General features: G+C 38.6%; 106 protein-coding genes and 1 pseudogene (2 of these 107 running past the window's edge). 10 read left to right on the forward strand and 97 right to left on the reverse strand.

Features of this window, described 5'->3' with window-relative positions; translation table 11 throughout:
- From pepT to LKI_RS01405, 10 genes are all read right to left on the reverse strand, one after another.
- A protein-coding gene (pepT, locus tag LKI_RS01360; RefSeq protein ID WP_013102336.1) for a peptidase T crosses the window boundary here: on the reverse strand, positions 1-1,222 show its 5' portion. The gene continues 17 nt to the left of window position 1, outside the view; the window shows 1,222 of its 1,239 coding nt (coding positions 1-1,222); its start codon is at positions 1,220-1,222; the stop codon falls past the left edge of the window.
- 107 nt (positions 1,223-1,329) lie between these two features.
- Complete coding sequence (locus LKI_RS01365; protein ID WP_013102337.1) at positions 1,330-2,118, reverse strand: Nif3-like dinuclear metal center hexameric protein; 789 nt, start codon at positions 2,116-2,118, stop codon at positions 1,330-1,332.
- On the reverse strand, positions 2,115-2,804 hold the full coding sequence (locus tag LKI_RS01370; protein WP_013102338.1) for a tRNA (adenine(22)-N(1))-methyltransferase: 690 nt from the start codon (positions 2,802-2,804) through the stop codon (positions 2,115-2,117). Before LKI_RS01370 ends, LKI_RS01365 begins: the two co-directional genes overlap by 4 nt.
- A gap of 111 nt (positions 2,805-2,915) precedes the next feature.
- A complete protein-coding gene (gene menC, locus LKI_RS01375) occupies positions 2,916-3,986 on the reverse strand; it encodes an o-succinylbenzoate synthase (RefSeq protein ID WP_013102339.1) in 1,071 nt (356 codons plus the stop codon).
- The gene (menH, locus tag LKI_RS01380) at positions 3,973-4,788 is read right to left on the reverse strand and encodes a 2-succinyl-6-hydroxy-2,4-cyclohexadiene-1-carboxylate synthase (protein WP_013102340.1); all 816 of its coding nucleotides are present in this window, start codon (positions 4,786-4,788) and stop codon (positions 3,973-3,975) included. Before menH ends, menC begins: the two co-directional genes overlap by 14 nt.
- Entirely contained in the window at positions 4,785-6,407 is a 1,623-nt protein-coding gene (menD, locus tag LKI_RS01385; protein ID WP_013102341.1) for a 2-succinyl-5-enolpyruvyl-6-hydroxy-3-cyclohexene-1-carboxylic-acid synthase, read from the reverse strand. Before menD ends, menH begins: the two co-directional genes overlap by 4 nt.
- The gene (locus tag LKI_RS01390; protein ID WP_013102342.1) at positions 6,397-7,593 is read right to left on the reverse strand and encodes an isochorismate synthase; all 1,197 of its coding nucleotides are present in this window, start codon (positions 7,591-7,593) and stop codon (positions 6,397-6,399) included. The genes menD and LKI_RS01390 overlap by 11 nt, the downstream gene beginning before the upstream one ends.
- 51 nt (positions 7,594-7,644) lie before the next feature.
- Positions 7,645-8,148: an ECF transporter S component gene (locus LKI_RS01395; protein ID WP_013102343.1), complete on the reverse strand. Its 504-nt coding sequence runs from the start codon at positions 8,146-8,148 to the stop codon at positions 7,645-7,647.
- Complete coding sequence (locus tag LKI_RS01400; RefSeq protein WP_013102344.1) at positions 8,132-8,947, reverse strand: bifunctional hydroxymethylpyrimidine kinase/phosphomethylpyrimidine kinase; 816 nt, start codon at positions 8,945-8,947, stop codon at positions 8,132-8,134. The genes LKI_RS01395 and LKI_RS01400 overlap by 17 nt, the downstream gene beginning before the upstream one ends.
- Positions 8,948-8,964: 17 nt before the next feature.
- Positions 8,965-9,498: a hypothetical protein gene (locus LKI_RS01405; RefSeq protein ID WP_013102345.1), complete on the reverse strand. Its 534-nt coding sequence runs from the start codon at positions 9,496-9,498 to the stop codon at positions 8,965-8,967.
- 102 nt (positions 9,499-9,600) lie between these two features.
- Here LKI_RS01405 and LKI_RS01410 point away from each other — a divergent pair, with 102 nt between their 5' ends.
- A complete protein-coding gene (locus tag LKI_RS01410) occupies positions 9,601-10,485 on the forward strand; it encodes a YitT family protein (protein ID WP_013102346.1) in 885 nt (294 codons plus the stop codon).
- Positions 10,486-10,521: 36 nt separating this feature from the next.
- Here LKI_RS01410 and LKI_RS01415 read toward each other — a convergent pair whose 3' ends face one another.
- From LKI_RS01415 to xerC, 18 genes are all read right to left on the reverse strand, one after another.
- Complete coding sequence (locus LKI_RS01415; protein ID WP_013102347.1) at positions 10,522-11,091, reverse strand: GNAT family N-acetyltransferase; 570 nt, start codon at positions 11,089-11,091, stop codon at positions 10,522-10,524.
- A complete protein-coding gene (locus tag LKI_RS01420; protein WP_013102348.1) occupies positions 11,088-13,283 on the reverse strand; it encodes a Tex family protein in 2,196 nt (731 codons plus the stop codon). The genes LKI_RS01415 and LKI_RS01420 overlap by 4 nt, the downstream gene beginning before the upstream one ends.
- A gap of 271 nt (positions 13,284-13,554) precedes the next feature.
- A complete protein-coding gene (gene folP / locus LKI_RS01425; protein ID WP_013102349.1) occupies positions 13,555-14,610 on the reverse strand; it encodes a dihydropteroate synthase in 1,056 nt (351 codons plus the stop codon).
- A complete protein-coding gene (locus tag LKI_RS01430) occupies positions 14,600-15,199 on the reverse strand; it encodes a non-canonical purine NTP pyrophosphatase (protein ID WP_013102350.1) in 600 nt (199 codons plus the stop codon). The genes folP and LKI_RS01430 overlap by 11 nt, the downstream gene beginning before the upstream one ends.
- The gene (locus LKI_RS01435; protein WP_013102351.1) at positions 15,168-16,463 is read right to left on the reverse strand and encodes a bifunctional folylpolyglutamate synthase/dihydrofolate synthase; all 1,296 of its coding nucleotides are present in this window, start codon (positions 16,461-16,463) and stop codon (positions 15,168-15,170) included. The genes LKI_RS01430 and LKI_RS01435 overlap by 32 nt, the downstream gene beginning before the upstream one ends.
- Before the next feature lie 4 nt (positions 16,464-16,467).
- The gene (folE, locus tag LKI_RS01440) at positions 16,468-17,043 is read right to left on the reverse strand and encodes a GTP cyclohydrolase I FolE (protein ID WP_013102352.1); all 576 of its coding nucleotides are present in this window, start codon (positions 17,041-17,043) and stop codon (positions 16,468-16,470) included.
- Positions 17,030-17,530, reverse strand: coding sequence for a 2-amino-4-hydroxy-6-hydroxymethyldihydropteridine diphosphokinase (gene folK, locus LKI_RS01445; RefSeq protein WP_013102353.1), 501 nt, complete (start codon positions 17,528-17,530; stop codon positions 17,030-17,032). The genes folE and folK overlap by 14 nt, the downstream gene beginning before the upstream one ends.
- 2 nt (positions 17,531-17,532) lie before the next feature.
- Positions 17,533-17,916 (reverse strand): dihydroneopterin aldolase, encoded by a 384-nt coding sequence (folB, locus tag LKI_RS01450; protein WP_013102354.1) that lies wholly within the window; start codon positions 17,914-17,916, stop codon positions 17,533-17,535.
- A gap of 127 nt (positions 17,917-18,043) precedes the next feature.
- On the reverse strand, positions 18,044-18,769 hold the full coding sequence (locus LKI_RS01455; protein ID WP_013102355.1) for a nicotinamide mononucleotide transporter family protein: 726 nt from the start codon (positions 18,767-18,769) through the stop codon (positions 18,044-18,046).
- Between the two features lie 181 nt (positions 18,770-18,950).
- Positions 18,951-19,523, reverse strand: coding sequence for an anthranilate synthase component II (locus tag LKI_RS01460; protein ID WP_013102356.1), 573 nt, complete (start codon positions 19,521-19,523; stop codon positions 18,951-18,953).
- Positions 19,520-20,893 carry an anthranilate synthase component I gene (gene trpE / locus LKI_RS01465; RefSeq protein ID WP_013102357.1) on the reverse strand — a complete coding sequence of 458 codons (1,374 nt, stop codon included), beginning with the start codon at positions 20,891-20,893 and terminating at the stop codon, positions 19,520-19,522. The genes LKI_RS01460 and trpE overlap by 4 nt, the downstream gene beginning before the upstream one ends.
- Positions 20,894-20,977: 84 nt before the next feature.
- Entirely contained in the window at positions 20,978-21,745 is a 768-nt protein-coding gene (gene trpA / locus LKI_RS01470) for a tryptophan synthase subunit alpha (protein ID WP_013102358.1), read from the reverse strand.
- A gap of 29 nt (positions 21,746-21,774) precedes the next feature.
- Entirely contained in the window at positions 21,775-22,371 is a 597-nt protein-coding gene (locus LKI_RS01475) for a phosphoribosylanthranilate isomerase (protein WP_013102359.1), read from the reverse strand.
- Positions 22,371-23,159, reverse strand: coding sequence for an indole-3-glycerol phosphate synthase TrpC (gene trpC / locus LKI_RS01480; RefSeq protein WP_013102360.1), 789 nt, complete (start codon positions 23,157-23,159; stop codon positions 22,371-22,373). Before trpC ends, LKI_RS01475 begins: the two co-directional genes overlap by 1 nt.
- Complete coding sequence (trpD, locus tag LKI_RS01485) at positions 23,156-24,181, reverse strand: anthranilate phosphoribosyltransferase (protein ID WP_013102361.1); 1,026 nt, start codon at positions 24,179-24,181, stop codon at positions 23,156-23,158. Before trpD ends, trpC begins: the two co-directional genes overlap by 4 nt.
- On the reverse strand, positions 24,174-25,361 hold the full coding sequence (gene trpB / locus LKI_RS01490) for a tryptophan synthase subunit beta (protein WP_013102362.1): 1,188 nt from the start codon (positions 25,359-25,361) through the stop codon (positions 24,174-24,176). Before trpB ends, trpD begins: the two co-directional genes overlap by 8 nt.
- 407 nt (positions 25,362-25,768) lie before the next feature.
- Complete coding sequence (locus tag LKI_RS01495; RefSeq protein ID WP_013102363.1) at positions 25,769-26,647, reverse strand: aldose 1-epimerase family protein; 879 nt, start codon at positions 26,645-26,647, stop codon at positions 25,769-25,771.
- 53 nt (positions 26,648-26,700) lie between these two features.
- Positions 26,701-27,615: a tyrosine recombinase XerC gene (xerC, locus tag LKI_RS01500; RefSeq protein WP_013102364.1), complete on the reverse strand. Its 915-nt coding sequence runs from the start codon at positions 27,613-27,615 to the stop codon at positions 26,701-26,703.
- A gap of 160 nt (positions 27,616-27,775) precedes the next feature.
- Between xerC and LKI_RS01505 the strand changes: the two genes are divergently transcribed.
- Positions 27,776-28,216 (forward strand): hypothetical protein, encoded by a 441-nt coding sequence (locus LKI_RS01505; RefSeq protein WP_013102365.1) that lies wholly within the window; start codon positions 27,776-27,778, stop codon positions 28,214-28,216.
- A gap of 78 nt (positions 28,217-28,294) precedes the next feature.
- On the opposite strand, the gene LKI_RS01510 is transcribed toward LKI_RS01505, so the two are convergent.
- The 19 genes from LKI_RS01510 to LKI_RS01605 all read right to left on the reverse strand — a co-directional run bounded on the left by LKI_RS01510 (position 28,295) and on the right by LKI_RS01605 (position 48,060).
- The gene (locus LKI_RS01510) at positions 28,295-29,638 is read right to left on the reverse strand and encodes a PFL family protein (RefSeq protein WP_013102366.1); all 1,344 of its coding nucleotides are present in this window, start codon (positions 29,636-29,638) and stop codon (positions 28,295-28,297) included.
- Between the two features lie 96 nt (positions 29,639-29,734).
- Positions 29,735-30,007: an ACT domain-containing protein gene (locus LKI_RS01515; RefSeq protein ID WP_013102367.1), complete on the reverse strand. Its 273-nt coding sequence runs from the start codon at positions 30,005-30,007 to the stop codon at positions 29,735-29,737.
- A gap of 71 nt (positions 30,008-30,078) precedes the next feature.
- On the reverse strand, positions 30,079-31,239 hold the full coding sequence (locus LKI_RS01520) for a hydroxymethylglutaryl-CoA synthase (protein WP_013102368.1): 1,161 nt from the start codon (positions 31,237-31,239) through the stop codon (positions 30,079-30,081).
- A gap of 82 nt (positions 31,240-31,321) precedes the next feature.
- Positions 31,322-32,944, reverse strand: coding sequence for an ABC-F family ATP-binding cassette domain-containing protein (locus LKI_RS01525; protein ID WP_013102369.1), 1,623 nt, complete (start codon positions 32,942-32,944; stop codon positions 31,322-31,324).
- 154 nt (positions 32,945-33,098) lie between these two features.
- Positions 33,099-33,536 carry a hypothetical protein gene (locus LKI_RS01530; protein WP_013102370.1) on the reverse strand — a complete coding sequence of 146 codons (438 nt, stop codon included), beginning with the start codon at positions 33,534-33,536 and terminating at the stop codon, positions 33,099-33,101.
- 75 nt (positions 33,537-33,611) lie between these two features.
- A complete protein-coding gene (locus LKI_RS01535) occupies positions 33,612-34,355 on the reverse strand; it encodes an RsmE family RNA methyltransferase (RefSeq protein ID WP_013102371.1) in 744 nt (247 codons plus the stop codon).
- Between the two features lie 3 nt (positions 34,356-34,358).
- Positions 34,359-35,234 carry a 50S ribosomal protein L11 methyltransferase gene (gene prmA, locus LKI_RS01540; RefSeq protein ID WP_013102372.1) on the reverse strand — a complete coding sequence of 292 codons (876 nt, stop codon included), beginning with the start codon at positions 35,232-35,234 and terminating at the stop codon, positions 34,359-34,361.
- Positions 35,231-36,301 (reverse strand): zinc-binding alcohol dehydrogenase family protein, encoded by a 1,071-nt coding sequence (locus LKI_RS01545; RefSeq protein WP_013102373.1) that lies wholly within the window; start codon positions 36,299-36,301, stop codon positions 35,231-35,233. Before LKI_RS01545 ends, prmA begins: the two co-directional genes overlap by 4 nt.
- Positions 36,302-36,311: 10 nt before the next feature.
- The gene (locus LKI_RS01550; protein WP_013102374.1) at positions 36,312-37,106 is read right to left on the reverse strand and encodes a hypothetical protein; all 795 of its coding nucleotides are present in this window, start codon (positions 37,104-37,106) and stop codon (positions 36,312-36,314) included.
- The gene (lepA, locus tag LKI_RS01555; protein WP_041762733.1) at positions 37,090-38,943 is read right to left on the reverse strand and encodes a translation elongation factor 4; all 1,854 of its coding nucleotides are present in this window, start codon (positions 38,941-38,943) and stop codon (positions 37,090-37,092) included. Before lepA ends, LKI_RS01550 begins: the two co-directional genes overlap by 17 nt.
- A gap of 220 nt (positions 38,944-39,163) precedes the next feature.
- Positions 39,164-41,224: a glycine--tRNA ligase subunit beta gene (glyS, locus tag LKI_RS01560; protein WP_013102376.1), complete on the reverse strand. Its 2,061-nt coding sequence runs from the start codon at positions 41,222-41,224 to the stop codon at positions 39,164-39,166.
- Positions 41,225-41,227: 3 nt separating this feature from the next.
- Positions 41,228-42,172 (reverse strand): glycine--tRNA ligase subunit alpha, encoded by a 945-nt coding sequence (gene glyQ, locus LKI_RS01565; protein WP_013102377.1) that lies wholly within the window; start codon positions 42,170-42,172, stop codon positions 41,228-41,230.
- Positions 42,173-42,499: 327 nt separating this feature from the next.
- On the reverse strand, positions 42,500-43,639 hold the full coding sequence (locus LKI_RS01575) for a DUF805 domain-containing protein (protein WP_013102379.1): 1,140 nt from the start codon (positions 43,637-43,639) through the stop codon (positions 42,500-42,502).
- A 97-nt stretch (positions 43,640-43,736) separates the two neighbouring features.
- Complete coding sequence (frr, locus tag LKI_RS01580; RefSeq protein WP_013102380.1) at positions 43,737-44,282, reverse strand: ribosome recycling factor; 546 nt, start codon at positions 44,280-44,282, stop codon at positions 43,737-43,739.
- Entirely contained in the window at positions 44,282-45,007 is a 726-nt protein-coding gene (gene pyrH, locus LKI_RS01585) for a UMP kinase (protein ID WP_013102381.1), read from the reverse strand. The genes frr and pyrH overlap by 1 nt, the downstream gene beginning before the upstream one ends.
- Before the next feature lie 88 nt (positions 45,008-45,095).
- Positions 45,096-45,971 (reverse strand): translation elongation factor Ts, encoded by an 876-nt coding sequence (gene tsf, locus LKI_RS01590; protein WP_013102382.1) that lies wholly within the window; start codon positions 45,969-45,971, stop codon positions 45,096-45,098.
- Between the two features lie 124 nt (positions 45,972-46,095).
- Positions 46,096-46,872, reverse strand: a complete 777-nt coding sequence (gene rpsB / locus LKI_RS01595) for a 30S ribosomal protein S2 (protein ID WP_013102383.1) — start codon at positions 46,870-46,872, stop codon at positions 46,096-46,098.
- Positions 46,873-47,020: 148 nt separating this feature from the next.
- A complete protein-coding gene (locus LKI_RS01600; RefSeq protein WP_013102384.1) occupies positions 47,021-47,299 on the reverse strand; it encodes a GIY-YIG nuclease family protein in 279 nt (92 codons plus the stop codon).
- Positions 47,299-48,060: a tRNA1(Val) (adenine(37)-N6)-methyltransferase gene (locus LKI_RS01605; protein ID WP_013102385.1), complete on the reverse strand. Its 762-nt coding sequence runs from the start codon at positions 48,058-48,060 to the stop codon at positions 47,299-47,301. Before LKI_RS01605 ends, LKI_RS01600 begins: the two co-directional genes overlap by 1 nt.
- A 59-nt stretch (positions 48,061-48,119) precedes the next feature.
- Here LKI_RS01605 and LKI_RS01610 point away from each other — a divergent pair, with 59 nt between their 5' ends.
- The gene (locus LKI_RS01610) at positions 48,120-48,755 is read left to right on the forward strand and encodes a lysophospholipid acyltransferase family protein (RefSeq protein WP_013102386.1); all 636 of its coding nucleotides are present in this window, start codon (positions 48,120-48,122) and stop codon (positions 48,753-48,755) included.
- A 10-nt stretch (positions 48,756-48,765) separates the two neighbouring features.
- Here LKI_RS01610 and LKI_RS01615 read toward each other — a convergent pair whose 3' ends face one another.
- Complete coding sequence (locus LKI_RS01615) at positions 48,766-49,005, reverse strand: YneF family protein (RefSeq protein WP_013102387.1); 240 nt, start codon at positions 49,003-49,005, stop codon at positions 48,766-48,768.
- A 281-nt stretch (positions 49,006-49,286) separates the two neighbouring features.
- Between LKI_RS01615 and lexA the strand changes: the two genes are divergently transcribed.
- Entirely contained in the window at positions 49,287-49,928 is a 642-nt protein-coding gene (lexA, locus tag LKI_RS01620; RefSeq protein WP_013102388.1) for a transcriptional repressor LexA, read from the forward strand.
- 47 nt (positions 49,929-49,975) lie between these two features.
- Here lexA and pyrE read toward each other — a convergent pair whose 3' ends face one another.
- The 19 genes from pyrE to LKI_RS01715 all read right to left on the reverse strand — a co-directional run bounded on the left by pyrE (position 49,976) and on the right by LKI_RS01715 (position 71,083).
- Positions 49,976-50,602: an orotate phosphoribosyltransferase gene (gene pyrE / locus LKI_RS01625; RefSeq protein WP_013102389.1), complete on the reverse strand. Its 627-nt coding sequence runs from the start codon at positions 50,600-50,602 to the stop codon at positions 49,976-49,978.
- Entirely contained in the window at positions 50,603-51,295 is a 693-nt protein-coding gene (gene pyrF, locus LKI_RS01630) for an orotidine-5'-phosphate decarboxylase (RefSeq protein ID WP_013102390.1), read from the reverse strand.
- A gap of 40 nt (positions 51,296-51,335) precedes the next feature.
- On the reverse strand, positions 51,336-52,256 hold the full coding sequence (locus tag LKI_RS01635; RefSeq protein WP_013102391.1) for a dihydroorotate dehydrogenase: 921 nt from the start codon (positions 52,254-52,256) through the stop codon (positions 51,336-51,338).
- Positions 52,257-52,303: 47 nt separating this feature from the next.
- A complete protein-coding gene (gene carB / locus LKI_RS01640; protein ID WP_013102392.1) occupies positions 52,304-55,483 on the reverse strand; it encodes a carbamoyl-phosphate synthase large subunit in 3,180 nt (1,059 codons plus the stop codon).
- Positions 55,476-56,564: a carbamoyl phosphate synthase small subunit gene (locus LKI_RS01645; protein ID WP_013102393.1), complete on the reverse strand. Its 1,089-nt coding sequence runs from the start codon at positions 56,562-56,564 to the stop codon at positions 55,476-55,478. Before LKI_RS01645 ends, carB begins: the two co-directional genes overlap by 8 nt.
- A gap of 36 nt (positions 56,565-56,600) precedes the next feature.
- Positions 56,601-57,866, reverse strand: coding sequence for a dihydroorotase (locus LKI_RS01650; protein ID WP_013102394.1), 1,266 nt, complete (start codon positions 57,864-57,866; stop codon positions 56,601-56,603).
- Positions 57,853-58,764 (reverse strand): aspartate carbamoyltransferase catalytic subunit, encoded by a 912-nt coding sequence (locus tag LKI_RS01655; RefSeq protein WP_013102395.1) that lies wholly within the window; start codon positions 58,762-58,764, stop codon positions 57,853-57,855. The genes LKI_RS01650 and LKI_RS01655 overlap by 14 nt, the downstream gene beginning before the upstream one ends.
- 175 nt (positions 58,765-58,939) lie before the next feature.
- The gene (lepB, locus tag LKI_RS01660) at positions 58,940-59,572 is read right to left on the reverse strand and encodes a signal peptidase I (RefSeq protein ID WP_013102396.1); all 633 of its coding nucleotides are present in this window, start codon (positions 59,570-59,572) and stop codon (positions 58,940-58,942) included.
- Positions 59,573-59,625: 53 nt separating this feature from the next.
- Complete coding sequence (locus LKI_RS01665) at positions 59,626-59,979, reverse strand: YlbF family regulator (protein WP_041762535.1); 354 nt, start codon at positions 59,977-59,979, stop codon at positions 59,626-59,628.
- A gap of 64 nt (positions 59,980-60,043) precedes the next feature.
- Positions 60,044-62,116 (reverse strand): PBP1A family penicillin-binding protein, encoded by a 2,073-nt coding sequence (locus tag LKI_RS01670; protein ID WP_013102398.1) that lies wholly within the window; start codon positions 62,114-62,116, stop codon positions 60,044-60,046.
- 3 nt (positions 62,117-62,119) lie between these two features.
- Positions 62,120-62,590, reverse strand: coding sequence for an arginine repressor (locus LKI_RS01675; protein WP_013102399.1), 471 nt, complete (start codon positions 62,588-62,590; stop codon positions 62,120-62,122).
- Between the two features lie 65 nt (positions 62,591-62,655).
- Positions 62,656-64,347 carry an arginine--tRNA ligase gene (gene argS / locus LKI_RS01680; protein WP_013102400.1) on the reverse strand — a complete coding sequence of 564 codons (1,692 nt, stop codon included), beginning with the start codon at positions 64,345-64,347 and terminating at the stop codon, positions 62,656-62,658.
- Between the two features lie 210 nt (positions 64,348-64,557).
- Positions 64,558-64,824: a hypothetical protein gene (locus LKI_RS01685; RefSeq protein ID WP_013102401.1), complete on the reverse strand. Its 267-nt coding sequence runs from the start codon at positions 64,822-64,824 to the stop codon at positions 64,558-64,560.
- 155 nt (positions 64,825-64,979) lie between these two features.
- Complete coding sequence (gene coaBC / locus LKI_RS01690) at positions 64,980-66,176, reverse strand: bifunctional phosphopantothenoylcysteine decarboxylase/phosphopantothenate--cysteine ligase CoaBC (RefSeq protein WP_013102402.1); 1,197 nt, start codon at positions 66,174-66,176, stop codon at positions 64,980-64,982.
- Positions 66,177-66,200: 24 nt separating this feature from the next.
- Positions 66,201-66,686: an LURP-one-related/scramblase family protein gene (locus LKI_RS01695; protein ID WP_242651978.1), complete on the reverse strand. Its 486-nt coding sequence runs from the start codon at positions 66,684-66,686 to the stop codon at positions 66,201-66,203.
- 14 nt (positions 66,687-66,700) lie between these two features.
- Positions 66,701-67,516: an SPFH domain-containing protein gene (locus LKI_RS01700; protein ID WP_013102404.1), complete on the reverse strand. Its 816-nt coding sequence runs from the start codon at positions 67,514-67,516 to the stop codon at positions 66,701-66,703.
- Between the two features lie 43 nt (positions 67,517-67,559).
- On the reverse strand, positions 67,560-67,898 hold the full coding sequence (locus LKI_RS01705; RefSeq protein ID WP_013102405.1) for a toxin-antitoxin system HicB family antitoxin: 339 nt from the start codon (positions 67,896-67,898) through the stop codon (positions 67,560-67,562).
- Positions 67,899-68,055: 157 nt separating this feature from the next.
- A complete protein-coding gene (murE, locus tag LKI_RS01710; protein WP_013102406.1) occupies positions 68,056-69,531 on the reverse strand; it encodes a UDP-N-acetylmuramyl-tripeptide synthetase in 1,476 nt (491 codons plus the stop codon).
- 55 nt (positions 69,532-69,586) lie between these two features.
- Positions 69,587-71,083 (reverse strand): carboxypeptidase M32, encoded by a 1,497-nt coding sequence (locus LKI_RS01715; protein ID WP_013102407.1) that lies wholly within the window; start codon positions 71,081-71,083, stop codon positions 69,587-69,589.
- Positions 71,084-71,242: 159 nt separating this feature from the next.
- Here LKI_RS01715 and LKI_RS01720 point away from each other — a divergent pair, with 159 nt between their 5' ends.
- Positions 71,243-72,790, forward strand: coding sequence for a PucR family transcriptional regulator (locus LKI_RS01720; RefSeq protein WP_013102408.1), 1,548 nt, complete (start codon positions 71,243-71,245; stop codon positions 72,788-72,790).
- Between the two features lie 126 nt (positions 72,791-72,916).
- The gene (locus LKI_RS01725; RefSeq protein WP_013102409.1) at positions 72,917-74,341 is read left to right on the forward strand and encodes an amino acid permease; all 1,425 of its coding nucleotides are present in this window, start codon (positions 72,917-72,919) and stop codon (positions 74,339-74,341) included.
- Between the two features lie 116 nt (positions 74,342-74,457).
- On the opposite strand, the gene LKI_RS01730 is transcribed toward LKI_RS01725, so the two are convergent.
- From LKI_RS01730 to LKI_RS01755, 6 genes are all read right to left on the reverse strand, one after another.
- On the reverse strand, positions 74,458-75,324 hold the full coding sequence (locus LKI_RS01730) for a YitT family protein (protein ID WP_013102410.1): 867 nt from the start codon (positions 75,322-75,324) through the stop codon (positions 74,458-74,460).
- 108 nt (positions 75,325-75,432) lie between these two features.
- The gene (gene aspS, locus LKI_RS01735; RefSeq protein ID WP_013102411.1) at positions 75,433-77,208 is read right to left on the reverse strand and encodes an aspartate--tRNA ligase; all 1,776 of its coding nucleotides are present in this window, start codon (positions 77,206-77,208) and stop codon (positions 75,433-75,435) included.
- Positions 77,205-78,506, reverse strand: a complete 1,302-nt coding sequence (hisS, locus tag LKI_RS01740) for a histidine--tRNA ligase (RefSeq protein ID WP_013102412.1) — start codon at positions 78,504-78,506, stop codon at positions 77,205-77,207. The genes aspS and hisS overlap by 4 nt, the downstream gene beginning before the upstream one ends.
- Before the next feature lie 357 nt (positions 78,507-78,863).
- Entirely contained in the window at positions 78,864-80,540 is a 1,677-nt protein-coding gene (locus tag LKI_RS01745) for a glycoside hydrolase family 13 protein (RefSeq protein ID WP_013102413.1), read from the reverse strand.
- 3 nt (positions 80,541-80,543) lie between these two features.
- On the reverse strand, positions 80,544-81,911 hold the full coding sequence (locus tag LKI_RS01750) for an SLC45 family MFS transporter (protein ID WP_013102414.1): 1,368 nt from the start codon (positions 81,909-81,911) through the stop codon (positions 80,544-80,546).
- A 41-nt stretch (positions 81,912-81,952) separates the two neighbouring features.
- Complete coding sequence (locus LKI_RS01755; protein WP_013102415.1) at positions 81,953-83,641, reverse strand: alpha-glucosidase; 1,689 nt, start codon at positions 83,639-83,641, stop codon at positions 81,953-81,955.
- Between the two features lie 110 nt (positions 83,642-83,751).
- Here LKI_RS01755 and LKI_RS01760 point away from each other — a divergent pair, with 110 nt between their 5' ends.
- Positions 83,752-84,744, forward strand: a complete 993-nt coding sequence (locus LKI_RS01760; protein ID WP_013102416.1) for a LacI family DNA-binding transcriptional regulator — start codon at positions 83,752-83,754, stop codon at positions 84,742-84,744.
- Positions 84,745-84,849: 105 nt separating this feature from the next.
- Here the strand turns inward: LKI_RS01760 and LKI_RS11200 are convergent.
- Positions 84,850-84,930 (reverse strand): annotated as a pseudogene (locus LKI_RS11200) (beta-phosphoglucomutase); the annotation flags it as partial.
- A 193-nt stretch (positions 84,931-85,123) separates the two neighbouring features.
- On the opposite strand from LKI_RS11200, the gene LKI_RS11165 reads away from it, so the two are divergent.
- Positions 85,124-85,258, forward strand: coding sequence for a hypothetical protein (locus LKI_RS11165; RefSeq protein WP_013102417.1), 135 nt, complete (start codon positions 85,124-85,126; stop codon positions 85,256-85,258).
- A gap of 52 nt (positions 85,259-85,310) precedes the next feature.
- Here the strand turns inward: LKI_RS11165 and LKI_RS01765 are convergent, their stop codons facing one another.
- From LKI_RS01765 to LKI_RS01775, 3 genes are all read right to left on the reverse strand, one after another.
- Positions 85,311-85,913 carry a nitroreductase family protein gene (locus LKI_RS01765; RefSeq protein WP_013102418.1) on the reverse strand — a complete coding sequence of 201 codons (603 nt, stop codon included), beginning with the start codon at positions 85,911-85,913 and terminating at the stop codon, positions 85,311-85,313.
- Positions 85,914-86,124: 211 nt separating this feature from the next.
- A complete protein-coding gene (locus tag LKI_RS01770) occupies positions 86,125-86,637 on the reverse strand; it encodes a GNAT family N-acetyltransferase (RefSeq protein ID WP_013102419.1) in 513 nt (170 codons plus the stop codon).
- A gap of 138 nt (positions 86,638-86,775) precedes the next feature.
- The gene (locus LKI_RS01775; RefSeq protein ID WP_013102420.1) at positions 86,776-87,909 is read right to left on the reverse strand and encodes a THUMP domain-containing class I SAM-dependent RNA methyltransferase; all 1,134 of its coding nucleotides are present in this window, start codon (positions 87,907-87,909) and stop codon (positions 86,776-86,778) included.
- 73 nt (positions 87,910-87,982) lie between these two features.
- Between LKI_RS01775 and LKI_RS01780 the strand changes: the two genes are divergently transcribed.
- Positions 87,983-88,267 carry a hypothetical protein gene (locus LKI_RS01780; RefSeq protein WP_013102421.1) on the forward strand — a complete coding sequence of 95 codons (285 nt, stop codon included), beginning with the start codon at positions 87,983-87,985 and terminating at the stop codon, positions 88,265-88,267.
- Here LKI_RS01780 and LKI_RS01785 read toward each other — a convergent pair.
- From LKI_RS01785 to LKI_RS01805, 5 genes are all read right to left on the reverse strand, one after another.
- The gene (locus LKI_RS01785) at positions 88,259-88,897 is read right to left on the reverse strand and encodes a DnaD domain-containing protein (protein ID WP_013102422.1); all 639 of its coding nucleotides are present in this window, start codon (positions 88,895-88,897) and stop codon (positions 88,259-88,261) included. The genes LKI_RS01780 and LKI_RS01785 overlap by 9 nt on opposite strands.
- Before the next feature lie 130 nt (positions 88,898-89,027).
- The gene (asnS, locus tag LKI_RS01790) at positions 89,028-90,335 is read right to left on the reverse strand and encodes an asparagine--tRNA ligase (RefSeq protein ID WP_013974973.1); all 1,308 of its coding nucleotides are present in this window, start codon (positions 90,333-90,335) and stop codon (positions 89,028-89,030) included.
- Positions 90,336-90,413: 78 nt separating this feature from the next.
- Entirely contained in the window at positions 90,414-91,595 is a 1,182-nt protein-coding gene (locus LKI_RS01795) for a pyridoxal phosphate-dependent aminotransferase (RefSeq protein ID WP_013102424.1), read from the reverse strand.
- A 22-nt stretch (positions 91,596-91,617) separates the two neighbouring features.
- Positions 91,618-92,151 carry a cell wall elongation regulator TseB-like domain-containing protein gene (locus tag LKI_RS01800; RefSeq protein ID WP_013102425.1) on the reverse strand — a complete coding sequence of 178 codons (534 nt, stop codon included), beginning with the start codon at positions 92,149-92,151 and terminating at the stop codon, positions 91,618-91,620.
- 35 nt (positions 92,152-92,186) lie between these two features.
- Positions 92,187-94,592, reverse strand: a complete 2,406-nt coding sequence (locus tag LKI_RS01805) for an exonuclease domain-containing protein (protein WP_013102426.1) — start codon at positions 94,590-94,592, stop codon at positions 92,187-92,189.
- 153 nt (positions 94,593-94,745) lie between these two features.
- Here LKI_RS01805 and mvk point away from each other — a divergent pair, with 153 nt between their 5' ends.
- Positions 94,746-95,678: a mevalonate kinase gene (gene mvk, locus LKI_RS01810; RefSeq protein ID WP_013102427.1), complete on the forward strand. Its 933-nt coding sequence runs from the start codon at positions 94,746-94,748 to the stop codon at positions 95,676-95,678.
- Positions 95,679-95,737: 59 nt separating this feature from the next.
- Here the strand turns inward: mvk and LKI_RS01815 are convergent, their stop codons facing one another.
- The 15 genes from LKI_RS01815 to LKI_RS01885 all read right to left on the reverse strand — a co-directional run.
- Positions 95,738-96,718 carry a class A sortase gene (locus LKI_RS01815; RefSeq protein ID WP_013102428.1) on the reverse strand — a complete coding sequence of 327 codons (981 nt, stop codon included), beginning with the start codon at positions 96,716-96,718 and terminating at the stop codon, positions 95,738-95,740.
- Positions 96,719-96,790: 72 nt separating this feature from the next.
- On the reverse strand, positions 96,791-97,786 hold the full coding sequence (locus LKI_RS01820; protein WP_013102429.1) for an aldo/keto reductase: 996 nt from the start codon (positions 97,784-97,786) through the stop codon (positions 96,791-96,793).
- 2 nt (positions 97,787-97,788) lie between these two features.
- Positions 97,789-98,682, reverse strand: coding sequence for a GDSL-type esterase/lipase family protein (locus LKI_RS01825; protein WP_013102430.1), 894 nt, complete (start codon positions 98,680-98,682; stop codon positions 97,789-97,791).
- Positions 98,679-99,653, reverse strand: coding sequence for a ribose-phosphate diphosphokinase (locus LKI_RS01830; RefSeq protein ID WP_013102431.1), 975 nt, complete (start codon positions 99,651-99,653; stop codon positions 98,679-98,681). The genes LKI_RS01825 and LKI_RS01830 overlap by 4 nt, the downstream gene beginning before the upstream one ends.
- Positions 99,654-99,700: 47 nt before the next feature.
- Entirely contained in the window at positions 99,701-102,088 is a 2,388-nt protein-coding gene (gene recD2 / locus LKI_RS01835) for an SF1B family DNA helicase RecD2 (RefSeq protein ID WP_013102432.1), read from the reverse strand.
- Positions 102,089-102,135: 47 nt separating this feature from the next.
- Positions 102,136-102,789: a histidine phosphatase family protein gene (locus LKI_RS01840; RefSeq protein ID WP_013102433.1), complete on the reverse strand. Its 654-nt coding sequence runs from the start codon at positions 102,787-102,789 to the stop codon at positions 102,136-102,138.
- Complete coding sequence (locus LKI_RS01845; protein ID WP_013102434.1) at positions 102,782-103,129, reverse strand: cysteine desulfurase; 348 nt, start codon at positions 103,127-103,129, stop codon at positions 102,782-102,784. Before LKI_RS01845 ends, LKI_RS01840 begins: the two co-directional genes overlap by 8 nt.
- Before the next feature lie 206 nt (positions 103,130-103,335).
- Complete coding sequence (locus tag LKI_RS01850) at positions 103,336-104,451, reverse strand: BMP family lipoprotein (protein WP_013102435.1); 1,116 nt, start codon at positions 104,449-104,451, stop codon at positions 103,336-103,338.
- 183 nt (positions 104,452-104,634) lie between these two features.
- Entirely contained in the window at positions 104,635-106,050 is a 1,416-nt protein-coding gene (locus LKI_RS01855) for an RsmF rRNA methyltransferase first C-terminal domain-containing protein (RefSeq protein WP_013102436.1), read from the reverse strand.
- On the reverse strand, positions 106,050-106,961 hold the full coding sequence (rbsK, locus tag LKI_RS01860) for a ribokinase (RefSeq protein ID WP_041762727.1): 912 nt from the start codon (positions 106,959-106,961) through the stop codon (positions 106,050-106,052). The genes LKI_RS01855 and rbsK overlap by 1 nt, the downstream gene beginning before the upstream one ends.
- 233 nt (positions 106,962-107,194) lie before the next feature.
- Positions 107,195-107,623, reverse strand: coding sequence for a phosphate-starvation-inducible protein PsiE (locus LKI_RS01865; RefSeq protein WP_013102438.1), 429 nt, complete (start codon positions 107,621-107,623; stop codon positions 107,195-107,197).
- 71 nt (positions 107,624-107,694) lie between these two features.
- Positions 107,695-112,008 carry a PolC-type DNA polymerase III gene (locus tag LKI_RS01870; protein WP_013102439.1) on the reverse strand — a complete coding sequence of 1,438 codons (4,314 nt, stop codon included), beginning with the start codon at positions 112,006-112,008 and terminating at the stop codon, positions 107,695-107,697.
- A 46-nt stretch (positions 112,009-112,054) separates the two neighbouring features.
- Positions 112,055-113,770 (reverse strand): proline--tRNA ligase, encoded by a 1,716-nt coding sequence (locus LKI_RS01875; protein WP_013102440.1) that lies wholly within the window; start codon positions 113,768-113,770, stop codon positions 112,055-112,057.
- Positions 113,771-113,843: 73 nt separating this feature from the next.
- Positions 113,844-115,097 carry an RIP metalloprotease RseP gene (gene rseP / locus LKI_RS01880; protein ID WP_013102441.1) on the reverse strand — a complete coding sequence of 418 codons (1,254 nt, stop codon included), beginning with the start codon at positions 115,095-115,097 and terminating at the stop codon, positions 113,844-113,846.
- 5 nt (positions 115,098-115,102) lie between these two features.
- Positions 115,103-115,343: the end of a phosphatidate cytidylyltransferase gene (locus LKI_RS01885; RefSeq protein WP_013102442.1), read on the reverse strand. Its footprint extends 554 nt past the window's final position; only the last 241 of its 795 coding nucleotides appear in the window; its start codon lies beyond the right edge, outside the window — the gene reads right to left on this strand; the stop codon is at positions 115,103-115,105.

Raw genomic sequence — 115,343 nt, forward strand, 5'->3', positions numbered from 1 at the left:
AAGCAATAATTTTTAAAATCGTGTCTGTAGCCTGTGACATGACTGTCGTTGAAACGTATTCAAAACGCCCATGCATGTTCTCCCCACCAGCAAAAAGATTAGGTGTTGGTAATCCCAAAAATGTAATTTTTGAACCATCTGTCCCACCGCGAACAGGTTCAATAATTGGCGTAATATCAAGTGATGTCATGGCTTTTTCTGCTAAGTTTACTGGTCTCATATCATCTTTTAACACTTCACCCATATTATAATATTGGTCTTTTAGTGTCACATTAACACGCTGTTGCCCAAAATGTGTGTTCAATTTTTCAGCAATATCTAATAATGTTTGTTTTCGACTTTCAAATTTTACGCGATCATGATCACGCACAATATAACGTAATTGCGCCTTTTCAGGATTACCTGTGATCGCCATAACATGCCAAAAACCCTCACGTCCTGAAGTATGTTCAGGACGTTGTTCATCAGGCAATTGCGCATGAAAGTCCATTGCGACTTGAATTGCATTAACCATGGTATCTTTAGCAGTTCCAGGATGCACATTACGACCTTGGATATCAACTGTAGCACTGGCAGCTGAAAATGTCTCCCACTCCAACTCACCCGCAGGTCCACCGTCTACAGTGTAAGCAAAATCAGCACCAAATGCTGCGGTGTCAAAATTGTCTGCTCCGATACCAATTTCTTCATCAGGGCCAAAAGCAAATCGTAATGCCCCATGTTTAATTTCAGGATGAGCAACTAAATATGCTGCAGCTGTGATGATTTCAGCCACGCCTGCTTTATCATCAGCCCCTAATAAGGTAGTCCCGTCTGTTGTAATTAACGTGTGCCCAGCATATTTTAACAAACTTGGAAAATCTGTTGGATTGAGATCATAACCACTATCACCTAGTGCTATGCTAGATTTACCATCATAGTTGTTAATAATCTGTGGTTTAACGTTCTTACCATTAAAATCAGCTGTATCAACATGCGAAATAAACCCGATTACTGGGATCGTTTCATCTTCAACATTACTTGATAATTCGGAAAAAACATACCCATCCGACATTGTACGGACATTTTCTAACCCAATTTTCTTTAGTTCTTTTGCTAAATTAGCTAGAAATGCAACCTCTTTAGTTGAAGAAGGTATGGTCAACGATGCTTCATCGGATTGTGTGTCAACAGCGACATAATTTAAAAAACGTTGCGTGAGTTCAGGATAATTTTCGTTCATAAGTTATTGTTTTTATGATTTAATTCACTCACCATTTAACATAGTCAGTTCAAAATCACATGTCCTTTCAAAATTTGGTCGACCAAGGTCCGGACGTCCCCTAAATTTCATACATAAGTATAAGGATCAGTATTTGTGCGCGTGGCAAAAACCATCAGCGACTCACCAAACCATGTCTTCACTTTTGCAGCCATACGATCATTGGCAATGGCTTCCATATGGTGATCAGGATCAATGACAACAAAATCAGAAGCTAAAATATCATGCCCAACATGATAATAAAGATCAGCGGTGATATAAGCATCTGCACCTGATGCTTGGGCAATTCGCCACCAGCGACCACCATCCCCGCCAAGTACCGCAACTTTTTGAATGGTTTTTTGCAAATCATTAGCAATCACCCGAACTGCTTTAACTTGAAAAATATCACGTATTTTCTCAGCGTATGCTGCTACAGTTATTGGTTGATTAAGCCTACCAATACGACCAAGGCCAGTCACAGCATCTTTGTTAGTTACTAATGGTTCAACATCAACCATACCAAGGGTGTCAGCAAGCCAATCATTCATGCCACCTTGTGCACTATCCAAATTTGTATGTGATGCATAAACAACAATGTTATGTTTAATTAAATCAGCATACATTTTATTTTGTGGTATACTAAGATCCAAATTTTTAGCTGGAAAAAACATTACCTCATGATGTGACCAAATAAAATCTACTTGCTGGTCAATCGCTTCTTGCACCACTTCCGGTCTCACATCAAGTGTTGTCATCACCCGACTAATCGTTTGACTAGGATTCCCAATTTGTAAACCAACTGGATCCCCCTCCTCAGCGAGTGTCTTTGGCGCAAAGCGTTCAATTTCATCTATCAAGTCTTGTGCTGTCGTCATGACATAACCTCCAGAATTTGATGATAACGTGCTTGCCACTGATAGTAAGCCTCTGTTTGTGCTTTATCGGCAACTTTTAAATGATCCAGTATGACAGTAATACGATCAATTTCTTTTTGCCATTTGGCAACAAAAGTTGCTGTTTTTTCAATGCGCAAAAATGGTCCAAATTCGACATCTAATTCTGACAAGACCTGCTCCCCAGGTACTGCAACAATGATTTCATAAAAATGTGTGTCTTCTTGCACAATATTTTCACCAATAATTTGATAATGATGTGCCATCAACCATCGTCGCACAATCGCCTCATCTGTATTTGGTTGGAGTATCAAAGTGTTAAATGATTGATGGCGCTGTGATGAGGCTTCCAGAATATCACTTATCAAAATACCACCCATTCCCGCGATGGTCACCGTGTCAATCTCGTCTTCATCATTGACGGCCAAAAGCCCGTCAGCTAAACGGCCCTCAGCACGATTGGACACGCGCCTTTTTTGCAATTCATGACGTGCATTGTCAAGCGGCCCTTGCGAAACTTCACCAATAATAGCGTATTTTATGTGGTTATTCATCAATAAGTTTACTGGTAAATAAGCATGGTCTGATCCTATGTCAGCCAAACGTGCACCAACAGGTACAAAATTTGCCACTGCCTGCAAACGTGGTGAAAGTTGCGTACTATCCATATTTAAATTCCTTTAATATTTAGTATATCATGGTAACAGTATTTATGGGCATTTACTCATAAACACCTAACAAAAATCGAATTATAATTGTTTGACGGCGGTAAGCCCCCGCTATGATAACGTTAGACCGATCCCATCATCTTGAGGCACACTCATGACGCCTGCATGTAATCGAAATGATTCTACCGTTAAATCATGTTCAAAGTAACGGCCACTTTCAGAAATATCTCCTGCAAATGCAATATCAGGTAAGCTAGCTAATGCTAAATCTACACCACGACCAATATTGCTGCTTAACATACCACCAATCCAAGGTTTAACGCCTGCTGCACAAGCGATATCTATAGCCCGGATCGCAGCAGTAATACCGCCAAGTTTGGCTTGCTTAATGGTCACTGCATTAGCAGCACGTAATGCGACCATCGTCCTGACATCATCAAGACTATTAACACTTTCATCCAAGCTCAATGTCTGCGTTGTTTGCGTTTGAAAAGCAGCATGATCAACAAAGTCGCTAACCGAAAAAGGTTGCTCGATAAAAACAACGTTTTTGGGTAACCTTTTTAGCACCGAAGCAGTTTGTAGCGTAAAACTACTGTTTGCGTCTAAGGAAAACTGGTGTTGAGGAAAATGATTTAATAGCGCAATTAGTTTTTGACTATCTAATTTTTGCGCGTCAATTTTGATTTTAATACGCTCATATCCCTGATCAATGGCTTTGCTAATTTTAGATAGCGTAGCATCTAGCCCAAAAGCAATACCGACAGGCACTTGATCATGTATGCCGCCAATCATTTGCGTCAAAGATTGATGGGTCAGTTTGCCAACTGCATCCCAAACTGCCATCTCAACCGATGCTTTTGCAAATGACCCAAATGGAACTGCAAACATGAGTTGTTCCGCAAAATCTTGTGGTGATTCAAAAAAAAGTGTTCTAATCAATGGTTGAATAACCGTTTGAACAATTGCACGACTCGTTGTCTGATTTTCAAGTGTATAGCTAAAATCATCAAAGGACTGTATTTCACCATATCCGGTGGCTTGGTTCCCTGTTAAGTCATCGATGACTAAAAGTTCTATCACAGTCAATGGTCGTTCTTTTGTCGTCTGATGTGCTGTTTCAAAAGCTTGTTTTAAGACCAAAGACGTCGGTATCATCCGTAACTTTTTAATGCGATACATTTTTTATCACCTCGATAAATTGCTTTGGCTGTTCCAAATGCGTATTGTGTCCCGCATGTTTTATAATACTTATTTGCACATGAGGTACCAAAGTGGCCATATCATTTGCAATTCGTTTAAATTTTTCATCTAATTCGCCAACGATTAGCACCGTCGGTATCTGTAGTTGCGGTAATCTCAGCCAAAAATTTTCCTGTATCCCTGTTCCCATATATATCAACGAATTGGCCATATTCTGCGGTCTTTGCGATAATCTTTGTCGACGTACTTGTTCTTGTTGCTGAGTTGTTAAAGTATTTTGCGTAGCAAACAAGGGTAATTTTTCCCATACTGATACAAATTGTTGAAAATCTGTGTTAATTAATTCTGATTGTTTAACGTCAGCTAGGCGTCGTTTGGCACGTTCAGACTCTGAGCGTAATCCTGCTGAACTACTTTCTAAATATAAATGTGCCACACGATTAGGCACCGTCATTGCAAAACCAAGCGCTAATCGTCCGCCCATCGAATAGCCAAGTAGCTGAACCTTAGACCATCCAACTTGATTTAAAATAGCTAATATGTCATCAATTTGCGATGCCATTGTAAAACGTTTGGCATCCTCAATGTATGCTGCATGCTGACCAAATCCCAATAAATCAAACGTCATCACTTCACCTGGTAATTGCTGAATAATCGTATCAAAATCGCGATGTGACCCCATAAATCCGTGAAGTAACAGCCATTTCATGGGTTGATCATCATTACGTTGGCAGAAAATGTGGTAAGCATAACCATTTACTGTAATCACTTGTTTTCTCATTTGTCAGATCCCATGAGTTGATGGTGTGCCGTCACGTTACTCAGGCGGTTACTTTTGAATTCAATCAGTCTCGGACCATCAATTGGTGTTGCTATGATGGCTTTGAGATCTTGTGCCTGGTTAATTTTAATATACGGCATATCATATAAACTCGCAACTTTTTTCATATCTAAATTCAATGGTGTACCAAACAACGTCTCAAAATAGGATTCAGCAGTGGCTTGCGGTAAAAATGAAAAAATGCCGCCGCCATTATTATTGATCACAATAACATCAAGTGGCAGTTGATACTGTTTAGCCATCATTAAGCCGTTCATGTCATGAAATAGCGTTAAATCACCAATAAGCAACACGCTACGTTGAGAAGACGTACTACTCATTCCTAGTGCCGTTGAAACAATACCATCAATCCCGTTGGCACCACGATTAGCATAAATATTCCGTGTCAGCTTACCAGTGAAAATATCATCTATGTCACGAATAGCCATACTATTTGCGACAAAAATCGTTGTGTGTTCAGGTAAGATTGCATCTAGGGTACTAGCAATACTTGCTTCTCCCATGACTTGACGCGGTTTGACGTTCAAGTCTTGCCACAATTGGTAGAACTCAAGATTATTTGTGACCGTTATTTGTGACAAAAACACAGTTGGAGAAATTTGAAACACACGCGTTGCATGCCTTGAATGATCAGATCCAGCCGTCAAACCAACATACCAAACAGGAATATTTTCAGATTTCAACCACTGCAACACATTAGCTGACACTGGTGTCGCACCAAACCTAATCACAAGTTCTGGCTTGTAATTAGGCCGTATCATATTTGATTTCAATAAGGCATCAATGCCATAAATCGTTTCCTGTGTGCGTACGCGACTTAATACGTCAGCAATAATCGGTACATGGTATTGTTTCGAAAACTCAGCCAATTCAGAGGCGTAATCCTCGTCTTCGTTAGGTCCAGCCAATATAAGCACCCGTGTTTGAGACAACTCTAATGCATCAATGGTTTTCACAGGCATCGCAAATGTTAAACTTGATACAACAATATTTTGCTTATCGCCTAATTGTGGCATCAGCGGTTTACGTAATGGTAAATTAATTTGAAGTGGTCCGCACGGTGCAATTTTAGATTCGTGTACTAACTTTTGTGTCATAAAATCAATATACGCTGTGACATCAGGATGATCATCCTGTAGTGTAAAGCTCACATAATTTTTGGTAAATTCGCCAAATATTTGATGTTGTGGCAATGTTTGTGGGGCACCGTTCCCTTGTAGTTCAGCCGGCCGATCTGTCGATAAAACAATCAATGGAATGTGGGAAATATGAGCTTCAGCCACAGCCGATGTATATTCAGTGATTGCCGTACCAGATGTCCCTAAAAGCACGACTGGTTCCTGTTGCTTTTTTGCAATACCAAGGGCAAAAAAGCTGGCTGACCGCTCATCAACATCAATATATAAGTTCATATCATCGTTTTGGCGATCATATTCTGCTAATAGTAACGCTATTGGTGTTGTTCGTGATCCCGGAGAGATGACGAAATTTTTAACACCACTCTCATAGAGTGCACTGATTAAATGTTTTGTATTTTTAGTTAACGCATTAATTGCCATTTGCATAATCCCTCAATAGTTGGCGCATTGGTTCAAATTTTAAATTTGTTTCTTGTAATTCTTGCGCCGCATTAGAATCTGCAACGATTCCTGCTCCTGCAAAAAGCGTTGCTAAATGTGTCTTTTGATTGACATACATTGACCGAATGCCGATAATAAATTCACCAGTATTATTTGCTGTGTAATAGCCAATAGGTGCAGCAAATAAACCACGAGGATTTTTCTCATGTTGTCTAATGTACTGTTGGGCTTCTTCCTGTGGCACACCACCAAGTGCTGGCGTTGGGTGCAGTCGTCTCATAATATCGACCACCCCATATGGTGAATTGATACGCGCGTTAATCGGCGTGTACAGATGCTGTACCTGTCTGTTGCTTAACACTTTCGGCTTCTCTGGCACAACTAATTCAGTGGTCACATTTTGTAATTTTTGCAAAATATTATCGACCACATACTGATGCTCTTGTCTATTTTTGGCACTGTTGCGCAGCGATTGGCCCAATGCTATGTCTTCTGACACTGTCGTGCCTCGCCGTATCGTACCTGCCACAGCGGCCGTTTCTAGTTGACCACCGTTCATCACCTTCACCAGACGTTCAGGTGTGGCAGAAACAAACAGTTCATGGTGTTGTTTTAAAATAAAACGGTACGTATTTTTTTGTATTTTCAAGGCAGTAATCAAGCGCGAAACATCCAACACATCGGATAACTGATATTGCTTTTGTCTTCCAAAAACCACTTTTTTTAGAGTATCGCTAGTTATCAGTGTATCAATCAATTGTTGCGTTCTACGTAACCAATCTTTTTCTTCAGTTACATCACGACTACTTAGTGGTGCGGTTTCTCGTTGCTTAAACATTGTCAACCATGCCTCAAAATTTTCATGAGTATTTGATTCAAACTTGATGAAATGATCATCAACCGTCACGAAAATTTTTGGCACAAACCATGTACCATTCATTAATTGTGTATTTATTATCAATTGATCATCAAAAGCACAGCCACCAAAAACAACATCACCCGTCAAATTGTCGGGTGACATTGCCTGCTGTAAAACATCAAACCCAAATAATTCTTTTTTGCCATCAGCAGACGCAAAGTAAGCTGTTGTGTCAAAATAATCTAAGGCTGAGTAAAGTTGTGTTCGATCCTCATCACGTAAAGCACGTGAAAAATGATACTTCATGAAATTACACCTCATCACATTAAAAAGCAACAGACAAGCCATCCGTCGCTTTTAATTTTTCAAATTAACTTGTGGTATACGTTTAAATATGGGTATCAAGAGTAAAGCCACAACTAATCCCATGACAGACTGGGCTACGTTGCCAATAATAGATGCAAATCCCGCTGCCCAATTATACAAAAACGCCCCGGCTAATAAGTAACCAATAATCATAATCAGTGACCCTAAAATTAACCCAATAATTTGGCTAATTGTCTTTTTTTGATAACCAAAATAACCAACAATCAAGCCTTCTACACCATGAATGATAAGAGAAAAGACCATCCATTGGGGATAGCCAGCGAGCAGGTCAAGCAATAAACCACTTAACCCACCAACAACCATACCCTGACGCGCACCGCCTAGTAGAGCAGCGATAAAAATGCCTGCTTCAACTAAATTAACAAAACCATTAGTTGCTGGTACGGGTATTTTAACAATATAAGACAAAACAACATTTAACGCGATAATTACTGCTAAAATTGCTAATTGCTTTGTATTAAATTTCTGTGCCATAATGACTTCTCCTAGCGCCTTGCCAAACATTACCAACCGCAAATTTTTTATTTATAGTAACGCCATTTTTAATACCCTGCCAAACAAATTCTTTAGCATCTTCTACTGCTGCTATGATATTTGAAGAGCGACCTAAGTTTGCAGCTATACTAGCCGATAACGTACAGCCTGCGCCGTTGTGGTACAGTGGCGCTGTGGTAATTTTTTCTTGTGTCAACACCTTAAATGATACCCCATCATACAGAATATCAACAGCTTGATTACCAATCAATGCTGTGCCACCCTTAATCACAACATTTTTTGCGCCACACTCAAAAATCGTTTTGGCGGCCTGTTTCATTTCCTGTAAACTATTAATCATCTGATCAGATAATATTTGTGCCTCATTCAAATTAGGCGTAACAATCGTTGCTAACGGCAATAATTCATTTTTGATAGCCGTTGCGACATTTTTTGTATCAATTTTTGAAGTTTCTTTAAAAACCATAACAGGATCAATAATAATAGGTAAATCAACGCGTGATAAATAATTTGCCACTAGCGTGATAATTTCTGGTGTCGGTAATAAGCCAACCTTAATAGCCAAAATGTCTTCTACTTCTAGCACTGCTTGCAATTGTGATGCAATAATTTCTGTATCCACTGGAAATAATTTGAATTCTGATGTTGATACCGTAACAATCGATGTCAACACACTTAATCCAAAATATCCGTAGTTACTGAATGTTGCTAAATCTGCCTGTATTCCACCACCTGCAATGACATCGGAACCAGCAATCGTTAAAATTTTATGTGGCATATCATTCTCGTATTCGTTTACTTTTCAGATGCAACAAAACTAATATTATGTCCATCATCTGTTACAGATGTTACAACAGCATCATCGCCACCAGAGGTAATCGACCATGAATAATAACGGCCATGTGCTTGTGCCCACGCAATGGCTTCACTAATCTTCTTACCTTTTAAGTGTGCTGATTCCTCAATATCTGATTTATCTTTATCCTCAGAATGACTTGAGGATGAAGACGAATCACTACTTGATTCTGAGTGACTAGCACGACTACTTGTAGCCGACGAACTTGATGACGTGCTGCGATCATTCTGCTGATCATTAGCATCTGATGTTGTATTTGATTTCGAAGAATCAGAGTGAATAGTCTCATTGACAGTCTTATGATTAACAACTTTTTCTGCGATTGGCGCTGTTGTTTTCTGAGACGACGAGTAACCAATGTAAATAAAAATACCCAGACTAATAATAATTAGGACAGTAATCGTAATAAAAATATTACGTACCACATGTGTGGTCTTTTGAAATTTAGGACGTTTGTAATCTTTATCTGCCATATTTACCTCTCAATTTATACTATTATACCAAATATCTATATGCTCCTGCCAATAGATTTTATGATAAGATTAAAGCAATGTCATTAAGGAGCTTAGATACCTATGAATAAGACGAATTTAGCACGCATTTCACTAAGAGATCTGGCGATGATTACCCTAGGTACAGGATTTTATGGCTGGAGCTTAATTAATATTAATATCCCAAATCAACTTGCTGAAGGTGGCCTGTCTGGTGTTACTTTAATCTTGCTAGCACTATTTAACTGGAATCCAGCTTATACAAATTTAATTTTAAACATGCCCTTACTGCTACTAGGTTATCGCATTCTTGGGCGTAGGTCGTTTATTTATACAATTTGGGGCATTGCTACCCTATCTTTTTGGCTCTACATCTGGCAAGCTCTGCCAATGCACCCAATATTACACCATGATATGCTAATTGCTGGATTATTGGCGGGCATTATATCAGGTATTGGTTTGGGTATCGTCTTTCGATTCGGCGGCACATCTGGTGGTACAGATGTCGTTGCACGCATTATGGAGCAAAAATTTGCTATTCAAATTGGACGTACAATGTTTGCCTTAGATGCCATTGTGTTGCTCATGTCACTAGTCTACATTAATATTGTACAAATGATGTACACATTAATTGCTTCGTTTGTGTTTGCCCAAGTTGTTGGATTAACACAACAAGGCGCCTACACTGCACGTTCATTTATGATTTTCACAGACTACCCAGAAGAAATATCACATGCCATTATGGATGAGTTAGAACGTGGCACAAGTCTATTAAAATCAGAGGGTGGTTATTCTCATCGCGAACAACGTGTTGTTTATGCTGTTGTTGATCCGTCGGAAGTTAGCGCTGTACAACATATCATTCAAGAAATCGACCCGAAAGCCTTTGTGTCCATTTTTACAGCTCAAGAACAGCTTGGCGAAGGTTTCTCTTACCTGAGACCCAAGAAAAAATTTATTTTCTTCTAAAAAATGGTCACGCTTGAAATTCAGCGTGACCATTTTTTATAACTGCTTTTGCATATGCGTATAATCATGCGAGCCAATAGTCAATCGACCAACGGGTTTAAAACCTAACGAATCGTATAATTTATATGCTCTGGGATTACCGTCGTCAACATTTAAACCAATAACGTCGCGATGCTGTTCTTTAGCACGTGTTTCAACAGCTTGAAATAACTTTTTACCAATCCCTTGTCCACGTGCCTCATCTGTGACCACAATGGAGTCCAGATACCATTCATTATCAAACACTTCTGAATCTTCAAAAAGCCACCGATGATAACTGAATTGGTCTGCCAATACAGTTTGCAAGGCATCATCAAGTGATTTTTCTTCTGTGTCAACGTACCCAAAAGCCACTCCTAGAATTTGATTTGCTTCATTTTTAGCAACGAGTGCCCGACTATAATGGTAACGACTTTTGTCAGAAGCTGCTACAGCTAAAGACAAAGCTTCCTGAACATCAGCAACAGGCAATTCGTCGTAGATTGCCAATGCCATATCATCCAAAATCGTCTGCTCAAGTTCTAAAATAACAGCTTGGTCAGCTTTCGTTGCTGCTTGAATAATCATGAATTAGCCTCCTCTGGATTAATCATTGTCAACCCAATGCGCTGCCTTTTTTCGTCAATATCAACTACCCAGACATTAATAATGTCACCAACAGATACGACATCTGATGGTTTTTTAACACGACGCTTTGCCAACCTAGAAATATGCACTAAGCCGTCATGTTTGACACCAAGATCGACAAACGCACCAAAGTCAACAACATTACGTACCGTTCCTTGCAATTTCATTCCAGATTTTAAATCTTCAATATGTAAAATATCAGATTTCAAAAGCGCCCCGACCATTTCTGAACGCCCATCTCGACCAGGCTTTTGTAAATTTGTTATGACATCTTGTAATGTTTGCAACCCAATGTTGAGTATCTTTGCTGTTTGCTCTTGATTTAAAGCAAGCAATTTTTGATTAGCTGTGGGTGTTGTTAAATCTTGCAAGTCAATTTCTGCAAGTTTAAGTAATTGTTTAACCGCAGAATAACTTTCAGGATGAATGTTTGTGTTATCTAAAATATTTTCACCATCTAAAATACGTAAAAATCCCGCTGCTTGTTCAAAGGCTTTTGGACCGAGTCGTGTCACTTTTTTAAGTTGCATACGTGAGGTAAATTTACCAATTGCATCACGATAAGTTACGATATTCTGGGCAAGTGTTTTATTAAGGCCAGCAATATGCGTTAGCAGTGCGGCACTTGCAGTATTCAGATTAACACCAACTTGGTTCACAGCTGTTTCAACTACCTGATCCACTTGTTCATCTAGTAATTTAGCATTTAAGTCATGTTGATATTGGCCAACACCAACTGATTTCGGATCAATTTTAATTAATTCAGCTAACGGATCTTGGATACGTCGACCAATAGAAATAGCTGAACGTTCCTCAACATGTAAATCTGGAAATTCAGCACGCGCCTCATCAGATGCAGAATAGACTGAGGCACCAGCTTCGTTGACAATCGTATAGTGTACCCCATTAGGTAAATTATTGGCAACAAACTCTTCAGATTCTCGCGAAGCAGTCCCATTGCCAATAGCTACTAGTTGCACGTGATAGTCTTGCACTAATGTTTTAAATGTTTCAGCGGCTGCTTCGCGTTGCTGCAAGTTAGCCGGCTTATGCGGATATATCACCTGCTTCTTTAAAAATTTACCATTTTCATCAATGATTGCCAACTTAGACCCTGTTCTAAATCCTGGATCAAACCCCATCACAATCTGTCCTTTAAGTGGTGCTTGCATGAGCAAGTGATAAAGATTTTCCCCAAATACCTTGATGGCTTGTTCTTGCGCTTGTGATGTCAGTTCCTGACGTATATCTCTTTCAACTGCTGGCTGGATAAATCGTTTGTACGCATCCTCAATTGCAGCACGCAAAGCCTCATATCCAGAGCCTGTTGCCTGTTGCCCTTTCAATTCTTTCGTTTGAATAAAATGAATCATACGCGCTTCTGAAAAATCAATTTTAACTGACAGCACCCCGTCTTTTTCGCCACGATTAACAGCTAAAATACGAAATTTATTCTCAATAATTGTTTTAAGTGGTTCACTGTAATCATAATATTGTTCATAAATTGCTTGTTCATCTTTTGCCTTGCCACCACGCTTTAAACTAGATATGAATGTCCCATCTTTTATCATTCGCGTTCTTAACCATTCTCGATATAACGCGTTTTCGCCAATTTGTTCAGCTAATATTTCGTGTAATCCTGCCAACACCTTTGTCTGATCAGGAACAGCATCGTTAATATAGGCGTCAACGGGGATGGCCCTAGTAATGTGTGTCATAACGAAGTCAGCCAGTGGCTGCAAGCCGTTTTCACGAGCAATCATCGCCTTAGTTCGTCTTTTTTGTTTATAGGGCAAATATAGGTCTTCTACATTCTGTATTGTTTTTGCAGTTTGAATGGTTTGTAACAAATCCGGTGTGAGTTGACCTTGTTCATCAATGGCTTTTAAAACGGTTTGCTTACGATCAAACAAATCTTGTAATTTTTTAGCTGTGGCCTGAATATCACGAATTTGTACCTCATCAAGTTCACCAGTCATTTCTTTGCGGTAGCGAGAAATGAAAGGCACCGTTGAACCATCATTAAGTAACGTCAGCGTTGCATTAACTTGTTTAGTATCAATGCTAAGCGTTTGTGACACTTGTTTAGCAGTATCAATTTGTGTCAATTCAGTTAAAATATGTGTACTCATGTGATTGTTTCCCATTGTCTTCTTTCAAAAATGTGACTTGTGACACATAATACTTATTGTTTTGTGTCATCTATTCATTATATCGTGAATTCCAAATAACAATTGCAGTAATTTACAATTTTCTTAACTCAATTAAAAACGCCACCCACTCCAAGGAGTAGGTGGCGGGTAGGTAGATAGATTCTACCCAGTTGGTCCTCTTTATTATAACGTAGTTTCTAGATAAGTGCAATATGTTTTCTACATATTTAGTTTACCAGGCGCTAGAATTTTAAAAACTGCCTGAAATTGCTTGAACCACTTGGACCATTTGTTTAGCTGATTGTACATCGTGAACACGCAATATACGTGCGCCACGACGAAACATTTCGTTTGCAGCAATCAACGACACATCAGCTCGCTTATTTTTGGGCAAATCAAGTAAAAATTTAGCCCAGCCTTTATTAGCTACCGCTGTCATAATTGGTCTTCTAAAATCTTGTAAATGCGCAATGGTATTCATCATAGCTAAATCCTGATGAACGTTTGAATTTTTTGCATAACCAACCCCAGGATCAAGCGCAATACGCCGCCTATCAATACCATATGCTGTTAATATTGTTAAATTTTCTGCAAACCAATCATGCATTTCTTGTTGTAAATGCGTCACTGCTTGTTTACGCGGATTCCACATTGTCAACAGTCCAACTTTCTTTTTTGCTAAAAATGGGCCCTTGCGTTCATCATCCACAAAACCATTAACATCATTGATAATATCCACACCTAAAGCAACAGCCATAACCATAACTTCATATTTATAGGTATCAACCGCGATAATTGCTTCAGGAAAACGTTGTTTGATACCTTTAATAACTGGCGAAATACGGCTTATTTCTTCAGTCGTGGTTAATTCAACATATCCTGGTTTTGTGGTTTGACCACCAACTTCGATAACATCCGCGCCCAATGTCAACATTTCTCCGGCCCGTGATACCATTGTATCTACCTTTGTCGAAACGAACTCACCATTATAAAACGATTCTGGGCTAACATTTAGCACCCCATAAATCACACCCGACGCATCGTACAACGTATGTGAACCTACCTGCCAAACATAATCATTTTGCGATAGCCACCTTTGTAAAGCATGGCTATTGCTAAGTGTTTGTAAAGTAATTGCTGCCCCACGTGTGACCCAATAGTTCGACTCTACTCTAATCGCACTCAATTCAGATAAAGTCACACCAAGTTGGTATGTCACCTGATCAAATTGGAGTAATACCCCTTCACCACGTGATTGCATCGCAAACAAAACAGCATTAGTCGGTGTTTTAATGTCAATCATCATGTTTTAACTCCTGCAGTATTTTTTTTGCTGCACGACCTCGATGCGAGTATATAATACGTTCTGGCATTAACATTTCCGCAAATGTTTTACCATTTTCGGCTTCAAATAATCTATCAAATCCTATAGAATAGTCTCCCCGCTCACTTCGAGCCAGTGCTACACCACCACGACCAGTACTTGAAATGACATCGCCTGTGGGTGTCACCAATACCAGTAATGCTTCTAAGTAGGCATGACGATCCATAGTTGGCGTATACAAGTTCAACAAATACTCATTTTCTTCACGTATCGATGCTAACCCAAGCGTCTTTAATTCACGCGCCGTCGTTAAACCAAAACGATCAGGAAACGCTTCAAAATAAGCACCAGTATCATCGGCTAATATGTTTTCATTTGGCAAAAACTGTTGGATAAATTGCGCCTTGCCTAACGCATTAGCATACTGGTCCAACGTTGTTTCAGCTGGAAATTGTTTCGTATCAATTAATTCACGATAATTCACAACTGGCATACCAAATACTTTGAAAACACGCTGAATTTCACGTGTTTTAGCTGAATTATTGGATGCCATGACTAGTCTTTTGATCATTGAAACCTCCTACTGCTCGTAACGTATAAAATGACCCTGCCACAATAATATATTGATTTTTTTCTCGTAATTGATTAGCTGTATGTAATGCACTTTCAGGACTAGCAACTGTCACCGGCATGGATATTACCTGCTCATGGATTGCTTCCGCTAAATCATTTGCAGACAAGGCACGTGGATTTTCTGGTGTTACGGTTATGACTTGCGACACCATTGGTAGCAACATGTCTATCATGTTACGATAATTTTTATCATTTAAAACACCCAACACTAGCAATGGCTTTGTCGTCAAATGCCAATCATTTAGGGTCTCAATCAAGGCATGTACGGCATCGATATTATGCGCACCATCCCATAATATACGTTGCGTATGATCGATTTGCATACGCCCAATTAAATGAGCCCGTGCTAAACCCAATTGTCTTATTTTATAGGTAAACGTGACCGAAAAATGCTGCTCTAGAACAGCAAGAATTTGCCACACCACGCTAAGATTACGTGCTTGAAATCTACCTCGTAGTCCTAATGAGTAGCTATCGCCATCAATCTTAACTTGTAGGCCATGAGGTGTATTATCTTCTATTTGAACTTCAACAGGTTGCTCAAACCAGATTGCACCAATTTTTTCAGCTTGTGTTTTTAAAATCAACCGTACCTTTTCTTGCTGATGTAAATCACTCACAATGGTGGCACCAGCTGTCATGAGGCCAGCTTTATTCTGTGCAATATCTTGAATAGTTGCGCCTAAAATATTTTGGTGGTCTAAACCAATTTCTGTATAAGCTATAATCGTCGATGATGTTAACATATGTGTGGCATCATGTAAACCACCCAAACCAGCCTCAATAATTGCGTACTGAACACCATGCGCTTGGAATACTAACAAAGCAACCAATGTCCAAATTTCAAAATATGACAAAGCGGCATCACTTAATCCATGCTGTCTTAAAACCTGCTGCATCAATTCATAAGCTTGCACCCAATCATCTTCAGTTACATATGTGCCGTTAAGCCAAATTTGTTCACGGTCGTCAAAAATTGATGGACTGGCAAAATGTCCCACTGAAGCATGACTTGCAAGCAAAATTTCACGCAACATCGTGCCAGTTGACCCCTTCCCATTTGTACCAGCAATTTGAATAACATGCAAAGTTGCCTCAGGGTTGCCTACCCACGACAAGACTTCCCTTAAAAATGTCACACGACCTGGTTCAAAAACGCGCCAACTTTTATCTAGTTGTTGTTGTATTTCTTGATATGTCATTGATTTAGTGTTTGTTTACACGATGTGTAAAACTTTCCTTTAAAAATGTATCTGTCTGTAGTAGACCACGATAAATTGCTGTGTTAGTCTGTGTCCCTGGTTGGTTGATCCCACGCATTTCCATACACATATGCCTAGCCGTAACATTTACTGCTACACCCTTGGGCGCAACAATACGATTCATTTCACTGGCAATTAAGTGCGTTAAATTTTCTTGGACATTCGGTCGGCGACTAGCCCATTCAATCAATCGCGGTATTTTACTCAGACCAATAATTTGACCATCAGGGACATAAGCAACATCTACTGTCCCAAAAAAAGGCAATAAATGATGTTCACACATGGAATAAAATGGTATGCTTTCAACAATGACCATGTCAGCATCATTTGTAGTGCTGAATAATTTAAAATCATCAAATTGCGCCTCGCCAGTGTGCGCAAAAATTTCAGCTTGCGCTTTAACAACACGCATGGGCGTCTCAATTAATCCCTCGCGCTTGTCATCATCACCAATCACTCTTAATAGATTGGTGACACCTTGCATTAAAGTTGTGGTTTTTTCATCGTTAAACATTGTCATTTTCTACTCTCACATTAGCCACAACACGAACCCAATTTGTATCCGTTGTATGCGCTAATAAATTTTCAATTTCGTAGCGCCGATCATCCGACACGACATCTAACAAAGGCGTCAGTACAAACCGACGATTCGCCATCTCACGATGTGGAACGGTCAAAGTATCGTCTGACCACACATCATCCCCAAATACTAAAATATCAATATCAATTGTACGCGGTCCCCAATGGACTTTACGAACGCGTTTTAAACGAGATTCAATTTCATGTAAACGCGCTAATAATTCAAGGACTGATAAATTAGTATCCACCCGCAAAGCTAAATTATAAAAATCATCCTGAACCACACCACCTACTGGTTGCGTCTCATAAACATTTGAAATATCAGTAACGTCTATCCCTATAGTTTCCTGTAATAGCGTCACTGCTTGTTGCAAATTAGCCAGTCGATCCCCAATATTAGCACCTAAACTTAAATAAGCAACAGTCATTATTAGTACCCCCACCCTTCTAAATCGCTTGGTGTCCCACTCACACTAATAATAAATGGGTCGTAAATACCTGGTAACGGAATATAAAATTTATGCACTGATACATCAATGCTTGTTACTTGCTGAAACTGACTTAGTAATTTAACTAACAAACTTTGTGCTAAACTCTCAATCAATTTAAATTGTCGCGTTGTAACTAACTTTTCAACCGTTTCATAAACATCAACATAAGAAACAGTTGTCTCCAAATCATCATCTTTTACAGCCGTTTCAATTGGATAATGAATGGTAACATCTACTGAAATCTGCTGTCCTAATTCATTTTCTGCCTTTAGCACACCATTATAAGTGTAAAACCGCATATTTGGTAATTTAATGGTTCCCATTGTTCGTCTCCCTAAAAAGTGTCTTCCTTATTTTACCATGCTAAATCTCAACAGCCAAACAAACATAACAGGTTGCCTGTTAAAAGATTAGTTGTAAAAAAACCGAACTTTTGTCACCGTCAAGCAGTTAACGTATTTTTTTAATGCCATTACTTTGTCTCGCATTTTGCCACACTGGGTATGCAACACTACTATTAACAATATAGTATAAATATTTACCTACATTAGCAAAGTTACCTTGCATCATCGCTTTTGCCAATTGAACAAAATTATAAAAAATCCAAAATAACCATTGATCCTCTATCTTAAATATATTGAGCATGTTAGGAATTAAGGATAAACTAAAGACCGCACTGGCTAACCAAAACAATGAACTCGTATTTTTAAAAGCTAAATAATTTAATGCCAGACTTAAAGCAATAGCAAAACCAATCATTAACGGTAGCCATTTTTTAAAATCAGAAGCACGGTTAACACGTTTGCTGCCGTAATGTGCCCAACCTTTCACAGCAAACATATTGATTAAAAAAGAAACCGGATAAGTTAAGACAGCACCACTATTACCCAGTAGAAAATCAATTATACCAGAGACTATCGTATTCCCTGTCCCAACAATATTCCCAAACTTATTTAGTCGTGCAGTTAAGCGTGTTGATAATACAGATAACATTGAAGAGATAACAGAAATAACACCAAATGGTACATACTTAGCCCACCAATCATTGGCAAAAAAACTGATCGTTTTTAAATCATTAAAAAAGTAACCCGACGTGTAGGCTGTTACTAGAACAATAACTATTCCCAATAAATCAAACAACCAAGAATGATTCAACATTCGTAATATTTTTAACATTAATATCCCCTTTTTCATGAACCCTTTACTAGATTTAGCAGATTATCACAGCTAATACAATCTTTATAGTTTACCAAATACGGTTGTTATTGTGATTAATTAAACAATTTCTTAATATTTACTGTATTGATTAAGGGAATATAAAAAATGACTCAACATAAGCTGAATCATCATCATTAACTCAATTACTATCTTGTGTCAGAGTCACAAATTTTCTAATCATTTCAGCACCCTCTGGTGTTCCAATCGATTCTGGATGAAACTGCAATCCAAAAATTGGTAACAACTTATGCTGCATGGCCATTACTTCACGATCATCAGAAGACTGACCGGTAATAATAAAATCCTTGGATACTTGATCTGCTTTAACAATAAGTGAATGGTAACGCATAATATTAGTTTTCGGTGCTGTGAACAAAGCTGACGGTGCTGTTGTAATCATTGTTGAAACTTTACCATGTCGAATAGCTGCAGCACGAGTAACCGTCCCACCAAATACTTCGCCGATTGCTTGGTGTCCTAAACAGATTCCTAATAGTGGCTTTTTGTCATAATATCGTCTAATCATATTTTCTAATTCACCTGCTTCATCTGGTCGGCCAGGGCCAGGCGAAAATATAATGCCATCCGATTGGTCAGCTATGCTATATAGTGATTTGTCATCATTACGCAAGACCTTTAACTCTGTTACTTCCCCCACTATCTGAGCTAAATTATATGTGAAAGAATCATAGTTATCAACTAATAAAATCATGCACGGCCTCCTAAATTAAGTAGCGCTTTGGCTTTATTTATTGTTTCTTGATACTCATCTGCTGGCTTTGAATCATAAACAATGCCTGCTCCCGCTTGAACATAACCTTTGTGATTTTTAACAATCATTGTACGAATTGCAATGGCAAAGTCCATTTGATCATCTTGTGATAGATAACCAATCGCGCCAGCATATACGCCACGCTTAACCGGCTCCATTTCATAAATACGTTGTAACGCCCGTACTTTAGGTGCACCACTCACTGTACCGGCTGGTAAAGTCGCTTTTAAAGCAGCAATAGCTGATAGCTCTGGCCGCAATTGGCCGGTTACTTCGGATACTAAATGCATGACATAACGATATTTTTGAATATCTAATAAAGTCGTGACATGAACACTCCCGTAGTTAGAAATTTTACCTAAGTCGTTACGGCCAAGGTCAACAAGCATCGTATGCTCGGCTAATTCTTTTTCATTATGCAACAACTCTGCTGCTATTTTGCCATCTTCTTGAGCTGTTTCACCTCTTCTTCGTGTACCAGCAATTGGATTCGTTGTAACAACCCCCTGACGAACAGTAACTAAACTTTCGGGGGATGAACCGACAATCTGCACATCCCCTAGGTCCATGTAGTACATATAAGGTGAGGGATTTGTGCGACGTAATTGTCGATAAAAATCAAAAGGGTCATCGTTAAAATCAAAGCTAAAGCGTTGTGATGGTACCATTTGAAACATGTCACCTGCGCTAATTAATTGTTTAATACGATCAACCATAGTCGTAAATGATGTTGCCGTCATATTAGACTTTGGTTCAAATGTTGGCAGCGCGCGCTCAACCAATTCAGAATCAACTGGTTGTCGCAAACGACTTTCAATTGCAGCAATGACTGCATGTAATTGTGTTGGATCACGATGTGAGTAAACATTATCCGCAACAATAGTTAATGTTTCTTTTTGGTGATCAAAAATAAGAAATGTTTCGTATAAAAACATGTGTATATCAGGCATGTCTAGGTCATCAAGTGGTGTTTTACCAATATTTTCGTACGTTGCTATGGCATCGAAACCAACATAACCAATCGCGCCACCTTGAAAAGGCAAGTATTGATTAGTTGGTGAATCAACCACGACCAAATCACTTAAAGTTTGTAACGGATCATTTGATTGCGATAGCATGCCATCAATACTAATATTTTTACCCGTCGCTTTAAATTCATGAACAGGTTCTAATCCCAAAATTGAATAACGTGATTTTTCTTGTGACATTGGCACGGATTCTAGCAGTACTGTATGTTCGCCACGCAAACGTAAGTAGGCACTAATCACACTAATGGTGTCGGCATTTAATTTCTTTGTTTCATATGTCATATTTTTTGAGTGTACTGCGCCATATACGATGCAGTACATCCTCCCCAATTTATTTGCGGTTCATAACGGTTACTCTTAATATAATTACCACACTGCCTTCATACCTTTAACAAATGTTTGTAGATATTGTTCAGCATCAAAGGGATGTGCAGCGATGATCTTAACAATAGCTGATCCAACAATTACCGCCTGCGCATTGCTAAACTGTGAGACTTGATCTGGATGACTAACGCCAAACCCAACGGCTGTCGGCACATCAGTCAACTGATTAATTTGTGTAATCAGGTCATAAGCATCAGCTGATAAATTTTGCCGTGTTCCAGTAATGCCAAGAGAGCTAACAACATAAACAAATCCAGATGCATGCTTGACAATATCAGGTATTCGCTTTCCTGATTTTAAAGTGACTAATTGAATAAATGAACGTTGATATTTTTCAGCAAGTGCGACAAATTCTGCCTGCTCTTCTAATGGCAAATCTGGCATAATAATCCCTTGAACTTCATATTGTTTCATCTTGGCTAAGAATGCTTCATATCCGTAGGTAAACACAGGATTTGTATACGTTAAGAAAACCAATGGTACCTGTGTTCGTTGACGTACCTTTTCAACTAATTCAAATACTTTTGTGGTTGTTGAACCAGCTGCAGCTGCACGCAAATCAGCTTTCATAATTGTTTCGCCATCCGCAGATGGATCTGAAAAAGCAATTCCAATTTCCACAACATCTGCGCCTGCTTCTGCAAGTGCGACAATGTAGTCAGCACTTTTATCAAAATTAGGATCCCCAGCAACGACAAAACTAATAAATCCTTTGCCATGTTTCAAAACTGTCTCTATTTTTTCTACCATTATTTACCTTCCAATCGATAACGCATACCTTAATTTGGATTATGATGTGCTATATCTACTAGTTTTTGCATTTTTGCTAAATCTTTAATTCCTGATACCTCATCACCACTTGATATATCTACCCATTCCGGCTGTGCTTGCGTGATCGCTTCTTGCAAGTTAATCGGTGTTAACCCTCCGGCCAGCATGATGGGTGCATGGCGCAGTGGTTTAGGTGGTACGATTTCCCAATCAAACGTCTTGCCCGATCCAGCTCCGTTATCTAATAAAATGTAATTGGCCGTTGTCGGCAACAATGCTTGTTCTGGTTTGACGACTTGTATAACTGGTACATGCTTCTCACGTAAAATGGTCACTTCTAATTCCGATTCATCACCATGAAGCTGCACGCCTTGTATCAAACCACTTGTAAACAAAGTTAATATGTCCGCAATGTTTTGATTCATAAAAACACCATATAAAGGAATATGATCGTCTAATCGCTGACGTATTTTAAGTGCTGTCATGAGATTGACTGTTCGCCGATGTCCTGGTGCCAAAATGATACCTGCCATATCTGGTTGCACCTGATTTAAAAGATCAGCATCATCTACTCGAAAATTACCACATAATTTTATTTTGGTCATCATTCACGTCCTGTTAAAATGTTAAACATATTAATTTTATCTTTTGCTTTCATGAAAGTTTCACCAATCAAGATGCCATTGACGTTGATATTTTCAAGTAATGTCACATCTTCACGTGATCGAATGCCCGACTCAGAGACAACACTGACGCCTTCAGGGACCAATGCACGTAAACGTGCTGTATTATCAAAATCCACCGTAAAATCTTTGAGGTTACGATTATTAATGCCAATAATACGCGCTTTTGCAGCAATGGCACGCTTAATTTCTGAAGCAGTATGTGCTTCAACAATGGCTGATAACCCTAATTGATCAGCTAAATGAAGATACTGATTTAATTGCACGTCGTCCAAAATAGCTACAATTAATAGAATAGCAGATGCTCCGGCAACTTTTGCTTCGTAAATCATATAGGGATCAATTGTGAAATCTTTGCGTAGTACAGGGGTATCAATTGCTTTTGCGACCGATTTCAAAATATTCAATGATCCTTTGAAATAAGTTTCTTCCGTTAAAACGCTGACTAAATCAACACTCGCTAACTCATACTGACGAGCAATTGCCATATAATCAAATTGATTAGTTGGTATAATTTGACCTTTTGAGGGTGACGCTTGTTTAATTTCTGCTATAACAGAAATTTGTGGTTGCTGTAAGGCCTGCTCAACAGGAAAATCGGTATAGACCAACATTTGTTCTGCTTTTGCTTTTAAATCTGATAAAGATACCTCACGTTGTCTGGTCAACATATTCTCGCGTGTAACATGTACTAATTCATCTAAAATCATACACTGACCGCCTGAGTTGCTCGTTGTAATGCAACCAACTGCTGATAAGCTTTGCCGCTAGATAAAATATCACGGGCTAATGCAATACTTTGAGCTAAATCTGGTCGAATTTCTGCAGCGAATAAAGCCATAGCTGCATTTAATATCACTGTATCTGTCTTAAATCCAACAAGATCGCCACTTAAAATTTGCCGTGTTACGTCAGCATTTTCTTGAGCAGTGCCACCTCTTAAGGAATCTGATGGTGCGTAATGAAAGCCATAAGTTATGGGATCAAACTCCGATGACGTCATCTGTTGATTGCGTAACATTACAATATCAGTTTTCCCTGTCAAAGTCACTTCATCTAAACCATCTTGACCATGAATAAGAATTGCACGTTTCACACCTAATTCTGATAAAACATGAGCTAATGGTACGAGTAACTCTTTAGAATAGACACCTAATAACATCGTTTGTGGGCGGGTTGGATTTGTCAGAGGGCCCAAAATATTAAAGACGGTTCTCACACCCAAAGCTGTACGAATTGGTCCAACAATTTTCATTGCTGGATGAAATGCGCGGGCAAACAGAAATGTTTGTCCAGTTTGGTGTAATACCTGCGTGGCTTGTTCTGCCGTCAAAGTGATTTTAACGCCTAGCGCTTTTAATACATCAGCTGTCCCTGATGTTGAACTAGCTGCACGATTACCATGTTTAGCAACAGGTACACCAGCTGCAGCCACAATGAAACTAGCTGTTGTCGAAATATTAAACGTGTTTGCCATGTCACCCCCAGTCCCAACAATATCCATTGCATTGGGCTCCGGCGCCAAACTGATTGCATGATTAATCATAGCTTTTGCAGATCCGACAATTTCTGGCACGGATTCCTTTTTGACTGCTAATCCCATCAAATAGGCGGCAATCTCAAGATCTGATACCTGATTGGCCATAATATCGTTCATGACATCTTCAGCCACTTCAGCCGACAAATCTTGACGTAACGATAATAAATTTAAAGCTTTACTCATATTACTCATTAATTTCAACTCCTTTGTATCGTGCAATGGCGGCAACATCTTTATCACCACGACCACTTAAATTGACCATGATTTGTTGATCTGGCTTCATGTTTGGCGCTATTTTCATTGCATAGGCCACCGCATGTGAACTCTCAATTGCTGCTATAATTCCCTCCGTGCGTGCAATATACTCAAATGCCTGCACTGCCTCATCATCTGTAATAGGCACATATTGCGCACGCTTTATGTCAGATAAATAGGCGTGTTCCGGCCCAATTCCTGGATAATCAAGTCCAGCTGAGATACTGTAAACTGGATCAATTTGTCCGTCTGGGGACTGTAAAAATTTGGACTTCATACCGTGAAAAATTCCTTGTGAACCATTAGTAATTGTTGCTGCAGTTTGTGTTGTATGAATTCCCTTACCAGCCGCCTCAACGCCGATTAATGCAACATCTCGATCTGAGATGAATTTGCTAAAAGCACCAATCGCATTTGAGCCGCCACCAACAGCAGCAATAACAGCATCTGGTAATTTACCAGTTTGGCTTAGAAATTGTTCGCGAGCCTCTTCACTAATAATCGATTGAAAGTACTTCACCATTTCAGGGAACGGATAAGGGCCAACTGCCGATCCTAAAACATAAAATGTATCATCAATTCGTTTAGTCCATTCTTGAAAAGTCGCATTCACAGCATCTTTTAAAACCATTGTGCCTGTGTCCACCACGTGAACCTTCGCACCTAACAGTTCCATTCGATAGACATTCAGCGCTTGACGATCTGTGTCTTCCTTACCCATGAAAATTTCAGCTTCCATACCAAACAATGCAGCCGCTGTCGCCGTTGCAACACCATGTTGCCCAGCTCCAGTTTCAGCTATTAATCTTGTCTTCCCCATTCGCTGTGCGATTAACGCCTGACCCAAAACATTGTTAATTTTATGTGCACCTGTATGATTGAGATCCTCACGCTTAAAATATATTTGTGCGCCGCCAAGATCTTTGGACATGTTTTTAGCATGATACAACAAAGATGGTCGATTAGCATAATTATCAAATAGATCTTTTAACTCATCTTTAAACGCTGCATCATCTTTGTAATGATTAAATGCATCAGCAACAGCACTCACAGCAGGCATTAATAATTCAGGAATAAACTGTCCACCATACTCGCCATAGTAACCTTTTTTTATCATTATATTCTCCTTTTAACCATATCAAAGCAAATAAAAATCCGTCCTGAAAATATTTGCTTTTGCAATATTTTCAGGACGGATTTTCCGCGGTGCCACCTGATTTCAAGAGAACAAATAACACTAAAAAGTGAAACGGGTTGACTCGCTCCTCCACAGCTTGCTAACACAAACCTGACAACTGACGTATGTCACACGTTCAAGCCTACTTGCAATTAATGCTTTCAACTGACCCTCGATGGTCCATTTGCCAACCTGCGTTCGACCTGGCTCTCAGTATCCCAGATTCTCTGTGCGTGCACGATTAGTTTGATCTCCATCTCATTAGTTTAATTGGACGATTAAATTGTTAAACCTATATTAAAACTAAATAAGTGTTTTGTCAATACTTTTATTTCAAAATACACATTTTAGAAAAATTGTAAGCTATATGTGCCGTTGAACGTATCTCCAGCCGCCAACACATTAACTCCAAATTTTTCTTTAAAATTACCAGTTGAATCGACGGTATCAGCGATGCCCCACCACGGTTCTAACGCAATAAATGGGGCTTCTTTTCCTGCCGGTGTCCAAATTCCCAAGAACTGAGCGTTATCTAAAGTCATCCGCAAACCATGCTGATTAGCCAAACGCGCTAACAAAAAGGACGTTTTTTGACGATCTAACTTGAGAATGATCGCATCATCATGATAATCTTCCTGACGTAAACGTAGTGGAATATTAGCGTTAAACGGCGTGGGCACGTTTGGGTTTGAGTAAGGCCCCGTCAAGCGCACCCGATCATACATTTTTTCTGGTTCAATCGACACATAATAGTCTGAAAACTTACCACCATCAAGTGGTAAATTAAAGGCAGGATGCCCACCAACACTGAAGAACAAGGATTCCTCCGTGTCAGTATTTTTAACAATGTAAGCAATCTTAAGTTCATTGTCGTCTGTTAAGTCGTAACGTATATCTAACTGAAATTTAAAAGGATACACACGCATCGTTGAATCTGTATCGTGAATACGAAAAACAACGTGTTTATCGCTTTTCTCGATAACTTCAAAAACCGTATTTCGAGCAAAACCATGTTGGTTCATAAAATAGGTTTCGCCTGCCACTTTATATTGATCCCCACGGAGACGACCAACAATTGGAAATAAATTAGATGCATGGCGGCCCCAATATTTAGGGTCACCAATCCAAATATACTCTAATTCGGCCTGTTTATGCCAGACGCTTGTGAGCTCGGCACCTTCTTCGTTAATTGTAATTTTTAAATTTTCGTTTTCAAGTTTAATCATAATACCTATATTCTACCAAATTCTAAAGGATAAATGTTATTATTGTTAAGCGTTTACAGCTTTTTTTTAGCACGTGGAAAAAAAGCTTGATAGTTTTTTTGTAAACTTTCACGTGTCACATGCGTATACATCTGAGTTGTCGACAAGTTCACATGACCGAGCAACTCTTGAACCGTACGCATATCCGCACCATTATTGAGTAAATGCGTCGCAAATGTGTGCCTTAACATATGCGGATGTATTTTCCCAGTCAATGCAGAACGTTGCATGAGCTGATTTAAAATATATGTTATGCCTGCTGCTGTTATTGGCTCTCCGCGATGGTTAACAAAGACAACTTGATGCGGTGCAGGTTGTTTAGCGGTTAAATCAGCTCTTGTCTCACTTAAATATTGCATCAAAGCTTGAGCAGCAAAATGTCCAAACGGTACATATCTATCTTTATTCCCCTTACCATGAATTAACACCAAACGTTGTGAAAAATCTAATTGCGCTATCGTGAGCGTTGCAATTTCAGTAACTCGTGCGCCTGTTGCGTACAAAAATTCCAGTAATGCAGCATTTCGTTGCCAAAGTTTATCTTCTTGATTATACGCCGTATCAAATAACGTTGCCATCTCTGTTTCGTAGAAAAATTCTGGCAGGTGATTTTGATGTTTACGCAAGGCAATATTTTCAAAAGGATTATCAATCACAAATTGATTGGCAACCATAAATTGATAAAACATCCGCAAGCTACTAATTTTGCGAGAAATTGATGTCCGAGCCAAATGACGTTCGTACAAGTCATTTAAATATACCCGCACATCAAGGGGTTGTACTGCCCTGAAATTTGTAAATCCACCATTTTGAGCTAAAAAATTTATAAATTCATCAATATCTGACAAATAAGCCTTTAATGTCAATGGCGAATACTGACGTTCAGAGACGAGGTAAATACGATACAATTGTTGCTCTCTTGTCACCATACTTCCATTATACGCGCTCATGTCCGACTTACAAAAATTAAGAAGACTTTAATTTAGTTACAATCAGTCAAACATGCACACAAACCTAATATTTTCAGATATGATATAAAGTAGAAGACTAACTAGAAGTACTAAATTCTAAACATAAAGGAGTCATATTATGAAAATTCCTGTACAAACCCCATTAGAACAAATACAAAGTAACTTATCATTATTGCGGCGCAAAGTATTACATGCAATTGCTACTTTTCGAACAAACATTTTAACAAATCGCGACATACATCACACAAAACCTGCACAATTTAAAATGTCTGATACCCGTGAAATTGCAATTGTACCCTATGAGTCATCTGCTAAAGCAGTTGATTATGATAGTTTTGCTTACGCTCTAGAATCAGCGATGACGGAGAGCCTTCCCGATGACGAACGGCTTAGCTTATCAAGTCATGTAAGAAACTTTTTTTATCACCCAGCACGTGTGATTGCTGCACTTATTATTATTATTTTAGTTGGATATATTGCCATAATGGCTGAGCAAGCTACCTCTACTAATCGCCAACCTATTGAACAATCAAAATATCAAAAGCAAATTAAGAATTAAAAAAACCTCAGTGAGATGATGTGCACGCCGAAAGTTTGAGTAACTTTCGGCGTGCACATCAGAAAAAACTGAGGTTTTTTAGTTTTTAAAGGAATGAATAGGTGCCGGTATATGACCCCCACGATTAATAAAATCAGCACTAGATTTTTGAACAACCGGCATCACCGGTGCAGTACCTAACAAACCGCCATAGTCTACGATATCGCCAACTTTGGTCCCATTAGTTGGTAAGATTCTCACAGCAGTTGTTTTATTATTTTGCACACCAATTGCTGCTTCATCAGCAATCATGGCAGCAATTGTTGTCGCATCTGTTTCTCCAGGAATTGCAATCATATCAAGGCCAACAGAACAAACCGCTGTCATTGCTTCTAACTTAGCCAATGATAACACACCAGCTTTAACAGCATCAATCATGCCAGCATCCTCAGAAACTGGTATGAAAGCACCTGACAAACCGCCAACACGCTGTGACGCCATCACACCGCCTTTTTTGACCGCATCATTAAGCAACATCAGTGCTGCAGTTGTCCCATGTGTCCCAACCATTTCAAGACCAATTTCTTCTAAGACTTCAGCAACTGAATCACCACGAGCAGGCGTTGGTGCTAGACTTAAGTCGACAATACCAAATTCAACACCTAACCGTTCAGCAGCTAACGATCCGACCATTTGACCGACTCGTGTGATTTTAAAGGCAGTTTTCTTAACTGTTTCAGCAACAATTTGAATCGGTTCACCTTTCACCTTTTCAAGTGCACGTTTAACGACACCTGGGCCAGAAACACCAACATTAATGACAACATCTGCTTCACTAACACCATGAAAAGCGCCAGCCATGAAGGGATTATCTTCTACTGCATTTGCAAACACAACTAATTTAGCGTTCGCGGTGTCTGATTTGTCAGTAATCGCTTTTATCGTTTCGCCCATCAATTTAATAGCATCTAAATTAATACCTGCTTTTGTAGAACCAATATTGATGCTTGACATCACAAGATCAGTTTCTGTTAAGACACGGGGTAGTGATTTAATAAGCGACAAATCACCGTTTGCAAATCCTTTTTGAACAAGTGCTGAATAGCCACCTATAAAGTCAACGCCAACTGCTTTTGCTGCATCATCTAACGCATGTGCATAATATAGCATATCATCAGGACTGGCTTTCCCAGCAATTAGCGCAATAGGTGTCACACTGATGCGTTTATTAGTGATCGGAATACCAAATTCACGCTCTATTTGTTGTGCCACTTCAACTAAATCCTTAGCATAAGTAGTCACTTTTTGATAAATGTTCTTAGCCGTTTCCTGTGGTGTGCCAGCTATTGTATCGAGTAGTGAAATTCCCATCGTAACAGTGCGAATGTCCAAATGCTCTTCCGCAACCATATTGATCGTTTCAGTTATTTGATTGGTTTCCATAATTTCTCCAGTTTTTATTTGCCTAACACAGACACGATATCATCAGCCATCATAAAAAACTATAGCATGGCTTTTTCAACAAAGTACGTCTGTTAGTCAAATACGACTCATGGCATCAAAAATTTCTTCACGTTGCGTATGAATTTCAACGTTTAACTTTTTTCCAAGATGATTTAAATCGTTTTGTAACTTATTAAATTCTTCGTCCAATTTTTCCAAATTAACTAGCATACTCATTGTGAAAATATCAGACATGATTGTTTGTGACACATCCAGAATATTAATATCATGTTCAGCTAGTGTACGAGATACACCAGCAATAATCCCAGGTTTGTCTTTTCCGATAACTGTTACAACTGCTTTGGCCATTTTTTTCCTCTTTAAAAGTTATTTAAATATTATACAATAATTAGCACCGAAGCGCCATTATTTTTCAGTATCTATTGGTAGACCCGCTCACCACCTTGCCAGCCCATAAACTGAAATCTTCTACTGTTAGAAGCGGCATCAGTTTTCATATTAATATGTGAATTGAAGCGCTGTGTTTTGAAAAAAGCTTCATACTCACTAACGCTAACCGGCCGACGCTTTAACAACATTTCTTGTGTCAATTTAGCCGGCACATAATTCTCAAAACCGGGTTCGAGTGTCACTGAGTAAAGCTCTGCCTCAGCACCTGATCCATAACTAAAAACAGCCAAATGTTCACCAGATTTTAAGTTTTCGGCGTGACTTAGAAGTGACAATAGGCTTAAATAAACTGAGCCTGTGTATAGATTCCCGACCTCTCGACTAAACCGTTGACTAGCTGTTAAATTTAGTGCTAAGCGCTCTTGCTGTTGCGCTGTTGCCTCTGACATAATCTGATCTAATGCTTTTTTTCCCATTTTTGTATAAGGTAAGTGGAAAGCAAATCCTGCAAAGTGATTAATTTGGTGATCAGTTTGCTGTTTGTACCGTTGCCATAACAATAAAAACATTTCTTTATAAATAGCTGTCGACAAATGACCATCAACCAAAGCCTCCTCTCGATCGATCGGACGCCAAAAATCAGATACCTGACGACTCATATAAACTGAATCATTATTAATTGACATGATCTTTGGGTTTTCTGATACAATCATAGCTACTGCACCAGCGCCTTGAGTTACTTCTCCGGGCGTTCCTAAACCGTAACGTGCAATATCAGATGCGATGACTAACACGCGTCTTCCTGGATGCGTCGCAACGTAATCACGTGCCTTCATTAAAGCATAAGTCCCAGCATAGCACGCTTGTTTCACTTCAATCGTTCGAATGAACTCAGATAATTGTAATAGCTGTTGAACATATAACGCACCTGATTTAGAATTATCAATACCCGATTCTGTTGCAAAAATAATTTCATCAATTGCATCACGATCCTCATGGGTGATGATTTTAACTGCGGCATTGGCTCCCATTGTCACAACATCTTCAAAATTAGGTACAACGGCCTGATGATCCTGTCCTATACCAATTGTATATTTGTCTGGCTCATCACCTCGTGCTTTAGCTAGTGCCACAAGATCAAGTACATAATTAGGTGTGTAAAAGGCTATTTTATCAATACCAATTGTCATGATTACATTTCTCCTCTGCATTTATTATACCATGCAAAAAAGCGTCCTTAGACGCCCCCTTTAATTGGTATCATAGAAAATATCAATAAAGTTCTTTCACTTTTTCTTGAATACTTTCAGTTGAGATAAATTCATCATAGCTTGTATCCACACGATCCACAGCACCCTTAGCGGATACCTCAATAACATGGTTAGCTGTCGTTCCTAGGAACTCGTGATCGTGTGATGTCATTACAATACCACCTTTAAAGTTCACAACTGCATCATTTAACGATTGGATTGATTCAAGATCTAAATGATTAGTAGGATCATCCATCAATAAAACATTGGCTTTTAACAACATCATCTTAGCCAAAGTAATACGTACTTTTTCGCCACCAGATAATACCTTGATTTGCTTCAAAGAATCATCCCCACGGAACAGAAGCTGCCCTAACATGCCTCGTAAACTTGTATTATCTTTTTGTTCCTCTTCAGCAAAATCACGCAACCAATCTAAAATTGTTGCCTCTTGATTTTCAAAGTTATCATTTAAGTCTTTAGCAATATAAGATTGTGACGTTGTGACACCCCAACTTACTGTACCCGTATCTGGGGTTAAAGTTCCGGCAATAATTTGCATCAATGTTGTCGTGGCGAGGTCTGAACGAGACAAAATCGCAATTTTATCACCTGGACGTCCAATAAACGAAATATTATCTAATACTTTTTCACCATCAATTGATTTTGAAACATTTTCAACGCGAAGCATGTCATTCCCCATATCGCGATTCATAGGGAAATTAATAAAGGGATACTTACGCGATGACGGTTTAATATCATCTAGTGTGATTTTATCCAATTGTTTCTTACGAGCTGTCGCTTGTTTCGATTTTGAAGCATTAGCTGAAAAACGTGCCACGAATTCTTGTAATTGCTTAATTTGTTCTTCTTTTTTAGAATTTTGTTGTGAAGCTAAGCGCTGTGCTAATTCAGACGATTCACGCCAAAAGTCGTAATTACCTACAAATGGTGTAATCTTACCAAAGTCAACATCCAAAATGTTAGTCGACACAGCATTTAAGAAATGACGATCATGCGACACAACAATGACGAGGTTAGGAAAATCAGCCAAGAAATCCTCAAGCCAGTTAATCGTTTGTACATCAAGCCCGTTTGTTGGTTCGTCTAATACCAAAATATCAGGATTACCAAATAATGCTTGTGCCAACAAAACCTTAACTTTATCATTTTCGGTTAATTCACCCATAACCGTGTCTTGCATGGTATCTGGTATACCTAATTTACTCAACAATTGTCCTGCTTCAACTTCTGCGTTCCAACCATCAAGTTCTTCAAATTCGGCGCCTAAATCTGCAACGCGTACCCCGTCTTCATCACTAAAGTCTGGTTTAGCATAAATAGCGTCCATTTCTGTTTTCACTTCATACAAACGTTTATGACCTTGCACAACAGTATCTAACACTGTAAAGGCATCAAAGGCAAAGTGATCTTGTTGTAAAGATGACAAACGTTCCCCTTCACCAATTGCAATAACACCTTCTGTTGGTTGTAGTTCACCTTGTAGTAATTTTAAAAAAGTTGATTTACCTGCACCATTGGCACCAATGATGCCATAGGTATTGCCAGGTGTCAACTTCAAGTTAACATCTTGATATAATTTAGGTCCAGCAAAGCTGAAACTCATTTCTGAAACTGTGATCAATTAATTTTCCTCCATTTTAAGAACACGTGCGTGGTACTTAAAAGCCGATAAATGTATATTAATGTAAAAATACCTCTTATAATTATAACAGAAAAAGCGCGAATCATCGCGCTTTTCATAATAATATCATGGCCACTCTGTCGTATACCTGCTTCTAAGACCTAAACCCGCCATCTACTGATATCGGAAATTCTTTGTCAACAGATGTTTCTACAACATGAAACCCATTTTCCACCGGAATAAGGTTTTCATCTGGGTCGTCACGTGTATCACCAAAGAAGGTGAACAAACTTAACACAACATATAACAGCCCGAAGTATATCCCATATTGTATTGGTACAAGATTAAGCCACAAAGTGGTCACTATAGAAAAGATAGTTGGTACCAGAACAAGTATAAATGGTGAGTAACCCCGTCTACGCACTTCATATCCGAGATAAAGTGTGTACAGACTATTAATAATAAGATACAGCCAAATCACTTGATTAATTTCTCGCCAACCCAATTGTTTACCAACAAACGGTAAGCCTAACCCAAGAAGGAGTGCCATGAGCCATTGATAGCCGTAATATTTTTTAAAAGCTTTTTTCATAAGCAACCACCCTTTAAAATCACACTTTTGAATATAATAACTAATTCATAAATCATCTCATTAATTTATTATAAACTATTCATTTAATTCCCGCAAGACGCTAATTGCTGACAAAACGTAAAGCGGCGCTGTTTCTGCACGCAAAATGCGTGGTCCTAATCCTGCGGCCTGATAGCCATTTTCAATCAACAAATTAATTTCTGATAGCGTTAAACCACCTTCAGGACCTAACAAAACATGAACATGCGCCTCTTTAGGTAGCTGATTAATCACTTTAACCAATGTTGCAACCTCACCTTGCCGTGCAGATTCTTCCCAAGCGACAATACCCGCTTTTTTAGGTAAACGAACGACTTCTTCCCAAGGCAAAAAATCAACCATCGGTACCATCAATCGGTGTGATTGCTCCGCTGCTGCCTCAGCAATTTTTTGTAAACGTAACCCTTTTTTTGATTGTTGCTTTTGCCAATCCGCTACAGTACGTGACATATTAGTAAAAATAATTCGATTAACGCCAAGTTCCGTTGCTTTCTGAACAAACCAATCTGATCGATCATTTTTAAGGGGTGACACAATCATTGTAACTTCGATAGGCAGTTCAACTGCATCATTCAAGCGCGATACAACCGCTAAGGTCATTGTTTCTGAATCAATGGCTATCACCTCACCAACCACAACCTTTTTTGTACGACTCACAAACTCTGCTTGCGAACCGACACGTGCACGTAAAACTTTACCAAAGTGCTTAAAAATGTCTTGATCATGTGTTAAAACAATATGGTCATCATCAATAGCTTGTTTTAAAAAATAACGCTGCATGAACTAATACTCCTCAAATTGTGCTATATAACTATGCCACTCACCCATTTGTGATTTTTGGATAATTTTATAACCATGAGTACGTAACTGAGACTCAATATGTTGTGCAATAGCGTCATAAATACCAGAAATCAAAAAATAGCCCTTTGGTTTGAGTAACGACAACGTTTGTGGTATTAAACGTTCAATCACATCTGCTAAAATATTGGCAACTATGATATCAACCGGTTGCGTGTGGACATCTACCAAGAGATCACTCGTTATCACTAAAACATCCTCAGCCACAGGATTGAGCAACAAGTTTTCTTTTGCCACGTGCACAGACATCTCATCAATATCCGTTGCAATGACGGAAGCAACACCCAGATGCTTAGCAGCAACTGCTAAGACGCCTGACCCAGTACCGACGTCAATCATTGATTCTCCACCACGTACCACTGTTTCTAACGCTTGAATCATCAACTGAGTTGTTTCATGTGTTCCTGTACCAAAAGCTAATTTGGGATCCATTATAACTGGCTTTTCTTCTGATTGTTGTGGTACAAACTTTTCCCAAGAAGGAACAACTGTGATATGACGCGTCATGCGTTGAGCATGATAATATTGCTTCCAGTTATCTTCCCAATCTGCTTGAACAACGCCATTGAGTGAAATGGTTGCCGGAGAAGCATCAATACCAAATTGTGGTAATCGGTCCAAAGCTGTTGCGATATATGAGACTATCTTTGGTAAATTAGCATCATCCTCATAATATGCGATAACAGACACAATATCCGAATCATCCACTTGCACCCCTTCCGCACCTGCTCTTAACAAAATATCAGAAACGGCTTCGATAGCCTCATTTTTTGTCGCTACGTTTAAAGCTTGCCAATTCATATCAAAACCTCATGTGTAATAACAACCTTGCCAATTGTATGCCCTGTTTCTACTTCTTGCGTTGCGTGTTTTAGGTTTTCAACTGTTAAACCATTGTAAGTTTTCTTCAAGGTTGAATGAATGACCCCACGATCTAATAATTCAGCGATTTCGTTAAGTGCATCTCCTTGTGCTGCCATATCAACGCCGTAATTTCCTTTAGCAAACATAAATACCCAGCTAAACTGTGCCCCAATATTTTTTAATGGTGCCATATCAATCGGTTCAGTCGTTTCAACAATAGAGGCTATTCGGCCAAAGGGGTTAATTGTGTCCAGTACTAGTGGCCAATAGGCATTGGTATTTTGTAGTATAGCAATATAATCAACCTTATCTTGTTTAATTTGTTTTAACTGATCATGTAGATCTTGATGATAATCTAAAATATAATCTGCCCCTAATGATTTGACCCATGTCACAGATTCAAGACGCGACGCGGTTGTAATCACAGTCATACCGAGATATTTTGCTAATTGTATTAATGTAGATCCGACACCACCCGCACCATTTATAATCAAAATGGTTTTACTAACACCAACATTTTCGATTAAGTCAAAACCAAAGGCATCATGTAAAATTTCAAAAGCCGTAATTGCGGTTAATGGCATTGCGGCAGCCTCGGCAACAGTAAGATTAATTGGCGCATGACCAACCAGTAGTTCGTTAACAACTTGATAACTTGCGTGTGATCCCTGCTGAGTTTGAACACCAGCATAGTAGACTTTGTCATCAATTGAAAACTTCGTGACCTCTGCACCAATGGCTATGACTTCACCAACGGCATCAAACCCTAAAACGCGGAATTGCCCCTCATTTTTATAATTTTGACGCATTTTTATGTCAACTGGATTAATGCCACTTGCTGTAACCTTGACCAATATTTCATGAGGACCTGGTTTTGGCCGGGATATTTTTTTTTCAATAAAAACGTTTGGATCATCAATGTCTAAAGCCCGTTCAAAGCCAATAGCACGCATTTTTTTATGACTAAATGGCCAATGACTTTTCATTTTATCAAAAAATATCATATTTATTCTCCTATTCTGCCAACCCACTGTTCAACACATTATTTAGTGTCTCTTTTGTTACTTGATAACCGCCCTTAAAAAAATGGTTAGTATACAATAATTTTATTTCACCATTTTTTTTGGAAGATGTCGGCACTTTTTGACCAACAATTTTTTTCCAATTTGATGCAACCAAAGCATATTCAACTAATCGAAACTGCGCTTCACTCAAGTTAGCTATTTCGTCAGGACTTTTTTTGAGTTCTTGATTAACAAAGGTTTGTACCCGTCTTTGCGCAATTACTAAATTGATAGGTGTCACTGTGTAATTCACCGTAACATTGTGGTATTTATCAAAAGATATCTTACTAATTTTATAATCTCGCGCATGTTGAAGTGTCGTCAGATAGTGATTTGACAATGCTGACATGACCGCCTGCTTCTCATATAATTTCCCTGAAAAAGCAGCATCATTAGCCACTCCTTCACTTGTTTCAACTGCCTGTCGTATACTGTCAGTCATCTCTTTTTGCCAATTTTCAGATGATACTGGCAAAATATCATCTGAAAATGGGGTTGTCATTTGACCCGTTAAGCCAAATTCCAACACTGCTTTTGCATCTTTTTTTGCCATCCTAACACGCTCTTTTTGTGTAACACCATCGTAGTTAAAACCAATTGCCATAATTGCAAACCCGACAATAAAAAACAGCATGGCGAACGATAAATACATCATAATTTTGATACGCTTTGTCATTTGATACTTTTGCACTTCCAAATGACGGTTTACGCGAGAACGCTTAGACGTATTAGTTTCCTCGTGCATACTGGTTGTCGTCCTCCGTTTTCAATACTGCCATGAAAGCCTCTTGCGGTACTTCAACCGTGCCAACAGATTTCATACGTGCTTTACCTCGTTTTTGCTTGTCCAATAATTTGGCACGACGATCAGGATCACCCGTGTGAATTTTAGCCGTCACATCTTTACGATACGCCTTAATGTTTGTACGTGCTAAAATTTTAGCACCAATGGCAGCCTGTACAGGAATTTCAAAGTTTTGACGAGGAATTATTTCTTTCAACTTTGAGGCGATAATACGGCCGCGTTCTACTGAAAAATCACGGTGCACAATAAAACTCAAAGCATCTACTTTTTCAGAATTCAACAAGATGTCAATTTTAACTAAATCAGACTGGCGATATCCTGAAATTTCATAATCTAAAGAGGCATATCCTCTTGTACTTGATTTTAATTTATCAAAAAAGTTGAAAATGATTTCAGACAGTGGTATTTGGTATTTCACGTTAACACGCGTCTCATCCAAATACTCCATCGTATCGAATTCACCACGTTTACGCTGCGCCAACTCCATTACCGCGCCAACGTAGTCATTTGGCACCATAATTTGAGCATCAACATAAGGCTCTTCGATATATTTAATTTTTGAAGCTTCAGGCATTTCGGATGGATTTTCAATTTCAACCAATTCGTCATCATTAGTCATCACATGGTAGGTAACCGAAGGTGCAGTAGTAACTAAATCCAGATCAAACTCTCGCTCCAATCTTTCTTGAACAACATCCATATGTAATAAACCAAGGAACCCAACACGATAACCGAAACCCAATGCTTGCGATGTTTCTGGTTCAAATGTTAACGCTGCATCATTTAATTGCAACTTTTCTAGTGCCTCACGTAAGTCAGTGTATTTAGCATTGTCTGAAGGATAAAGGCCAGAATAAACCATAGGTGTCATTGGTTTATAACCTGACAAAGGCTCACTAGCTGGATTATTAACCAATGTGATTGTATCACCTGAATGTGTTGTATGAATATCCTTAATGGCTGCTGTGAGATAGCCGACGTCCCCGGCCATCAAATAGTCACGTTTTTGAGCAATCGGTGACATGACACCAACTTCATTTACTTCATATTCTGCGCCAGTATTCATCATTCTAATTTTATCGCCTGGTCTCACAATACCTTCACGCACTCGCATATTAACAACAACACCACGATAAGCATCATAAGCTGAATCAAAAATTAATGCGCGCAATGGTGCTTCTAAATCACCTGTTGGTGCCGGTAAATCTGTCACAATTCTTTCGAGCAGTTCAGGGATGCCGACGCCTTTTTTGGCTGAAGCTAATACAGCATCTGATGCATCAATTCCAATAACATCTTCAATTTCCGCACGGACTTTCTCTGCATCAGCCGCTGGTAAATCAATTTTATTAATCACTGGTAAAATTTCTAAATCATTTTCCAATGCCAGATATACATTAGCCAACGTTTGTGCTTCAACACCTTGCGCCGCATCCACAACTAAAATAGCGCCTTCCGCAGCTGCCAGTGACCGAGACACCTCATAAGAAAAATCCACATGCCCTGGTGTGTCAATCAAATGAAAAATATAGGTTTCACCATCCTGTGCATCATAGTGTACCTCAACAGCATTCAGTTTAATTGTAATGCCCCGTTCGCGTTCTAAATCCATTGTGTCTAACAATTGGTTTTGCATATCACGTTCAGCAACCGTGTGCGTCTGTTCTAAAATACGATCTGCGATGGTTGATTTTCCATGATCAATGTGCGCTACGATTGAAAAATTGCGAATATGCTTTTGCCGTTCTTTGAGTTGTTCTAAATTTATATCTGTCATTTTTTTATCACGCAAAAATGCGTATACTTTCAATTATTCTGTCTATTTTATTTTATCATGAATGGCCATAAAAAAACGTGATCTAAGTCATTTATGACATTAAATCACGTACAATTATTGTGTTGCATCGCCTATTACGTTCACTGATATTCAAAACAACTTGTTGCTTATTTAATCCTTTATTTCTAAACGTGAATGAGACGATCATTAATTTTTTGCTTTATTTAATAACAATATTTGATAAGTCACCTAAACCAACGGCTAATCGATGAATCAAATTTAACTGAGCATAACGATTATTCTTAATTGTTTGATTATCAACGTTAACCATGGTCTCATCAAAGTAATTAGCAATCGGCATTTGCAATGCAGCCAATGCCTGATAAACTGCTTCGCCACCTTGACCTTCTACATCCTGCAAGTCAATTGCTTTTGAAGCCGCATACAGTTTACTTTCAGCGTCATTTTCAAACAAATTTTCATCAACCAGATCATGACTGATTTGTTTAACGGCTAAACGAGAAACACGCGTTAATGATTCAATCACTTCACGGAAATTAACATCATCTGCATGTTTGGCTAAAACTTGCGTGCGGTCAGCAATGTAAACCACATCCGTACTACCTACCAGTGCAGTACCAGCAGACACAATATCTTGGCGAATACCACGATCTAATGCGATTTTACGGACACGATCAAAAATAAATGCTAGCACTGCCGTTAAATCAGCATTTTGTGTCACTTCACCAGTATTTGTGACAAACACATCTAGTACCGGTTTTAACGCAACATGCCATTTCTTATTTTCAAGTGTTCTCACGATACCAGTCGCAGCACGGCGCAAACCATAAGGATCATTCGAACCCGTTGGCATAAGGTTAGCCGAGAAAAAAGTTATAATGGCATCTAATTTATCAGCAATCGCCAACACAGCACCGACATCAGTCGTAGCAACATCCCCATGAGCAGATGTTGGCATATAGTGTTCTTTAATAGCAACAGCTACAGCGGCATTTTCACCAAATAATTTGGCGTAATGTTCACCCATAATACCTTGCAATTCATCAAATTCACCAACCATACCAGTCATTAAATCAAATTTATAAATTTCTGAAGCACGAGCAAGATCTGCTTTTTTTGAATCATCAAAATTAAGACTGGCCGCCAGATCTGCTGCTAATTTGCCAACACGCTGCATATGTTCGTAGACTGTGCCAATTTTTTCATGAAAAACCAACTTTTTGACTTTTGCCATACTATCCGCAATTGTTTTTTGTTGATCCTCATGATAAAAAAATTCTGCATCTTCTAATCGTGCAACAAGCACTTTTTCATTACCAGCAATCACATTACTGAGATTTTCAGCATTGCCGTTTCGAACCGACAAAAAGTTTGGCAACAACGCACCTGATTGATCTGTCACATAGAAAAATCGTTGATGTTCACGCATCGAGGTCATCAATACCGCGTCTGGTACTTCTAAATACTTCTGATCAAAACTACCAGAAAATGCTGTTGGCCATTCAACAATGTTGTTTACTTCTTCTAGTAAATTTTGTGCTGCATCAACATCAAGTTGTAATAACCAATGATTTTGCGTAGCAATCATTTCAAGTTGGCGACGTATTTCAGATTTACGCCCCTCAGCATCAACTAAAACATATGCCGCTTTCAATGTGTCAACATATCGATTGGCATGGCTAATTTCAACGTGTTCATGAGATAAAAAACGATGGCCGCGTGTGAACCGGCCTGTTGAAACTTCCAAAATACTAAAGTCAACAATCGCTTCATCTAGTAAGGCAACAAGCCAACGAATTGGTCTAACATACAGAAAACTGTTGTTTGCCCATTTCATATAAGTCGTGAATTTCATCTGTGATACGACTTCATCACCAATTTTAGCTAGAATTGTTGCTGCTGCTTCACCTGGCGTATGTTTTGTTAACCAAACATACCCCTCCCGTTCTTCGAAATCTTCAGGTGTCGCACCTTGCCCTCGAGCAAATCCCTGAGCCGCCTTTGACCAACCGCCTTGTTCGTCTTTCGCGCGATTAATTGCTGGACCACGCTTTTCTTCAGATAATGATTCAGATTCTAAAGCAACATCAACTAGTTGAAATGCCAGACGACGTGGTGTTGAAAATGGTTTAATCTCACCCACAGATAAACGGTGTTCTGCCAAAAAAGCCTTGGTGCGTTCAATCAATTGTGCTTCCGAACTGGTAACCAAATGTGCTGGCATTTCTTCTAAACCAATTTCTAATAAAAATGTTGACATGCTTTATTTTCCTTCCTGCTTTGCATACTTACCATTTTCTCCCAAATACTTATCCCGTAGTTCAATGTCTTTAAGTAACGGAAACCCCAGATCCGCACGAGCTTGGATAAATACTTTTGATACACGGCGTGCCATTGTTCTGATTCTATGCAAGTAACCTGCACGCTCTGTGACAGAAACTGTTCCGCGCGCATCTAATAAATTAAATGTATGTGATGATTTTAAAATATAATCGTATGCTGGGTGTACTAAGCCTAATTCTAATAGATGTGTTGCTTCTGCTTCGAACTCATCAAAATGTCTGAGCAATACTGTTTGGTTCGATTCTTCAAAGGCATATTTTGAATGTTCATATTCTGGTTCTTTGAAAATATCACCATAAAGAACACCATTACCCCACTCCAAATCGTAGACAGTTGGCACATCTTGGATGTATGAAGCTAAGCGTTCTAAACCATAAGTGACTTCTGCTGTCACCGAATCGACTTCAATCCCACCAACTTGTTGAAAATACGTAAATTGTGTGACTTCCATGCCATCCAACCAAACTTCCCAACCAATACCAGCAGCACCCATTGAGGGGTTTTCCCAATTATCCTCGACAAAACGAATGTCATGTTCAAGTGGTTTAATACCCAGTGCCTCTAACGATCCAAGATACAGTTCTTGAATGTTCGCGGGTGAGGGTTTCATAACAACTTGAAATTGGTGATGTTGAAAAAGTCGATTAGGATTATCCCCATAGCGACCATCAGCGGGTCGACGTGAAGGTTGCACGTAAGCTGCATTCCAAGGCTCTGGTCCATTGGCACGTAAAAAAGTATACGGTGATTGTGTTCCAGCACCAACTTCATTGTCATAGGCTTGCATCAGATTAGCGCCTTGTTTAGCCCAGTATTGTTGTAATGTTAAAATAATATCCTGTAATGATAATTTATGTTCTGTCATTTTTATTTCCTTACTATTTTTAAAATTTATTACCAACCACAGGTTGGTATTTTTTATAATCGATCCTACTTAATATCAAACGAATTAGTAGGCCATAAATATATTTTTTGAATATTCCTTTCCGACAAAAAACCGCGCGTCCACAGTCACCAATGCCAAAATACATGACATCAGGACGCTTGCGCGCGGTTCCACCTGATTTCCGAGAAAGTTTTCTCGACACTCGACTGTTTACAAACTCCATCATCGCCACATGATCTCATAGTCAGTAAACTTAATATACTTATTATGCACGTCATTAATTAAAACGTCAAGTCTTTCAAAAATTCAAACAGTTGACTGGTAAGTGTTCGATAATGAATTAATGATTAAATTTAATAGCGGCTTAGAATCAGAAAACACATACATCACTCGAATATGTCCATCGGGCATATACCATTCTAAATAACTCATTTCTGTTCTTTCACCAGTTGTCGGTACCTGGTATGTGCCATCAATACGCCAGACGTCAATTTCACCTTGTTGCTTTAACTTAAAATGACTCTGTCCTAATATCTTTTCAAACGGAAAGCTAGACGCATCCACGCCAAATCCTTGACCTCTTGTACTCGTCATGATTGTCGCATTCTGATTTGGTGTGTCAAGTGACCATTGAAGTGATGTGCTATCCTGTTGCCAATTGCCTTGTACTTTAAAAAATCCAAAGTCATCATCTCCTAACAACATTTCTGGTAACTGTCGATAGTTTACCGTAGTCGAGTCATCGGGCAATGCTTTCACCTGAATCTCAGGTATTTTGGATGACGTCGATTTGGTTTTTGATTGGCTTGGCACTGGATTATTCGATACAGCAGAAGATAAAATTGAGTCGATAACTTCTGATTGGTTTGAAGATGTTTTAGTAATGCTCACCACTGTATTTGTTCTTTGCTTTTGTATCTTTTGCAATAACGTATTAATTGTGGTCATTTGTTGAGCCAATACCATAGTATTTAAACTGATTATTGCAGATACCATCACAACAAAAAAGGCTATAAAACTAATCTTTTGATTTATCTTTAGAACCGGCGTCCAATATGCTGAACGCCGGGCTAACAAGAAAATCAAGCTACCAATATATATCAGTAACAGTAAAGGTACCAAAATTAACAAACCAATGGCACTGAAAAAGCTAATAATCACGCCAATTAAAACCGGACTGAGTAGCACAATAGAAATAGCTTGTTGTGACAATCCTGTATCCCGTAACCGACGAATAAATAGTGATAAATTTGGTACAAAAATTAACACATTCAATATTGAAGATAATCGACTTAGCAATACCCATTCGTTGAAAATACTTCCCACAACGAAAGTTAGCATTGCCAAAATAAAATTATTGATAGTTTGGACAAACCAAAAATCTAAGCGGTAAGTCCCACCATTAAAATTAAAGGCTTCTTGCCAATACCTTAAATATCTTCTCAAAATAAACAACCCCCAAATAAAAAACTCGACTCAGCGTCAAGTTAATATTATAGCTTATATCAAATAATATTCGTTAGGCCTCAATCAGCCTTATACCTTATATCGTCAATAACTCTTTCTCTTTATCAGAAGCAATCGTATCAATGGCTTTGATATTTTCATCAGTAAGCTTTTGCACATCATCTTCCGCATGACGTGCATCGTCTTCAGGTAATTCTTTATCTTTTTTGACAGAATCCATCGCATCACGGCGGACATTACGAACAGAAACTTTTGCTTTTTCAGCTTCTGCCTTCACTTGTTTGACCAAATCCTTACGACCTTCTTCAGTCATTTGAGGAATTGCCAATCGAACAATGTTACCATCCGAAGCTGGGTTTAATCCTAAGTCCGATATATTAATTGCACGAATAATTTCTTCTAATACGGTCTTGTCAAATGGCGTAATCATCAAAATGCGTGCTTCGGGAACAGAAATTGAAGCAACTTGATTAAGTGGCGTCATAGCACCGTAGTATTCAACTTCTATACGATCTAAAATATGTGGATTCGCGCGCCCTGTACGAATACTACCAAGTTCACGTTGTAAAGCATCTTGGGCACCTTGCATACGCGCCTTGGCATCTGTTAAATTAAAAGACATTATTTTCCTCCTGTAACTGTTGTACCAATATTTTCACCTAATACAACTCTTTTCAAGTTGCCCGGTGTGTTTAGATTAAACACGACAAGTGGCATGTTATTATCCATTGACAATGAACTTGCTGTTGAATCCATTACTTTCAATCCACGTTTCAAAATATCCAAATGTGTTAATTCTGAAAACTTAACAGCATTCGCATTCTTATTTGGATCAGAATCATAGATACCATCAACCCCATTTTTACCCATCAAAATCGCATCAGCATTAATTTCGTTTGCACGTAATGCCGCTGTAGTATCTGTTGAGAAATAAGGTGATCCTGTACCTGCTGCAAAAATCACTATGCGTCCCTTTTCGAGGTGTCTTATCGCGCGTCCACGAATGTAGGGTTCTGCAATTTGCTGCATCGTAATGGCAGTTTGAACACGTGTATCTACACCCGCACGTTCTAATGCATCTTGCAACACTAGTGCATTCATCGTCGTGCCAAGCATGCCAGTATAATCAGCACGTGACCTTTCCATGCCAACTTGTGCAGCAGGTTCACCACGCCATAAATTACCACCACCAACAACAATTGCAATTTGTGTTCCTAGGTCATGTACTTCTTTTAAATCTTGCGCAATTTCAGAAACTGTATCAAGATTAATTCCTTGACCTTTCTCTCCAGCCAATGCCTCACCAGAAAGTTTCATCAAAACACGTTTATACTTCATATCAGTCATGATTTACCTCATTTTCTACTTAGTCAATTATACCAAAAATGTCCCACAAAAAAAGTGCGTTATTATGATATAACACACTTTTTATTTATTAGCCGAGTTGCTTGGCAACTTCTTCAGCCAAATCAGTCACTTTCTTTTCAATACCATCACCAACTTGATAACGTACAAATGACTTTACTGTACCATTTTGTGAAGCAATAAACTGCGCAACTGTTTGATCACCATTCTTGACAAAAGCTTGATCTAACAATGAAATTTCAGCCAAGAATTTCTTGATACGTCCTTCAACCATCTTTTCTTTGATGTTATCAGGCTTACCCGCCAAATCTTCAGAAGCCAGTTGAACTGACTTTTCTTTTTCAACAACTTCAGCCGGTACTTCGTCGTCCGAAACGTACTTAGGAGCGATCGCCGCAACGTGCATTGCAATATCGCGGGCTGCTTCTGATGACGCACCATCAACAACAACTAGTGATGAAATTGAGCCAGCTAAATGTGAGTAAGCACCAAAATTTTCAGTATCAGACTTTTCAACAACTGTGAAGCGACGTAGCGTAATCTTTTCACCAGTAATTTGTGTTGTGCCAATAATTTTGTCATTCAATGTCTGCCCAGCTTCAACTTCAAGTGCCAAAGCAGCTTCAACATCTTTTGGTGAAAATTCAACAATTGTGTTGGCTACAGCCTTTAACAAATCATTAAATTCAGCATTTCCAGCAACAAAGTCAGTTTCTGAATTTAATTCAATGATAGCAGCTTTATTACCGCTAACGGCAACATAAGTCATGCCTTCAGCAGCGACACGGTCGCCCTTCTTAGCAGCCTTAGCCATACCTTTTTCGCGAAGCAAATCAATTGCTTTATCTAAGTCACCGTCAGATTCTACTAAAGCCTTCTTAGCATCCATCATACCAACAGACGTCTTATCACGTAGTTCTTTTACTTGTGCAGCAGTAATTGCCATTATATTGCTCCTCTAAAATAATTTATGATTTTATTATAACATGCTTTTTATATGTTCCGGACAAATAAAAATGCCACTCTGCGTCCCAAACAGGTCCGCAGGAACGGCATTTGTCATTAAAATATTAGTTATTGCCTTCTTCGACAATGTTAGTGATTTCTTCGATTGATTCTGTATTTTCGTCACCCGCAACAAAAGCATCTTCAGGTGCTGAATCTTGACCTTGACGACCTTCGATAATCGCATCAGCCATCTTAGCAGTAATCAAACGAACAGCACGAATAGCATCATCGTTAGCAGGAATTTTAACGTCAACCACTTCAGGGTTAGCGTTTGTGTCAATCATTGCCACAACTGGAATGTTCAACATATTTGCTTCCTTAACGGCAATTTCTTCCTTCTTAGGGTCAACAACAAACAATACGTCTGGCAAACCAGGCATATCCTTGATACCACCCAAGAATTTATTCAACTTTTCACGTTGCTTGTTTAACAAAACAACTTCTTTTTTAGGCAATTGTTCAAATGTACCGTCTTCGGCCATTGTTTCCAAGTCCTTCAAACGTTGGATACGTGTCTTGATTGTATTCCAATTTGTTAAAGTACCACCCAACCAACGATGATTGATAAAGTATTGACCGGCGCGCGTTGCTTCTTCAGCAATCGCGTCTGAGGCTTGTTTCTTTGTACCAACAAACAAAAAGTTAGCATCATCAGTTGATGCATTACGAATAAAGTTATAAGCTTCATCAACTAACTTAACTGTTTTTTGTAAATCGATGATATGGATACCATTACGTTCTGTAAAGATATATTCATCCATTTTTGGGTCCCAACGACGTGTTTGGTGACCAAAGTGAACACCTGCTTCGAGGAGTTCTTTCATTGAAATAACTGCCATAATATATAGTCTCCTAGGTTTTTTTCCGCCGACAAATTCGACGTTCATACTGACATTTCTGCACCTATATGAACTTGTTTGCCGTGTGTATTTGTTGTAAATCACAACACTTAACAGTATACGTTATTTTGTGTAGAATTACAAGCTGTTATTGCCAAATACTGGAATCAAGATGATGTTCAGTTAAGAATAATTCTTTCTGTTTTCTGGTCAGTTTTTTGAAAGCAGCTTCTGCATGTAATGCATCATGTTTAGTTTCAAATGATTCTTCATAGATTAGTTTTAAAGGATGTCTTGATTTAACGCGTGTGAATTTTGCCCCTTTACCCGATTCATGGGTTTTAAATCGGCGCTGAACATTATCAGTGAAACCACCATAAAAGTAACCATCTGCAGTATATAAGACATAAAAGTAATATAGCTTCATCATGACCACGCTTGACCATATAATATCTCTTCTACTTGCGAAGTATAATTATTTTCTGGCGTATAAGCAATAATTGGCGGCATAATGCGCACCCCTCCTGGGCGACCTGCTTTAATAGCCTCAACAAGAACCATATTTGCCTCACGATCGCTTTTGCCATAAACAAATTGCATACGCTTAATCCGCAATTTTCGTTGCTCAAATGCGGAAAAAACATCCGTCAGCCGGTCTGGCCGATGAACCATATAAAATTTACCATTATTTTTTAATAACTTATTGGCAACTTGAGCTAAACCAGGCAAATCAATTGTTAATTCGTGCCGTGCAAGTTCATAGTGCGTATCATGATTAGTCTTTGTCATTTCATTAAGTGGGAAGTATGGTGGATTTGATAAAACAGTTTCCACTGATCCAGGTTGAATATCATTAAAAATATCTTTCATATCAGATAACAGGACACTAACACGTTTTTGCAAACCATTCATTTCAATGCTGCGTTGTGCCATTTCAGCTAATTCAGGCTGAATCTCAACTAGCTTAATTTTGCCGATGACCTTTGGTGAATAAAAAAGACCAACGGCACCTGTGCCAGCACCTAAATCAACCGTTAACCCAGCACCTTTACCTTTTACCCCAGCAAAGTGGGCTAATAATATGGCATCTAAGGAGTAAGAAAACATATCGGGATTTTGGATAATATGAACATTTTGCGAAGGTAAGCCATCAATACGCTCTCCTTCTTTAAGAATTACTTCAGTCATTGTTTTTTTCTCGCTTTATCGTGTAAAATTAATGAAGATAGTTTATGAGGTGAATAATAATGAAATTTTATGATTTTCTGCGTGGTATAGCTGTAAGTATTATATGGGTTATCAACGGACGTATCAAGTACATGAATCGTGATCGTATCCCTGTTAATGAAAATTATATTCTTGTCGGCCCCCATCGGACCTGGTGGGATCCTATTTGGTATGCCATTGCAGCCTACCCAAAACACTTTATTTTTATGGCCAAAGTTGAATTATTCAAATTTCCACCATTGGCTTGGTTAATAAGATCTGCTGGTGCGTTTCCTGTTGACCGAGAAAACGTCGGACCGAGTGTTATTAAAGTTCCAGTCAATGAACTCAAAAAGGGTAATCGTTCATTAATTATGTTTCCATCAGGTTCTCGACATAGCGATGAATTAAAATCCGGTTCCCTCTTGATTGCCAAAATGGCGGGCAAAGCCCTTGTTCCTACAGTTTACCAAGGGCCCGTCTCATTCGGTCAGTTATTTAAAAGGAACAACACAGTGATTAATTTTGGTGAACCAATTATCATTGATCGCAAAGACAGATTGAACAAAGAAAACATCGCTAAATATACTGAGTTGATTCAAGAAGCATTTGATAATCTCGATCACGAAGTGAACCCTGATTGGGTATACCTGGATCCCAAACGCGAAAAAAAATAAGCCAATTGGCTTATTTTTTTTGCGCTTGTTCGCTTTGTTGCTTCATTTGAGCCATCATTTGATTCAACTTTTTCTGTGATGGCTTTTGTCCCATTGACATCATCATCGATTTCATCATTTCTTCTGAAATTGGTGGATTCTTTGCTAAATAACTTTTCATTGAGTTACGCGCTAAGAAAAAACCAGCTGCCAATCCGATAACCAAGGCTAACACTGCAATCAATATGACAAGTCCAATACCTATATTCATAGTATTCCCCTTACTAAATTTCTAAAACTAATTATAGCATAAACCACAAGACGATAATATCAGAAATATGCTGTTTTTTTATTTAAAGTAAGAACAATTAGCATATATGCATTTTATCCACACATTTTTTTAAAATCAGCTTAATTTTAAAGAAATAGTAAATTTTCGCAATAAATTTATTACCAAAATACAAAGAAACGAACAAATGTTTGATTTGTTAGAGATTGTTCGTTATAATAATAATATATTAAATCGAGTAGAATTAAGGACTAAAACCCCATATGGCAATTCAAATTCAAGAAAGTAAACAACTTCAAGTGCTCCGTTTTATCCATGAAGCACAAATAACAAACGGTTACCCACCTACAGTTCGTGAAGTTGGTGAGGCAGTTGGCTTGTCATCGTCATCGACCATTCATGGTCACATTGAACGTTTGGTTAAGAAGGGTTATCTTTTAAAAGACGCCTCAAAGCCTCGCGCTCGTGCGATTGAAGTCACTGATTCAGGTCTCGAAGCTTTGGGTGTTTCAACAACCCCAGGTCGCATCCCAGTTCTTGGACTTGTAACAGCTGGAACACCTATTTTAGCTGTTGAAGAAGAGGCAACTGAATTCTTCCCTATCCCTGATAATTTAATGCAATTTGATGGTGATATGTTCATGTTAAATGTTCGTGGCAATTCCATGGTCAACATTGGTATATTAGATGGTGATAAGGTTATTGTTCGTAAACAAGATAATGCTGATAATGGTGATGTCGTTGTGGCAATGAACGATGACAATGAAGCCACTGTCAAAAGATTTTTCAGGGAAGCAGACCACTTCCGTCTCCAACCGGAAAATGACGCCATGTCTCCCATCATTTTGCGACGTGTATCTATTTTAGGAAAAGTTATTGGTCTCTATCGTGATGCTATTTATTAAGACACAAAAAACTCGGATAAATTATCCGAGTTTTTTTGTGCTTACACTTACCACTGCTTAGGATTAAGTTGCCACTGTTTTAGCGTTGTTATTTGTGACTCATTTAGTTCACCACGTTTAATTGCTGCAGCCATTAATTGCGAATAAGTTGTCAGCGATTTAAACGTGAGGTTTGCCCGTTTAAAATTAATGACACCTTCAGGTAACTCATATGAAAAAATTGAGACGACACCAATCACTTCAGCACCTGCTTGACGTGTGGCTTCAACAGCCCCTAATACTGAACCACCTGTGGAAATCAAATCATCAATTAACACAACTTTTTGCCCTGCAACTGTTGCCCCTTCTATCTGTCGACCTGCTCCGTGATCTTTTGGTTTTGAGCGAACATAAATCATAGGTTTATCCAAAATATCTGCAACCCAAGCAGCATGTGGAATTCCTGCTGTCGCGACACCACCAATGATGTCAACATCCCCGTACGCATTTTGAATCAGATCAGCCAGCCCTCTAAAAATATTTTGGCGCACTTTTGGTACACCAATAGTCATGCGATTGTCAGTATAAATCGGACTTTTAATTCCTGAAGCCCAAGTGAAAGGTTCATCTGGAGCAAATTTAACCGCACCTATGGCTAACAAATCGTCTGCTACTTGTTCTGCGTAATTCGTCATCTACTTACTCCATTCTTTTAACACACGTTCATAGACTGCAATAGGTTGAACTGCTTTTGTAATCGACCGCCCAATAACAAGACCGGTTGCACCATTTTCATGTGCTGCCTTTGGTGTCATAATACGTGCTTGGTCGTCAGCTTGATCACCAGCCAACCGAATACCTGGTGTGATTCTCAAAAACGAATCACTTGTATTTTTTTTAATCAGATTGGCTTCCAACGGCGAACTAATTGTGCCATCTATACCACTATAGTAGGCTAACTTTGCCAAATGAATAACACTTTCTGACATACTAGCATTAGTCAACTGTGTTTCCTGCATGTCCATTTCCGAAAATGAGGTCAATTGCGTTACAGCAAGTAGCTTCATATGCGCACCTTTATTTGCTACTGCCGCGCGTAACATCTTTTCGCCACCTGCGGCATGCACCGTCAAGTACTGAACATCTAATTTTGCTAAGCTGGCAACTGCATGCCCAACTGTTGTGGGAATATCATATAATTTTAAATCTAAAAACACATCAAACTTTTGTTCACGTAGTTCCCTGATAAAACTGGGACCTTCAGCATAAAATAATTCCATGCCAACCTTTAAGGCTGGTTTAACGATTCTATCGCGATATGGTAACAAAAAAGTATTTGCTGCTGCTGCATCTGGAAAATCCAATGCGATAAATACTGGCTCTATCATAAGTTCCTTCCCTAAACATACAATTTAAAAATCGTCATGTTCATTTAAGCGTACGCGTCACTTCTTGTACAGTACCAAAATGATAATTATCTAACGCACCTGGCAGTGCTTTAATGATGTCTGACATAACATGTGTATTATAGGCTAAAGCTGCACCAACTTGCACAGCACTTGCGCCTGCCATCATAAATTCCAGTGCATCATCCACTGCTTCAATACCTCCAACACCAATAATTGGTATCGAAACTGTTTGTGCTGCTTCGTAAACAAGACGTACGGCAATCGGATGAACAGCTTTACCCGACAGACCACCCGTTCCGCGGGCTAATTTTGGTTGGCGTTTTTGTAAATCAAAGCTCATACCTGTCACTGTATTAATCAGTACGATACCGCTCGCACCGGCAACTTCTACTGCTTTAGCAATTGGTCTAATATCAGTAACATTGGGTGATAATTTTGCATAAATTGGCAAATTCGTCACCTTTTTAACAGACGTAATCACTTCTGATGCAGCTTCAGCGGACACACCAAATGCCATGCCACCACGATCAACATTTGGACATGATAAATTGACTTCAATGGCAGTCAGGTAGGCGGTGTTGGTTAATAATTGTGCTAACGCCACATACTCATCAACCGTCTCACCGGCAATCGACACCATAACCGGCAAGGCATTACCATATTTTGCCTTGATAGCTGGTAAAAAATCTTTTAAAACATTATGGATGCCAGGATTAGCAAGTCCAACCGAATTCAGGAGGCCACTGGGCAATTCAACCGTCCAGGGTTGTGGATTTCCTGAACGTTCAGCCCATGTCACTGTTTTCGTAACCAGTGTACCAGTTTTTTCGATGTCATAGCCTTCATCTAAACCAAAGTACACAGCACCCGATGAATTCATTATGGGATTCTTCATGTTTAAACCAGGTAATTCAACGGATAAACGATTCTTTATTGTCATGATTCTCCTAATTGGTACTTATTGCAGAAATTTTCAACGCACATATTTCATTTCATTTCATTCACAGTAAAACTACGACTTTCAAGTACATCGACAAATGCTTTAACGGTATCCAATGCTGTAAATAATGGTACGGCATTTTCAATTGCCGCACTGCGGATTAATCGACCATCTGATTCGGCACGGTCATCTGCTTGAGTCGTATTAACCACAACTTGTAATTTTTGAGCTCGCAAAGCTGCCACTGAGTTATTATCAGATTCAGAAATTTTATCCAATATTTCAACTGGCAAGTGCTGAGATTCAAGATATGCTCCAGTACCCGACGTTGCAAACAGCGCAAAGCCCAAATCGTTAAAACGCTTTGCCAAACCTAAAGCTTCTTCTTTATCTTCATCAGCTACTGTCAATAAAACATTGCCATATTGTGGTACTTTGATGTTCGAAGCAATAAATGCCTTATATAATGCTTTTGGTAAGGTCGTGTCAGATCCCATCACTTCGCCGGTAGATTTCATTTCTGGGCCAAGCAGAGAGTCAACGTGAGGCAGTTTTGTAAATGAGAATATTGGTGCTTTAACATGAACCATATCATCAGCTGGTATTAATCCTGTTTCAAATCCCATATCTGCGAGTTTTTCACCTAGCATCACTCGTGTTGCGAGTTGTGCTAATGGTAAATGTGTCACCTTAGAAATAAATGGCACTGTTCGTGAGGCTCTAGGATTGACTTCAATGACGTATGCTGTATTCTCATGAATGACAAATTGAACATTCATTAAACCAATTGTGTGCATTGCTTTAGCCAAATTGATTGCGGCTTGTGACATTTCGTCTTGTACTTTTTGTGATAAATATTGTGGTGGGTAAACAGACATTGAATCGCCAGAATGGACGCCAGCTCGTTCAATATGTTCCATAATACCAGGAATCACTGCAGTTTCGCCATCCGATAAAACATCCACTTCAGCTTCTTGTCCCACTAAATAAGAATCAATCAATACAGGATGATCATTAGACACCTTAACAGCACGTTGCATATAATCCTGCAACTCTTCATCTGAGGACACGATTTCCATTGCACGGCCACCTAGAACATATGATGGTCTGATTAACACAGGATATCCGATAAGTTGTGCTGCACTCAAAGCGTCTGCCACTGTTGTCGCTGTTTTACCAACTGGCTGTGGTAATTGCAGTTGCTTGATGACTTGATCAAAAGCTTCTCGATCTTCTGCACGATTTAAATCTGCCACTGTCGTACCAAGAATAGGTACCCCGTTATCTTGTAATGGCTGTGCCAAATTAATGGCCGTTTGCCCACCAAACTGAACGACGATACCAATTGGTTGTTCTAAATCATAAACATTCAAAACATCTTCAAGTGTCAGTGGTTCAAAATATAGTTTGTCAGATACTGAAAAATCTGTAGAAACTGTTTCTGGGTTGGAATTCATAATGATTGCTTCATAGCCGGCGCGCTGAATTGCTTTAACAGCGTGAACTGTTGCATAATCAAATTCAACCCCCTGCCCAATACGAATTGGACCAGAACCTAGTACAATGACCGACTGCTTATCAGATTTAACTGACTCATTCTCACGCTCATACGTTGCATAGTAATATGGTGTTTGTGATTCAAACTCAGCCGCCACAGTATCTACCATTTTGTAAACAGGCAAAATATTTTCTTGCTGGCGTAATTGACGAATTTCAGCAACTGTTTTGTCCCAGATTCCTGCAATAGTTTCATCAGCAAAACCATTCTTTTTAGCATATAGTAAGGTATCTAAGTCACCAATTTGTTTTGCCAACTGATTCTCAATTTCAATAACATGTAATACCTTATCTAAGAAAAATGTGTCAATCAATGTTTTTTCATGAATTGTTTCAATCGTCACACCACGGCGTAATAAATCAGCAATCATAAACAAACGATCATCACGAGCTGGCATTAAAGCATCTAGCAATGCGGCGTCTGACAAATCATCAAAGGTAATATCATTTAACCCTATTGCACCAATTTCAAGTGACCGTACAGCCTTTAGCATGGCTTCTTCCATGTTACGCCCAATGGCCATTACCTCGCCTGTAGCCTTCATTTGCGTACCTAAATGGCGATCAGCTGTGGCAAATTTGTCAAATGGCCATCTCGGAATTTTAAAGACAACGTAATCTAAAGCAGGTTCAAATTCAGCCTTAGTTGTGCCAGTAACTGGATTAATAATTTCATCTAACGTCAACCCCACACCAATTTTAGCTGCCATTTTTGCAATCGGATAACCTGTAGCCTTTGATGCAAGTGCTGATGAACGTGATACACGTGGATTAACTTCAATAATATAATATTTATATGAATGTGGATCTAGCGCCATTTGAATATTAACGCCACCTTCAATTTTCAGAGCACGAATAATTTTCAAAGCCGCATCTCGCATCATTTGTACTTCACGATCCGACAAAGTTTGCACCGGTGCAGTAACAATTGAATCACCTGTGTGGATGCCGACTGGATCAAAATTTTCCATCGAGGCAACAACTAGCGCATTATCATGTGCATCTCGCATCACTTCAAATTCAATTTCTTTATAACCAGCAATAGAACGTTCAATTAAAACCTGTGTCACTGGAGACAAGTCTAACCCATTTGCAGCAATGTCACTCAATTCAGCATGATTATTTGCAATACCACCACCAGTACCACCAAGTGTATAGGCCGGACGCACAATCACTGGATAACCATGCGTATCAGCAAAATCCAATGCTTCTTCAAGTGTTGTTGCAATAGTGGACTCAGGGATGGGTTCATGCAAGCGTTCCATTAATGCTTTAAATTCTTCACGGTCTTCTGCCTCTTCAATAGCTGATAACTTGGTACCTAATAGTTCAATGCTTAAGTCATCCAAAATACCTGCTTCAGACAAATCCTTTGCCATATTTAACCCAGTTTGACCACCTAACGTAGGCAAAATAGCATCTGGGCGTTCCTTGCGTAAAATACGTTCAATAAAATCAATCGATAACGGTTCAATATAAACTTTGTCAGCAATTTCAGCATCTGTCATGATGGTTGCCGGATTAGAGTTGACTAAAATAACATAGTACCCTTCCTCTTTTAAACTTAAGGCAGCCTGTGTACCAGAATAATCAAACTCTGCGGCTTGTCCGATGACAATAGGACCAGAGCCAATAACCAGTATTTTTTTTATGTCAGTGCGTTTAGGCATTTTGTGGTGTCTCCTTCTTTGCATCTGCAATCATGTTTAAGAAATCATCGAATAAATATTCAGCATCATGTGGACCTGGCGCTGCATCTGGGTGAAATTGCACTGAGAAGGCATGATGACCTTGCAATCGCAACCCCTCAACTGTGTAATCATTAATTTCTTCATGTGTCACAACTAATTCAGTTTTTGCTAGACTGTCACGGCTAACAGCATAACCGTGATTTTGCGACGTAAAGTCTAGCCGATCATGTGACAAATGACGTACAGCATGGTTAAAGCCACGATGTCCAAATTTCATTTTGTAAGTTTCAGCGCCATTCGCTAATGCAAACAATTGATGTCCTAAACAAATACCCATTAGTGGTAGCTGTTCCTGTAAGGTTTGAATAGTTGGAATAGCATAGGCTACGTCTTGGGGGTTCCCTGGCCCATTTGATAACAAAATGCCATCAGGATTAGCAGATAAAATTGTCTGCGCATCAACATTTGCTGGAAATACCATCACGTTAACACCTCGTTTGGCCAAAGAACGTAAAATTGAATTTTTTAATCCAAAATCAATTAACGCAATTGAAACGCCATCCGTAGGATTCTGATATTGCGTTTTCGTTGTTGCTTCAGCTACCATTGACGATGATGGGGCAAAATTTTTGACTTTATCAAACACGTCTTCAGTTATTTCATTCACCAAGGCGGCTTTCATCACGCCCTGATCTCGTAATTCTCTAGTCAATGCTCGCGTATCTACACCAGTAATACCTGGCATATTCGTTCGTTCTGCCCATGACTCCAAGCTCATCGTTTGACGCCAATTGCTTGGCCGGCGGGCAATTTCATGAACAACAATAGCCGATGCAGCTGGTCTTAAACTTTCAAAGTCATCACGGTTGATACCATAATTACCAATTAAAGGATAAGTAAAGACAATTATTTCGCCACGATATGATAAATCAGTAATTGATTCTTGATAACCAGACATACCTGTATTAAAAACCAATTCGGCAATCACATCCACATCTGCACCAAAGGCTTCTCCTTCATAAACTGATCCATTTTCAAGTATTAAGTAACGCTTTTTCATATCTCATTATCCTCGTTATTTTTTATACGACACAATTCATTGGGTTACAATTTGACCGTCAACCCACGTTGCAATAGTTTTACCATAAACATTCCAGCCAACAAAAGGTGAATTCTTTCCCTTTGATTGAAAGTCACTAGTTTCAATTTGGTAGCTATTTTCAAGATCAAATAGTGCTAAATCTGCTGTTTCACCCACTTGAACACTTGTAGGTGCTGCTTTAAGCTTAAAAGCTTGTACTGGTGAAACCACCATACGCTGTATTAAAGTTTCAAGCGTCATCACACCGGATCTCACCAAGTGTGTATAGAGCAGTTGAAAACTCGTTTCGATTCCCGTAATGCCAAATGGTGCGGTTTTAAATGACTGCGCTTTTTCCAACGTACCATGCGGCGCATGATCGGTTGCAATCATGTCAATCGTGCCATCTAATAGGCCGGCAATTAACGCTTGCCTATCCACTTGTCCACGTAGTGGTGGATTCATTTTAAACTGGGCATTATCCTCATGAATATCTGTGTCAGAAAGTAACAAATGGTGCGGTGAAACCTCTGCCGTGACGTGAACACCTTCTAATTTAGCCATTCTAACTAATGCAACTGACGTTTTCGTCGAAATATGTGCAACATGATAATGAACACCAGTTGCTTTAGCTAATACCAAGTCCCTGGCTAATTGTGAACTTTCTGCTAAGCCAGTAATGCCTGGCAACTCTAATTTGTCAGCCTGATCACCTGCATTGATGACGCCTTTATGCAGTAATGATTCGTCCTCCAAATGTGCAGCTAAGGGTCTGTCAGCACGAGCAGCCAGCAGCATCGCTTGCAACATCGTATCAGCAGTTTGGACACCTTTACCATCATTACTAAATGCCGCCGCACCAGCTGATGCCATACCAACCATATCAGACACCTGATGTGATACTAAGTCAGGTGACACCGCACCGTATTGTTCAATGTGGATTACCCCGTGACGTTTGTTTAACGCCACTTGTTCAGAAACACGTTCAGGTGTATCAGGCACAGGATTTAAATTAGGCATGGCTATCACTGTCGTAAAGCCACCATTTGCTGCTGCTTTTGAACCACTTGCAATTGTTTCCTTATAATCAAAGCCTGGTTCACGAAAATGTACATGAACATCAACAAGACCCGCTGATAAAAAAGCACCCTTGGCATCAAAAACATCACCAGATAATTCAATATTCTCAGCGACTTGAACTATCATCTTGTTATCGATTAATACATCACGTGTCACAAGCTCATGATTTTTTAAAATTTTTACATTTTTAATCAGTTGCATCATCCACCTCCATTATATATTCCAACATGGCCATTCTTGCAAATACGCCATTAGTCATCTGTTCAAAAATTCGAGATTTAGGTGCTTCAACTAGTTCATCAGCAATTTCAACATCTCGGTTAACCGGTGCAGGGTGCATCACAATCGCATTTGTTTTCAATTTACCGTACCGCAGCAAGTTTAACCCAAACTGATTATGGTATTTTTGGGTTGAAAAACTTTGATTTTCTGTTTGTGTAATGCGTTCATGTTGCACCCTTAAGAACATCACGACATCAAGTTTAGGCCAGTCCTGATCAATCGGCACAAAGTCACCGAATTGTGCAAGATCTGGAACATACCAACTTTCAGGTCCAGAAAACGTCACGTGCACGCCTAAACTCTGCAACACCTCAGCATTTGAACGTGCTACTCGTGAATGCATGAGGTCACCAATAATTCGAATATGTAGCCCATCAAAATGACCAAATTGTTCATAAATTGTGACTAGATCGAGTAAACTTTGCGATGGATGTTGTCCACTGCCATCACCTGCATTAATTAGCTGTGGTATTTTATGACCACCTACGTTTAAAACATAATCGTACCAGTTATTCATCTGATGCCTAATCACAGCAACATCAACACCAATGGCCTTCAACGTTTTTAAAGTATCTACCAAACTCTCCCCTTTTGACATCGAGCTATGTTGTGGATCAACACTTATTTGCTGAAAGCCTAATTTATTTTCTGCCATTTGGAAACTACTATGCGTACGCGTAGAATTTTCAAAAAATAAATTACTAACGGTTAAAGTTGTCTTATTAGGCTTTATGCCTGACTTAAACTCTAATGCGCGTTTCACTAAGTTTAGCACATCACGTTCATCTATTGCATTTATATTCAAAAAATGTCGCATAAATCTCCTTTTTATACAAAAAACCACGTAAGCCAGTAGCTTACGTGGTTTTAGATATTTGAGAAAAAGTATAGAGTCTTCCCGTGTCGTCTAAAAGCCTTGCAAGTCTCTCTGGACTCAATTAAAGGTCTTATCGTTCTTATTATGTTATCATTTTTAAAAAATTTATGCAAATTTAATTGTCAAAAAAAACTTTACGCTGTTGATTAATATTTTTTTTAGCAGTTTTATCTGAGTTCCAAAACGGTACAATGACTTTTCCAGAAATATGTTTTGCATCAACAAAACCAAAGTAACGACCATCATTAGAAACTGAACGATGATCCCCCATCACAAAATATTTACCTGCAGGTACTTTTTCTTGATTACGATCTTGTTTTTGCCATGTATCTGCAGATGACAAGGTTTTCAATGTCCACTGATTACCAAAGGACATTTCAGTTCCCAATGTTCGCTCATTGATATCAATGTAATTTTGGTTAATCACACGCCCATTAACATAGAGATTAGAATTTTTATACGATACTGTATCGCCAGGTTTGCCAATAATACGTTTAACATAATCTTTCTCACCCGGTTTAACCTGAGGATCCTCGTGTCGTGCGTCAAATACAATAACATCACCGCGTTGATACTTTGTTATTTTATCCAATAAAACTAACTCGTTGTTTTGTAGATTGGGCATCATTGATGGCCCGTTAACACGTACAAACGCAAATAGAAAAGTGCGAACTAATAACATGACAACAAAAGCTACCAGAACAGGTAATACCCACTCTTTTAAGAATATAACAAATTTATTTTGCATAATCATTCTCTCTTTTTATGTACAAAACGATCACAAGGATCGTTTTTAAGAACTTATTGGCGTAATTTTGCGTAAGCTTCCGCTACCGGTTTAGTCACGATATCATTAACTTCTGTTAATAATGTATTCAATGCCTGTTCTGCTGTTAACAACACTGTAATCAAATCATTCTTTTGAACGTCAGCGGCTATAGCATCCCATTCTTTTTCTTGTTCTGGGCTTGGTTGTTGTTGCATTTGCATCATTTGCTGAACGGCAGATTGCACTGCTTGGAAGTGACCAAACAAGGCCTTAGCCTCTTCATCATTTTGTATAGCATTGAAAGCTTCTTGCCAGGCGGTATACTGCTGTGTTTCTTTTAATACATTCGCCATCTCGTTTGCGTTGTCGTAAATATTAACTGTCATGTTTTCCATCCTTTGTCTACTTTAACTAACTGTTCTTTATTGATTAAAATCATTTAGTGATGTACTAATTGCCACCAAACAATCCCTTTACAGTATGCCATACTTTATTAGCGCCTGCCACTGCATGGTCCACACCATCAGAAATATTTGATCCAATATTGGACCAATCAAAGCCCTTATTTGTATCTGAATCATCGCGATTACTGTTAGGATTAGTCACAGTAAAATTCGTACCAGGTGTATTTGGTAATACCTGCTCTAATGATGTTTTGACGAGTGGACCCATCGTTGCCGTTAACCCAAGTGGTAAGCTATTATTTTCACTGTTTGAATCCAGACCCATCCATGTCGCTTGAACAACATCCTTTGTGTACGCAAGTGCCCAAGAATCCTTTGATGAATTTGTATTTTCAGTGTTTGCTGGGTTTTCTGTTGTCCCTGTTTTACCTGCAATTGTATAGCCGACTGGTGCAGAACCTAATCCTGTCCCATTTGTATATGTGCCAAGCATCATTCGCGTCATATTATCAGCAACGCGCGAACTAATCACTCGCTTTTGTTTGGCTTTCGGTTTGCTAATTATCACTTTACCAGTCGCATCTACAATTTTGGTAATGAAGTGCGAGTCACTCATCACACCATCATTAGCAAAGGCCGTGTAAGCCTGTGCCATTTGCATTGGCGAGACCCCAACTGTTAAACCACCTAATGCTATTGCAAGATTATTTTTATCCTTATCCGATAAGTCTAGACCAAATTTTTTTGCACTATTATACCCAGCATTAACACCAATTTTATTTAATAAATAAACTGCAGGCACATTGTATGAATGTTCTAGCGCCTCATACATCGTGACATCGCCTGTCTCCACATTCGCTGCATTATGGACAGACCAACCATTCGTGCCAAATGTACGTGTCATATTTGGAAAAGAACTATCAATGCTGTAGCCTCGCTCTAACGCGGGTGCATAAACAACAATAGGCTTAATAGCTGATCCAGGTGATAACTTTGACTGCGTTGCATAATTGAAACCACGGAATGTATGTGTTGCTTCGCGTCCGCCTACCAAAGCGCGAACGCCACCCGTTTTGGCATTTAAAACAATACTTGCTGCTTGCGCATCGGTGTTGTAATTAAACATCGCATCATTATCAAAGTCATTTTGTAAATTCGTTTGATCTTGTTGATTTAACGTCGTATATATTTTGTATCCACGGTTCATAACATCAGCTTCTGTTAAACCATAAGTATGAATAGCCTCATTAATCACTGAATCAAAATACCACGGATATTTATATTTATTGCTATTATCATAAGTGTCATTCAAAGTTATTGATGTCGCTTTTGCAACTTGAAGCTGCGATTGAGATAATTTTTTGTTTTCAACCATCGAATTTAACACAACATTACGTCGATTGATTGCTGTTTGTGGATGATCAATTGGATTATATAGCGTAGGGCTCGGTAGCATCGCAGTTAATGTTGCTGCTTGTGACGTTGTCAGTTCACTGGCATGCACACCAAAATACTTTTGTGCAGCATCTTCCACGCCCCAAACACCATGACCAAACCATGCATTATTCAGATACATCGTTAGAATTTCATTTTTTGTATAATCTTGCTCAACTTGCATTGACAAGAAAATTTCTTTGGCTTTACGCGTTATCGTTTGTTCTTGCGTAAGATAAGCGTTTTTGACAAGCTGCTGTGTCAGAGTTGATCCACCACCAGCAATCGCCGATGACCCTAATAATTTATTACGTACATTAAGCGCTGCCGCTCGAACGATACCTTTAACCGAAAAACCGTATTCATGATAAAAATTACGATCCTCACTAGAAATAACGGCGTCGCGCATGTTTTGAGAAATACGATTATATTTAACGTAGGTTCCTTTTTGAGAATATAATTCTCCAGCCGCAGCACCAGAATCATCGTAAACTGTCGCAGTTTGGGCTAGTGTCGCTTGTAAATTTTTGACATGAGCTGTTTTAGCAACAATTACCAAGTAAACACTCATAGTTAAAAAAAATGCCAAGAAAATAACAAGTAACAGTCTACCAAACTGCCATCGCTTGGCGAAAGGTCGAAATTTTTCTTGTATATTTTTAATGATATTTCTTAACCATCTCATAAATTAACCTATCAATGCAGACCAACGCGCGGTTAGCACTTCTGCACTTGCTTCATCTGGACTTGTCACATAAATTGTATCAAATCCTGCTAACGTAGCGATGACCTCCGGTAAATTAGCATCATCAATAATGCCGGCAACTGCATTACCGCTTGAATCAGTCGTTTTAATAATTGTCATAAATTGTACGCGACGTACAAAGACAGCATATTCCGAAATGGCTGCATCAACAGCATTTTCAGTCACAACAACTTCAGGCACTTCTCCCTGATCCTGTAATTGTTGGTAACGCAAATCACCATTAACATCTTTAATACGCACAACACCAAGTGAACGAATATCACGTGAAACTGTTGTTTGTGTCGTTTCAACCTGCTTTTTTAAAAGCTCAACCAGTAACTCTTCTTGGCTAAGAATTGGTTTGTTTTGAATAATGTCAAGAATTAATTCTTGACGTTGTTGTTTTGAAATCATCTGTTTCTCCTAAATGAGAATGAACTACAACATATCATGTTGACCTGTGTTGCTTTTATTCAAACCTACATTTCCTCTGGTGATTTAACACCTAACAAACGTAAGCTCTCTGACAAAACGATTGTAACGGACTCGACTAATGCCAGCCTAGCATTTAATTGGGCATCATCTGCTAAGATTTTTGAATTAGCATAATACTTATTAAATGTTCGTGCTAATGTTAACGCATACTTGGCAATGATACTTGCCTCTCGTTGTTGCCAAGCACGTTGAACGGCTGTTGGGAAGGCATTGAGTGTTGTGATAATATCCCAAGTATCAGCGTCATTTAAGTTCAGATCATCCCCAATTTTAGTGACATCAGCTTTACGCAAAATAGACTTTGCACGCGCATTCGTATACTGAACATAGGGGCCAGTATCCCCTTCAAAACGGACAACTTCTTCTAAATTAAAATCAAAATTATTTGTTCGATCATTCATCAAATCATGGAACACAACCGCTCCAGCACCAACTTGTTCGGCTACGACTTCTTTATTTTTTAATGCAGGGTTTTTTTCTTGAATTTGTTTTAGAGCTAAATCATGCGCATCATCTAACACGTCTTTTAACAAGACAACATCACCTTTACGCGTTGACATTTTCTTACCGTTAAAGGTAATTAATCCAAATGAAATATGTTCAACATCGTCAGCCCAATCAAATCCCATAAGTGACAATACTGCTTTCATTTGCACAAAATGCTCACGTTGTTCGCCACCAACCACATACAATGATTTAGCAAAACGATAAGTCTCTTTACGGTATACTGCTGCCGCCAAATCACGTGTCATGTACAAAGTTGCGCCGTCAGAACGCTTTATCATAGCAGGCGTCAAGTTGTCATTAATCGAAGATAAGTCAACAATCTGTGCACCTTGTGATTTAACCAAAAGTTTTTTGTCTGATAACATATCAACAACTTTATCCATTTTATCATTATAAAATGCTTCACCGTTGAAAGAATCGAATTCAATGTCTAAACGATCATAAATGGCAGTGAACTCTTTTAATGATTCAGCACGAAACCATTGCCATAGTTTGTGCGCTTCTTGGTCACCATTTTCTAATTTTTTAAACCAAGCGCGTCCCTCATCATTTAGACTGTCATCATCCTGAGCTTTTTCGTGAAATTCAACGTAGTAACGTAACAGCGTCGCAATGGGGTCGGCTTTCACCTCTGCTTCGTTTCCCCATGTTTTATAAGCATAAATCAACTTACCAAATTGCGTGCCCCAATCACCCAAATGATTGATTTTTACAGGAACATAGCCATTTTTTGCTGTAATATTTGCCAACGCATTCCCGATGACAGTTGACCGTAAATGTCCCATTGACATTGGCTTAGCAATGTTAGGTGATGACATATCAATTGTCACATTAGCACCGTTACCTGTCGTATGACTGCCAAAATTAGCTTGTTCAGTCAGAATTTTCTCTAATGTATGCCGTGAAGTGACCTGTTTATCTAAGAAAAAGTTGATATATGGTCCGGTTGCAACGACCTTTTCAAAACCTTCTTGATCAATTTCAGTCACTAGTGCCGCCGCAATTTGTTGTGGCGCTTGATGCCGTGTTTTTGCTAACGTAAAAGTTGGGAAAGCAACATCACCCAGATCAGTGGATTTTGGTGCTTCTAATTTCTCAGAAATTTGTTCTAAGGTGAAATCCGGTAATACTTTTTGTAGCGCTGAAACAACTCGTTTGTTTTCTAACATCTTCTTTATTCCTTTTTTCTATTATACCGTATTTGGTTCATTAAATAAAAAACACGCCTCTTGTCAAAAATAACAAGGGACGAGTTCTTTACCCGCGGTACCACTCTAATAGCTTTCGCCACTCAATAATATAAAATTAACTTAGTATACGCGATGTGTTATCTATGGCCTGACTTCCACCCTCTCAGACTCGCTAAACAAAGATTTTATTTACTCTTCTACATCAGCTTTCTTTTCAGGCGCTGGTGCATGCTTAATGACCTCAATTTCATCCATTCTTACAACAGCACGATGATTCATTTCATTCACTGTTGGTTGATCAGAAGGATCATTTTCTGTAATTTCAACTAATAACGCATTTTCATATATTTTTTCCACTTGTCCAGTAAATGGTTTTTCTAAATTACCATAAGCTGGTGCAAGTAAGACATCACCAATATTAAACTTTGAGGCCTTGCTTTCTTCTTCGTCTGCCATTTTTTCAGCGTGTTAAGTTTTTAAACCCACAATCTAAGTTAAGCATGCTAATTGCAATTAGTTCAAACATAAAACTATCAACTCAGTCAGGCAAACATTAACACATTTCCTCCTGTAAAGAATGTGTAATACCATATTCTATCACAATTAGCGTACTATTTCAATGCACTAATACGTTTTATAATATCACGTGCTATTTCTATTTTAGAAGCTTTACCCAACGCCTCTGGTTCATGATCTGGCATAAGAATGGTAACAGCATTATTATCTGAAGAAAATCCACTATCTGCTTGACCCACATCGTTGACCACTAACATATCAGCATGCTTTTTAGCTAATTTATCTTGGCCGTAGGTCACAATATTTTGTGTTTCAGCTGCAAAACCGACTACAATTTGTTGCTCAGTTTTGTCATACCCAACAGCCTTCAAAATATCTGGATTTTGCGTAAGTTCAAGAATCAAACCCGTATCTGACTGTTTTTTAATTTTGTGTTCAGCCAAATGCGCCGCTTTAAAATCAGAAACTGCTGCTGCACCAATAAAAATATCCATGTCAGGAAATAGACGGCGTGTTTCTTTATACATATCTTGGGTCGAATCAACTTGTATCTTTTTTACGCCAAAAATATCACCACGATCAACTGTTGTAATCAGGAAGACATGTGCACCATTTTCTACCGCCGCCTGCGCCAAAGCGTAGCCCATTTTACCACTGGATCGATTTGTTAAATATCTAACAGGGTCAAGTGCTTCACGTGTTCCTCCGGCGGTAATCAGGACTTTCTTTCCTACGAGCTGTCCTGATTTTGCGCGCAATCGAATAGTTGCTTGTTGTAAAATATCACTTGGTTCTGGTAATCTTCCCTTTGCTTCATAACCTTCGGCCAAAAAGCCAGTTACTGGTGAAATGACTAACCAGCCATCTGCTGATAAAATGTCCATATTACGCACTACTGCTGCATTGCGCAACATCACATCGTTCATTGCTGGTGCGATGATTTTATCAGCAGATGATGCCATAATGGTGGCAGTGACTGCATCATCTGCCAAACCTTGTGCAATTTTTCCAATTAAATTAGCTGTTGCTGGCACAACAAAAATAAGGTCTGCCCACTTAGCCCATTCAATATGAATAACCTCTGCCGACTGGTCAGCGGAAAATAAATCTGTTAACACCTCATGCCCTGATAAAATAGCTAAAGTCTTGCTAGTAATAAATTCTTGTGCTGATCTTGTCATACCAACACGCACTTGTGCGCCTGATTTGACTAGTAGTCTGATTAAAGTAGCAGTTTTATAGGCCGCTACACTACCCGAAACCATCACTAAAACATTTTTCCCTTTATACATTATGCCTCACAATTCATCACCTATTTAGTTGACACTGGTTGCTGCACCTGCACGCCTTTGTGACTTAATATAATCGATTGCAATGACGAGCGCGACGACAGTTGTTGTCATCGACTCCTCTATCACGGTGATATCATATGTACTTGTCATTTTCAACCATCGTTGGTCCACACGACCAATAACCTGTTCATCTTTTAGAATGGCAAAATTCATATCCAAAATATTCCCATCAACTGTTATCCCTAATCCATCAATGTGATATTTTGGCCTAAAAAAAGTAAGTTGCTTTTTTATCACAATTTCTTCTGGCAAATCATCAACCGTCAAATAGAATTGTGGCAAAATAGTCCACAATTTATGCGTTAAGCGCGCGACACCTTTTTTGTGTCCATCAAAAACATCAAAATATTTTGGTACTTTAAGCCAACTACCAACAACTGAATAAGCACTATTGCCATATTCATCTGTGACTTCAAACACACCTTTTAATGAAAATAGTTTCTGTTTCATTAAAAAATGTGTCATTATTTTAGACCCTTTTCAAGTAATTTGCCGGCAATGGGTAATTGACCCAACTGATCAATATGCTTACTATCAACAACAACTAAATTAGCTGAAGACTCAGACAGCGTCGTAAAAGCATTAATTGATTGGTTTTGAAAATACTTATCATCAGCGCCCGCCAGCCCTGCTTGCACCGTGTCAATTCGGTACCGTTCCGCATCAGCTCTTGTTTGCGTTGCATTGGCTTCAGCCTTAGCAGTTGCCATTAACGCGTCGTTTGTTGCTTTAGTTGTTAACTCAATCGAACGTGCTTGACCTTCTGCTTTTGCAATTGTAGCCACGCGTTCACGATCCGCTGTTAGTTGTTTGTCCATCGCTTCTTGAATAGACGTTGATGGTCTCAGTTCATCAATATTAATACGATCGACATTAATACCATATGTATTTGTCAAATCACCAATAGCATCAGCCAACTGGACATTTATTTTTGTCGTTGATCCCAATGCCTCATTTAACTCCATACGACCAATAATATCTCTTAAATGACCTCGCACTAATTGCGCCATCGATTCAACAGAATCCGTATTTTCATACATGTATTTCATCGCATCGGTTACATGATAGTTTAACGTCACACTCGCTTTAATATCAGCATTGTCAGCCGTGATGACCGAATAATCAGGTAATCGTAGTGGCCGCATAGCTAAACTGACATTACGTATTGTTTGGAAAAATGGTATATAGAAATGTAGTCCTGCCTCTTTTCGACGACTATATTTTCCCAATGTTTCAACTAATCCCGCATTATTTTGTGGCACGATTCTAAAAAATAGCATGTCATTCTCCCTCATTAACAGCCTGTTAAGCCAGATACATGGTTTACTTTAGTTCCCTTAACGTTAAAATATTGCCATTTGCTTCTATGACAACATATTGTGCTGCTATGTTAGCCACCGTCGCATTGTCAATTAAATAGCGATAATAAATACCAGAAATTTTGACCAATCGACTGGTTAAGTCAAAATTCTCACCTGATATGACTTGACCAACAAATTGCCGGTCCTCAAATGTTTTTGGTTGTAATCCCTCCTCTAGTAATTTTGTTAAATAATTATTCAGTGAACGTCCCTCCATATCGGCATGTTCGACCAGTGCCTCATGTAATTTAGGATCAATCCTTAAAGGAATTTTGCCAGACTTTTTATGTAATTCAGTCATTTCTTTCTTCATATCTTAATGATATCATGTTTTCATCAATTTGTCCGTCATATCCAAGATAACAAATTTCGTTGCAAATACTAAAAAGATGCCACTTGCCATAAATTAAACTTAACGGACTCGGAATCTCACTATTTTGTTAAATTGATATAACTGTTTAATTCTGATATTGTTTCACAACTGCATAATCGCCAATATAGGGCTCATCAACACCATTGATCTTTTGATATGGATCTTCACCCTTACCAGCAACAATCACAATATCCTTTTCCGTGGCCTGTGAAATCGCCTGATTAATTGCCTGAATACGATTCATCTCAAAATGGACTTCTAGTGTTTCGCTAGTAATATGGCTGGCAATTTCTTTAGCAATTACCATTGGTGATTCAAACTGTGGATCATCAGCTGTCAAATAGACCACGTCTGCCAATTCAGATACCACACGACCAAAGTCAGCACGACGAGAAACACCCTTATTACCTGGTGATCCAACAACAACTAATACACGTCCCTCAGGATACTGATTTTGCGCAAAACGTAACAACGCATGCATGGAGGCATAATTGTGCGCATAGTCAACAAAAGTAACACCATGTCCTGAAATTGGTAAGCTCAACATGCGGCCAGGTATAAATACCTCATCCAAGCCACGAATCATATTGTCATGACTCGCACCCGCAAGAGCTGACATAATTAATGCTGCCATCGCATTTGACTCGTTAAAATCACCCGGCAAATTCAAGCGATAGTGCCCAGCTAGTGCCTTTAAGTCACTCGGTAAGACTGTTAATCGACTTTCGTGAATGGCACTTTCTTGTGATGTATAGGTATAAGCACCACCTTTACCAGCTAAACTATAGGTATAAACTAGATCATGTGTTTGTTTTGCATGTGTCATAATCTCGCTCAAATGGTCACTTTCAGCATTAATTATCACTTGATCTGAATGATCAAATAGCATCAATTTATGTGCTAGATAATCTTCAAAGGTTGGATGCTCATTTGGCCCGATATGATCTGGTGAAATATTTAAAAATGCGCCTACATTGTATCTTAGTCCGTAAACACGCTGCTTTAAATAGGCCTGAGAACTGACTTCCATAACTAAATGTGTCATACCATTATCAACTGACCGGCGCATATCTTTAAATAGCTCATAAGATTCTGGCGTCGTCAAATCCGATTTTTTCTTATCTTCAGAATTATTTCCCGTAATCCTATCAACAGTTGAAAATAATGCAACATGCTTATCTGTTGTATTTTTCAAAATATTGTACGCCATATACGCTGCTGTTGTTTTACCTTTGGTTCCAGTAAACGCACCAATCCACAAATCATGTTGAGGATAACCAAAAAAGGCCATGGATAATATTGACAAAGCCTTTTGGACATCTGTAACTTGCCATTGTGGCAAGGAGACATCAAGACGTGTCTCGGTTACTAACCCAGAAACGCCATCTGTCTGCGTTAAATATTCTGGCCGAAACGCACCCTTGACAACAAAGAGTGTATTTGCTTTAACTTGGCGCGTATCATAGTGCAAAAAATCAAACGTTTGTGTTACTTCTGGTTTAGATACCAACAAATGTTCGTCATTTAATAGCTGTTGAATTGTTTCGCTTGATAGTTTCATACTATCAATTATACAAAAAAAATCATCAGTCTGTCAGTTGAATTTTTATTTTACCTTATAATTCATATGCCTCTTCATACAAATTGGTTACCAAATCAAGCCAGTATTGTGGATTTAGTGGTTCCCCTGTGGCATTTTCTAATATTTCGTTAGGATCAACGGTGCCACCATAGCGCCAAATATGTTCCTGTCGCCAATTAAAAATGGGTGAATAATCACCAGATTCAAAAATCGACTTAAAATCAAGTGTTTTCGTCATTGTAGCTTTGAATTGTGCAGCGTACAAATGTCCTAATGCATAACTCGGAAAATAGCCAAAAGAGCCCCCAGCCCAATGAATATCTTGTAAAATACCTGTTAAATCATCTGGTATGTCTAATCCTAGATATTCTTGATATTTTTCACGCCAAAGGGTTGGCAAGTCAGCAATATCAACTTGATCATTAAAAATCGCTTTTTCAATTTCATATCGAATTATAATGTGTAAAGGATAGGTTAGTGGATCGGCTTCTGTTCGCGTGAAAGTTGCCTCTGTTTTTAACCACGCCTTATAAAAAGTATCCGTATCAATATCATCTAGTGTTGGCGCAAAAGTTGCTTGCATTTTTGGATATTCCACATCCCAAAATTCTCTCGATCGGCCAATCATAACCTCATTAAATAGTGATTGTGATTCATGGATGCTCATACTAATTGGCAAGACTGACCGGACGTCATCATATTTCGGATCAACATTTTGCTCGAATGTCCCATGACCCGCTTCATGGAAAATACCTAAAATAGCCATTTGAAAGTTGTTTTCATCCCAACGTGTCGTGATACGTGCGTCGTCGCGATTCAATGCCTCCATAAACGGATGAATCGTATCATCTAAGCGACCTTTATCCAAATTATATCCTAGTCGTTGTACCGCTTCTAACGCATAACGTCGTTGCTTTGCTTTTGGAATTTTTCGAAACAAGAATGAATCATCCGATTTTACAACACTTTTAGCCAAACGCTGGCGTAATTCTGTCAATCCTACCTTGACTTGTTCGAAAATACTATCTAATTTTTCAACGGTCAGTCCTGGTTCATACTGGCTTAACAAAACATCATAAGGTGTTTTTTCGCCTTTCTGCCATAGTGGTATAAACTGTTTCAAATAATCAATAATGCGCCCAAGGTGAGGTTGAAATATATTATAATCATTTGCTTCACGAGCTTGCGCCCAGAAATCTTGTGCTTCAGATAATGTTTTTTGAAACGCAATATAATCTTGTTCAGGAATTTTGCCAGTCAAATCAAAATCTTTTTGCGCCTTATCTAAAATCAGTTGACCAAAACTATCAAGGGATGCCGAATCAGCCGATAATGATTCTAGTATATGCTGCCGGTCTTTCCCTGTTGAAATTTCAAACAGCTTTTTAGCTAGATAGGCATCAATTTCTGATCGAAAGTGGCCACTATCTTTTGGCATACCCGTTAAAGCATCCCACCCAGACAATTCAGCAAGTTGCGTCAGCTGTGTCTGTTCTTTAACCGAATCCATTAAATCCTGTTGTGACGTCATATACTACTCCTAAAACTAAATTTTAATTATAAATATTTTATCACTTACTCATCTGATTTAAAAGGTAATGCGAGATTTTATAGTCTGTAACCATTCTTTTTCATTGTGCACTGTCCTATACTATGGCATAATAATGATAATATAAGAGGTTTATGGATTATGAAAATGAAAGATATATTACAAGATGAGTCACTTCAAAATATTCAATTTGCTGCAGGTGTTGGTGGCTCGTATCGTGACGTAACACAGATTAGCATGATTGACATGCCAGATATGCTTGATGCCTTGTATGATGGTCAATTATTGGTTACGACAGGTTTTTATTTTCACGAAAATCAGGACCTTCTCAAGAATTTAGTGATCAATATGCATAAAATTCACGGTGCAGGTATTGTTATCAAACAAAGTGCTCACTTAAAAAATTTATCGAATGATGTCACCCAATTAGCAAATAAATTAAACATGCCCATTCTTTGGTCACCAGAACACAAGGAGCTATCTCTGACTGTTAAACAGTTTACTCAGGCAATGTGCACAATACAAAACTTCGAATTAAAACAAATCATCGCGATTAATCAGCAATTATCTGAATTAAATGCTAAAAATATCACCTATCAACATTTGCTCGATCAAAGTGCTAAAATTTTAAATACGCCGCTTGTGCTGCTTGATTCTCATTTCAGAGCACGATACGCCAGCAATCAATGGTTGACTCAGCGTGATACTTTAACGCATTTTTTGCGTCATGAGTCGCATATTGATTATCTCAACCTGACCAAACCGACACAGGTCCGTCTTTATCAAGAGACCATTGATATTTTACCTATTTTTTCTGCTTTAAACGAGAATAAAGCTTTTGCTGCCTTTATCGTTAATCAATCCGACTCGTCTGATTTTCAAATACTCAAAAGACAACAAGTCGTCAATACTTTGGGGTTAGCGAACTCACGTACCGATTTATTGAACGAAACTGCCTTTCGTAACCGCTCAGAATTTTTTCTAAATGTCATGCAAAATAGTTTAAGTCCTTCAGCTATTAGTCACTACCTACAAGATACCCATATCAATGATAATCAATACTATCATGTCGCCATCATAGAATTCGTCCAAAAAGATACCACAATTGAATCACGACAATTTGAAATTAGACAGCAACTGACACGTTGGTATATAACGGAATATCAGTCACCTGTACTGATATTTTCATATCAACAACAATTAGTTTTGCTAGTAGCTGAAGAAATTAATATAAGCGTATTTTTACAGGCACTTACTTCATTTTTAAATCAACAAAAAAGCCTTCACCACAAGTTTACCATTGGTTTCTCTAAACTTGCTGAAACAATTTATTCACTATCAGATTTATACGAACAAGCGAATCATGCCTTACAACTAACTTCCAGTGCACACCCGTTGATGGTTTTCAGGCCAAAAAACGCACAAGGCTTACTAAACTTACTGCCAAAAACAGAAACACATGCCTTTATCGAAAAGACATTAGGTGGTATCCTTAGTAACCCCGAACTACTCAATACATTAAAAACTTACATAATACTTCACCAAAATGTCACAGCCGTCTCATTAAATTTATTTGTGCATCGTAATACTGTGACTTATCGTTTAAAACGCATCAGTGTCTTACTAGACGTAAATTTAGAAATGCCTGACGTATTAGCCGATATTCAATTAGCACTTTTACTCCTCTAATTTTGTGCTATATGCACAAAATTCAGATGATATTTTGTTAATTAAACACGATTTTTATAATGATAATCGTGCTAGCATTGTAATCAATAACTTTTAATAAGTACTCAGTTTATTTGGAGGATGATTATGATAAATTACACAGATTTAGCAACAAATGCTGATGGTACAAAACGCGGGCTCAAGAAAAAGCACGTCCAAATGATTGCCATTGGCGGCACGATTGGCACTGGTTTATTCCTAGGCGCAGGTAATTCAATTGCTAAGACCGGGCCTTCAATTCTCCTGGTTTATGCGGTTTTAGGTGCCTTTTTCTTTCTCATGATGCGTGGTATCGGTGAAATGCTTTATGCAGATCCTTCGCAACACACATTTGTATCCTTTATCAGTAAGTATGTTGGTCGCGGCGCTGGATATTTTGCCGGATGGTCCTATTGGATTGGCTTAACTTTTGTTGCAATGGCTGAACTAACTGCTGTTTCTACTTACGTTAAATTTTGGTTCCCACATTGGCAAACTTGGATCATTCAAGTTTTATTTTTACTTACACTAACACTTGTCAACCTCGTTGCAGTTAAGGTTTTTGGTGAAACCGAATATTGGTTTGCAATGATTAAAATCATTGCCATTATTGCTATGATTGTCACGGGCCTCTTTCTTATTTTTACCGGCTTTCAAGCACCTGCAACAGGTGGTCATACAGTTGCGTCATTTAGTAATATTAGCCACCATTTTTCGATGTTTCCTAATGGTTCTGGCATGTTCTTTGCCGCCTTTCCGATGGTTTTTTTCGCTTTTCAAGGTATGGAATTCGTTGGCATTACAACAGCCGAAACACAAAATCCACGTGACGTTTTGCCTCGGGCTATTAATACTATCATTATACGTATCTTGATATTTTACTTAGGCGCCATGGTTATTATCATGTCAATTATTAATTGGCATGTAATCGCAAGAACGCCTGACCAAAGCCCCTTTGTCATGGTTTTTCAATTAGCTGGTCTTAAGGGTGCTGCCGCGATTATCAATTTTGTTGTTTTAACCTCTGCTGCCTCTGCTCTCAATTCTGCAATTTACTCGGCAGGACGCCATTTTTATCAGTTAGCGAAAGAATCAGATAATTCATTGATGACCTCTTTTGGCAAAATTTCAACACACGGTGTCCCAGCAAATGCAGTTCTTCTCACTGCTGCTTTAGTGCTATTATCTCCCATCATTAACGCTATTCCACAAATTACTTCTGCATTTACTTTTATCACGGCTATTTCTTCAAATATGTACATTATTGTTTATGCTATGACAATGTATGCGCACCGCAAATTTCGGCAATCAACCGACTACTTACCAAATGGTTTTACCATGCCAGGTTATCGCATTACAAGTCCACTAACATTAAGTTTCTTCGTTGCTATTTACTTGAGCTTATTTTTTCAATCAGACACACGTTTCTCTGCCATTGGCGCTTTGATATTTACATTAGTTTTTGGTCACTTTGCGCATCGCAAATTTTCAAATACAGCAGTAACATATACCAAAGAAAGGACAAGCATTTAATTTTTGTGAAAATTAACCCCTTGAAAGCCATAAATAAAGATTTAACTTAAAAATGATCAACGACCTTGTTTTTTAAAGGTCGTTGATCATTTTTAAGTTGTTAACATTAACAGTAATTATAACTCTGGTTCATAAAAGCGACCAACTGTATGCTCAATTTTCCAGGTTGATGAAAAAGCATGCGCATCGGCTGATTTAATGGCCTCGCGTAATTCATAACGTTCTTGTTGCGTAATAACCGTTAATAATACTGCACGATCTGCACCAGTATAACCACCTTGTGCGTCATTGATAATTGTAACCCCTCGACGCATTTTATCATAAATGGCTTGAACCATTTCATTGGGCTTTGTCGTAATGATCATAACTTGCATTTGCTGTTGTCGCGTGAAAAATGCATCAATCATACGAGAACTAACAACTACGCCAACAATGGAATACAATGCATACTTCCAACCATAAGTTAGTCCTGCACCAATCATGATTAAAGCATTAAATCCAAGATTTATCGGACCCATTTTATAACCAAATTTTCTTTTGATTAATATGCCGATAACATCAAGGCCACCCGTGCCAACACCATAACGCAAAGCCGTACCAACAGCCATACCATTTAGCGCACCACCAAAGAGAGCGTTAATTAATGGGTCTGGTGTCAATACCCGTGTCGTATCAAAAACCGGCATCAACACAGCACTTAACAAAACTGCTAAGGTGGTAAACGTTGCAAATCGCCAAGACAATTGCCACCATGCAACGACTAACATGGGTAAATTAACGAGTGCTAGCGCTAAGGCAACTGGTAATTTACCACCTGTAAGCGTTGAAACAAGTTGCGCGAACCCTGTAAAACCTGATGAATAAATGTGGCCTGGACGCCAAAAATAATTCATAGCTACAGCAACAATCACGGCATAAAATATAGCCCCACCAATTCGGCCAGTGTAACGATGTTTCATAAAATTGTGAAAAATTTTCTGCATGATTTTTTGTACACCTACGTACAATTCCTTTATAAATGTCAACCATATTATAACAGCAAAAATATGTCGTGAATACCACAAAACATAAAAAATAAATTTTAATCTGGCTTATTTTTCTTCTGGTACAAATAAGCCGAGATCATTCAATTGCTTCTGACCAACGCGTGTTGGCGCCTCTGTCATTGGCTCAGTCGCGCGTGAATTCTTAGGGAACGCAATGACCTCACGTATATTTTCTTGACCTGCCAATAACATTGCTAAACGATCTAAACCAAGCGCAATGCCACCCATTGGTGGAAAGCCGTAGTTCATCCCCTCAAGCAAGAAGCCAAAAGCCTCATGCGCTGCTTCAGGTGTAAATCCAAGTGCCTTCAACATTTTTTCTTGGATATCCATTCGGTGAATACGTATTGATCCAGATCCCAGTTCATAGCCGTTCAAAACTAAATCATAACTCTGAGCATGCGCTTGGTGAGGATCTTCTCCATCATCCAAATAATGGAGATCTTCTTCATTAGGCATGGTAAATGGATGGTGAGCAGCAATCCAACGATCAAAGTCTTCAGAATATTCAAACAACGGCCAATCAACAATCCAAGCAAATGCCCATGGGTTTTCTGAGTTAACTAAATCTAAATCTTCGGCTGTTTGACGACGCAAGTAATCTAATGTTGCTGCAACAACGTCTGCCCGACCTGCACCGAACAATAATAAGTCGCCCGATTGCGCGTCAGCTGCTGCGATTAACTTGTTTGCTGCCTCCTCAGGGAAAAATTTAGCAATTGGTCCAGTAAGTCCATCATCAGTTACTTTTAACCACGCTAAACCTTTTGCACCAAAACGTTCGATATATTGCGCTAACTTATCAATATTTTTACGTGAGTAGTGTTCAGCACCACCAGGAACAGCAATTGCTTTAACCACGCCACCCGCTTTGACTGCATTGGCAAACACACCAAACTCAGATGACGCCATAATAGTTGTCAAATCTTTTAATTCATAGGCAATACGTAAATCAGGCTTATCTGTTCCAAAACGTGCCATTGATTCTTGCCATGTTAGTGTCGGAATCTTTGAGGTATCTAATTCAAAATCAACGACATCGTGCATCATAGCTTTGACCCATTCATTGACTAGTTCACGAATTTCATCTGCAGACATAAACGACGTTTCAACATCCATTTGTGTAAACTCTGGTTGACGATCACCACGTAAATCTTCATCACGAAAAGCTCTGGCTATTTGGAAATAGCGGTCAAACCCAGCCCCCATCAAAAGTTGCTTAAATAGTTGTGGTGATTGAGGTAACGCGTAAAATGAACCTGGAAAAATACGTGAGGGTACTAAGTAGTCCCGTGCACCTTCTGGTGTTGACTTTGCTAAAATTGGCGTTTCAATATTAATGAAATCATGATTATCCATAAAATGAATGGCACTTGACATAATTTTTGAACGGATTCGCAAGTTTTTTTGCATTTCTGGCCGACGCAAATCCAAATAACGATACTGGAGTTTCAATTCTTCATTGGCATTAACCCCATCCTCAATATAAAAAGGTGGTGTCTTAGAAGTAGCTAATATTTTAGCTTCAGTCACATCAATTTCAACTGATCCCGAACGAATTTTCTCATTTAATTGGCTAGCGTCACGACTAACGACTAAACCAGTAATAGCCACGACATACTCATTTCGCATATCTTCTGCAACCGCCAATGCTGAAGCATTGGTCGCGTTAAAAGTGAGCTGAACAATGCCCTCACGATCGCGCAAATCAACGAAAATCAAATCACCAAAATCACGCCGCTTTTGAACCCATCCAGACAAGGTAACTGTTTGTCCAAGAAAACTGTCATCAATTAATCCTGCATATGTTGTTCGTTTCATACTTTATTCTCCTCTGAATCAATTAGCATTGGCAAATTGGTATATAACTCAGCTAATTTAACTGTTTTTTGTTGACCCGTGGTCATATTTTTAATGTTGGCAACTTGATCGGATAATTCTTGTTCACCAATGGTGACAACATACTTAGCCCGATGACGATCAGCTGTTTTAAATTGCGCTTTGGCTGAACGACCAAGGTAATCGCGCTCTGTAACATAACCAAATGAACGAATGGCTTGTGCAATTTGTGTTGCAACAACGTCAGTCTTCTCACCAATGTTAACAACATAAAAATCAAATCCGTGGTCATCGATAGGCGCCACCTGTTGCGTACTGAGTAAACTAATGAGTCGCTCAATTCCAATACCAAAACCTACTCCTGGCGTTTCTGGCCCACCAAACTCACTGACCAAGCCAGAATAACGTCCACCGCCAGCAATCGTTGCTGCCCCTTTCAAGTGATCATCAACTGTCATAATCTCGAAAATCGTATCATTATAATAATCTAATCCCCGGACCATTGTTGCATCAATCTCAAAATCAATGTCTAAGGCCTTGAGTATTGTTTGAACTTGTTGCCAGTGTTCAGTCGCTTCTGGAGATAGATAATCTAAAATCGATGGTGCATCTGCGACAAACACTTGGTCACGGGCATCTTTCGAGTCCAATACACGCAACGGATTTTGCTCTAAACGTGTTTGTGAATCAGTTGATAATTCATCAAAATGTGGTTTCAAATAATCAATCAGTGCCTGTCGATAGCTTGCACGTGACCTTTGATCGCCTAACGTATTAACAGCAACTTTCAAATTTTGTAATCCTAACGTTTTGAAAAAATCAATCGCCATCGCAATAATTTCAACATCTAGTGCTGGTGACTTAGAGCCAAAGGCCTCGACACCAATTTGATGAAATTGACGAAATCGCCCTGCTTGAGGCCGTTCATAGCGAAACATGGGACCGATGTAAAATGTTTTATAAGGCTTGTCAAATTCTGGTCCATATAATTTATTTTCAACATATGCACGAACCACTCCTGCTGTACCTTCAGGTCGCAAAGCAATGTGACGATCGCCCTTATCATGAAAATCATACATTTCTTTCGTCACAACATCTGATGTGTCTCCCGCTGATCGTGAAAAAATCTCAAAATTTTCAAATATTGGTGTCCGAACTTCTTTAAAATTATAATCACCAAAGAGTAGACGAGCTGTACTTTCGACATGTTGCCACTTTACCGTTTGGTCTGGTAATAGATCGGCCGTTCCTTTTGGTCTTTGAAATGTTGGTTTTGCCATTTTTATATTACTATTGCTGTGCACCCACAACAACAGCATCTCCTTTAAAAGTTTCACATTAACTCCGAAAAAGCGCCCCTAACGATTAAACGTTAAGGGCGCTTTTGCACGGTACCACCTTAGATATTGATGTTTTTAAGCATCACTTTGAAAGCTTATCGCGCTGCCACGCACTGTCTTAAACAACAGTGACCTCCAAGGTGTCACAAATCATGTTGTTGTTTTGCTCACATCATCCGCAAAATTTCTGTCTATCCAAACTATGATTTTCCCAATTCATCGGCTTTAATATATATTTTAATCATAGCTTTAAAGTATTGCAAAGTCAAGCAAATGAAGGAAATTCAATGAAATACCTCAAAATCGATAAACTTTTGATTCGTAAGGACGTAACGTACTACCCTGATCGTCTTCATAGTTACTAATCAGCACATCAGCATTCAGGTCTACATGATAATCACGGTTTAGCACTTGATCAGTAAAATTGTTAATAACAAGCAGTTGTTCATTATCTAACACACGTCGATAAGCATATACTTGATCGTCATCTGAATCCAAAAGCTGATACGTCCCTGTTGTGATAATAGGCAACTCATGTCGCAAGCGAATCAGTTTTTGGTAATAATAAAAAATTGACTGTGGATCAACTAATGCTTCTTGAGCATTAATCGTTTGAAAGTTATCATTTAACTTAAGCCATGGTTCACCTGTTGTAAACCCAGCATTTTGACTATCATCCCACTGCATGGGTGTGCGTGCGTTATCGCGTCCTTTCGCGTGAACATAACGCAGCATTGTCTCTTCATCTGTTAAGTGATCTTTATCGATCAAATATTTAAAGGCATTTTTAATTTCAATATCGTCAAAATCTGCACGTTTTAAATTATAAGCATTGGTCATACCAATTTCTTCACCTTGATAAATATAAGGTGTTCCCTGCATGAAGTGAAGCAATGTTGCAGCCATTTTTGCTGAAACAACACGATATTCTGGTCGGTCATCACCGTATCGACTCACTGCACGTGGCTGATCGTGATTATCCCAGTAAAGGGAATTCCAAGCCTTATTCGCTAGTTTATTTTGCCATTTTGATAAATTCTGTTTCAAATCAATCAAATTCACTTTTTTATCATACCACTTACCAAGCGCTGGATTAGGGTTATTATCTAATCCCATATGTTCAAATTGGAAAACCATATTTAATTCAGAAGTATCTTTGGCAGCATACTTAATAGCGTTATCAATATCAACCCCAGAAGCTTCACCAACTGTCATCATATCAGCTCTATTTAACACTTTTTGACGCATTTCCTGGAGATATTCGTGCACATGAGGACCATTCGCAACAGCCCTATCTGAATTACCATACTCACCACCTTCAGGTACTTCTCCGTCTGGCAAACCATCAGGCTTAGAAATCAAGGAAATGACGTCCATTCGGAAGCCATCAATGCCCTTATCCACCCAAAAATTCATCATATCAAAGACTGATTGACGCACTTTGGGATTGACCCAGTTTAAGTCAGGTTGACCTTCAACAAACAAATGCAAATAATATTGACCGCTTTCATCATCAAATTTCCAAGCTGGACCAGAAAAGAAAGACCCCCAGTTGTTTGGCTCGTGTCCATCAACCGGATCACGCCAAATATAAAAATCACGTTTATCGTTAGTCTTTGAAGAACGGCTTTCAATAAACCATTTGTGTTGATCTGAGGTATGATTAACAACCAAATCCATCAAAATTTTAATATTTTTGTCGTGGGCTTTTTGAAGTAAACGATCAAAATCAGCCATATTACCAAATTTTGCATTGATATCTTCATAATCAGAGATATCATAGCCATTATCTTTATCAGGTGAGGCGTAAATTGGATTCAACCAAATGACGTCAGCACCTAATTTTTCGATATAATCTAATCGTTGCTCAATCCCTTGTAAATCGCCAATACCATCGCCATTAGCATCTTGAAACGAGCGTGGATAGACCTGATAAACTACTGCCTTTTGCCACCATTTAATATTCTTTGTCATGAGTTATATTCCTTTTTTTATTCTGTCTGTTTTTGAATCGTCTTCTTTAACTATCCAAATTAAGCAACCGCCAATTATTAAAGCCACACCCGCAATAGCCAACATATGTGCCATTGACTTACCGACAGCAGGGAAAATGGCAAAACTTGCAATTGAAGCTATGATTTGGGGAATGCAGATGAAACAGTTAAATAATCCGAGATAAATACCATCATGTTGGCCATTTAAAGCATTTGTCAATATCGTAAAAGGTATTGAAATAATAGCAATCCAGCCAATACCGATTAATATGAATCCAACCAATGATGATAAATGTGTATGTCCATATGCAACAACCATGAATCCAATACCACCAGCAATTAAACTGAAGAAAAACGCCCATTTACGTGTTTTTTTATTGAGATGTTGGAAAAAAATACCGACTAGTATTGCCACTACTGAATAGACTGCCTGTAATATGCCAAACCAATTACCAGCCGCTTGATAACCAACAGACGCAGGATCGGATACGCGCCAAATATTTTCCGATAAAGCACCAGTCGAGTAGGTCCACATATATGGAATGCCAAACCAAACAAAGAATTCAACGATACCCAATGTCCAAAACACTTTAGGCGCATTTTTTAAGATATCAACAAACGAATCTCGTTTTTCATTATTAACTGTGATGCCGTGGTAATAAGCTAATGTTTCTGGATCATACTCTTTCACATTCATCACAGTAAATATGGTAGACAACAATAATATAGCCGCTGCAACATAAAAAGATATTTTAACCGAATCAGGTACGACACCTCGAGCCGCCGTGTTAGAGATGCCAAAAACCGTTAACATAAATGGAAATATAAAGGCAATCACACCACCTAAACTTCCCCACATATTCTGTAGTGTCCACGCTTTATCTGTTTGCTGCTCACTAACCATATCTGGAATAAGCATTTTAAATGGCTGCATGGAAACATTAGCAGATAAATCCATAAATAATACTGTGACGGCACCAAACCATAAGGCCGTCATAGAACCATAACCAAAACCAAATGACCCTGTGTTTGGTAATAATAATAAAACAATAATTGATACCAAGCAACCACCAATCAAATACGGTATACGGCGTCCTAGCTTTGGAAGCCATGTTTTATCTGAAAATAGACCAATTAACGGTTGTGTTATCATACCGGCTAGCGGCGGTAAAATAAAGAAAAAACCTAATTTGGTGGGATCAGTTCCCAGCGTTTGAAATATTCTGCCCATATTACCAGTCTGAACTGAAAAAGCAACTTGTACGCCGGCATAACCAAATGTCATTAAAAACAATTGCATACTTGTGAGCCTTGGTAACTGCCCCTTTGTTTGCGTCTTACTATTTAACATCGTTATTCTCCTTTTAAGGTTATTTTAAATAGTGATTGCATTTAAAAGTAACCGCTTACATTTTCAAAATAAACTTTTGATTCATAAGGTCGTAGCATATCACCTTGATCATCTTCATAATTACTGATAAGCAGCTTCGCGCCAGCATTTAATGAATAATGTCTTGTTTGAATGCGATCTGTAAAGTTACTGATGATCAATAATTGTGAATCTCGCGCAATGCGTCTATATGCATATACGAATTCGTCATCGATATCTAATACTTGATAGTGACCGTTAGTGATAATTGGCATTTGTTGTCTCAAAGCAATTAATTTTTTGTAAAAATAAAAAATAGATTGTTGATCAGTGAGTGATGCGGCAACATTAATTGTCGTATAGTTATCATTGACACCTAGCCATGGTTGACCGGTTGTAAACCCGGAATTGAGACTATTATCCCATTGCATTGGCGTTCGAGCATTATCTCTTGAAGAATGATGTACATATCTCATCATTTGTTCTGACGTGACGCGTTTTTGCTGATGAACTAAATCATCAAAAGCGTTCAACGTATCAATATCTTGATACTGCGAAATTGATGACCAGTTGACATTAGTCATGCCAATTTCCTCACCTTGATAGATGTAAGGCGTCCCCTGCATAAAGTGTAGCGTCATCGCCAACATTTTGGCAGATGTCACACGATACTTATCGGTGTCATTACCAAAACGTGATACAACACGAGGCCGATCATGGTTGTTCCAATACAAACTATTCCAAGCCTTACCTTCTAGATCATTTTGCCATTTAGATAAAATTTTCTTCAGATCAACTAACTTGAAGCGCTCATCACTCCATTTCCCAAGCCCTTGATGGCTGTTGTCTAATTCAGTGTGTTCAAATTGGAAAATCATCTGTAACTCGTTAGCATCAAAACCAGCATATTGCATTGCATCTTTAGTTGTCACACCAGGTGTTTCACCAACCGTGATAATATCGTGTTGTGATAAGACCTTTGCATTCATTTCTTGCAAATATTCATGAACTTTTGGGCCATTCGCCACAAAGGTCATTGATGAGCTGTGATTATCAGCATCAACATTGGGGTCATTTGGCAAACTTTTTTGTTTTGAGATCAAATTAATGACATCCATTCTGAAACCATCAACGCCTTGCGCGAGCCACCAAGACATCGTATCGTAAATGTCATGTCGCAAGGCTGAGTTCTCCCAATTCAAATCAGGCTGTTTTTTTGAAAAGAGATGTAAATAATACTGTTGCGTTTTATCATCAAATTCCCAAGCCGGACCACCAAAATCTGATAGCCAATTATTTGGTTCATGACCATCCACTGGATCGCGCCAAATATAGTAATCACGATATGGATTTTCTCGCGATGATCGGCTTTGTTGAAACCATTGATGTTCATCAGACGTGTGGTTAACAACTAAGTCCATCATAATCTTCAAATTAAGCTGGTGGGCGACTGAAATCATTTCTTGAACATCCATCATTGTCCCAAATTCGGGTAAGATTTTTCGATAATCACTAATATCATAACCATTATCATCATTTGGCGATTGATAAATTGGACTCAACCAAATCACTTGAATGCCTAGCTTTTTTAAGTACGGTAAACGCTGAATGATACCTTGAATATCCCCAATACCATCACCATTACTATCTTGAAAACTCCGTGGATAAATTTGATAAACAACCGCTTTTTGCCACCAATTGTTTTCTACCATTGCTTTTCCTCATTATTCTGTTTTTAAATTATTTGAGTAAACGTTTACGCAATATTATTGTAACCGCTTTCATTATATTTGTCAATCTAGTTTGCGTTATAATATAGATTATGGCTATAACAATTAAAGACATTGCAAATAAAGCTGGTATATCAGCCGCTTCCGTCTCACGAATTTTGACAAATCGTGGGCGCTTTAGTGAGGAAACAGCACAACGAGTCAGACAGTTAGCCAACGATATGGGTTATTTTAAAAATCAATCAGCTGCCGACTTGTCACAAAAATCAAGTCGCGTGGTGGGTGTTTTGGTGCCCATAACTCATACAAATTTCGCTGATGAAATTATAAAAGGGATGCAAAGTAAAGCCTATGAACTGGGCTATGAATTATTAATTGCTTTTGTTACAACTGATACCCAACAACAAATTAAAACTGTTAAATCTCTTTTATCGCGACAATTATTAGCCGTTGTGATGCTAGCGATTGATATTGAAGATACCGTGTTTGATGTTTTGAAAAGTACTGATGTGAAGCTTTTGAGTGTATCTAACCAACTTGATAATGATATTCCTTCCATTTCTTCTGATAACTATGCTATGATGCATACTATCGTTGACTATTTATACGAGCATGGTCATCGCCAAATGGCTTTAATCGGTTCTTCTGATCCTGACCCAATTGTTGCCATTTTAAGACGTCGCGGATTTATTGATGCCTTAACCAACCACGGTATCTCATATAATCCAGATTTTATTTGGGGTGTCGAAATGACTTACCAAACTGGATTAGATGCCATTAAAAAATTTGGAGAACCTCTGCCCTTTACTGCGGTAATTGGTTCAGCCGATATTATCAGTATTGGTTTACTAAACGGTGCCATAGGTGCTGGTATTTCAGTCCCTAACAATTTATCTATTGTCACTATTGATGGGACCGAATTAACACAGTTGACGCGTCCAACCTTAACTGCTGCTCAACAAAATTTTGCTAAAATGGGAGAACTTGCAATTACGACTCTCGCCGATGATTCATTATCCCCACATAGCATGGTTTTTACTGATACCATTCTCGTTCCCGGTGGTACCGTTTCCAAAATTATTTAAAGCAAAAACCGTTAGTTTAAGTGATATGTACCCGATAACTTTCTGAACATTTTGATTTGTCTCAGTTATCGGTTCACATCATCATAAAACCGACGGTTTTTTTATTTATTGCATTTTAGCTTCAATATTTGCTAGTGTAACTTCTGCTGTCGAAGCAAAGTTTAAGTCGGCATCTGACAACACATCGACGCTTTTTTAGAAACTGATTCCAAATTTCGCCATAAAAACGCGCGGTGCCTGTAACTCCAAGTGCTGTCAATAAAAATAGAAAAATCGTTGTTATTAGTTGCCTCCATTTTACCATTGTCCAACTTATTTTATTTAACCATTCACACATAAAATAAGGTATACTATTAGAGACATAAAGAAGGATGGAAAAATGGGACGATATCAAATTGATTTTAAACAGAAACAAGCCAATGCCAATTACAAGTCAGGTCAACAGACACAGTTAACTAAGGCCGAGCAAGTGGCCGCTATAAAAGCAAAGTTTACACAAACAAAAAACAAGTGAGAAGCCTAAAATTTTGGGCATCTCACTTGTTTTTCTATGAATATAAATAAGTTTATGATTTAAGTAATTTAAAACGATCGTCATCAGCAACAAAAGTTTTATCATCTGCCGATGATTCAATTGATCCAAAAGGCATTTGTGCTCGTAAACGCCATGATGAAGGCACATCAAAGTTCTCTACCACTGATTCATCAATTAATGGGTTATAATGTTGCAGTGATGCACCAAGGCCAGCCTCTGTTAAAGCTAACCATGTCGCATATTCAGCAATACCATGCCCTTGTTCTGACCAGTCATAAAAATTTTCAGCATATAACGGAATATTTTCTTCAAATGATTTAACCACGGACGTATCTGTAAAAAATAAAATTGTGCCATATCCAGTTTTGAATGAACGATTAATCTTAGCCAGTGTGTTATTGTACGCATCTTCATCAGAAGCTTCTAATTTCAGACGATTTGCGGTTAGCTGCCATAACTTGTCATGCAAATCACCAATTAATACGATGACCCGTACAGTCTGATTATTAAAGGCCGTTGGTGAATTTTTAACGGCAGACTTGACAATATCAAAAATTTCTTCTGGTGTTTGCGTCACTTTTTTGCCTAAAACATAAGTTGTTCGACGTTGCTTTTGTAAATTTGTAAATGACATAACTATTTTTTGTGTGTTAACAATGATTTGACGAGTACGCCACCTAATTGACGATATGTTGCCTATTTTATTTTAATGTCATAAGACACCGAAAAAATAGCTTAACAACACGACACACAATTCCTCCTTTTAAGTCTACTTAGCCACCACTAGCATAAGCTCGTACTTTTATCATAACAGCTTACTTTTAATAAGTAAATAGCATGTGTTTTTATTTTAAGGATAATTGATATGCCCAACGTACGTGCTTCGCATGACCTTCATCAATATAAACAATACCTCGCTTTACAAAACCATTCCCTTTTATAACAGCCTGCATTGGCATATTTTCAGGATGTGTATCAATTCGAAAATCGACGACATCCTTATCAAAAAAGTAAGTCAAAATCGCTGTCACAAATCGTTGTGCCAACTTTTGTCCACGATAAGTGTGAGACAATGCGAAACGATGAATAGCCACATAATTGGTTGATTGATTCAACCATTGCCCTGACTCAATTTTGGTATAAACAGGATCTTCACCTGTTATGACTGCAACATAACCAGCAACATGTTTGTCAACAATAAGGACATAGCCATGCTTTTGTTTTAAGTCGTTCAGGATGGTCTCTTGATTCGGATAACCCAATTGCCATTGATTAATTCCTTGTTGTTTAAGATAAATTCGTGCATTTTCAATGATAATATCGATTGCTGCTAAGTCGCTATCCTGCGCTTGACGCATATATACTACTGACATACTTCTACTTGATTACACCAAACGTAATCTCTCCCTTATCAAGATAATTTATTTTATCACATAGAACACAACTTAAATAAACAAAAGAAAGTTTTAATGTTATTAAACACTAAAACTTTCTTTTTACTTCACACGTTTACCCCAATACTGGAAATAGTCCACACGCATGGCACCATTATAAAGCTTGCGTCGCTTGGTGGCTTTTTCACCGTACGATGACTCAAATTCTAAATCGCTAGTCAAAATGTACTTACTCCAACTGGGTAACTGACGATATACATTGCCCATTTCAACATACAATTCCCTCGCCGCATCTAGCTCACCTAATCGTTCACCATAAGGTGGATTAGATACTAATACACCATTAACTTTATCAGTGGTCCAATCTTTGGCAGCTAACTGTTTAAACACAATGTCTTTTCCGAGGCCTGCGTGCTTAGCGTTTTCAATCGCAATTTCTACCATGTTTTCATCAATATCAAAGGCCTCAATATCAAGCGTACGATCGTAATCAGCTTGCGCTTCCGCCTCGTCTCGGACCGTCTCGGATAATGTTTTATCAAACCAATCCATTTGCTCAATATCAAAATCTCTGATTAAACCCGGTGCAATATTACGGCCTATTAAGGCCGCTTCAATGGCAAGCGTTCCTGAACCAGTCGTTGGATCAACAAATGGCCTATCTGGGTGCCAATTGGTTAACAAAACTAGCGCAGCAGCAAAGTTTTCCTTCAACGGTGCACCACCTTTATTCACACGATAACCACGTTTAAACAAAGATGGGCCAGTTGTGTCAAGCGTAACAATCACATGATCTTTTTCAATCATCACTTCAAGTTGTGCAAAATAACCATTTTCCGGCAGACGTGTATGAATATGGTAAGCTTCTTGTAATCGGTTAACAATTGCTTTTTTTGTGATTGCCTGTACATCAGGCACACTAAACAATTCGGATTTTTTAGAGCGACCAGCTACTGGAAATTCTGAATCATAGTTAAGATAAGTTTCCCAAGGTAAGGCCTTCACACCTTCAAAAAGATCGTCAAAAGTGGTTGCATCAAATTCACCGACAATAATTTTGATACGATCTGCAGTTCTTAACCATACATTTGTATTCAGAATATCTTTTGCTGTACCGTCGAATCTCACACGATAGTTTTCAACTTGATGTTCATAATTTAGACGTTCAAGTTCTTTACCGACTAAAGATTCAAGACCGGCGGCAGCTGTTGCCATTAAATGATATGTTTTTTCCATTAGTTTTCCTTTATACTAGATTAAGTAAAATAATACTGATCTAGATTCTATACTGGTACGGTGAGGTGATGCAATGAAATTAATTGATTTTGAAAATCTGACACAATACATGTCCCCAAAAAGTCTACTGTTCGAACAACGGGGTGAGTTGATTTTACCCGTTTCACAAGTATACTTCATACCTGATTCACCCCATTTACGTTTGATAACGGGTCAAAAAGCAATGTCTTTAATCCAATTAAGCACACGATTAAAAGATATGAGTGATGAAACACAGCTATTCTCATCAACCTTTCGACCAATATTTGGCTTTCATTTGCTATTAGATGTTGCAACGCCACATATTGTTTTAAAATAAATTATCATAAGTATACGTTACACCGCGTCGTTTTTGTTTAGCAACCTGAGCTTGTGACGGTGTTTTAATCTGATCCCGTTGCCAGTTTACTAGTATTGTTTCAATATATCGCAGACTACGTGCATTATTCGCGACAGCCTCTTGTATAGCCAACAATATTAAGTCTGGTTCAAAATGATCTTGGTCAAACCAATGACCAATGGTCTGCATTTCCATTGGTGTTAATGGTCGACCAAACTCTACTTCAATTGTTTGAAAAATCTCTCGACGAACCGATTTCCCATCCGACACAGTAGAAACGACAGCCATATGCTGTCCTTCCAATAATTTAGTAACCATCGGCGTAAAATCATACGTTTCAACTTGTTTTGTTGTTGCTGATATAAGCATCAATTCTCGGGTAATCAGGCTTTTCAAACGTGTAACAACGATATTTTCAGTCACATGTAAAACCTGTGCTAAACTTTTAGGTGTCGCCGCATCACCTCTATTTTGGATACGCATCACTTGTAAATAAAGCACCAGATCGTCATTATCCATGCCAATCTCTTGATAATGCAATAGCAAATCATTACTAATACTTGATTGTCCAGCTTTAATATACTGCTGTAAACGATTATCTAACACCACTGTTTATCACCTCGTTACACTAAGACATCGTTTGAAAAACGTCCAAGATTACTTGGACGTTTTTCTACCTAACCATAGTTTAGCATGTTTTCAAAGTTAGCACCGATAAACATAAAAATCATGTTTTAAATTATGGTCGCAAACGATTAGTCATACGTGGAAATGGGATGGCTTCGCGAATATGTTCTTCGCCCGTAACGAACGTGACCATACGTTCCAAACCAAGCCCAAACCCAGAATGTGGTACAGAACCGAAGCGACGTAAGTCCAAATACCAATTATATTCTTCCAAACTCAATCCTTCTGCTTCAATACGTTGTTTTAGATAGTCATAATCTGTATCACGTTCTGAACCACCAATAATTTCGCCATATCCCTCTGGAGCCAACAAATCAGCAGAGATAACAACATCTTGACGTGTTGGGTGTCGTTTCATATAAAAAGCTTTAATTGCCTTTGGAAAATTAACAATAAACACAGGCTTTGCAAAATGATTAGCCAAAAAGGTTTCTTCTGGCGATCCAAAATCAACGCCCCATTCAACATCAAATCCATTATCCTGCAAAAGTTTAATAGCATCATCATAACTGACACGTGGATAAGGTAATTCTGTATATGAGCGTAACAAGTCTTTGTCACGCTCAAGAATATCTAATTCTTGCTCATTATTTTCCAAAACCTTTGAAATCAAAAAGGAAATATAACGCTCTTGAACTTCTAAACTCTGCTCTTGATGCATAAATGCCATTTCAGGTTCGATCATCCAAAATTCGGTTAAATGTCGACGTGTTTTTGATTTTTCTGCACGAAATGTCGGTCCAAAAGTAAAGACTTTTCCAAACGCCATAGCACCAGCTTCAGCATAAAGTTGCCCCGTCTGTGACAAAAAAGCTGGTTCCCCAAAATAATCAGTTTCAAACAAATCAGTTGTGCCTTCAGGTGCCGAACCTGTTAACAATGGTGAATCAAGTTTTGTAAATCCCTCACGATTAAAAAATTCATAAGTTGCTGCAATCAATGTATTGCGAATTTTTAATGTCGCAAATGGCTTTAAATGACGCAAATAAAGATGGCGCTCGTCAAATAGAAATTCTGTGCCATGCTCTTTTGGTGTAATTGGATAGTCATGACTTTCACCAATGATTTCAATACCTGAAACGGCCATTTCGTAACCAAAAGATGACCGTGTATCTTCATGAATTTCACCAGTAACATATATACTGGTCTCCTGCTTCAATCCTTTAGCAAGATCAAAAAGTGTATCTGACACGTCAGCTTTTGCAACCACTGCTTGAAAAAAAGCTGAACCATCACGTAATTGTAAAAAGGCTAACTTACCTGAACCGCGTTTTTGTCTGAGCCAAGCACCAATTTTCACTGTTTGACCGACATAGTTTTTGACGTCAATAATTTGAATTGTGGGAATTTCCTCTACCATGAATATGTTTGTTACATGTAGCCACACTAAATATTAAAGTGCCTTTAGGTGTACTACATACCTCTCCTATTTTTTAAATTAAGTATATTGTTCAAAAAAGACAGTTAACCGTCTAACAGCCTCATTTAAAACTGCTTGGTCTTTGGCATATCCCATACGTAGATAACCAGGCATACCAAACCCCTCACCCGAGGGCATTGCCACATGAGCTTCCTTTAAAATTTTCATAGATAGCTCACTAGTGCTAGTAAGACCAGCAGCCACTAAAACATCAGGTGACACCTTTGGAAATAAATAGAAAGCACCTTGCGGTTTAATTGCCACCTTCAAACCAGGGACTGCATTTAACAAATCATAAGTGACATTTAACCTATTCTCAAATGCTAAACGCATCTCTTCCACAGAAGATTGGTCACCTGTCAATGCGGCAAGTGCCGCATACTGCGCCACGGCTGTGGGATTGGACGTCATATGATCTAATAGTTTATTCATTGCTATAATAATTTCAGAAGAAGCCAACGTCCAACCTATACGCCACCCAGTCATAGCATAAGCTTTTGACACACCATCAACGATAACCATACGACTGTTCTCAAGCGCTTGTAATTGTAGACCCGACGTAAATACAGCCCCGTTATAAATTAATTGACCATATATTTCATCCAAAATAATATAAACATCATGTTGATTTGCCCAATCTAATATCGCCGTGATCTCGTCACGTGTATAGACTTGCCCGGTTGGATTTGTAGGTGAATTGAGAATAATCAATTTAACGCTTTGTGACAGGGTATCCAAATCTGCCACTGTCAACTTCAATTCATCATTTACGGGTTCAACCTGATGTAAAATCCCACCTGCTAATTTAATCTGCTCAACATAACTCACCCAGAGAGGTGCTGCAGCCACAACTGTATCACCTGGATTCACGAGTACTTGCATCAAAGCATATAATGACAACTTGGCACCCGTTGTGACTGTCACATTATTTAAAGCAATATCCGCATCAAACCGCTGTTTCACTTGATCAACAATCGCTTGCTTAAGTGCTTTTATACCACTTGTTGGTGTATAAAAGCTCGTCTGCTCAGCTTGTATAGCTTGTATAGCTGCCTGCGCAATATGCTTTGGTGTTTGAAAGTTTGACTCTCCAACACCTAGGTTAATAACATCAATACCATTTGCTTGCATGTCCTTAGCTAACTTACTCATAGCTAATGTTGCTGCAGCTTCAACTGTTTTGGCACGCTCTGAAATCATTTTTTCTCCTCAACACTAACACTTAAAGTCCCTTAATCACACGATAGGGGCTGCCTGTTTTAAAATCAAGTGTGACATAATTTAATGTATTATTTTGTCCCTTATAACTCACTTCCCAAACCAGAGCCTGCTTGTATTCACTAATATTGGCTGAGTAGATCTTTTTGGGTTTATAGGTTGTTAAAATTAATTGACGTAGTTGCTTATCTGACAAACCATTACGACGATCATAAGTTTTAACTTGATTCGACTTACCACGCACAATAGCTACCTTTTGCTTTCCTGAAGCTGTGGTACCAGTAATTGCGTAGGTTGTTTTTTGCCTGTGATCAACACTAATTTGCTGAACTGTTGCGATATCTGTCTTAGCCTTGACGAAACGCTGCAGGCGTGATTCATCACGCCTCATTGGTGTCAAAGACACATAAAAATAGCAAATCGTTAAGGCAGACAATATAATACCGATACCCGCAGCAATGAACCAAAATCTCGACCAATGGACATTTTTTTGTTTGCGGCGCTGTCGGATTCGAATATCGTCTTTAAATTGCATCATAATTTTTCCCCCAACAAACGTCTAATACTAGTATATCAAATATCTTTTAGAATTTGGTTATACTGTGTCACCAAATTTTTCTTGACATCAAAATGAGGTAATAATTCAATTTGAGATTTAAAATGATTACGTTGCATGGCATTCAATTGTGTAACCAACAGTGTTTTAGGATGACGTTGCATCTGTGTTAATACTAAAGCTAAACGTGAAACAGGTTGCCAAACGATACGTTCTGGCACAATAACAATAGTTGGTAAGTCTTGATCACGCAACCACATCGTACTAAATATCTTAGGTGTCACCATTATAATATTTTCTTGACCAACATGGCTTTGTCTTTGAATTTTTTCCAGAGAACCTGTTATTCCTTCAGCAACAAGGCTGTAGGAAGTAACCATCGCATGCTTAATTTTTTGATACCAATGATTAACACGATCAAGGTCTGGCAAAATAATTAAAATTTCACCAACATTCTTTTGCGTCAGTGCTTGTAAATGTATCAAAGGCGAACTTTTTTGCAACTGCACAATGCGAACCGGATTGCTTTGGTTACGGATAAATTCCCTTTCAACGGTAATGCTTTTAGGCGTATCACCCAAAAAGTCACTCACTTGATTATCAAGATACTCACTAACCACAAGTAATTTATGAATATGCGCAATAAAGTGTTGTTGATAAATTTGCTGGGCACGAATATCAAAAGCAACTGTCATTTGAGATTGTTCATTAATATTTTTCAATTCGTAATGGCTCGTCACCTCAGTTTGTTGTAGCAACCTTCTAATTTTAATTAATTGTCCTGTCACTTGGCGCCACTCTGTAGGAATAGGTGTCCCACTCAAACTAACAACTTCAGCGAGCTGGTGAAGTAAAGTTAACAAGCGCTCAACTTTTTTTAACGTTGATATATTTGCATTAGTTAAACGATAGACTTGTTTAATTAATTTGAGTGTCTCTGCGGTACTTTGTCTAATAAATAAGCGTTGTTTGTGAGTCAAACCTGGAATTTCTTGGTGCATCAGCGTTTTGACTGTATTTTGAAATTGCGTTAAATTTAATTCAACATGGAAATAGTTTTGTAAATCTGAAATAAACTGGCTTGGTGTTTCCATCACAATAACCGGCCACTGCGTTAAGTGTCTTGTTGCCAATAATTCGCGATACTGATTAAAATACGAATTAAAATTCATAATCAAAACATCAGCATGATCAGCACTAGCCTTTGCGCGTTTAAAAAACAAACTATTGGTATCACCTTGAATATCCGACACAATATCAGTGTGATTCACACCAACCTGTATTTCATGGAGTAATCCTGTTTTTGTCTGCGTTAACCAGACTAATATACGTGCTTTGAAAAACTGTTTCTGTGTTGTATCTGTGGTATCGTGCAATTTAGACATAAAACGGTCCACGTCAATATATTCAGCCGCATCATACAAAATCGCTGTATTTAATTTAATATCCAATAATTTTGCTAGTCTCTGTGACAACATGAGTTGCTGCTTTTGGAGACTTTCGTCATTTGTTAATAAAAGCGTCGGTTGCGACTTGGTATCCAACAACAATGGCACTAAATAGCCTAACGTCTTCCCAATTCTTGGTGCTGTTAAAACAGTTAAAACACCATCATGACGTTTAGCAATAAACGCATTAACACGATTCATTAAATTATTTTGTGCATCATTTGCAGTCAGCCAGTGACCAAATAATTGTCGTTTATTTTCTGAAGTTGCAGGATAATCAGGTATTTTTTGGTTCTCTGGGCTAGATTGAATTAATGGTTTTGTGAGAGCAATCTTGTCCATAATATCCAAATCGTGCCCCTGATGTTTAACTTTAACCAACTTCAAAAAATCTTGTGTCTGCCTAAGCAATGGCCATGCACCATATTGTAATTGCTGTAAAACCACACGTGGTAGCTGCTCTGCTCTTTGCCAAAGTTTTAAGAACAACAACGCGGTAGCATGGGCGTCAGCGTTGGCCCGATGTGCATTGTTTAAGGTAATATCCAAATAAGTCGTCAAATCTAATAACCGATACCCTGGGGCTGTTGGTAATAGGATTTGAGCAAGCTGTACCGTATCAATAGCAGCTGAATTCAGTTTTTGAAAGCCTGTTCGCACAAATTCATCGTTCAAATAAGGATAATCAAAATTAATATTATGTGCAATGATAACAGCATCTTTTAGTAAATTTTGTAAGAGTGGTGCGATTTCTTCAAAGTAGGGTGCATTCTTGACCTCTTTTTGGGAAATATGAGTTAATTGTTGGATATTACGGGCAATTAATTGTCCAGGGTTCACAAATGATTCAAAATGATCAACAATTTTACGTTGTTTGATGAAGGTCATACCGATCTGAATGATGCGGCCACCCTTAGCGACACTCTGCCCCGTCGTTTCTAGATCAACAACTACAAAGGTTTCGTTGGCGTTCATAAAAAACACCTTTCTATAATTTATTGGCGAATGACGTTGTTAACTTTGTTTTAACTCATGAGCTCGCAACAAACTTAACAACGTCATTCCCTTATTATTTTACACTATTTGCTACTATGCGGTACAATAGTATAGGATATTCGGAGAAAAAATATGATTAGTCAAATGATTGGCGTTGGTATTGCCCATGCTAAAGTAATTTTAATTGGTGAACATGCTGTTGTCTATGGCCAACCAGCTATCGCTATCCCTCTTACTAACCTAACTGTAACGACAACTATTCGACCTGCCTTTAGATCACAAACAATTGAAAGCAGCACCTTCCACGGTGCCTTAGACGAACTTGGTGCCAATGTTGAGGGTTTACGCCAATTGATTTTACGTCTGCTTACAAAGTTCAAACTGCAAGATACACCGTTTACAATGACAATTGATACAAATATTCCACAAGAGCGTGGATTTGGAGCATCAGCTGCTTTTGCAACATCAATTACAAAAGCTTTTTTTGATTATATCAAAGCACCTCTAGCAGCTGCTGAATTAAAGTATTTCACCGACATCGAGGAAAGTATTTCTCATGGGTCAGCCTCTGGACTTGATGCAGCAACAGTTGGTTCAAACGACCCGATTTGGTTTATTAAACATAAGCAATTGGCCTCATTTCCCATGTCGCTGACCGGAACTTTAGTTGTTGCTGATACTGGTATTCATGGGCAAACCATGCATGCAGTTAATATAGTTAAAAGTCAGCTCGACACAGATTACGAATTAACATGGCAAAAAATAGTGCATCTTGGACAAATTACCAATAAAGTTCGCCTTGATTTAACTCAAAACAACCCAGAACATGCAGGTTTATTGTTTACCGCTGCACATCACGAGTTACAATCATTAGGCATCTCCCATCCGAAGCTAGATAATCTTGTAAATGCAGCAATTCATGCAGGTGCGCTCGGCGCTAAATTAACAGGTGCTGGCATTGGCGGTGCAATGTTCGCTCTAGCTAAAAACAATGACGATGCAATTGCCATTGCTAATGCCTTAACTAAAGCAGGTGCTCAAAATACCTGGATTCAGCCTTTATAAACATATCTTAAAAACCCATTAATGACAACTTACTCTGCCATTAATGGGTTTTTAAATCACTAATTTGTACCACCTTTATCCCCATTAGCACCCTCTTCAACACCCGGGTTCCACCAATTAACTCGTGCATTAGTATCGCGTGTTTTTAAATTAAACTCACTCACGTACTTATCTGGTGCCAACGCCCAAGTATAAGTTTTGTGCAACTTAGCATGTGTAATAATTCTATACTCAGTTGATGGAAATAGACAACTAATAATTGTGAGCTGTGCTGTTTTTTGTGGATTTAATACTGAAACTTGTGTTGCTGGCACAGTTGTTTGCCCAGAAATAATATACTGATATATTCCTTTTTGATTAGCTAGTAAAATCGTTTGTCCATTTAGCCAAGAAGAGCCCTCTAATCGACCATGATTCACGTAAGGCGCATCATGGTTAGCTGACTTTTGTAACGCACTAAACCCTGTGTGCCCATCATTAAAATTATGACCAGCTAACCCATAATTTCCTTGTCCCATGATTGGCTTTTGTTGCCCCTCTGGATCAGCTTCAGAACGATTAGCGTAGTCAGCACCCGCATTTAATCCTAAATCAGAATATGCATCGTTATAAATTGGTAATAAAATATTCCGACTTGGAATCGCAACAAATCCTTGCTTTTTAAACCCCTTAGCAGCATTACGCATCACCATTCTAGCAATTGAACGACGCGAGGTATTATCTTGTCGACTCTTTTTATCTGTTTTTGATCGCTGATACTTTTGCACGTGATGCAATGCGATATCTTTCACATTGGCAATATTATTTTGGTACAAATAAAGCCCAAGCACTGCAAATACTGTTACAACGCACGAAACAAGCATTGCATTATAAAAAGAAACGGATTTTTTTTTCCGCCTTAACTTAATAATGAACTCACCAATGCTATAAACGATAAATGTAACAACAAACAGGACACCGAAATATAATAATTGCTTACCATTTTGTGAGGGTATCTTGCCTTGATTAGACAGCGCTAGTGAAAAAATAAATGGCAACATTCCATATTCCTATTCTTATCTACGAATGTGTTTATTTGTACTTTAAACATATTGTTAGATTAGTCATCTTACTTACTGTTTATTCAAAATGTCATCAATATGGGCTAATTCCGTTTCAGTGAAAGTCATCTGCTCTGAAAATGATAGGTTGTCTATCAAGTGTTCTATCTTACTAGCCCCAATGACAACACTAGCCACACGTCGATCTCTTAATAGCCAAGCCAGTGCCATTTGCGATAACTTTTGACCACGTTCATTGGCAATTTGATTTAATTCATTTAATTTTGCTAGTAGTGTATCTTTACCATTTTTAAATAAAAATTCGTTTGTACGATGAATCGGATAATCTTCAGGTATGTTATCTAAATAGCGATCAGTTAGTAGACCTTCTGCTAGAGGACCGTAAGCAACCAAGCCAGCATGATGTTTGTCTAACACATCAAGTAGACCTTCTGATTCAGCTGACCTGTTTAACATATTATATGATACTTGATTACCAATAAAGGGCGTCCCTAACTCATTGAAGATTTCGGCAATGGCTGCAGTCTGAGCTGAAGTATAGTTTGACACGCCAACATACAGGGCCTTGCCTTGCCTAACGATGAGGTCCAAAGCACGAGCTGTTTCTTCTAGACGTGTATTAGGATCCCAGCGATGTGCATAGAAAATATCAACATAATCTAGTCCCATGCGTTGTAGACTCAAATCTAATGCTGCTGTTAACGTTTTCTTTCCTGAAAATTCACCTAATGGTCCGGGCCACATATGATATCCCGCCTTAGTTGTAATGATTAGTTCATCACGATAAGGTTTTAAATCACTACGATATACTTGACCAAACGTTTCCTCTGCTGTACCGTTACTTGGTCCATAATTAGAAGCATTATCAAAACTAAAAACACCACTATCAAATGCTTTTAGAATCACTTTTTTAGAATTTTCAAGAGGCATCTGATCGCCTAAGTTACGCCACAAGCCAAAAGATACTGCTGGTAAAATCAAACCTGAGTCGCTGACGCGACGGTAAGGTAATTTTTCATAACGCTGTTCATCTGCTTTATAAACCATAATTAAAGTCCTCTCAAAATATGTTCTGCGATCTGTTTGTGTTCACTACTTAATGGATGTACTCTATCTTTAGAAATCGGCCAATCATTTGTTAACATCATACTGAAATTATTAAATCGTTTAACTTCATTTTGATAAACCGATTGAAACGCACCGTTAAATGGTAATATCAAAACTATTTTAGCAGAATGAAAGCGTTTTATCAATTCTAACAGGTAGATACGCAAACCGAATGCAAATGATTCAGCGGTGGCACCATAATTAAAATCATTCGTCCCATAATTTACAATCACCAAGTCTGTCAAAACTCGTGGCCGTTCAATGTTTTCTGCCACTTGCCATAATGCCTCAATCGCCGTCGGTTCTTGAAATGGCGCATTAGGGGTCAAACCAGTGCCACCGTAGGCTATCCGATTTAGTGGCCTGCCAAGGCAATCAGCCACTAATTGTGGATAACTCAACTCTGGGTGGTTACCATCTTCAGCCATACTTTCCCCTGCTGTAATAGAGTCACCGACAAATGTGACAAAAGATTCTTTGCGTATTACTGGCGTAACCTGCCCATCATCAATTGCCATGGTTGTCAAGACCACTGGATTCTGCCATAGTGTCAAACTACTAGCTGAACTATCACGTAACATGATCCGAACATATGCTATGTTAGCAGCTATTTGAAAAATAAGTCGTTGTTCACTAACCAGAATTTCGCGCCAAGGTTCCCCATTAATTTGGATAACAAACGATGTCTGATCATTAATATCACTGAATTGAAATTGTACTTCTTTGACACCAGTGGCTTTGAATGCAATACTTGCACCAAATTGTGTTGTCACAAACGCGTGATCATCTGCTCCCCATTCAGCTGACAGTAGTTGCCGCATATCAACAGTTTTCATAACATCACATTCCTATTATCTGGACTCTTCATAATATCTTCAATACTTTCAAAAGCATTGACACGCCTAATTGTTTCAGCAAATGTCTCTGCTACAGATATTTGTATTAATTTACTGAACTGTTTTTCTTTTGGCACCTCAATTGTATTAGTGACCAAAACTTGTTTAATTGCTGACTTTTTTAATTTTGCTACGGCATTATCAGAAAGAACAGCATGCGGCGCAACTGCATAGATCTCTGTGACACCAGCAGCTGACAAGGCTTGACTGGCTAACACCATACTCGTACCCGTGTCGATAATATCATCCACTAAAATTGCACGTTTTCCTACAACATTACCTGTAACAGCGTAAGTTCCACTGGACAATATGCCATCCACACGACGATCCACAACTGCCCATTCAGCATGTAATAATTCAGCAAATTTACGTGCGCGACTAACACTTGAATGATCAGGTGCCACTACGACCAAATCATCGCCGAGTAAGTCATTTTCATAAAAATAATGACCTAAGGCCGGCATTGAGATAAGATGATCAACTGGAATGTCAAAAAAGCCTTGCACTTGGTCCGCATGAAGATCCATTGTTATGACCCGTTTAACACCTTGTGACTCTAACATATTAGCAATCATACGTGCAGATATCGGTTCACGAGATCGCGCCTTACGATCAGCTCTTGCGTAACCAAAATATGGTATCACGATGTTTATTGTATTCGCTGATGCGCGACGGGCTGCATCAATGAATATCATGAGCTTCATAAAATTATCATTAACTGGATCCGAAATACCTTGAATCACATACAGATCACGTCCACGCACCGTTTGTTCAATTCGTTCGTATATTTCATTATCAGCAAATTGGCGAGTATCCACTGCAGATAAATCTGTTTCTAACAATGTCGCAATTTCGATGCCCAACTGTGGATTACTGCCAAGGCTAAATATTTGATATTCCGGGGTCGTCATGAGTTACACTCCATTTTATTTTCTCACTTTATTATAACAGGCAATGTTTAACTTGGCATAAAATCGTAAGGCGTGATGCCATTTAAACCAATCAATGGTGAAATATCATTTGATTGAATCATTTCAACTGTTAAATGATTCCTAGCTGCTTTGGGTTCGACATTCGGGCTATTAACACTTACTTGAGATGACACAACCACTTGATTTTGTAATCGTGCCTTTAATCTTGTTGAACGCATCGGCACAGGCGTTTGCGCGGCATGAAGAAACGCTTCATATTCGCCAACTAAAATCAAAGCCTCTTTAGCCCGAGTGATACCAGTGTATAATAAATTACGATTAAGCATCAGTCCAAATCTAGTAGTTAAGGCCATAACAACGACTTTAAATTCATTACCTTGGGCTTTATGAACGGTCGTGGCATACGCCAAAGTTAATTGATTAAGATCCTTTTTTGGGTAACTCATCTCTTTCCCATCAAAATCTACAATTAGACGATCTTCATGATCATTGTTGCTTTTATCATTTTTATATTGGACAGCAATAATTTTACCCATATCACCATTATAAATATCACGCTCACTATCATTTTCTAATTGTAATATTTTATCACCCTTGCGAAAAATCGTTGTCCCAAATTGGAGTGATTTTTGGGCTGGCTTAGCTGGGTTGAAAAGTTCTTGAGCCATGGTATTAAGTGCATTAACACCTGATGTTGTCTTGTAAATAGGTGTCAATATTTGTAGATCATCCTGCGTATAACCCTTTTTAACGGCTGCTTGAACGACTTGTTTAATCGCTTGATCAGTTTGGTCATGTGACACCATAAAAGTTGATCGATCTTGCTGGTTTTCCATGAAATCTGTTGGTAATTCACCACGCTTAATATGTTGGGCTAGTGTTGTAATACTGCTGCCCCTGCCCTGACGATAAATGGTATCAAGCTCAATATGCGCTATTTTACCACTATCCACAAGATCAGCTAAGACGTTCCCTGGACCAACTGAAGGTAGTTGGTCTGAGTCACCAACTATCATGAGTTTCATGCCATTTGGTATAGCCGCTAGTAATTTCGCTGTTAATTCAATATCAAGCATTGAAGCTTCATCAACGACCAGTAAGCCGCCTGTAATAGGATTATCGGCATTAAATTCTGGTTCATCTAAATCTGATATTCCGAGCAACCGGTGAATCGTGGTCGCGTCGTAACCTGTGACTTCCGTCATACGCTTGGCGGCGCGCCCTGTTGGTGATGCCATTTTTACAGCATAGGACTTTAAAAAGTCTGTTGTATTATCAGCATATTTTGCTTGCGCTTGCAACAATTTATGCCAAGTCGCAACAACAGCGCGTACAATTGTTGTCTTACCAGTGCCTGGACCACCAGTCAATAGGAAAACTTGCGCATTTAATCCAGCTTTAACTGCAGCAATCTGCGTCTTATCTAATACGAGTTGCCCAGGTGTTATAAATGCATCATCAATAGCCTGCTCTGACAATTTAAATGGTAAACTAGCATCTAACAAGCGATTCAAATCATTAGCAGTTTGAATTTCCGAAAGATATAGCGTAGCAGCATAAAGGCATTGATCTTCTTCTACCAAGATTTTATCTGCCAACAAGTGATCAATAGCTTGTGACACAATCACTTCAGCATTGAAATCTCGAATTAACTTGACACTTGATTGTATCAGTTTTTCACGTGTAAGATAAGTATGACCATACTGATAGCTCATTGTTGTTATTGTAGCGTAAACTGCAGCCTGCACACGCCGTTCATTTGTACGATTAATACCAATTTTTTGACCAATCATATCTGCCATTCTAAATGACATGCCATCAAACTCAAACACAAGGCGATAAGGATCTTGATTCAAAATTGTTTCTGCTTCACTACCATACTGATCGTATAAACGACCTGCCATATCTGCACCCATGCCGAACTGGCTACCAACTTGAAATAATCGCTCTAGTCCTAAATTCAATTGTAGACTTCGCATTAATTTCTTGGCCGTGGGCTCTTTAACAATACCATCCAACACGTGTACATCGTCTAAAATAAGGTTAACAGCATTCAAGCCCAGATGCTCAACAATTTTAGTTGCTGTTTTCTTACCAATACCAGAAAATTGGCCACTCGTAAAATACTTAATTAGACCATTTTCATCAGGCGGTAACTCATTTTCATAACGCGTGACTTTAAACTGTTGCCCATACTTTGGATGCCGAACAACCGAACCATAAAAAGCATAAACACTGCCTTCTTGTACATCAGCAAACGTACCTGTTGCAATAATTTCCGTTTCATCCCAATTTTCGAGCGTTGAATCGTCAATTTGAACCGATAATATTTTAAAATAAGAATCTGACGATGCAAAAATAACATTTTGTAACGTACCAGTGATTTTTTCTAATTGTTGTTCTTGATATGTCATGTATGATTGTTTTCAAATATTTGATGACAAAGCAGCAGCCTAATAGTTTAAATAGTCATTGACTGCCTTTGTTTTTTGCCTAAATAAGTTGTATTATTCCAGTCTTCAACTGTAAAATGCTGACCATCTGCGGTTGACAAAATAGTTGTTGAGGTATTACTCAAACCGCCACGTTCCCTAATGGCTTTTCGTGGTTGTTCAAGCAAGCCGTTGATACCAAACGATAAGGCTAATCCGTGAGAAACAATAAGGATGTTACCGTCTGGATATTGTTGGGCTATATTTTTAATAAAACGTCCGAACCGCTCTGTCGCCTTAGTGTATCCTTCACCATGAAATTCTTTGCCCTCAAACTGATCTAAATCTTCCCGAAAGTTATGATATGCTTCAGGATACTGAGCTTGTACATTAACCATTAACTCGCCTTCCCAATCACCTAAACCAACTTCAGCGATATTTGAGCGCAGTGATAGTTGTCCACGATAATTTAAGGATCGAGCAATATTGACAGCTGTCGTTCGCGCACGTCTTAACGGCGAAGCATATATGTGTGTGAAGGTGACATGTTTTAAAAAGCCACCTACTTTTTTCATATCAGAATAACTTGATGGTAATAAATTGGAATCTCCTTGACCACCTTGAAAACGACGTTCAAGATTCCATTCAGTTTGTCCATGCCTTACAAAATAAAATTTAGTCATATGACATCTTTTCTAGCACACCCCGCGCTACCAATTCATCGATAAAAAAATGATACAATTTAACCATGTCGTTAGCATGACTATTTTTGAAAATATCAACACGCACAACGTCTCCAGCAGATACCGTGCTTAATTTAAACCCTGTGAGATCCTGATTCACTGAAACTTTTAATTGAATTGAATTTGCCAGAGACTTTTCTGGTTCTAATGCACGATGTAAAATATATACGCCTGCATTATTTGTGACAAATCCCAAGTCGCCTAGTGTGTATTTTTTAATTTGGTTGCTGATTTTATAAGTAGCATCCCCTGCTACTGTTACTTTTTGATTGAAAGCCATTTGCCATGACACATCAGACAAATACTAGTCATTGCAGATCGTACTAATACCCATCTGCCATTAACTAATCCCAATGCGTTTCCTCCTAAAACATAAACTGTTTTTATTATAACAAAAAAAACACCCCATTCGGGATGTTTCTATGTTTAATCTAGCAAAGATAACAATTAAAAAGCGCTAACAGACCTTAAAAAATAATTGTTTGTTTAAAATTTTTGGTCAAATTGTGAACCCTCTGGATGATTCGGCACTTTAATTTTGCCATCAATAATGGCTTTTTGCGCCTTCTCAACAGCAGACTTTTCTGGTGCCGTTAATTCTGAATCTGTCAAATATACACCGTTTTCTTTTAATCCATAAGCAATTGTTTTACCACCAGGGAATGACTTGTCTTTATTGTAGGTATCAGCAATATTTTTAACACCATCACCAACTGATGTGATTGAAGAAGCCAATGTTGACGTTTCTTTTTTACCGTCTTTTGATGTGTATGCACCATCAGACTTTTGATCACGATCAACACCAATGATATACAAACGCTCTTTCGAGTCGGCTGTCAATTTTGAATTTTCAGCCTTGGCCTCAGAAAACGCCCCATTACCAACAAAACCTGCAGCAGCAAAAATTGTTTTAATGCCTGAAGCATACATTGTTGCGGTAATCGTCTTCCCTTTAGCTGAATCAGTGAAAGAATTAGCATATTGCTTTTCAATCGTGAGTTCTGGATCAGTTGCTTTAACACCAGCTTCAAAGCCAGCATCAAAAGCATCAATAATATTACCATGTATACCGCCGATAAAGCCGAGCTTTTTCTCACCATTTGCCTTAGCTTTGGTAGCCGCAGCGACCCCAGCTAAATATGATGATTGTTCCGAACGGAACATCACTGATGCAACATTCTTACGATTCGTGACAATGTCATCAACCAACACAAATTTTTGTTTTGGATTTAGCTTTGCAGACTTTGCAATTGACTGATTCAACGAATAGCCAATGCCATAAACAATGGTATATTTTTTATTTTTTGTTGCTAAATTAAAGTTTTGATCAAGATCTGAATGATCAGTTGCACTGAAGTAGGTAACGGGTGCATTTTGCCCTGCTTTTAGTTGATTACTTTTAGCGTAATGCTTGGCCCCTTCCCACGCTGATTGGTTAAATGAGTGGTCATCTACACCACCAACATCTAAAACAAGTCCTAATTTAGCTTTGTTCCCTGCATCTATTGTCGTATGCGACTTTTGTGACGTGGCCGCATAAATGCCACCACCAACGACTACAATAGCGGCAATGGCGGCGATAATTTTTGTTGATTGATTCATGGTGATTAGTTCTCCCTTTTGAGGTATGCAGTTGCACAGCACCGACCTCATTGATTTTACAATGCAACTTATAATTTTTAAGTTCAAATAGTTATTATACGACTTCTACTAGGGAGAACAAGGTCAAAACATGACCTTGACAGTGACTACTTATTTTCAAAAAAATGATGATAAGTTGTCTACTTACTTTACCGAAAAACGTAATCCTTTTGGTAGAAAATTTTTGATTTGACCCTCAACATAACGCCCCCAGCCGACGCCATTACCATTTGCTATCATCAGTACCCAACCCTTTTGTAACTTGGTTGGTGTCCGGATAACATCACCATGCACAAAATCAACCCATTGTGTCGGCGTCATGTCAAAATATTGCGCAACATGTTCTGGATGCAAAGCTAACGCTAACGCATGAGCTGGTTCAAAACGCTTTTTCTTGAAAGTACCTATCTCTAAACCTAATCTCAAAATTTTCATCCCAGAAATATCAGGTGTTTCTTTAGGTGCTAAATATAAACGCTCTCCAAACAACGTTAAAACACGCTGATTTAAATCAAAGTCAACTAATGCATCATCAAAAAACGAGGTTACAAGTTGCTGTTGCTGACGATCCAGCTTCTTTGGGTTTAACGGGGCAACCACTGCTTCACTAAGCGTAATATCTTTTGATTGGCTAAGTTTAGCTACGAAATGTCCCTCTCCGTTAAGTAGATGGGGCCACAAACGTGCTGTTTTCTTAAGGTCCGTGCTATCTTTTGTCAAACTTTCTGTTGTCAGACCATCCGTATATTGTTTATCTGCCCACTCAGGCCGACCATCACTCAAATGAGCATGCGCTGGTTTTTCAATTGTATTCAGTGTCAATGTTGGATACGCTGACGTTAGCCATGCGATCATTTGCTCATCTTCTTCTGGTGCGAAAGTACAAGTTGAGTAAATAATTTGGCCACCTGGACGTAACATTTTGACAGCTTCATGCAGAATACTACGTTGCAAGTCTGCTAATTCTTGTGGGAAATCCTTATGCCATTGCTGTATCGCCGTCTCGTTTTTACGAAACATACCTTCGCCAGAACAAGGTGCATCCAACAAAATTTTATCAAAATATTGCGGTAGCTTGGCACTTAGCTCAGCAGGCGTATGTGATGTTACAATGGTATTTTGAATGCCAAATCGTTCAACATTTTCACTCAATACCTTCGCACGATTCATAAAAATTTCGTTTGACCATAGCAGACCTTTTTGTTGCATAAAAGACGCAAGATGCGTTGTTTTTCCACCTGGCGCGGCCGATAAATCTAGAACACGTTCACCTGGTTGCGGATGCACAACCTCTCCAACAAATTGTGCAGACGGCTCCTGAGAATAAACAACCCCCGTTACGTGTGCAACAGTATGCCCTGATACTTGTCCAAAATGGCCCCATTGGCCATACGGTACCTGTCCCTGATCTGGCACATCAAGCACTGATGTATTGTCTTTTAAAGGATTAATTCGATAAGCTTTTTGCACTGGTTTTGAAAAAGATTTGAAAAAATTATCTGCTTCTTCACCTAACAAACGGTTATATTTATTGATGAAATCTTCTGGTAAGTTAACCATTAGAATGTGGCTACCTCATCATATGTGGGAATCGATGGAATCGCACCTGCCCGAGTCACGGCAATAGCACTAGCAATGCTAGCTTGCTTTACAGCCTCATCTAAATTACTAAAATCAGATTCAATGACACGTGCTAAAGTACCAATAAAAGTGTCTCCTGCACCTGTCGTATCAAGTGCCTTGACTTTATTAGGTTTTGCCCACCAACGTTTATCACCGTCAGCCACAAATGAACCTGCAGCGCCCAAGGTAATAATGCAACGCGATACACCTTTTGACAAAATAGCGTTGCTCACACGATTCAAAACCGCTTCATCATTTTTTACTGTTATACCAGACAGTAGCTGTGCCTCAGTTTCATTTGGCAAAATAATATCTGTAACTTGCATTAATTCGGATGTTAATTGGTAAACAGCTGGTGCAGGATTTAAAATTGTTTGCACATGATTAGCTTTGGCAATTTTAAAAGCCGCTATAATAACGTCTAATGGCACCTCGAATTGTGCAATCAATGTGTCCGCATTTGCTATCACTGATTCATCAATGTCTGCTATAGTCAGTGCCTGATTGGCACCTCCATGAATTAAAATCGTGTTAGCACCACTTTCTTGTAGCATGATATATGCTGATCCCGTCGGTACATCACCATTAGTAGTCACAGCGTCAACATTGACACCATTTGTCAACAAAGTGGCACGCATAAATTGACCATTACTATCATTTCCAACAGCACCAATAAATGAAACATTTGCACCCTGACGTGCGGCAGCCACCGCTTGATTAGCCCCTTTTCCACCAGGCGCAGTTGTCACATCAGTTAATGCCATTGTTTCACCTACCAATGGCATACGCGGCATTTTCATAATATTATCAGCATTTAAACTGCCAAGTACGACAATATTTTTTGTCATAGTTTTTAAATTATACATTCACAACATTTATCTGATTGCCAGATGACATGAGCAAATATATGTCCTCCATATATTCTATTTTATACAATCATACCATGATTGTTCTCTTCAAAACAGCGCGAAAATAAGGGTTGCGCCATCATAATGTTTAAATCAATGTGATCAAAAAAGAATTACTAATCAACGAATTGTTGACGTAATTCTTGGCAACATATTATCTATTTCGAATACTATCATCGTGTTGCTTTTTCAATATTTTTTGTTTTTTCTCGAAAAAAACGATAAATAGTTAGTGCAATAACCAATAAAAAAATTGAGATGGCCAACAACAAAGTTTTATATGTTTGATCATGGTAAACCAAAATCGCACGGATTAACGCTGTCACACCAATATACAAAAAACTTTCCATACTAATATGAGCATCTTTAATAAAATATTCGCGCACAAGGCTCATAAACTCAAAGAACAAAAATACGGCTAGTGTTGCTTCTGTAATTTCATTAAAATGCGCACGCAAATCATCAATAGTTAATAACAGGTAGGCTAAGTTATAAATTTCTCGTAATAAAAAACCAAAAATAACAAAACCAATACTAATCATAAAGACATTTAAGATGTATTCAAAATAATTTGCAACTTTTTGATGCCATTCATGCCTCATAAACTAACTCCTTGTTTTTATGTCCTATGCATCCTATCTTCAACTTAAATTTAAGATATAGATGTAGCCAATTAAAAATCAAATAAACTCAACTGATTTTCATCAGGCATGCCGTCCAACACAGAATTGCGTGATAAGTATTCAATAACCGTTTGTGAGACTTTCCCTCGCTTTTTAAGATCTTCCTTACTCAAAAAAGGCTTATCTTGACGTGCAACGATAATTTGTTTAGCCACGTTATCTCCTAAACTCGGAACAGCAGAGAATGGCGGAATCAGTGTTTCGCCATCAATAACCCACTCACTGGCTTCTGATTTATATAAATCAACCATCGAAAATGTTATCCCACGTTCTAATGCTTCGTTGGCCATTTCCAAAACTGTTAAGAGATTTTTGTCACCCACAGTCGCATCATTTCCAAGCGTTCGTATTTTTTTCATCGCTTCTTTTGTGGCATTTTTTCCACGGCTCATAGCTACAATATCAAACTGATCTGCACGAACAGAAAAATAAGTTGCATAATAAATCGTTGGGAAGTAAACTTTAAAATAAGCAATACGCAATGCCATCAAAACATACGCTGCCGCATGTGCACGGGGAAACATGTATTTGATTTTTAGCATTGACTGAATATACCATTCCGGTATTTTTGCTTCGCGTAATTGCGCTTGATAGGCATCGGTAATGCCTTTTCCTTTTCGTACTTTTTCCATTACATTAAAAGCATCAGCAGCTGGAAATCCCCAGTTAATCAAATCTGTCATGATCTTATCACGTGTCCCAATAACAGTACCGATTGTCGCTGTCCCATTTTCAATTAACTCATTGGCATTTCCTAACCACACGTCAGTGCCATGAGACAATCCTGAAATTTGTAACAATTCAGAATATGTATGTGGTTGCGTTTCTTCTAACATGCCACGCACAAAACTAGTGCCAAATTCCGGTAATCCTAATGTCCCTGTCTTTGAGAAAATTTGGTCTTCTGTCACACCTAATGCTTTTGGTGATGTAAACAAGCTTAGCACACCTGGATCATTTGCTGGAATAGATTGGGGATCAATACCAGACATATCCTTTAAGGTGCGAACCATAGTTGGATCATCATGACCCAAAATATCCATTTTTAACAGATTATCATGAATCGCATGATAATCCATGTGTGTTGTTTGCCAAAGTGATTTTTGGTCATCAGCGGGATACTGTACTGGTGTGAAGTCATATACTTCATATTCACGAGGCACAATCAAAATACCACCTGGATGTTGGCCTGTCGTACGCTTAACCCCCGTAACACCTTGTGCTAGTCGTTCAACTTCTGCGCCACGATATTGTTTTTCATGATCTCGCTCATATCCTTTAACGTAACCAAAAGCTGTTTTCTCAGCGACTGTTGCAATTGTGCCTGCACGATAGACATTATGCTCTCCAAATAATACTTTCATATAATTATGAGCAATGGGTTGATAATCACCAGAAAAGTTCAAATCAATATCGGGCACTTTATCTCCCTTAAATCCCATAAATGTTTCAAATGGAATATTTTGACCATCGCCAATTAACATTTCACCTGGGTGATTAGGATCCGCTTTATCAGGCAAATCATAACCAGACTCATAAATTTTGGGGTCAGCTAATTCAAAATAATCACCATGAGCACTGCGATAATGAGGCGCAAACGGATTAACTTCGGTAATGCCAGACATTGTAGCAACAAAGGAAGAACCAACAGAGCCACGTGAACCAACAAGATAACCGTCCTTATTTGATTTTTCAACTAAGCGCTGTGAAATCATATAATGCGGTGCGAATCCGTTACCAATAATGGCTTGCAGTTCTTGATCAATACGTGATTGAATAACACTTGGTAAAGGATCACCATACCATTTTTTAGCGGTTGCCAGTGTTCTACTAGTTAATTCGTCTCCGGCACTGGGAATATTTGGTGGATATGAACCACTTTTTAATGGTGTAATTGCCTCCAACATATCTGCAACAATATGCGTATTATCAATGACAATTTTTTTAGCCACGTCATTGCCCATAAATGAAAAATCAGTTAACAATGCCTGAGTTGTACGGAAATATAATTCTGGTAATGCTGTTCTGTTTTGCGGATTCCCTGGTTGGGTGGCAATTAAAATATCGCGATAAATTTTATCTTCTGGATTCGTGTATTTAACATCTCCCGTGACAACAACTGGTTTATCAAGTGTCTCGCCAATTGAAACCATCTCTTTCAAAATATCGTGCAATTTAGTTTCATTGGCAACTAACTCTGATTCAATCATCGGCGCATAGTTAGCTGTGGGTTGAATTTCAATGTAATCATAATATTTTGCTTTTTTCAGTGCCTCTTCGCGGCCTTTCTCAATCAATGTCATAATGACGTCACCACTTGTATCACCTGTACCGATAATCAACCCTTCACGGTATTGATTCAGAATAGATCGTGGAATACGTGGTACACGAGCAAAAAAATCAATATTTGATCGTGAAACTAACTTATACAAATTTTTTAAACCAACCGCATTTTGAACAAGCAATGTCGCATGTACAGGCCGGCCATGCTTCCAAGCATCACCATCCGTCATATAATCATTGAGTTGATTATGTCGCGTTAACTCATAACGCGTATTGACCTCTTTAATTAAACGCCAAGCAATGTGCCCAGTCGTTTCTGCATCAAAAATAGCGCGATGGGCCTGTTCCAGATTAATATTAAAACGCTTAGCTAGTGTTCCTAGACGATAGGACTTGTAATCAGGATATAACCAACGTGTGAAAGGTAAGGTATCAATCACTGGGTTTTTAATGACTGTTTGATTATATCTTGCATATGCAGCATTCATAAAACCAATATCAAAAGTGACATTATGCCCAATCAAAACTGCATCACCAATCCACTTTCGGAATCGGGTAATAATATTTTCTTCAGTATCGGCATGGGCAACCATTGTGTCTGTAATTGACGTTAATTTGGTTGTAAAATCAGACAAAGGAAAACCAGGATTAATATATTCCGAGAACTTTTCGATAACATTACCTAGTTGCATCTTAACCGCTGATAACTCAATTATCTTGTCCGTTACAGCTGATAATCCTGTTGTCTCTAAATCAAACGCAACATAAATCGTCTCTTTATCTAACAATTCAACTGGGGTTAAATTAAATCCAATTGGTTCGCCATCTTCAACCAGATTGGCTTCCATACCATAAATCATTTTTAAATCATTTTTGGCACCTGCCGCCACCGCTTCAGGAAAACCTTGAACATTCGCGGTATCCACAACTGCAAGCGCCTCTTGTCCCCAACTTTTAGCCAATTGCGCAACAGCAGCATAATTTGTTACAGCATCCATTGTTGACATCGTTGAATGGACATGTAATTCAATACGTTTCACATCTTCAGTATAAGTTTCCTGACGACTATCATGATCGATAACTTGTAAATCATAGATATTTAAAACCAGCTCGCGCGCGTAGGTGTCCTCTTGGATATTACCTGACATCCGCACCCACATACCTGTTTTTAAGCCATCAAATACAGCCTCATCAGTTTCGTTATTTGAAAACTTCTTAGCAGCAATAGCACTTGAATAGTCAGTGATTTTGATGGTCATTAACTTTCTGCCAGATCGTAGTTCTCTGATTTCACTGGCAAAAATATAGCCTTCAACAACGACGCGATGTTCCTCGCTATCAATAGTCTCTAAACGTGTAATTTCTGAATCAGCAGCAATTTTCCGACCTAATGTCAGTGCAACACCTTCCGATGATGACTTAGATTTAGTCTGCTCACTAGCTTTAATAGCTTTTTGTAAATCTTCTTGAGCCTTAGCATGGTGCTGCGCAACGCTATCCTCAATTTGTTGTGCCAATGCCGTATCTTGATTGGGTGTGAGCGCCATTTTAGGAAATCCAAAACGTTGATAAGCACCAACAATTGATGCTAATGCCTGATCATTTAACGCCACAAACAGAGACTCTGCACCAACTGCAATACCATAATGGTTGTCACTAATTGTTTTTAGTGCTGTGTTACTTGTCAATTGTTGTACCGTTGCATGATTAAGTATTGAATTTGTCAATGCCATGTGCCAATACTGATTAACTAATGCTTCATCAACAATGTGTACAGGTGTTGTTAAGATAATTTTTGTCTGCGCAATATTTGTAAACGAAGTATGTAAATATTGACTAAATTGCATAAACACGTTGGCCGGTAATATTTGATTCAGCGCTACTTCGAATGTCCACGTTTTAGCCACTCTTGACACAGTTACTTGGGTTAGGCGACCCGTGTCAAAAAAAGGCTTTATTTCTTCAGGTAGTTTAATCTGATTAATTAAATGTTGCAATTGTTCTTGCTGGGTTAATGCCATAGTTTCCCCTATTTTACTGCTTAAAAAAACCGAACTAATCGGTTTTTTATTTGTCTCCGTTTAATAGCACTGATACAGAGTCAACAACTTCGCTCATGCGCATTTCAATGTTGGTATTACTTGCACGAACTTTAACTTCGACAATATCTTCACCCGCTTTTTTACCAACCGTAATTCGGATAGGTAGACCAATCAAATCAGCATCAGCAAACTTAACGCCTGCACGTTCTTTACGATCGTCAACTAAGACCTCTAATCCCTGTGCCATTAATAATGTTTCTAATTGGTTTGCTACACGTGACTGTTCATCATCCTTCATGTTAACTGGCACAATATGAACATCAAATGGTGCAATGCTTGCTGGCCATACGAGTCCTAAATCATCGGCTTTTTGTTCTGCAATCGCACTCAATAACCGCGATACACCAATACCATAAGAACCCATAATCATATCAGTTTGACGGCCATTTTCATCTAGTACTTGTGCTCCCATAGCTTTTGAGTAGCGCGTACCAAGTTTGAAAATATGACCAATTTCGATCCCCTTAGTAAAAATTAAGTGACCCTTGCCATCAACAGACAAATCACCCTCTCGTGCCGTACGGAAATCACCAATGTTTTCCTCAGGAAGCAAAACATCACGTTGCCAGTTGATGTTTAAATAATGTTTACCATCCTGGTTAGCACCAGCGGTGAAGTTAACAAGGTCAGCTGCGCGCTCATCAACTAGCAAAGTCACCTTATCAGGCAATTTGACTGGCCCAAGTGATCCGAATCCAGCGCCAATAATTTCTCGTACTGTTGCTTCAGGCGCAATTTCCAGTGCATCTGCATGTAAAAAGTTTTGCACTTTAACAGGATTTACCTCAAAATCACCTGTTGTAACGACAGCTACTAACTGACCATCAACAAGGAACGTGATTGTTTTTGCTAAACTAGCAGTTGGAATAGCCAATAATGCTGCTAAATCTTCAATGGTCTTTTCATTTGGTGTGTCGATTATCTTTAGTGTTTTCAGTTCAGCCGTTGATTTTTTTGAAACATAAAAATCCTTAGCCATTTCTAAATTAGCTGCGTAATCTGTGCTATCAGAGTATGCTATTGTGTCTTCACCGGCGGCGGCTGGTGCTGAAAATTCTTTTGAATCGGAGCCGCCCATAGCACCAGCATCCCCTACAATTGCACGATAGGATATACCAATACGATCAAAAATATTGATATAAGCATTTTCCATAGCATGAAATGTTTGATCTAGTCCTTCTTGATCAGCGCTAAATGAATAAGCATCTTTCATAATAAATTCACGTGTGCGCAACAAACCAAAGCGAGGACGATTTTCATCACGAAACTTCGGTTGAATTTGATAAACTGTTAGAGGTAATTTTTTATAAGATTTGATTTCATCAGCCATTAACTGTGTATATGTTTCTTCATGGGTTGGCCCTAAAATAAAATCACGATCTTGACGATTCTTGAATTTATATAAATCAGGCCCATATGTAGCGTAACGACCAGATTTTTGCCATAATTCAGCTGGTAAGACTTCTGGCACCAACATTTCATTGGCATCAATATTAGCCATTTCTTCACGTATGATTTGTTCAATTTTATTTAAAACACGTTTGGCCAAAGGCAAATAAGAAAACATACCTGCCGCAACGGGACGAATAAATCCTGCCTTGAGCAACAGTTGATGGCTTTTCACTTCAGCATCAGCTGGTACTTCGCGCAACGTTGGCATTAATAATTTCGATTGTTTCATGAGTATCCTCAATTCTTTTTTGAATTATGTACGGCGCAAAGCGCCTAAATAAAAAGCAACGACGCAATAACAGTTATCGCAACAAGTCATTAATTGTGACAGCAATCATCAACACAAACATAAAAATTGCGCCACCAACCGTAACTGCATTTTCAAATGATGCTGGTAATGGTCGTCGCAGTACCGCTTCAATAGCATTTAAAACAAGCTTGCCACCATCTAGTGCCGGTATTGGAATTAAATTCATGATGCCCAGATTGATTGACAACATTGCCATAAAACCTAAAATACTTAAAAATCCAGTTTTAGCAGCTGAAGATGTATATTTTGCAATTGATACTGGGCCACCAAGTTTATCTAAACTAAAACCACCAGTAAAAAGGTGACTCAATGCATACCAAACTTTTGATATCGTTGTACCTGTTGTTAAAAATCCATACTTGATACGCGAACCAAAATCAGTATACGTCTTAGCTGTTATCCCAATGATAGCACTCTCTATACCATCTATTTTAACTGTTTTAGGTGTCATATTGACGATCCTCTTTTTACCATCACGTAACACTGAAAAAGTTAATACGTTATTTTTAGAATTACTAATTCTCGTGGCTGCTTGATCCCACGTTTTCGTTTTGTGACCATTGATCGCTATAATTCGGTCATTGGCTTGTAACCCAGCCTGTTTAGCTGGCATATCACTTTTAACGGCGCCAACAATTGGCTTGTCCAATGTTACACTAGGCAAAGCAAATGCTAGGCCTGAAAAAACAACTAAGGCAAGAATTAAATTCATTGCCGGTCCGGCAATATTGATCAAGGCACGTTTGTAAACTTTCGCACTTTGTACCCAAGAGTCTCTAGGTGCAATTTGAATTTCCGTCCCATTCTTTTCGATGATGGTAGCATCATGATCTACTGATAACGTTTGCTTGTTTTCATTGTCATTTAAATATCCTGTCAGAGTCAATTCATCACTCAAATCAAACGTATCTACTTGAAAAAACGCACCTTCTCCCAGTTCATCAATACGTGTATCCATTTTGATAACCTGATTTGCTGTATTAAATATCAGACGCACCCGCTGACCAGCATCTAAATCCGGCTCTTCATCCAAACCTGCCATCCGAACATAACCACCAACCGGTAAGATACGAATTGTGTATGCTGTATGATTATAATTCCAACTAATAATTTTTGGACCCATACCAATAGCGAACTCTCGTATTAACACACCAGATTTTTTTGCAACAAAAAAGTGACCAAACTCGTGTACGGTGACTAGCACACCAAAAACAAATATAAAAGCTACGATTGCGGTTAAATTCATTGATTTTATCCTAACATTTCTAGTAGGGCCATTAAAGGCATAACAATTAGCATTGAATCAAAACGATCCAAAATACCACCATGGCCTGGTAAAATATTTCCAGAATCCTTAACACCATAATGCCGCTTAAATCCTGACTCAATAAGATCACCGAATTGTCCAGCAATTGACAATAGAATCGCAATACCTAATAATTCAAAAAGATTATAATTTGGTAACCATCCGAAAAGTGAAAATAACGTTGGA

This window comes from Leuconostoc kimchii IMSNU 11154 (genome assembly GCF_000092505.1).
Classification (GTDB): domain Bacteria; phylum Bacillota; class Bacilli; order Lactobacillales; family Lactobacillaceae; genus Leuconostoc; species Leuconostoc kimchii.

Coding starts and splice junctions, on each gene's coding strand:
- argS (WP_013102400.1), bottom strand. CDS start 64,347: ATGTTAGAAAACAAACGAGTTGTTTCAGCGCTACAAAAAGTATTACCG.
- folE (WP_013102352.1), bottom strand. CDS start 17,043: ATGACAATGTTTAACGATGAAAAAACCACAACTTTAATGCAAGGTGTC.
- LKI_RS01750 (WP_013102414.1), bottom strand. CDS start 81,911: ATGTTAAATAGTAAGACGCAAACAAAGGGGCAGTTACCAAGGCTCACA.
- LKI_RS01780 (WP_013102421.1), top strand. CDS start 87,983: ATGAAATTAATTGATTTTGAAAATCTGACACAATACATGTCCCCAAAA.
- LKI_RS01795 (WP_013102424.1), bottom strand. CDS start 91,595: ATGATTTCAGAGCGTGCCAAAACAGTTGAAGCTGCAGCAACATTAGCT.
- LKI_RS01400 (WP_013102344.1), bottom strand. CDS start 8,947: ATGCCACATAAAATTTTAACGATTGCTGGTTCCGATGTCATTGCAGGT.
- LKI_RS01645 (WP_013102393.1), bottom strand. CDS start 56,564: ATGAAAAAGCGTTACTTAATACTTGAAAATGGATCAGTTTATGAAGGA.
- LKI_RS01475 (WP_013102359.1), bottom strand. CDS start 22,371: ATGACCAAAATAAAATTATGTGGTAATTTTCGAGTAGATGATGCTGAT.
- tsf (WP_013102382.1), bottom strand. CDS start 45,971: ATGGCAATTACTGCTGCACAAGTAAAAGAACTACGTGATAAGACGTCT.
- LKI_RS01670 (WP_013102398.1), bottom strand. CDS start 62,116: ATGAGATGGTTAAGAAATATCATTAAAAATATACAAGAAAAATTTCGA.
- LKI_RS01635 (WP_013102391.1), bottom strand. CDS start 52,256: ATGACAATAAAGAATCGTTTATCCGTTGAATTACCTGGTTTAAACATG.
- LKI_RS01805 (WP_013102426.1), bottom strand. CDS start 94,592: ATGAACGCCAACGAAACCTTTGTAGTTGTTGATCTAGAAACGACGGGG.
- folB (WP_013102354.1), bottom strand. CDS start 17,916: ATGGGAACCATTAAATTACCAAATATGCGGTTTTACACTTATAATGGT.
- LKI_RS01435 (WP_013102351.1), bottom strand. CDS start 16,463: ATGACATATCAAGAAATACAACAACAACTAGATAAAAGTTGGCGCGTT.
- LKI_RS01675 (WP_013102399.1), bottom strand. CDS start 62,590: ATGATTTCAAAACAACAACGTCAAGAATTAATTCTTGACATTATTCAA.
- LKI_RS01870 (WP_013102439.1), bottom strand. CDS start 112,008: ATGGCATTAACCCAGCAAGAACAATTGCAACATTTAATTAATCAGATT.
- LKI_RS01505 (WP_013102365.1), top strand. CDS start 27,776: ATGAAAATTCCTGTACAAACCCCATTAGAACAAATACAAAGTAACTTA.
- LKI_RS01520 (WP_013102368.1), bottom strand. CDS start 31,239: ATGACAATTGGTATTGATAAAATAGCCTTTTACACACCTAATTATGTA.
- LKI_RS01715 (WP_013102407.1), bottom strand. CDS start 71,083: ATGACGTCACAACAGGATTTAATGGATTCGGTTAAAGAACAGACACAG.
- LKI_RS01830 (WP_013102431.1), bottom strand. CDS start 99,653: ATGACGACCCCGGAATATCAAATATTTAGCCTTGGCAGTAATCCACAG.
- LKI_RS01800 (WP_013102425.1), bottom strand. CDS start 92,151: ATGATGCAATTTAAAGACGATATTCGAATCCGACAGCGCCGCAAACAA.
- pyrH (WP_013102381.1), bottom strand. CDS start 45,007: ATGACTGATATGAAGTATAAACGTGTTTTGATGAAACTTTCTGGTGAG.
- rbsK (WP_041762727.1), bottom strand. CDS start 106,961: ATGACAAAAAATATTGTCGTACTTGGCAGTTTAAATGCTGATAATATT.
- LKI_RS01815 (WP_013102428.1), bottom strand. CDS start 96,718: ATGTTGCCATTTATTTTTTCACTAGCGCTGTCTAATCAAGGCAAGATA.
- LKI_RS11165 (WP_013102417.1), top strand. CDS start 85,124: ATGGGACGATATCAAATTGATTTTAAACAGAAACAAGCCAATGCCAAT.
- LKI_RS01460 (WP_013102356.1), bottom strand. CDS start 19,523: ATGATTTTATTAGTTGATAACTATGATTCTTTCACATATAATTTAGCT.
- LKI_RS01685 (WP_013102401.1), bottom strand. CDS start 64,824: ATGGCAGACGAAGAAGAAAGCAAGGCCTCAAAGTTTAATATTGGTGAT.
- coaBC (WP_013102402.1), bottom strand. CDS start 66,176: ATGTATAAAGGGAAAAATGTTTTAGTGATGGTTTCGGGTAGTGTAGCG.
- rseP (WP_013102441.1), bottom strand. CDS start 115,097: ATGAATTTAACCGCAATCGTAGCTTTTATATTTGTTTTTGGTGTGCTA.
- LKI_RS01395 (WP_013102343.1), bottom strand. CDS start 8,148: ATGGCACAGAAATTTAATACAAAGCAATTAGCAATTTTAGCAGTAATT.
- LKI_RS01855 (WP_013102436.1), bottom strand. CDS start 106,050: ATGGTTAACTTACCAGAAGATTTCATCAATAAATATAACCGTTTGTTA.
- LKI_RS01510 (WP_013102366.1), bottom strand. CDS start 29,638: ATGGAAACCAATCAAATAACTGAAACGATCAATATGGTTGCGGAAGAG.
- LKI_RS01765 (WP_013102418.1), bottom strand. CDS start 85,913: ATGTCATTTACAAATTTACAAAAGCAACGTCGAACAACTTATGTTTTA.
- LKI_RS01725 (WP_013102409.1), top strand. CDS start 72,917: ATGATAAATTACACAGATTTAGCAACAAATGCTGATGGTACAAAACGC.
- LKI_RS01515 (WP_013102367.1), bottom strand. CDS start 30,007: ATGGCCAAAGCAGTTGTAACAGTTATCGGAAAAGACAAACCTGGGATT.
- LKI_RS01495 (WP_013102363.1), bottom strand. CDS start 26,647: ATGATTAAACTTGAAAACGAAAATTTAAAAATTACAATTAACGAAGAA.
- murE (WP_013102406.1), bottom strand. CDS start 69,531: ATGAAACTATCAAGCGAAACAATTCAACAGCTATTAAATGACGAACAT.
- carB (WP_013102392.1), bottom strand. CDS start 55,483: ATGCCTAAACGCACTGACATAAAAAAAATACTGGTTATTGGCTCTGGT.
- pyrF (WP_013102390.1), bottom strand. CDS start 51,295: ATGATAGAGCCAGTATTTATCGCATTGGATTTTCCAGATGCAGCAGCA.
- LKI_RS01650 (WP_013102394.1), bottom strand. CDS start 57,866: ATGCAACTGATTAAAAATGTAAAAATTTTAAAAAATCATGAGCTTGTG.
- prmA (WP_013102372.1), bottom strand. CDS start 35,234: ATGAATTGGCAAGCTTTAAACGTAGCGACAAAAAATGAGGCTATCGAA.
- LKI_RS01840 (WP_013102433.1), bottom strand. CDS start 102,789: ATGACTAAATTTTATTTTGTAAGGCATGGACAAACTGAATGGAATCTT.
- LKI_RS01695 (WP_242651978.1), bottom strand. CDS start 66,686: ATGAAACAGAAACTATTTTCATTAAAAGGTGTGTTTGAAGTCACAGAT.
- LKI_RS01850 (WP_013102435.1), bottom strand. CDS start 104,451: ATGAATCAATCAACAAAAATTATCGCCGCCATTGCCGCTATTGTAGTC.
- folP (WP_013102349.1), bottom strand. CDS start 14,610: ATGATGATTGACATTAAAACACCGACTAATGCTGTTTTGTTTGCGATG.
- mvk (WP_013102427.1), top strand. CDS start 94,746: ATGATTAGTCAAATGATTGGCGTTGGTATTGCCCATGCTAAAGTAATT.
- LKI_RS01455 (WP_013102355.1), bottom strand. CDS start 18,769: ATGTTAAAAATATTACGAATGTTGAATCATTCTTGGTTGTTTGATTTA.
- xerC (WP_013102364.1), bottom strand. CDS start 27,615: ATGGTGACAAGAGAGCAACAATTGTATCGTATTTACCTCGTCTCTGAA.
- LKI_RS01415 (WP_013102347.1), bottom strand. CDS start 11,091: ATGATTATTCAAGCAGCAACGAAAGCTGACCAAGCTGTTATTTTAGAA.
- lepB (WP_013102396.1), bottom strand. CDS start 59,572: ATGCAAAATAAATTTGTTATATTCTTAAAAGAGTGGGTATTACCTGTT.
- LKI_RS01755 (WP_013102415.1), bottom strand. CDS start 83,641: ATGGTAGAAAACAATTGGTGGCAAAAAGCGGTTGTTTATCAAATTTAT.
- LKI_RS01775 (WP_013102420.1), bottom strand. CDS start 87,909: ATGGAAAAAACATATCATTTAATGGCAACAGCTGCCGCCGGTCTTGAA.
- LKI_RS01825 (WP_013102430.1), bottom strand. CDS start 98,682: ATGAAAACTGTTGATATGCGGCAACTACTGTCAGCTGAATGGGGAGCA.
- LKI_RS01760 (WP_013102416.1), top strand. CDS start 83,752: ATGGCTATAACAATTAAAGACATTGCAAATAAAGCTGGTATATCAGCC.
- LKI_RS01720 (WP_013102408.1), top strand. CDS start 71,243: ATGAAAATGAAAGATATATTACAAGATGAGTCACTTCAAAATATTCAA.
- trpC (WP_013102360.1), bottom strand. CDS start 23,159: ATGATTTTAGATGAATTAGTACATGTTACACGCGAGAATATGTTGACC.
- lexA (WP_013102388.1), top strand. CDS start 49,287: ATGGCAATTCAAATTCAAGAAAGTAAACAACTTCAAGTGCTCCGTTTT.
- LKI_RS01410 (WP_013102346.1), top strand. CDS start 9,601: ATGAATAAGACGAATTTAGCACGCATTTCACTAAGAGATCTGGCGATG.
- LKI_RS01730 (WP_013102410.1), bottom strand. CDS start 75,324: ATGCAGAAAATTTTTCACAATTTTATGAAACATCGTTACACTGGCCGA.
- LKI_RS01550 (WP_013102374.1), bottom strand. CDS start 37,106: ATGCACGAGGAAACTAATACGTCTAAGCGTTCTCGCGTAAACCGTCAT.
- folK (WP_013102353.1), bottom strand. CDS start 17,530: ATGACTGTTGCTTATTTAAGTTTAGGTGCTAATATTGGGGATCGACTG.
- LKI_RS01665 (WP_041762535.1), bottom strand. CDS start 59,979: ATGACAGTTAATATTTACGACAACGCAAACGAGATGGCGAATGTATTA.
- trpE (WP_013102357.1), bottom strand. CDS start 20,893: ATGACATATGAAACAAAGAAATTAAATGCCGACACCATTAGTGTGATT.
- menH (WP_013102340.1), bottom strand. CDS start 4,788: ATGAGAAAACAAGTGATTACAGTAAATGGTTATGCTTACCACATTTTC.
- pyrE (WP_013102389.1), bottom strand. CDS start 50,602: ATGACGAATTACGCAGAACAAGTAGCAGACGATTTGTTAGCCATAGGT.
- glyQ (WP_013102377.1), bottom strand. CDS start 42,172: ATGACAGAACATAAATTATCATTACAGGATATTATTTTAACATTACAA.
- LKI_RS01370 (WP_013102338.1), bottom strand. CDS start 2,804: ATGGATAGTACGCAACTTTCACCACGTTTGCAGGCAGTGGCAAATTTT.
- menC (WP_013102339.1), bottom strand. CDS start 3,986: ATGTATCGCATTAAAAAGTTACGGATGATACCGACGTCTTTGGTCTTA.
- LKI_RS01420 (WP_013102348.1), bottom strand. CDS start 13,283: ATGAGTACACATATTTTAACTGAATTGACACAAATTGATACTGCTAAA.
- LKI_RS01700 (WP_013102404.1), bottom strand. CDS start 67,516: ATGCTATTTTTTAGAATCGTGCCACAAAATAATGCGGGATTAGTTGAA.
- trpA (WP_013102358.1), bottom strand. CDS start 21,745: ATGGTAGAAAAAATAGAGACAGTTTTGAAACATGGCAAAGGATTTATT.
- hisS (WP_013102412.1), bottom strand. CDS start 78,506: ATGGCAAAACCAACATTTCAAAGACCAAAAGGAACGGCCGATCTATTA.
- LKI_RS01745 (WP_013102413.1), bottom strand. CDS start 80,540: ATGACAAAGAATATTAAATGGTGGCAAAAGGCAGTAGTTTATCAGGTC.
- LKI_RS01530 (WP_013102370.1), bottom strand. CDS start 33,536: ATGAAAAAAGCTTTTAAAAAATATTACGGCTATCAATGGCTCATGGCA.
- menD (WP_013102341.1), bottom strand. CDS start 6,407: ATGGCAATTAATGCGTTAACTAAAAATACAAAACATTTAATCAGTGCA.
- LKI_RS01845 (WP_013102434.1), bottom strand. CDS start 103,129: ATGGCTTTCAATCAAAAAGTAACAGTAGCAGGGGATGCTACTTATAAA.
- recD2 (WP_013102432.1), bottom strand. CDS start 102,088: ATGACATATCAAGAACAACAATTAGAAAAAATCACTGGTACGTTACAA.
- LKI_RS01615 (WP_013102387.1), bottom strand. CDS start 49,005: ATGAATATAGGTATTGGACTTGTCATATTGATTGCAGTGTTAGCCTTG.
- LKI_RS01655 (WP_013102395.1), bottom strand. CDS start 58,764: ATGCGACATTTTTTGAATATAAATGCAATAGATGAACGTGATGTGCTA.
- LKI_RS01610 (WP_013102386.1), top strand. CDS start 48,120: ATGAAATTTTATGATTTTCTGCGTGGTATAGCTGTAAGTATTATATGG.
- LKI_RS01430 (WP_013102350.1), bottom strand. CDS start 15,199: ATGATCAAAAGACTAGTCATGGCATCCAATAATTCAGCTAAAACACGT.
- LKI_RS01605 (WP_013102385.1), bottom strand. CDS start 48,060: ATGACTGAAGTAATTCTTAAAGAAGGAGAGCGTATTGATGGCTTACCT.
- aspS (WP_013102411.1), bottom strand. CDS start 77,208: ATGAAACGAACAACATATGCAGGATTAATTGATGACAGTTTTCTTGGA.
- frr (WP_013102380.1), bottom strand. CDS start 44,282: ATGTCTTTTAATTTAACAGATGCCAAGGCGCGTATGCAAGGTGCCCAA.
- LKI_RS01705 (WP_013102405.1), bottom strand. CDS start 67,898: ATGACTGAATTACATAAAAAGTCTGGCAAAATTCCTTTAAGGATTGAT.
- LKI_RS01545 (WP_013102373.1), bottom strand. CDS start 36,301: ATGATATTTTTTGATAAAATGAAAAGTCATTGGCCATTTAGTCATAAA.
- lepA (WP_041762733.1), bottom strand. CDS start 38,943: ATGACAGATATAAATTTAGAACAACTCAAAGAACGGCAAAAGCATATT.
- LKI_RS01600 (WP_013102384.1), bottom strand. CDS start 47,299: ATGAAGCTATATTACTTTTATGTCTTATATACTGCAGATGGTTACTTT.
- LKI_RS01405 (WP_013102345.1), bottom strand. CDS start 9,498: ATGGCAGATAAAGATTACAAACGTCCTAAATTTCAAAAGACCACACAT.
- glyS (WP_013102376.1), bottom strand. CDS start 41,224: ATGTCAACATTTTTATTAGAAATTGGTTTAGAAGAAATGCCAGCACAT.
- LKI_RS01875 (WP_013102440.1), bottom strand. CDS start 113,770: ATGAAACAATCGAAATTATTAATGCCAACGTTGCGCGAAGTACCAGCT.
- trpD (WP_013102361.1), bottom strand. CDS start 24,181: ATGAGTAATATGAGTAAAGCTTTAAATTTATTATCGTTACGTCAAGAT.
- asnS (WP_013974973.1), bottom strand. CDS start 90,335: ATGGTAGAGGAAATTCCCACAATTCAAATTATTGACGTCAAAAACTAT.
- LKI_RS01865 (WP_013102438.1), bottom strand. CDS start 107,623: ATGAGGCATGAATGGCATCAAAAAGTTGCAAATTATTTTGAATACATC.
- LKI_RS01365 (WP_013102337.1), bottom strand. CDS start 2,118: ATGACGACAGCACAAGACTTGATAGATGAAATTGAACGCTTTGCGCCA.
- LKI_RS01820 (WP_013102429.1), bottom strand. CDS start 97,786: ATGGTTTATAAAGCAGATGAACAGCGTTATGAAAAATTACCTTACCGT.
- trpB (WP_013102362.1), bottom strand. CDS start 25,361: ATGATAAAAAAAGGTTACTATGGCGAGTATGGTGGACAGTTTATTCCT.
- rpsB (WP_013102383.1), bottom strand. CDS start 46,872: ATGGCAGTTATTTCAATGAAAGAACTCCTCGAAGCAGGTGTTCACTTT.
- LKI_RS01390 (WP_013102342.1), bottom strand. CDS start 7,593: ATGAAGTATCATTTTTCACGTGCTTTACGTGATGAGGATCGAACACAA.
- LKI_RS01535 (WP_013102371.1), bottom strand. CDS start 34,355: ATGCAGCGTTATTTTTTAAAACAAGCTATTGATGATGACCATATTGTT.
- LKI_RS01770 (WP_013102419.1), bottom strand. CDS start 86,637: ATGCGTCAAGCGCAGGATAGCGACTTAGCAGCAATCGATATTATCATT.